The sequence below is a fragment of the Paenarthrobacter sp. 10N417 genome (genome assembly GCF_056394745.1).
Genome location: NZ_JBFTIL010000002.1, coordinates 115343 through 230181, shown reverse-complemented (window position 1 = coordinate 230181; position 114839 = coordinate 115343). Strand labels below are relative to the sequence as shown.

The 114839-nt window shown below is 61.8% G+C and carries 102 protein-coding genes (1 of these 102 cut by a window edge); 63 read left to right on the top strand and 39 right to left on the bottom strand.

Annotated features, from left to right (window positions below; genetic code table 11):
• On the bottom strand, positions 1–339 hold the 5' portion of the coding sequence (locus tag AC1DCM_RS03490; protein ID WP_442015506.1) for a GntR family transcriptional regulator. 393 nt of this gene lie to the left of the window's left edge; only the first 339 of its 732 coding nucleotides appear in the window; it begins with the start codon at positions 337–339; its stop codon lies beyond the left edge, outside the window.
• Between the two features lie 99 nt (positions 340–438).
• Here AC1DCM_RS03490 and AC1DCM_RS03485 point away from each other — a divergent pair, with 99 nt between their 5' ends.
• The 7 genes from AC1DCM_RS03485 to AC1DCM_RS03455 all read left to right on the top strand — a co-directional run bounded on the left by AC1DCM_RS03485 (position 439) and on the right by AC1DCM_RS03455 (position 6576).
• Positions 439–675, top strand: a complete 237-nt coding sequence (locus AC1DCM_RS03485; protein WP_442015507.1) for an MFS transporter — start codon at positions 439–441, stop codon at positions 673–675.
• Positions 672–1592 carry an N-acetylglucosamine kinase gene (locus tag AC1DCM_RS03480; RefSeq protein WP_477517307.1) on the top strand — a complete coding sequence of 307 codons (921 nt, stop codon included), beginning with the start codon at positions 672–674 and terminating at the stop codon, positions 1590–1592. The genes AC1DCM_RS03485 and AC1DCM_RS03480 overlap by 4 nt, the downstream gene beginning before the upstream one ends.
• 40 nt (positions 1593–1632) lie before the next feature.
• On the top strand, positions 1633–2703 hold the full coding sequence (locus AC1DCM_RS03475; protein ID WP_477517306.1) for an SIS domain-containing protein: 1071 nt from the start codon (positions 1633–1635) through the stop codon (positions 2701–2703).
• A gap of 147 nt (positions 2704–2850) precedes the next feature.
• Positions 2851–4044 (top strand): LolA family protein, encoded by a 1194-nt coding sequence (locus tag AC1DCM_RS03470; RefSeq protein ID WP_477517305.1) that lies wholly within the window; start codon positions 2851–2853, stop codon positions 4042–4044.
• 24 nt (positions 4045–4068) lie between these two features.
• Positions 4069–5043 carry an ABC transporter ATP-binding protein gene (locus tag AC1DCM_RS03465; RefSeq protein ID WP_477517304.1) on the top strand — a complete coding sequence of 325 codons (975 nt, stop codon included), beginning with the start codon at positions 4069–4071 and terminating at the stop codon, positions 5041–5043.
• 76 nt (positions 5044–5119) lie between these two features.
• Positions 5120–5935: an ABC transporter permease gene (locus AC1DCM_RS03460; protein WP_477517413.1), complete on the top strand. Its 816-nt coding sequence runs from the start codon at positions 5120–5122 to the stop codon at positions 5933–5935.
• Between the two features lie 20 nt (positions 5936–5955).
• The gene (locus AC1DCM_RS03455) at positions 5956–6576 is read left to right on the top strand and encodes an L-threonylcarbamoyladenylate synthase (protein WP_216925826.1); all 621 of its coding nucleotides are present in this window, start codon (positions 5956–5958) and stop codon (positions 6574–6576) included.
• 25 nt (positions 6577–6601) lie between these two features.
• Here AC1DCM_RS03455 and AC1DCM_RS03450 read toward each other — a convergent pair whose 3' ends face one another.
• Both AC1DCM_RS03450 and ligD (AC1DCM_RS03445) read right to left on the bottom strand, forming a co-directional pair.
• Positions 6602–7741, bottom strand: coding sequence for a serine hydrolase domain-containing protein (locus AC1DCM_RS03450; RefSeq protein ID WP_477517303.1), 1140 nt, complete (start codon positions 7739–7741; stop codon positions 6602–6604).
• Between the two features lie 14 nt (positions 7742–7755).
• On the bottom strand, positions 7756–8781 hold the full coding sequence (ligD, locus tag AC1DCM_RS03445) for a non-homologous end-joining DNA ligase (protein WP_477517302.1): 1026 nt from the start codon (positions 8779–8781) through the stop codon (positions 7756–7758).
• 113 nt (positions 8782–8894) lie between these two features.
• On the opposite strand from ligD (AC1DCM_RS03445), the gene AC1DCM_RS03440 reads away from it, so the two are divergent.
• A complete protein-coding gene (locus AC1DCM_RS03440) occupies positions 8895–9560 on the top strand; it encodes an alpha/beta hydrolase family protein (protein ID WP_477517301.1) in 666 nt (221 codons plus the stop codon).
• Between the two features lie 4 nt (positions 9561–9564).
• On the opposite strand, the gene AC1DCM_RS03435 is transcribed toward AC1DCM_RS03440, so the two are convergent.
• The 3 genes from AC1DCM_RS03435 to AC1DCM_RS03425 form a co-directional block, all read right to left on the bottom strand.
• Positions 9565–11649 (bottom strand): elongation factor G-like protein EF-G2, encoded by a 2085-nt coding sequence (locus tag AC1DCM_RS03435; RefSeq protein ID WP_477517300.1) that lies wholly within the window; start codon positions 11647–11649, stop codon positions 9565–9567.
• Positions 11650–11792: 143 nt separating this feature from the next.
• On the bottom strand, positions 11793–12527 hold the full coding sequence (locus AC1DCM_RS03430) for a M50 family metallopeptidase (RefSeq protein WP_477517299.1): 735 nt from the start codon (positions 12525–12527) through the stop codon (positions 11793–11795).
• Positions 12528–12547: 20 nt separating this feature from the next.
• Positions 12548–13165, bottom strand: coding sequence for a TetR/AcrR family transcriptional regulator C-terminal domain-containing protein (locus AC1DCM_RS03425; RefSeq protein ID WP_477517298.1), 618 nt, complete (start codon positions 13163–13165; stop codon positions 12548–12550).
• A 154-nt stretch (positions 13166–13319) separates the two neighbouring features.
• Here AC1DCM_RS03425 and AC1DCM_RS03420 point away from each other — a divergent pair, with 154 nt between their 5' ends.
• Positions 13320–14777, top strand: coding sequence for an APC family permease (locus AC1DCM_RS03420; RefSeq protein WP_477517297.1), 1458 nt, complete (start codon positions 13320–13322; stop codon positions 14775–14777).
• Positions 14767–16425 (top strand): amidohydrolase, encoded by a 1659-nt coding sequence (locus AC1DCM_RS03415; RefSeq protein WP_477517296.1) that lies wholly within the window; start codon positions 14767–14769, stop codon positions 16423–16425. The genes AC1DCM_RS03420 and AC1DCM_RS03415 overlap by 11 nt, the downstream gene beginning before the upstream one ends.
• A 36-nt stretch (positions 16426–16461) precedes the next feature.
• Here the strand turns inward: AC1DCM_RS03415 and AC1DCM_RS03410 are convergent, their stop codons facing one another.
• Together AC1DCM_RS03410 and AC1DCM_RS03405 are read right to left on the bottom strand one after the other, a co-directional pair.
• The gene (locus AC1DCM_RS03410; RefSeq protein WP_477517412.1) at positions 16462–19188 is read right to left on the bottom strand and encodes an ATP-dependent RNA helicase; all 2727 of its coding nucleotides are present in this window, start codon (positions 19186–19188) and stop codon (positions 16462–16464) included.
• Positions 19189–19271: 83 nt separating this feature from the next.
• On the bottom strand, positions 19272–20315 hold the full coding sequence (locus tag AC1DCM_RS03405) for an NAD(P)-dependent alcohol dehydrogenase (RefSeq protein ID WP_477517295.1): 1044 nt from the start codon (positions 20313–20315) through the stop codon (positions 19272–19274).
• 130 nt (positions 20316–20445) lie between these two features.
• Here AC1DCM_RS03405 and AC1DCM_RS03400 point away from each other — a divergent pair, with 130 nt between their 5' ends.
• From AC1DCM_RS03400 to AC1DCM_RS03390, 3 genes are read left to right on the top strand one after another with little or no spacing between them, the layout of a single operon-like run.
• Positions 20446–21354 carry a helix-turn-helix transcriptional regulator gene (locus tag AC1DCM_RS03400; RefSeq protein WP_477517294.1) on the top strand — a complete coding sequence of 303 codons (909 nt, stop codon included), beginning with the start codon at positions 20446–20448 and terminating at the stop codon, positions 21352–21354.
• Between the two features lie 20 nt (positions 21355–21374).
• Positions 21375–21779, top strand: coding sequence for a (R)-mandelonitrile lyase (locus tag AC1DCM_RS03395; protein WP_477517293.1), 405 nt, complete (start codon positions 21375–21377; stop codon positions 21777–21779).
• Positions 21780–21832: 53 nt separating this feature from the next.
• Positions 21833–23710, top strand: a complete 1878-nt coding sequence (locus AC1DCM_RS03390; RefSeq protein WP_477517292.1) for an HNH endonuclease signature motif containing protein — start codon at positions 21833–21835, stop codon at positions 23708–23710.
• 73 nt (positions 23711–23783) lie between these two features.
• Here AC1DCM_RS03390 and AC1DCM_RS03385 read toward each other — a convergent pair whose 3' ends face one another.
• Positions 23784–25046 carry an RNA polymerase sigma factor gene (locus AC1DCM_RS03385; protein WP_477517291.1) on the bottom strand — a complete coding sequence of 421 codons (1263 nt, stop codon included), beginning with the start codon at positions 25044–25046 and terminating at the stop codon, positions 23784–23786.
• Positions 25047–25128: 82 nt separating this feature from the next.
• On the bottom strand, positions 25129–25548 hold the full coding sequence (locus tag AC1DCM_RS03380) for a YciI family protein (protein ID WP_477517290.1): 420 nt from the start codon (positions 25546–25548) through the stop codon (positions 25129–25131).
• Positions 25549–25733: 185 nt separating this feature from the next.
• On the opposite strand from AC1DCM_RS03380, the gene AC1DCM_RS03375 reads away from it, so the two are divergent.
• Positions 25734–26822, top strand: a complete 1089-nt coding sequence (locus AC1DCM_RS03375) for a fatty acid desaturase family protein (protein ID WP_477517289.1) — start codon at positions 25734–25736, stop codon at positions 26820–26822.
• A 146-nt stretch (positions 26823–26968) separates the two neighbouring features.
• Here AC1DCM_RS03375 and AC1DCM_RS03370 read toward each other — a convergent pair whose 3' ends face one another.
• Both AC1DCM_RS03370 and AC1DCM_RS03365 read right to left on the bottom strand, forming a co-directional pair.
• Positions 26969–27520, bottom strand: coding sequence for a hypothetical protein (locus AC1DCM_RS03370; RefSeq protein WP_477517288.1), 552 nt, complete (start codon positions 27518–27520; stop codon positions 26969–26971).
• A gap of 157 nt (positions 27521–27677) precedes the next feature.
• Entirely contained in the window at positions 27678–28625 is a 948-nt protein-coding gene (locus tag AC1DCM_RS03365) for a 5'-3' exonuclease (RefSeq protein ID WP_477517287.1), read from the bottom strand.
• Positions 28626–28807: 182 nt separating this feature from the next.
• Here AC1DCM_RS03365 and AC1DCM_RS03360 point away from each other — a divergent pair, with 182 nt between their 5' ends.
• The 7 genes from AC1DCM_RS03360 (at position 28808) to AC1DCM_RS03330 (ending at position 39527) form a co-directional block, all read left to right on the top strand.
• On the top strand, positions 28808–30742 hold the full coding sequence (locus AC1DCM_RS03360; protein ID WP_477517286.1) for an FAD-binding monooxygenase: 1935 nt from the start codon (positions 28808–28810) through the stop codon (positions 30740–30742).
• Between the two features lie 104 nt (positions 30743–30846).
• A complete protein-coding gene (locus tag AC1DCM_RS03355; RefSeq protein ID WP_477517285.1) occupies positions 30847–32148 on the top strand; it encodes an SWIM zinc finger family protein in 1302 nt (433 codons plus the stop codon).
• Positions 32145–33605: a DUF5691 domain-containing protein gene (locus AC1DCM_RS03350; protein WP_477517284.1), complete on the top strand. Its 1461-nt coding sequence runs from the start codon at positions 32145–32147 to the stop codon at positions 33603–33605. The genes AC1DCM_RS03355 and AC1DCM_RS03350 overlap by 4 nt, the downstream gene beginning before the upstream one ends.
• Entirely contained in the window at positions 33602–34708 is a 1107-nt protein-coding gene (locus AC1DCM_RS03345) for an ATP-binding protein (RefSeq protein ID WP_477517283.1), read from the top strand. The genes AC1DCM_RS03350 and AC1DCM_RS03345 overlap by 4 nt, the downstream gene beginning before the upstream one ends.
• 3 nt (positions 34709–34711) lie before the next feature.
• The gene (locus AC1DCM_RS03340; protein WP_477517282.1) at positions 34712–36961 is read left to right on the top strand and encodes a DUF5682 family protein; all 2250 of its coding nucleotides are present in this window, start codon (positions 34712–34714) and stop codon (positions 36959–36961) included.
• Positions 36958–38154, top strand: coding sequence for a VWA domain-containing protein (locus AC1DCM_RS03335; protein ID WP_477517281.1), 1197 nt, complete (start codon positions 36958–36960; stop codon positions 38152–38154). The genes AC1DCM_RS03340 and AC1DCM_RS03335 overlap by 4 nt, the downstream gene beginning before the upstream one ends.
• A 116-nt stretch (positions 38155–38270) precedes the next feature.
• Entirely contained in the window at positions 38271–39527 is a 1257-nt protein-coding gene (locus AC1DCM_RS03330) for an MFS transporter (RefSeq protein WP_431120226.1), read from the top strand.
• Here the strand turns inward: AC1DCM_RS03330 and AC1DCM_RS03325 are convergent.
• Positions 39515–40099 carry a carboxymuconolactone decarboxylase family protein gene (locus AC1DCM_RS03325; RefSeq protein WP_477517280.1) on the bottom strand — a complete coding sequence of 195 codons (585 nt, stop codon included), beginning with the start codon at positions 40097–40099 and terminating at the stop codon, positions 39515–39517. The genes AC1DCM_RS03330 and AC1DCM_RS03325 overlap by 13 nt on opposite strands.
• A gap of 160 nt (positions 40100–40259) precedes the next feature.
• Between AC1DCM_RS03325 and AC1DCM_RS03320 the strand changes: the two genes are divergently transcribed.
• The gene (locus AC1DCM_RS03320) at positions 40260–40478 is read left to right on the top strand and encodes a hypothetical protein (RefSeq protein WP_442006569.1); all 219 of its coding nucleotides are present in this window, start codon (positions 40260–40262) and stop codon (positions 40476–40478) included.
• 51 nt (positions 40479–40529) lie between these two features.
• Here the strand turns inward: AC1DCM_RS03320 and AC1DCM_RS03315 are convergent, their stop codons facing one another.
• Positions 40530–40883 (bottom strand): TraR/DksA family transcriptional regulator, encoded by a 354-nt coding sequence (locus tag AC1DCM_RS03315; protein WP_477517411.1) that lies wholly within the window; start codon positions 40881–40883, stop codon positions 40530–40532.
• 8 nt (positions 40884–40891) lie between these two features.
• Entirely contained in the window at positions 40892–41575 is a 684-nt protein-coding gene (locus AC1DCM_RS03310) for a TetR/AcrR family transcriptional regulator (protein ID WP_477517279.1), read from the bottom strand.
• A 93-nt stretch (positions 41576–41668) separates the two neighbouring features.
• Here AC1DCM_RS03310 and AC1DCM_RS03305 point away from each other — a divergent pair, with 93 nt between their 5' ends.
• From AC1DCM_RS03305 to AC1DCM_RS03290, 4 genes are read left to right on the top strand one after another with little or no spacing between them, the layout of a single operon-like run.
• Positions 41669–42241: a hypothetical protein gene (locus AC1DCM_RS03305; protein WP_477517278.1), complete on the top strand. Its 573-nt coding sequence runs from the start codon at positions 41669–41671 to the stop codon at positions 42239–42241.
• On the top strand, positions 42238–42930 hold the full coding sequence (locus AC1DCM_RS03300) for a DUF4386 domain-containing protein (RefSeq protein WP_477517277.1): 693 nt from the start codon (positions 42238–42240) through the stop codon (positions 42928–42930). Before AC1DCM_RS03305 ends, AC1DCM_RS03300 begins: the two co-directional genes overlap by 4 nt.
• 60 nt (positions 42931–42990) lie before the next feature.
• A complete protein-coding gene (locus AC1DCM_RS03295; RefSeq protein WP_442006568.1) occupies positions 42991–43401 on the top strand; it encodes a DUF1801 domain-containing protein in 411 nt (136 codons plus the stop codon).
• Positions 43402–43403: 2 nt separating this feature from the next.
• Positions 43404–43793, top strand: coding sequence for a hypothetical protein (locus AC1DCM_RS03290; protein WP_442006567.1), 390 nt, complete (start codon positions 43404–43406; stop codon positions 43791–43793).
• On the opposite strand, the gene AC1DCM_RS03285 is transcribed toward AC1DCM_RS03290, so the two are convergent.
• From AC1DCM_RS03285 to AC1DCM_RS03275, 3 genes are all read right to left on the bottom strand, one after another.
• Positions 43765–44397 (bottom strand): dihydrofolate reductase family protein, encoded by a 633-nt coding sequence (locus tag AC1DCM_RS03285; RefSeq protein WP_477517276.1) that lies wholly within the window; start codon positions 44395–44397, stop codon positions 43765–43767. The genes AC1DCM_RS03290 and AC1DCM_RS03285 overlap by 29 nt on opposite strands.
• Before the next feature lie 67 nt (positions 44398–44464).
• The gene (locus tag AC1DCM_RS03280; RefSeq protein ID WP_477517275.1) at positions 44465–45346 is read right to left on the bottom strand and encodes an SDR family oxidoreductase; all 882 of its coding nucleotides are present in this window, start codon (positions 45344–45346) and stop codon (positions 44465–44467) included.
• A complete protein-coding gene (locus tag AC1DCM_RS03275; protein WP_477517274.1) occupies positions 45343–45816 on the bottom strand; it encodes a nuclear transport factor 2 family protein in 474 nt (157 codons plus the stop codon). Before AC1DCM_RS03275 ends, AC1DCM_RS03280 begins: the two co-directional genes overlap by 4 nt.
• A gap of 99 nt (positions 45817–45915) precedes the next feature.
• On the opposite strand from AC1DCM_RS03275, the gene AC1DCM_RS03270 reads away from it, so the two are divergent.
• The 6 genes from AC1DCM_RS03270 (at position 45916) to AC1DCM_RS03245 (ending at position 51111) form a co-directional block, all read left to right on the top strand.
• The gene (locus tag AC1DCM_RS03270) at positions 45916–46578 is read left to right on the top strand and encodes a TetR/AcrR family transcriptional regulator (RefSeq protein ID WP_477517273.1); all 663 of its coding nucleotides are present in this window, start codon (positions 45916–45918) and stop codon (positions 46576–46578) included.
• 80 nt (positions 46579–46658) lie between these two features.
• Positions 46659–47078 (top strand): alternative ribosome rescue aminoacyl-tRNA hydrolase ArfB, encoded by a 420-nt coding sequence (arfB, locus tag AC1DCM_RS03265; protein WP_477517272.1) that lies wholly within the window; start codon positions 46659–46661, stop codon positions 47076–47078.
• A 118-nt stretch (positions 47079–47196) separates the two neighbouring features.
• The gene (locus AC1DCM_RS03260) at positions 47197–47598 is read left to right on the top strand and encodes a RidA family protein (RefSeq protein WP_477517271.1); all 402 of its coding nucleotides are present in this window, start codon (positions 47197–47199) and stop codon (positions 47596–47598) included.
• Positions 47599–47635: 37 nt separating this feature from the next.
• The gene (locus tag AC1DCM_RS03255; protein WP_477517270.1) at positions 47636–48535 is read left to right on the top strand and encodes an EamA family transporter; all 900 of its coding nucleotides are present in this window, start codon (positions 47636–47638) and stop codon (positions 48533–48535) included.
• A 121-nt stretch (positions 48536–48656) separates the two neighbouring features.
• On the top strand, positions 48657–49703 hold the full coding sequence (locus AC1DCM_RS03250) for a homoserine dehydrogenase (protein WP_477517269.1): 1047 nt from the start codon (positions 48657–48659) through the stop codon (positions 49701–49703).
• Positions 49696–51111: an aldehyde dehydrogenase family protein gene (locus tag AC1DCM_RS03245; protein WP_477517268.1), complete on the top strand. Its 1416-nt coding sequence runs from the start codon at positions 49696–49698 to the stop codon at positions 51109–51111. Before AC1DCM_RS03250 ends, AC1DCM_RS03245 begins: the two co-directional genes overlap by 8 nt.
• Before the next feature lie 124 nt (positions 51112–51235).
• Here AC1DCM_RS03245 and AC1DCM_RS03240 read toward each other — a convergent pair whose 3' ends face one another.
• Positions 51236–51691, bottom strand: a complete 456-nt coding sequence (locus AC1DCM_RS03240; protein WP_477517267.1) for an Lrp/AsnC family transcriptional regulator — start codon at positions 51689–51691, stop codon at positions 51236–51238.
• Positions 51692–51870: 179 nt separating this feature from the next.
• Here AC1DCM_RS03240 and AC1DCM_RS03235 point away from each other — a divergent pair, with 179 nt between their 5' ends.
• Together AC1DCM_RS03235 and AC1DCM_RS03230 are read left to right on the top strand one after the other, a co-directional pair.
• A complete protein-coding gene (locus AC1DCM_RS03235; protein WP_477517266.1) occupies positions 51871–52473 on the top strand; it encodes a helix-turn-helix domain-containing protein in 603 nt (200 codons plus the stop codon).
• Positions 52466–53197: a B3/B4 domain-containing protein gene (locus AC1DCM_RS03230; protein WP_477517265.1), complete on the top strand. Its 732-nt coding sequence runs from the start codon at positions 52466–52468 to the stop codon at positions 53195–53197. The genes AC1DCM_RS03235 and AC1DCM_RS03230 overlap by 8 nt, the downstream gene beginning before the upstream one ends.
• 25 nt (positions 53198–53222) lie before the next feature.
• Here AC1DCM_RS03230 and AC1DCM_RS03225 read toward each other — a convergent pair whose 3' ends face one another.
• Positions 53223–54467: an MFS transporter gene (locus AC1DCM_RS03225; RefSeq protein WP_477517264.1), complete on the bottom strand. Its 1245-nt coding sequence runs from the start codon at positions 54465–54467 to the stop codon at positions 53223–53225.
• Positions 54464–55354, bottom strand: a complete 891-nt coding sequence (locus AC1DCM_RS03220; protein WP_477517263.1) for a dihydrodipicolinate synthase family protein — start codon at positions 55352–55354, stop codon at positions 54464–54466. Before AC1DCM_RS03220 ends, AC1DCM_RS03225 begins: the two co-directional genes overlap by 4 nt.
• Positions 55355–55478: 124 nt before the next feature.
• Between AC1DCM_RS03220 and pdxR the strand changes: the two genes are divergently transcribed.
• Positions 55479–56876, top strand: a complete 1398-nt coding sequence (gene pdxR, locus AC1DCM_RS03215; protein ID WP_477517262.1) for a MocR-like pyridoxine biosynthesis transcription factor PdxR — start codon at positions 55479–55481, stop codon at positions 56874–56876.
• Positions 56877–56932: 56 nt separating this feature from the next.
• On the opposite strand, the gene AC1DCM_RS03210 is transcribed toward pdxR, so the two are convergent.
• On the bottom strand, positions 56933–58681 hold the full coding sequence (locus tag AC1DCM_RS03210; RefSeq protein WP_477517261.1) for a pyruvate dehydrogenase: 1749 nt from the start codon (positions 58679–58681) through the stop codon (positions 56933–56935).
• Positions 58682–58811: 130 nt separating this feature from the next.
• Here AC1DCM_RS03210 and ligD (AC1DCM_RS03205) point away from each other — a divergent pair, with 130 nt between their 5' ends.
• Positions 58812–60056 (top strand): non-homologous end-joining DNA ligase, encoded by a 1245-nt coding sequence (gene ligD, locus AC1DCM_RS03205; protein WP_477517260.1) that lies wholly within the window; start codon positions 58812–58814, stop codon positions 60054–60056.
• Here the strand turns inward: ligD (AC1DCM_RS03205) and AC1DCM_RS03200 are convergent, their stop codons facing one another.
• From AC1DCM_RS03200 to AC1DCM_RS03190, 3 genes are all read right to left on the bottom strand, one after another.
• Positions 60057–60668 (bottom strand): dihydrofolate reductase family protein, encoded by a 612-nt coding sequence (locus AC1DCM_RS03200; RefSeq protein ID WP_442015553.1) that lies wholly within the window; start codon positions 60666–60668, stop codon positions 60057–60059.
• A 114-nt stretch (positions 60669–60782) separates the two neighbouring features.
• Positions 60783–62498 carry a thiamine pyrophosphate-binding protein gene (locus AC1DCM_RS03195; protein ID WP_442015554.1) on the bottom strand — a complete coding sequence of 572 codons (1716 nt, stop codon included), beginning with the start codon at positions 62496–62498 and terminating at the stop codon, positions 60783–60785.
• Positions 62495–63304, bottom strand: a complete 810-nt coding sequence (locus AC1DCM_RS03190) for a cyclase family protein (RefSeq protein ID WP_442015555.1) — start codon at positions 63302–63304, stop codon at positions 62495–62497. Before AC1DCM_RS03190 ends, AC1DCM_RS03195 begins: the two co-directional genes overlap by 4 nt.
• 341 nt (positions 63305–63645) lie before the next feature.
• On the opposite strand from AC1DCM_RS03190, the gene AC1DCM_RS03185 reads away from it, so the two are divergent.
• The 9 genes from AC1DCM_RS03185 (at position 63646) to AC1DCM_RS03145 (ending at position 72413) form a co-directional block, all read left to right on the top strand.
• Positions 63646–64974, top strand: coding sequence for an MFS transporter (locus AC1DCM_RS03185; protein WP_477517259.1), 1329 nt, complete (start codon positions 63646–63648; stop codon positions 64972–64974).
• Between the two features lie 49 nt (positions 64975–65023).
• Positions 65024–66163 carry a thiolase family protein gene (locus AC1DCM_RS03180; protein WP_477517258.1) on the top strand — a complete coding sequence of 380 codons (1140 nt, stop codon included), beginning with the start codon at positions 65024–65026 and terminating at the stop codon, positions 66161–66163.
• Positions 66160–66477 carry a zinc ribbon domain-containing protein gene (locus AC1DCM_RS03175; protein WP_477517257.1) on the top strand — a complete coding sequence of 106 codons (318 nt, stop codon included), beginning with the start codon at positions 66160–66162 and terminating at the stop codon, positions 66475–66477. The genes AC1DCM_RS03180 and AC1DCM_RS03175 overlap by 4 nt, the downstream gene beginning before the upstream one ends.
• A complete protein-coding gene (locus AC1DCM_RS03170; RefSeq protein ID WP_477517256.1) occupies positions 66474–68072 on the top strand; it encodes an ATP-dependent acyl-CoA ligase in 1599 nt (532 codons plus the stop codon). The genes AC1DCM_RS03175 and AC1DCM_RS03170 overlap by 4 nt, the downstream gene beginning before the upstream one ends.
• 60 nt (positions 68073–68132) lie before the next feature.
• Positions 68133–69107 (top strand): LysR substrate-binding domain-containing protein, encoded by a 975-nt coding sequence (locus AC1DCM_RS03165; RefSeq protein ID WP_477517255.1) that lies wholly within the window; start codon positions 68133–68135, stop codon positions 69105–69107.
• Positions 69108–69249: 142 nt separating this feature from the next.
• On the top strand, positions 69250–69441 hold the full coding sequence (locus AC1DCM_RS03160; protein WP_477517254.1) for a hypothetical protein: 192 nt from the start codon (positions 69250–69252) through the stop codon (positions 69439–69441).
• 153 nt (positions 69442–69594) lie between these two features.
• Positions 69595–70110, top strand: coding sequence for a flavin reductase family protein (locus tag AC1DCM_RS03155; protein ID WP_477517253.1), 516 nt, complete (start codon positions 69595–69597; stop codon positions 70108–70110).
• Between the two features lie 68 nt (positions 70111–70178).
• Positions 70179–71279, top strand: a complete 1101-nt coding sequence (locus AC1DCM_RS03150; RefSeq protein ID WP_477517252.1) for an LLM class flavin-dependent oxidoreductase — start codon at positions 70179–70181, stop codon at positions 71277–71279.
• Between the two features lie 102 nt (positions 71280–71381).
• Positions 71382–72413, top strand: coding sequence for an AraC family transcriptional regulator (locus AC1DCM_RS03145; protein ID WP_477517251.1), 1032 nt, complete (start codon positions 71382–71384; stop codon positions 72411–72413).
• A gap of 64 nt (positions 72414–72477) precedes the next feature.
• Here AC1DCM_RS03145 and AC1DCM_RS03140 read toward each other — a convergent pair whose 3' ends face one another.
• Positions 72478–73488 (bottom strand): AraC family transcriptional regulator, encoded by a 1011-nt coding sequence (locus tag AC1DCM_RS03140; protein WP_477517250.1) that lies wholly within the window; start codon positions 73486–73488, stop codon positions 72478–72480.
• A gap of 283 nt (positions 73489–73771) precedes the next feature.
• Between AC1DCM_RS03140 and AC1DCM_RS03135 the strand changes: the two genes are divergently transcribed.
• The 6 genes from AC1DCM_RS03135 to AC1DCM_RS03110 all read left to right on the top strand — a co-directional run bounded on the left by AC1DCM_RS03135 (position 73772) and on the right by AC1DCM_RS03110 (position 81867).
• Positions 73772–74566, top strand: coding sequence for an SDR family oxidoreductase (locus AC1DCM_RS03135; RefSeq protein WP_442006541.1), 795 nt, complete (start codon positions 73772–73774; stop codon positions 74564–74566).
• A 143-nt stretch (positions 74567–74709) separates the two neighbouring features.
• The gene (locus AC1DCM_RS03130; protein WP_477517249.1) at positions 74710–75954 is read left to right on the top strand and encodes a styrene monooxygenase/indole monooxygenase family protein; all 1245 of its coding nucleotides are present in this window, start codon (positions 74710–74712) and stop codon (positions 75952–75954) included.
• Between the two features lie 50 nt (positions 75955–76004).
• On the top strand, positions 76005–77768 hold the full coding sequence (locus AC1DCM_RS03125) for a flavin reductase (protein ID WP_477517248.1): 1764 nt from the start codon (positions 76005–76007) through the stop codon (positions 77766–77768).
• A gap of 16 nt (positions 77769–77784) precedes the next feature.
• Positions 77785–79362, top strand: coding sequence for a phytoene desaturase family protein (locus tag AC1DCM_RS03120; RefSeq protein ID WP_477517247.1), 1578 nt, complete (start codon positions 77785–77787; stop codon positions 79360–79362).
• Between the two features lie 28 nt (positions 79363–79390).
• Positions 79391–80194, top strand: coding sequence for a cyclase family protein (locus AC1DCM_RS03115; RefSeq protein WP_477517246.1), 804 nt, complete (start codon positions 79391–79393; stop codon positions 80192–80194).
• Positions 80191–81867 carry a thiamine pyrophosphate-binding protein gene (locus AC1DCM_RS03110; protein ID WP_477517245.1) on the top strand — a complete coding sequence of 559 codons (1677 nt, stop codon included), beginning with the start codon at positions 80191–80193 and terminating at the stop codon, positions 81865–81867. The genes AC1DCM_RS03115 and AC1DCM_RS03110 overlap by 4 nt, the downstream gene beginning before the upstream one ends.
• Before the next feature lie 80 nt (positions 81868–81947).
• Here AC1DCM_RS03110 and AC1DCM_RS03105 read toward each other — a convergent pair whose 3' ends face one another.
• On the bottom strand, positions 81948–82841 hold the full coding sequence (locus tag AC1DCM_RS03105; protein ID WP_477517244.1) for a PaaX family transcriptional regulator: 894 nt from the start codon (positions 82839–82841) through the stop codon (positions 81948–81950).
• Between the two features lie 278 nt (positions 82842–83119).
• Between AC1DCM_RS03105 and AC1DCM_RS03100 the strand changes: the two genes are divergently transcribed.
• The 3 genes from AC1DCM_RS03100 to AC1DCM_RS03090 are packed head-to-tail and all read left to right on the top strand — an operon-like array spanning position 83120 to position 85490.
• Positions 83120–83542 carry a nuclear transport factor 2 family protein gene (locus tag AC1DCM_RS03100; RefSeq protein WP_477517243.1) on the top strand — a complete coding sequence of 141 codons (423 nt, stop codon included), beginning with the start codon at positions 83120–83122 and terminating at the stop codon, positions 83540–83542.
• Positions 83543–83555: 13 nt separating this feature from the next.
• The gene (locus AC1DCM_RS03095) at positions 83556–84368 is read left to right on the top strand and encodes an MBL fold metallo-hydrolase (protein ID WP_477517242.1); all 813 of its coding nucleotides are present in this window, start codon (positions 83556–83558) and stop codon (positions 84366–84368) included.
• Between the two features lie 39 nt (positions 84369–84407).
• Positions 84408–85490, top strand: a complete 1083-nt coding sequence (locus AC1DCM_RS03090) for a LacI family DNA-binding transcriptional regulator (RefSeq protein ID WP_477517241.1) — start codon at positions 84408–84410, stop codon at positions 85488–85490.
• On the opposite strand, the gene AC1DCM_RS03085 is transcribed toward AC1DCM_RS03090, so the two are convergent.
• The 8 genes from AC1DCM_RS03085 to AC1DCM_RS03050 form a co-directional block, all read right to left on the bottom strand.
• On the bottom strand, positions 85459–86376 hold the full coding sequence (locus AC1DCM_RS03085; RefSeq protein WP_477517240.1) for a family 43 glycosylhydrolase: 918 nt from the start codon (positions 86374–86376) through the stop codon (positions 85459–85461). The genes AC1DCM_RS03090 and AC1DCM_RS03085 overlap by 32 nt on opposite strands.
• Before the next feature lie 35 nt (positions 86377–86411).
• The gene (locus AC1DCM_RS03080) at positions 86412–88595 is read right to left on the bottom strand and encodes a glycoside hydrolase family 36 protein (RefSeq protein WP_477517239.1); all 2184 of its coding nucleotides are present in this window, start codon (positions 88593–88595) and stop codon (positions 86412–86414) included.
• A gap of 42 nt (positions 88596–88637) precedes the next feature.
• Positions 88638–89660, bottom strand: a complete 1023-nt coding sequence (locus tag AC1DCM_RS03075; RefSeq protein WP_477517238.1) for a LacI family DNA-binding transcriptional regulator — start codon at positions 89658–89660, stop codon at positions 88638–88640.
• A 35-nt stretch (positions 89661–89695) separates the two neighbouring features.
• Complete coding sequence (locus tag AC1DCM_RS03070) at positions 89696–91369, bottom strand: glycoside hydrolase family 43 protein (protein ID WP_477517237.1); 1674 nt, start codon at positions 91367–91369, stop codon at positions 89696–89698.
• Positions 91370–91382: 13 nt separating this feature from the next.
• On the bottom strand, positions 91383–93212 hold the full coding sequence (locus tag AC1DCM_RS03065; protein WP_477517236.1) for an alpha/beta fold hydrolase: 1830 nt from the start codon (positions 93210–93212) through the stop codon (positions 91383–91385).
• Positions 93213–93248: 36 nt separating this feature from the next.
• Complete coding sequence (locus tag AC1DCM_RS03060) at positions 93249–94805, bottom strand: DUF3502 domain-containing protein (RefSeq protein ID WP_477517235.1); 1557 nt, start codon at positions 94803–94805, stop codon at positions 93249–93251.
• Between the two features lie 105 nt (positions 94806–94910).
• Entirely contained in the window at positions 94911–95903 is a 993-nt protein-coding gene (locus AC1DCM_RS03055; protein WP_477517234.1) for a carbohydrate ABC transporter permease, read from the bottom strand.
• A complete protein-coding gene (locus AC1DCM_RS03050; protein WP_477517233.1) occupies positions 95900–96895 on the bottom strand; it encodes an ABC transporter permease in 996 nt (331 codons plus the stop codon). Before AC1DCM_RS03050 ends, AC1DCM_RS03055 begins: the two co-directional genes overlap by 4 nt.
• Positions 96896–97362: 467 nt before the next feature.
• Between AC1DCM_RS03050 and AC1DCM_RS03045 the strand changes: the two genes are divergently transcribed.
• The 3 genes from AC1DCM_RS03045 (at position 97363) to AC1DCM_RS03035 (ending at position 102134) form a co-directional block, all read left to right on the top strand.
• Positions 97363–100839, top strand: coding sequence for a putative Ig domain-containing protein (locus AC1DCM_RS03045; RefSeq protein WP_477517232.1), 3477 nt, complete (start codon positions 97363–97365; stop codon positions 100837–100839).
• 130 nt (positions 100840–100969) lie between these two features.
• Positions 100970–101365: a hypothetical protein gene (locus AC1DCM_RS03040; protein ID WP_477517231.1), complete on the top strand. Its 396-nt coding sequence runs from the start codon at positions 100970–100972 to the stop codon at positions 101363–101365.
• Positions 101366–101459: 94 nt separating this feature from the next.
• Positions 101460–102134, top strand: coding sequence for a DUF6766 family protein (locus AC1DCM_RS03035; protein ID WP_477517230.1), 675 nt, complete (start codon positions 101460–101462; stop codon positions 102132–102134).
• A gap of 28 nt (positions 102135–102162) precedes the next feature.
• On the opposite strand, the gene AC1DCM_RS03030 is transcribed toward AC1DCM_RS03035, so the two are convergent.
• Positions 102163–102780, bottom strand: a complete 618-nt coding sequence (locus AC1DCM_RS03030; RefSeq protein WP_477517229.1) for a TetR/AcrR family transcriptional regulator — start codon at positions 102778–102780, stop codon at positions 102163–102165.
• A 56-nt stretch (positions 102781–102836) separates the two neighbouring features.
• Positions 102837–104084 carry an MFS transporter gene (locus AC1DCM_RS03025; protein WP_477517228.1) on the bottom strand — a complete coding sequence of 416 codons (1248 nt, stop codon included), beginning with the start codon at positions 104082–104084 and terminating at the stop codon, positions 102837–102839.
• 149 nt (positions 104085–104233) lie between these two features.
• Here AC1DCM_RS03025 and AC1DCM_RS03020 point away from each other — a divergent pair, with 149 nt between their 5' ends.
• The 3 genes from AC1DCM_RS03020 (at position 104234) to AC1DCM_RS03010 (ending at position 108435) form a co-directional block, all read left to right on the top strand.
• Positions 104234–105877 carry a DUF5597 domain-containing protein gene (locus tag AC1DCM_RS03020; RefSeq protein WP_477517227.1) on the top strand — a complete coding sequence of 548 codons (1644 nt, stop codon included), beginning with the start codon at positions 104234–104236 and terminating at the stop codon, positions 105875–105877.
• 79 nt (positions 105878–105956) lie between these two features.
• Positions 105957–106850, top strand: a complete 894-nt coding sequence (locus AC1DCM_RS03015) for a LysR family transcriptional regulator (protein ID WP_477517226.1) — start codon at positions 105957–105959, stop codon at positions 106848–106850.
• 97 nt (positions 106851–106947) lie between these two features.
• Positions 106948–108435, top strand: a complete 1488-nt coding sequence (locus AC1DCM_RS03010; RefSeq protein ID WP_477517225.1) for an NAD-dependent succinate-semialdehyde dehydrogenase — start codon at positions 106948–106950, stop codon at positions 108433–108435.
• A 136-nt stretch (positions 108436–108571) separates the two neighbouring features.
• Here the strand turns inward: AC1DCM_RS03010 and AC1DCM_RS03005 are convergent, their stop codons facing one another.
• Complete coding sequence (locus tag AC1DCM_RS03005; RefSeq protein ID WP_477517224.1) at positions 108572–109078, bottom strand: MarR family winged helix-turn-helix transcriptional regulator; 507 nt, start codon at positions 109076–109078, stop codon at positions 108572–108574.
• Between the two features lie 66 nt (positions 109079–109144).
• Here AC1DCM_RS03005 and AC1DCM_RS03000 point away from each other — a divergent pair, with 66 nt between their 5' ends.
• The 3 genes from AC1DCM_RS03000 (at position 109145) to AC1DCM_RS02990 (ending at position 114284) form a co-directional block, all read left to right on the top strand.
• The gene (locus tag AC1DCM_RS03000) at positions 109145–110218 is read left to right on the top strand and encodes an LLM class flavin-dependent oxidoreductase (protein WP_477517223.1); all 1074 of its coding nucleotides are present in this window, start codon (positions 109145–109147) and stop codon (positions 110216–110218) included.
• Between the two features lie 413 nt (positions 110219–110631).
• Complete coding sequence (locus AC1DCM_RS02995; protein ID WP_477517222.1) at positions 110632–111933, top strand: FG-GAP repeat domain-containing protein; 1302 nt, start codon at positions 110632–110634, stop codon at positions 111931–111933.
• A gap of 59 nt (positions 111934–111992) precedes the next feature.
• Complete coding sequence (locus AC1DCM_RS02990) at positions 111993–114284, top strand: molybdopterin-dependent oxidoreductase (RefSeq protein ID WP_477517221.1); 2292 nt, start codon at positions 111993–111995, stop codon at positions 114282–114284.
• 105 nt (positions 114285–114389) lie between these two features.
• On the opposite strand, the gene AC1DCM_RS02985 is transcribed toward AC1DCM_RS02990, so the two are convergent.
• Positions 114390–114710, bottom strand: a complete 321-nt coding sequence (locus AC1DCM_RS02985) for a hypothetical protein (protein ID WP_477517220.1) — start codon at positions 114708–114710, stop codon at positions 114390–114392.
• Positions 114711–114839 lie beyond the last annotated feature (129 nt).

Sequence of the window (114839 nt, the reverse complement as noted above, 5' to 3'; positions counted from 1 at the left end):
GTCCGCCTTTGCTGTTGCAAGGGACAGAAGCTGCGAGTCGGGCCGAAGGCCTTGGTTCTTCGCGTCGTCGGAGAAGGAGGTGAGCTGCCGCACGTGGGTGATCTTTGGCGGCGCCACAAAGGTGCCGTGCCCTTGGATGCGGCCCAGTTTCCCTTCTGCAACCAGCTCGCTAATGGCCTGCCGAACGGTGGTGCGGGACGTCTTGTACTTCTCAGCCAGCGCCCGCTCCGTGGGAATGAGCGTGCCCGGCTGCTCTCCGGCGATCGAGGCAAGCAGCTCGGTCTTGAGGAGGTAGTACTTGGGCGTTGCCGGCGTGGCATTGGAGGACATATTGGACATCCTACTTGTAGACAACGTCATTGGTCTATGCCAATCTTGTTCAGGTTGGTCTAAACCAATTGCAGAGAAGCTCCGAAAACGATAGGTGCCAATGTCCTGGTGGCAGCCTTCTTCCTGACCATGCTCCAGCGATTGGGTGGTGCAGGCACCTTCGCAGTGTTCGGTGTTCTGGCTATCCTCGGCTTTATGTTTGTCCGCAAGTTCGCTCCCGAGACGAAGGGCCGCCCCTTGGAGGAAATACAGCAGTACTGGGAAAACCGTGGGAAGTGGCCGGAGGCTGAGGCAGCCGGGCAGGTCCCCCCACAGGAAATCACCGAAGTGGCGGCTAGCCGATGACGCCGGCAGTGTTGGGCCTTCATATTGGAGGTTCCAAGACACATGCTGTCCGTTCGGATGTGCACTCGGAGTCGGACTCGAGCCTGGGCGCGAAGGCAAGCGATGCGCCTCTGGAGATCACCGAGGCGAGCGCCAACCTGTCCTCAGTGGGGCATCAGGGAGCCGATGCCGTGCTGCGGCGGATCGCGGTTGCCGTCGGTGACGGTGTCGAGGCGGTTTGCGCAGGCGCCGCGGGGGCTGATACTCCTGCCAGCAGGGCAGTCCTGAGTGCTTTACTTACAGGGTATTTTCCCGGCGCCAGGATTGAGGTGGTCCATGACACCCGCATCATCCTCGCCGCAGCAGACCTCGACGCCGGAGCGGTCCTGGTCGCAGGCACCGGCTCGGTAGCTTGGGGCCGGAACCGGGAGGGACGGGAAGCGCGCAGCGGCGGCTACGGCTACTTGCTCGGCGATGAAGGCGGAGGCTATTCCGTGGTGCGTGACGCGGTCCGGGAGGCCTTGCGGGAGTATTACGCGGGGCTGGAACCCGGCACCATGGTCAGCGCACTCTTGGCTGCGACGGCGAGCGCGGACGCGCTGCAGCTCATGGATCTGTTCTATGCCAAGCCCGAGCCGGACCACTGGGCGGGCCTTGCCCCGCTGGTCCTGGACCTTGCAGTTGAGGGTGATCCTGCTGCGTTGCGTATTCAAGCCGAAGCGGCACATTCTCTGGCCACGTTGGCCAGGCAAGTACTGGGCGAGCTCGGATTGGACCTGCCGTTGGTGATGGCTGGCGGCCTTCTGGTCAATCAACAGCAGTTGGCGGGGGCTGTTGCCCGCAAGGTTGCCGTGGATGATCCCTCGCTGATCAGGATCCAGAGCCAGGCGCCGGTGCACGGGGCCGTAAAGCTCGCACGGCAGCTGATCCAGCCCTGACTCCCGGAGATTTTGCCCCTTCGAACAACAGACAGGAACCATGACGATCACTCCTACCTCCCCAGACGTCTCGCAAAATACTCCCGGCGTGAAGATGGCCCATGAGATCGGCGAGCAGCCCCGGGTTCTTGCCGGGCTCCTGGACTCAGGCCGGCGCCAGTTCGTGGCGATGGCGGACATCATCAAGAAGGCGAGCCCTCGGTTTGTCCTGCTGGCCGCCCGCGGCACGAGTGACCATGCGGCTTTGTACGCGAAGTACCTCATTGAAATCAGCTTGGGGCTGCCGGTTGGCCTCGCATCGCCGTCGACCCTCACCGCCTATGGCGCCACGCCCCAACTGGAGGGCGTGCTGTGGTTGGCGGTTAGCCAGTCCGGCGGCTCACCGGACCTGGTGGTGTCGACGGCGGCAGCTCGCCGCCTGGGCGCCCTCACTGTTGCGGTGACAAACTCGCCGGAGTCCGCGCTGGCTGGGGCGGCGGAGCATCACCTGGATATTCGGGCGGGAACTGAAACTGCAGTCGCTGCTACCAAGAGCTACACGGCGCAGCTTCTGGCCCTGTGGTTGTTGGTTGATGCGTGGCGTGATGGGACGTTCGTCGACGCCGCGGGTCTTCCAGAGTGGGCCGCTTCCGTCCTTGCCGACGACACCGTGCTGGAGGTCGCTGGTGGTTACCGTTTTGCGGATCGCATCGTCACTACGGGTCGTGGCTATTCCTACCCCACGGCGAGGGAAGGCGCCTTGAAGCTCATGGAAACCTCCTATCTTCCTGCCCAGGCATTCTCTGGCGCGGACCTCCTGCACGGCCCGTTCGCGATGATCGACTCCCAGCACCCGGTGATTGCCGTCGTGCCAGAGGGAATCGGAGGTGCGGCGATGCGCCCGGTCCTGGACAGACTCTCGGAGCGGGGGGCGCACGTGTGCGTGGTGGGCGATCCCGCTGCCGCCCTTCCAGGCAGTTTGGTGCTTCCTTTGCCTGCGGGCGTTCCGGAGGAGCTTTCTCCTATCCTGCAGATCCTGCCCCTCCAGCGACTGGCGTTGCAGTTGTCGGTGGAGCGCGGCAATGATCCGGATGCGCCGCGCGGCCTGCTGAAGGTCACTGAAACCTGGTAGGCGCAGCAACCTGGTAGGCGCAGCATCCTGGTGCGCGCCCGTGCGTGGCGGGATGTGCAGGCCGCATCCAGCCACGCGGACCGATGATGCGTTCAGGTAACGGGAGTAGTCTGGATTCATGCCTCTCACGTGTGGTGGTCGGTAGCAATGGCGCGGGCCAGGCAGCGGTGGCTGCCAGCTCTCCTGATTCCCCTTGTGCTGGCACTGGCGGCGCTCTTTGGCTCTGTCCAGGCCGGCGCAAGTGTTTCGCTGCCGCCCAAAACGGCCGATGAGATCCTGGCGATGATAGCCCGTACCGAGGTGCGCGCTTTATCCGGCACTGTGGTGCAAACTGCGGAGTTGGGGCTGCCTGAAGTTCCCACGGCTGGCCCGGGAATCGTGCCCGGAGCCACGTCGGCTCTTGAGTTGCTCACAGGCTCGCACACGGCGCGGGTCTATCTGGACGGGCCCTTCAAGGCCAGGCTGCAGATCCTGGACCGGATGGCCGAACGTGACTTTGTGGTCAATGGCGGCGATGCCTGGTTCTACAACTCCGCGGACAACAGCGCAACGCACTTGAGCGTCCCTGTGCCGTCAAAGGCTGAGCGGAGAGGATCCCCTCCAAGCGAAACACCCCGTCCTGACATTCCCACTCCGGAGGCGATGGCCAGTCATTTCTTGTCAGCCATTGATTCCAGCACCAAAGTAACGGTGGGCGATGCTTCCACCGTGGCGGGTCGCAGTGCGTACCGGCTGAGTCTGGAGCCGCGCAGTGATGGAACTTTGGTTGATTCTGTATCGATCGACGTCGACTCCGAAACCGGTTTGCCGCTGGGCGTCGAGGTCCGCGCGAAAGGCCAGCAGGAGCCCGCGTACTCACTTGCCTATACAGACGTGAACTTCTCCACACCTGACGCGGCCCTGTTTACCTTCACTCCTCCTGCCGGTGCCACTGTCACGGAGAAGCCGGTCCCCATGAAGCCGGTGCCGCCTGCGATGGAAGGTCCTGCTGCCCCGGCACCGGATGCTCCCGTCCCAAGCCCCAATGAGCCAGCTACCACTGAGCCGGCTCCGACCCCGGATGCTGTTGTTCCAACTCCTGAGGGATCAGCCACTCCGATGCTCCCCCACCCCAGCCCTTCAGTGACCGGTGAAGGGTGGGACACCGTGATCGGCTTGCCCGCTGGAACGGCGCCCGCCGAACTCACCTCGAACCCGCTACTCGCCCAGGCCCTGCAACCCGTGAGTGGCGGACGAGCCTTGACTACCTCCTTGGTGAGCGTCCTCATTCTCGACGACGGCCGCGTGTTTGCGGGATTGGTGCCGTTGGACCGGCTGGAATCAGCCGCGACGGCACCATGATCGGCACCCCATGATCGGCAGCCTGTGACGGAGATCCGTGAAACTGCACCCGGCGCTCAATCGATTGACCTTGCCATAGAAACCCATGGCCTCGTGAAGCGCTTTGGGCACCGTTCCGCGGTGGATGGCATTGACCTTGCGGTCCCCCGTGGTGCGGTGTTCGGTTTCCTGGGGCCCAACGGTTCGGGAAAGACCACCACCATCCGGGTCTTGCTGGGGCTCGCTTCAGCGAACAGCGGTGAAATACGGGTTCTGGGCAGGGAGATGCCGCAGCAATTGGCCTCGGTGTTGCCCGAGGTCGGCGCGCTGGTGGAGGGGCCGGGCTTCTACCCATTTCTTTCCGGAGCGGCCAATCTACTGCGGTTGGACTCCGCTGATCGCCATGCATCCTCTTCCACCCGACGCCAGCGCGTGGACGAGGCGTTGGACCGCGTAGGCCTCAGCCATGCAGCGGGGAAGAAAGTGCGTGCCTACTCACTGGGTATGAAACAGCGCCTCGGGCTGGCCAACGCCATGCTCCGGCCGCGGGAACTGCTGGTGCTCGACGAACCAACCAACGGGCTGGACCCCCAAGGTACCCGGGAGGTGCGCAGCCTGGTGCGCTCCCTTGCCGCCGGCGGGACCACAGTCTTCGTTTCCAGCCACCTCCTGGCCGAGGTGGAACAGATGTGCACCCATGTGGGCGTGATGAGTGCCGGACGGCTGGTAGCCCAAGGACCGCTGGATGAACTGCGCTCTGCCGGGCAAGCGCACGTCCTGGTGCGAACGCCCGACGTCGAACGTGCTGCCCGTGTTCTGGCCCGGTTGGGTCTGGTACCCGGCGAAGCGCCTGGCCGCGAGGTGGTCCAGGGAAACGGCCTGGACGGCGTTAAGCCTGAAGAGATCGTTGCCGCGTTGGTGGCCGATGGCGTCAGGGTCAGGGGCTTCACTGTGGAGAACGCAAGCCTGGAGGAGCGCTTCGTGTCCTTGACCGGAGAGGGGTTCGACGTTGTCGGCTGAAACTGCTGGAAGGGCTGGAGCGACTCCTACTACTGGTACGACTGCTACTTCCAATGACAATGCTGTCCATCCCGGGATGGGGTGGGCGCTGCTTGGCTCGGAGCTATCCGTGCTGTTCCGTCGCCTCCGGACCTGGGCAATGCTGGTGGCCCTCGCCGCCGTTCCGATCCTGATTGCCCTTGCAGTCAAGCTCTCGTCCCGGCCAGCGACACCCGGTCGCGGGCCATTATTCTTGGATCGCATCACCCAGAATGGCCTCTTTGTTGCTGTGACAGCCCTGGTGGTTTGTGTCCCGCTGTTCCTCCCCCTCACCATCGGAGTGGTGGCAGGAGACACCATCGCCGGAGAGGCCAACCTTGGAACGTTGCGCTATCTGCTCCTGGCACCGGCGGGGCGTATCCGCCTGCTCTTGATCAAGTACGCCGGTGCCGTCGCTTTCTGCTGCGCCGCAACGGCCACCGTCGCAGCGGCAGGTGCTCTGGCCGGCGTCGTGTTCTTCCCTATCGGTCCCGTGACGCTACTTTCAGGGGACACGATCGGGGTTGGCGAGTCTGTATTGCGATCCTTGCTGATTGCTGCTTACATCACGGTCTCGCTTCTGGGATTGTCTGCGATCGGGCTGCTCATCTCGACCTTCACGGATGTCCCCGTAGGGGCGATGGCGGCGACCATCGTCCTCTCGGTGGTATCGCAGGTCCTGGATAACCTGCCACAACTCGATTGGCTGCATCCCTGGCTGTTCAGCCACCACTGGCTGGGCTTCGCCGACCTCCTGCGGCAACCGATCGCCTGGACATCGTTCGGTGAAAACACGCTGCTCCAAGCGGGCTATATTGCCGTCTGTGGCGCGCTGGCCTACGCGAAGTTCTCCACCAAAGACATCCTGTCCTAGCTTTGACGTAGGCTCTCTGCATGGCCAGATTCTTTGACGTGCACCCTGAAGATCCCCAACCACGCGCCATCGGCCAAGTGGTAAATATGCTCCAAAGCGGCGGGCTGATCGCCTACCCCACCGACTCCTGCTACGCACTGGGTGCCCAGATCGGCAACAGGGAAGCCTTGGATCGTATCCGGACTATCCGGCAGTTGGACGACAAACACCACTTCACCCTGGTCTGCAAGGATTTCGCCCAAATGGGGCAGTTCGTGATGATCGATAACGATGTCTTCCGCAGCATCAAGGCCGTCACCCCAGGCAGCTACACCTTCATCCTTCCGGCCACGCGCGAGGTTCCCAAGCGCCTGCTCCACCCAAAAAAGAAGACAGTGGGCGTACGCATCCCGGATCACAAAGTGGTTCAGGCGCTCTTGGCGGAGCTCGGTGAACCCTTGCTTTCCAGCACGCTGCTGCTGCCCGACCAGGAAGAGCCCCTCACTCAGGGCTGGGAAATCAAGGAGCGGCTGGACAACGAAGTAGACGCCGTGATCGATTCCGGGGATACCGGTTCCGAGCCCACCACGGTGATCGACTTCTCCAGCGGCACGGCAGAAGTAGTTCGGCGCGGAACGGGCGATCCTTCACGGTTCGAATAGGGTCCCAACGGGGGTCGAACCGCAATCAGCGGAACTGGAAACGGCACCTCGCGTTCAAAGCGACCTGGGCGAGTCCTGCCAGTTCCAAAGCGATGGCCGAAGGTTGCGTAGACAGGGGCGACGGCGGGTAGGCCAAGGAAATGGTGAGCTGACGGTTCCCATCAGCACTGCTGATGGAGATGGTGCCATAGCCCGGTACGTCACCTGAGTGGCCGTAATAGTAGCCGTTGGTGCACCTGTCCTTCCAGTGGTCCAGGCCCAATCCGTAATCGGCGAAAACCGAACCCTTCATCTCTACCAGGCTCTCCGGTAACAGCAGCCGCCCCTTGAGCAACGCTGCGTAGAAGGCATTGATGTCCGTAACGCTGGCGATCAAGCCGTCGGAAGCCGGGCCGCCTTGCTGGACGCTACGCGTGACGTCCACCGTTTCACCCCCCACCACTGCATAACCATGGACCAGGGTGTTTGAAAGGGGGCCCTCGTCCAACAGCATGGTTGAGTGCAGATCCAAGGGATCCAGGATGTCCGTTCGCAGCACCGCGCCCAGTGGAGCGCCCCGGAGCCGCTCCACCAAAAAGCCAAGGACTGCATAATCCGAAAGTCCGCTGGCATAGGGAGTCCCTGCCGTGTGGCCCAGCAATTGCCGGACTGTCACAGACTCCGGCTCTGCCGGCAGGAGGACTTCGATCCCCGGCAGATATTTGGCGATCGAATCCTCAAGTACCAGCCGGCCTTCTTCGACCAGCTTCAACACGGAAACTGCCACCATGGTCCGTGTAAGCCCGCCCACCCGGATCGGATCGTCCGCCTGCACAGGAGCACCTCCGTGAAGGCTCCTGACACCCGCCGCGTGCCTCCACACTTGTTGGCCGGCCCTGGCTTCCATCAGCACCGCGGGGGAACCGTTCTGGAGCATCTCGCGGCTGAAGAGTTCCAATGCTGCCTGCAGCTCGGCAAAGGCGGGTGTTGTTGGTGGTGAGGGTGATGCCGTCGTGGACTGTGCCCTCCCGGATGGCGGCCTGGGCACTGTGGGAGGGACCGACGTCGAGCTTGTCATTGGTGCCGGCGGAAGCGGGTTGGGCTGCGGTTCGTCCGTGCAGCCAGCGAGGAACAGGCCGCACACAAGCGCTGCAGTCACAACTCCCCTGCGTGAACCTGGATGCATGCTTGCTCCTGCGGTTACTCCTCCTGTTTGCGAGCGCGGCTCGGCTGTACCCGCATGGGCTCGCCCGGCATCTTGGGAAATTCCGGTGGGAACGGCATTTCGCCTTGGCCGTTCTTGACGTCGCGCTCCCACCATTGCAGAAGGACGTCGATGTCTCCGGGCTTCTCATGCATAGTGGCCCAAGGGTCGCCTGTCGCCTTCAACCGGTCCGGAACTGTGCTGATGGTGTATTTGGCCGGATCGGCATTCTCCAACTCTTCCCACATCAATGGGCACGATACCTGTGCATTTGGCACGGCCCGCGGGCTATATGCACCGGCAATCGTCCGGTCCCGGTTGGCCTGGTTGAAGTCCACGAAGATCCTGGTCCCGCGTTCTTCTTTCCACCATGCCGTGGTGACCTTCTCCGGCATCCGTCGCTCCAACTCCCGGCCCGCAGCGATCACCGCGTGGCGCACTTCCAGGAATTCATGCTTGGGGTGGATGGGCGCATACACATGCAGTCCACGGTTGCCCGAGGTCTTGATGAAGGCCGTCAGCCCGGCTTCGTCCAACAACGCGCGGAGTTCCTGCGCGGCCGGTATGGCGTCATCAAAGTCCGTTCCCGGCTGCGGATCGAGGTCGATACGCAGCTGGTCGGGATTGTCGGGATCGTTGGCACGGGAAGCCCACGGGTGGAAGACGACCGTGTTCATTTGCGCTGCCCACACCGCGGCCGCAGGTTCGTCGATCACCAACTGCGGATGGGTCCGGGCGCTCGGATAGGTCACCATGACCGAGCGGACATACTCCGGCGCACCCTTGGGAGGGTTCTTGGAGAAGAACATCTCGCCCTCGATGTTGCCGGAGTAACGCTGGAGACTGACGGGCCGGTTGCCGTTGGCCGCCACAAAAGCATCGCCCACATCCACCAGGTAGTTAGCCAGGTCCAGTTTCGTCAGTCCGGCCTCGGGCCACATGACGCGGCTTGGACTTGAAATCCGAACTTCGCGGGGGCCCTCGGGACCGGGCACGGAGACTGTTGCTGATTCGCTCGCCATGGCCACAAGCTACCCCGTCGAGGGCGTTCACGTCAGCATCCTGCGTTCCTTTTTTCGGGCGGCGTGAAGTAGTGCCTGACAGCTCAAAGGCCAAACTGCACCATGATGGATACATGCCAAACACTGAAACCGCCCTGACTGTTGCCGTGGGAGACACCAAGGTATCGGCGATCCACGTCCGTCCGGAGAAGTCGTTCGCGACCCTCGTAGTTGCCCACGGCGCCGGAGCAGGCAAGGAACACCCCTTCCTGCAGGGATTTGCCGAAGCGATGGCGGAGGAAGGCGTCAGTACCCTGCGCTTCAATTTTCCGTACCGGGAAGCCGGACGCCGTTTCCCCGACCGTCCGCCCGCAGCGATTGCCACGTGGCGGGCCGTCATGGAAAAGGCCGCGGATCTCGCAGGCGATGAACCGTTGTGGGCCGGCGGAAAATCCTTTGGGGGTCGGATGGCATCCATGGCCGTAGCTGAGGGAATGCCTGCAGGTGGTCTGGTGTACCTCGGTTATCCACTGCACGCACCGGGCAAACCTGAGAAGCTCCGCGATGAACACCTCTATGGGATAACCGTGCCCATGCTCTTCCTCCAGGGCACCCGGGATACGTTCGCGACGCCGGAACTTCTGGAGTCTGTGGTGGCCAAAATTGGCCCGACGGCGACGCTCCAGTGGAGCGAAAATGCCGACCATTCGTTTGTGGTCAAGGGCCTCAAGCGCAGTGCCGCCGAGATAGGTGCCTCGCTTGCACCCGCGGTAGCGGGGTTCATGAGGGAAAACAGTTGAGGAACTACTTCGGCACCGGTTCGTGGCGCAGATACGATCGCCGGAAGCGCCCCGTACCCGCGGTGAGCGCCCGAAGTTCAACGGCGTAGCGCAGAAGCTCCTGGTCAGGGACTTCTGCGGTGATCTCAGTACCCTCGCCGTTAGCTGCCGTAGTTCCGGTCACCCGTCCCCTCCGGCCCGACAAATCACTCATCACCGCCCCCACGTGTTCGTCCGGGACGCTGACCACCACGGCGGACACGGGTTCCAGAAGCTGGATCCTGGCCGTTGACGCGGCTTCTCGAAGCGCCAATGCACCGGCTGCCTGGAAGGCTGCATCTGAGGAATCCACGCTGTGCGTTTTTCCGCCCACCAAGGTGACCTTGATATCCACCACGGGGAACCCAGCGGAAACGCCCTTGAGCATCTGGGAGCGCACGCCCTTCTCCACGGAAGTGACGAACGTTCCAGGAATAACACCGCCCACCGTCTTGTCAGCGAATTCAAACCCCTCCCCGCGCGCCAACGGCTCAACTTCGATGTCGCAGATGGCGAACTGTCCGTGTCCGCCTGATTGCTTGACATGCCGGCCGTGCCCTGCGGCCTTACTGGCGAAGGTCTCACGCAGCGGCGTGATGACCTCCACCGTTTGAAGCTTGACGCCCTGGTTGCGCAGCCTGTCCAATATCACTTCGGCATGCGCCTCACCCATGCACCAAAGAATCAACTGGTGCGTGTCCTGGTTGCGTTCCACCCGAAGCGTCGGATCTGCCGCGACTACCTTCCCGATGCTCTTGGCGAGCGCGTCCTCGTCGCTACGGGACACTCCTTCGATCGCTATGGGCATCAGCGGCTCAGGCATGTTCCAGGTTTCGATCAGCAGCGGAGCGTCCTTGTCCGAGACAGTGTCCCCGGTCTCCGCGTTTGCCAGCTTGCTGATGGCGCAAATGTCACCCGCGATGCACTCCGAAACAGCCTTCAGGCTCGATCCGACGGGCGAGTACAGATGCGTGACTCGTTCATCGCTGTCGTGGTCCTCGTGGCCCCTGTCCGCTAGTCCCCTGCCGCCGATGTGGATGGCTGAATCTTCACGGAGGGTCCCGGAAAAAACACGGACCAGGCAGACGCGGCCCAGGAACGGATCCACGGTAGTCCGCACTACCTCGGCAGCGAGGCGTCCTGCGGAATCGCATTCCAGTGGTTTCAAGGATGAACCATCGAGTTTCATCACTGGGGGCGCCGTGCGTTCCAGGGGCGAAGGCAAAGCATCGATCATCAGTGCCATGAGCTCGGGAAGCCCCAAACCCGTCTCCGCCGAAGTAGCCATCACAGGGAAGAAGGAGCCCCTGGCCACGGCGGTTTCCAGGTCCTTGATGAGGTCTTCCAAGGGCAACTCTTCACCGCCCAGATAGCGGTCCATCAAGGTCTCGTCTTCGCTTTCGGCAATGATGCCTTCAATCAAGGGGCCGCGGGCTTCCTCCACGACGGGATCATCGTTGTTCCCCTCGAGCACCCCTGCCAACCCTCCGCCAGAGGGCAGATACAGCGGAAGGACAGACTCACCGAAGGCTTCCTGGCAACGTACGACGGCGGCGCTGAAGTCCGCGCGGGGGTGGTCCAGGCGGCTGACTACTACAGCCCGCGGCATGCGGATCTTCTCGCATTCACCCCACAAGGCGATGGTGGCGCCGTCGATGCCGTCCACGGCGGAGACGACAAAGAGGGCCGCATCGGCGGCCCTCAACCCTGCTCGTAATTCCCCCGTGAAATCCGTGTACCCCGGAGTGTCGATCAGGTTCACTTTGACCTCGCCCACCAGGATCGGGGCCACGGACATGGTGACGGACCTCTGCTGATGGATGGCTGAAGGGTCTGAATCGCTGACAGTTGTTCCCTCAGTGATGGAACCCATCCGGGTGATGGCACCGGTGGCAGCCAACAGCGCCTCAACGAGCATCGACTTCCCTGCACCTGAATGCCCTACGAGTGCCACGTTGCGTATCTTGGCAGGATCACTTGCCGCCAGAGCCGTTCCGTTCTCGCTTCGCCGGGACTCGGGTGTGCCGGGTCCGGCCGCCTTGGCCGTCTCCCGTGTGCCCTTCGCGGACATGAGCACCTCCTGGTGTCCTATCCAAGCTCGGAGTTCGAACGCGCCGAAAGGTTCGAACGTGTAAGAGGATTGGACACCCTGAGGCGACCACAGGGCAAGACCCGGCCGCGGACGAAGAGCCAGCGCGAAGTGGCCAAGGGGTTCTAGGCCGCGACCATCCCCCATAACAACCATGCTGAGGTGACTGTGCTCCCTGTGATGACCACGGAGAATCCTGTCAGCCACAGGAACGACGGGACACCAGTGGTTCGGCCAAGGATGTAGGCGTCCGACGCTGCTAGCCGGTCCCGGCGCCGTGTATGGACGCCGGCGAGCTTGAAGAGGTCCCGCACGGCACCCACTGACAGGGCGATCCCCAGGGCCAGCACAATGTAGTTGACGATGGTGGGCGATCCGAAGAGGAGCAAAAGCTGGGCGATAGCTGCGCTGACCACCGCCACGAGGATCCCTGTCAGGTTGCGCAGGAAAATCAGGGAGACGAGCAGGATGAGGGCGCCCACAGACATCGCGGCTCCCGATCGGCCCGCGGCGAACGCAGCAATTAAGGCAAGTCCCACGACTGCCGGGGCGGGATAACCCCAGAACCCTGACCAGGCTGCGCCGAAAGGGCTCCGGCCGCTGCTGACGAGGCGACCCGAATGATCCAGTCCGATGCGAAGACTGTGGACAAATCGCCCCGTCATGAGGGCGGCATATGCGTGGCCAAGCTCATGGACGAATGTCACGTAGAGACCGAACCATCGCCATGTGGCTCGAGGGATGCTCAGAATGGTGGCTCCAGCGAGAATCGCCAACAACGCAGGCAGGGGCACGGCAGTAGTCTGGACGTCGGTGAAGCCACGGACTACGGCCGCCCACCAGGTTTGCAGCAAGTTCACAGCAGGGTTCACAGCCCCGTTCACAGCGCCGAGGATTTGAGGCGTGAACGGAGTCCCGCTACCAGGATCTCCAAACCGAAATCGAAGGCCGCTTCACCACGCTGGTCCGGCGGACCGGCGTGCGTCAACGCCTGGGTAAGGGTCGGGTAGCCGTGAACCGGAGGTGCCCACACGACGTCGGGAGCGGCCAGGTCCAACGCAAATCCCAAGGCAAAACTGTCGATGGTGGAGATCGCCGAAACCACATCCTGTCCCTGGAAACCGGCCTTTTCCAGGGCGACGGCCAGATTCTCGTAGAGAGCCAGCACCTGATCGTCCTGCACCGTTTGCAACACCAGCAGCGGGGCCAGACGGGGATGCCGGGCGAACGCGTCACGGTAGCTGCGGACAATAACTCTGAGGGCCTCCTCCCAGTCCTGCCCTTCATGGAGGGTGTAGGGGCTCTCGGCGATGATCCGCCCGCGCATGAGCTCCAGTATTTCTTCCCGTCCGCTGACGTGATTGTAAATGGACGATTGGCTGACGCCGATCCTCTTGGCCAGTTTGGGCAGGCTGAAGTCCCCGGCTTCGTCTACCAGCTCCAAGGCGGCGGTGACGAGAGCGTCGATGGATATCAGCGGAACCAGCGGGCGTGGCATTGGGTCTCCAATCAAAGTGTTGTTACGACTCTAGCCAGAACTTTGGGCAAAGGTATTGTGCGCCGAATCACAAGGCCTTACGATAAACGAAAGCCTTTCGCTTATCGATCGGCTCCTCCCCTGAATCTCCCCGCATTAGACCTCCGAGGACACCATGTCTGAAATCGAAACCCGCCCTCCTGAAGCGGATGCTGGAAACGGGCTCAAGAAGAATGCCATCGGCACCGGCGGCATTGCCTTCCTGGTGATCTCCGCAGCAGCCCCCTTGACCGTAATGGCCGGCGTGGCACCTGTGGCCATTGGCATCGGGGGCATTGGCGCCCCCATGGGCTACGTCATCGCCGGCGCCGTTCTGTTGATCTTCGCCGTGGCCTTCATGGCCATGACCAAGCACGTCAAAGCAGCCGGCGGCTTTTACACCTACATCACACTTGCCATGGGAAAAACGGTGGGGCTGGCCTCGGCCATTCTCGCCATCGTTTCTTATAACTGCCTGCAGATCGGCGTCTATGGACTCTTTGCAGTCCAGACCCAGGCCATGCTCCGGACACTCTTCGGCCTGGACGTCCCATGGCCGGCGGTAGCGCTGGCAGCCGTGGCCGCCGTCTGGTTCCTTGGTTATCGGGGCATCGACGTTGGGGCCAAGGTCCTGGGCGTACTGCTCATTGCCGAGACCGCCATACTTGCCGTCATGGGCGCCGGCATTCTGGCGAACGGCGGCGCACAAGGCATCAGCGTTGCCTCCTTCTCCCCCGAGCATGCCTTCACCCCTGGCGTCCTTGCCATCCTTGCTATCTGCTTCGCCGCCTTCATGGGCTTTGAATCCACGGTGCTGTACCGCCGTGAGGCCCGCAACCCTGACAAGTCCGTGCCCCGGGCAACCTACATTGCCGTCGGCTTCATGTCCGTGTTCTACGCCTTCATCGTGTGGACAGTCATCCAGGCCTATGGAGATGGCGACGTGATGGCTGCTGCCGGTGAATTGGCGGACGGCATGTTCTTCGCCACGATCAACCATTACGTGGGACCCTGGGCAGAAGTTGTCATGTACGTACTGATCGTGACCAGCGTGTATGCCTCCCAGCTCGCGTTCCACAATGCCATCAATCGCTACGTTTACATGCTCGCCAAAGACGGCGTCCTTCCCGCATTCCTCGGCAGGACCCACCCGAAGTACAAGTCCCCGCACCGCGCCGGGCAAATCCAGACAGCCCTCGCCGCCGTCGTCATCATCATTTGCGCCATCGCCGGCGCCGATCCCTACAAACAGCTGCTGATCTGGGTCAACACTCCCGGCATCTTCGGCATTGTCGCCTTGCAGGGACTGGTTTCCGTGGCAGCTTTCATCTACCTGCGGCGCAACCCTGACGCCGTGACCAACAGGCTACTCATTCCCTTGAGCATTGCGTCAGCCATCCTGCTGTTTGGCGTGGTTGCGTTGATCGCCATCAACATCGAACTCCTGACGTTCGCCGATGCCCTCACCAACACTGTTCTCATGCTGGTGACGCCCCTCGTTTTCCTGGCCGGTCTGCTGATCGCCCGCAGATTGCGCACCGCCCGCCCCGCCATCTTTGCCCGGATTGGAAGCTTCGAAACCCATGACTCCTGACCTCATCGTGCTTGCTGACACCATCCACACGCTCGACGACCGCCCGGCTAACAGTTCGGGGCCAGCTATTCAGGCCGTCGCCGTGAGTGACGGGTTGATCGCCGCCGTCGGATCCCGGGAGGACGCGCAGCAGTGGCGTCAGCCGGGCACGCGAATAGTGGATCTTGGCAGTGCCACGCTGACGCCAGGCCTGGTTGATTGCCACATCCACCCCGTGTTTGGCCTGGACCTGACCATTGGCTGCGATCTGTCCGGCGCATCCACTTTGGCTGAAGTACGGGCGCTGCTGCAGGCAGAATCAGCGACCTCCGCACCACTAAACGACGGCGGCTGGTTGCGTGCCTGGGGCCTGAACCCGAACGCGTTTGGCCCAGTACCCCTGCACCGGAGTGTGATCGACGAAGTCTCCGGAGACCGGCCGGCCATGATCCGGTTGTTCGACGGCCATTCGGCGTTGGCGAACAGCCGGGCCCTGGAAATGGCTGGGATCCGAGGTCGTGTTGAATTTGACCAGAGCGCCGAGGTGGTCTGCGATGCCGACGGCGTCCCCACCGGGATGCTCCTGGAAGCGGCAGCCATTGAACTGGTGCAGCGTCACATTCCCAAGGAATCGTTTGAGGAACGCAAGGCCCGCCTGGGCAACTTGCTCCGGGACTTCGCCCGGTCGGGCCTCACCGGCGGGCACGTCATGGACCATGACGAGGAGTCGGCCGCCCTCTTTCAGGCTTTGGAAGCCGACGGCGAGCTGCCCCTGCGGCTGCGGAGTGCCCCGTGGTGCATGCCTGGCACTGGCGAGGCTGAGTGGAAGGGACTTGCCCACACCATAGGCACCGGCGGACGCCGCTGGTCCGTCGAGGCCATCAAACTGTTCGTTGACGGAACCGTGGACAACGGGACCGCGTGGCTTTACGAGCCGGACCTGTACGGCCAATCCACTGCGCCATTCTGGCCACGGCCGGAAGAATACACAGCAGCGGTTGGCTACTTTGCCTCCCGCGGCATCCCGACGGCGACCCACGCCATTGGCGATGCCGGCGTGGAACATGTGCTGGACGCCTTGGAGTCGCTCCGCGGTGTTGTGCCCTCGGACGTGCTCCGCCAGACGGTTCACAGGATTGAACACATCGAGACGGTGCCCGACCAGCTGGTGGAACGCTTCCAGCACGCCGAAGTGGTGGCGAGCATGCAGCCCACGCACTGCACGCACTATTCCGTGGCGGACCACAGTGACAACTGGTCCACCAGGCTTGGCAAGGTCCGTGCCGACCGCGCATGGCGTTGCAGGGACCTCCGCGAGGCTGGAGTTACCGTGGGTATCGGCTCCGACTGGCCGATCGCTCCGTACGAACCCTTGCCGATCATTGCAGACGCCCAGTTGCGGCGCCGTTCCGGACATCCGGAACAGGAACCAATCGCACCTTCCCAGGCACTCACCGCACTCCAGGCGCTTGAGGGCTACACCTCGCACGCCGCACGCGCTGCAGGACTGTGGGACGTTTCGGGCTCGATCACGGTGGGTAAACGCGCCGACTTCACCGCGTTCGAGCGCGATCCACTGACCACCGCCCCGGATGAGTTTGCCGCCAGCAGCGTGGTAGGTACGTTCGTGGACGGCGAGATCCAGTTCATCCTGGAAAGGCTTGCCTAGCATTGTTGATCGGGCCAGCCCTTTTGATCCGGCGGGCTACATCCGGTTCTTGGTTTTGGCCGTAGCCAGTGCCGTCCACGGATCTTCGGGCCAGGGATGCCTGGGGTAGCGCCCACGCATCTCTGCCCGAACCTGGGCGTAGGGCCCGGACCAAAACGATGCGAGATCACCTGTCACCGCCAACGGCCTGCCTGCGGGAGACAAAAGGTGGAAAAGCACCGGTACCCTTCCGCCAACAAGGCGAGGCGTGCGGTCCCAGCCGAAACACTCCTGCAGCTTGACCGCCACAACCGGGCTGCCGCCGTCGTGCTCCGCATTCTTTCGATCGGAGCCGTCAAAGCCCTCAGAGACCTCCGGGTACTCGATTCGCACCCTCGAGCCACTGGGCACCTGAAGACGCTCGGGCACCAGGCTGTCCATGTTGGAAGCCTCGGGCCATGGGAGCAGGCGCCGAAGTGGATCGCTGAGGTCAATGGCGGTGGCCGGGGTGCCGGTGGACATGGATTCGAGCTCCGGGGCAAGCCAGTCATCCAACCTTGCCAACAACGCGGATTCGGTGACATCGGGCCACGGATCGCCCAGCTCCCGGTGCAACAGGGACAGACGCCGGCGCAGCGCATCCGCCCCAGCGGACCACCCGATCATCGAGAGTCCTGCCTTTTCCAGTGCAACCGCAACAGCCTGACGGCCCTGCTCTACGCTGGGGCGCACGGGCGTCGAGGACAGCACAAGGGCTCCCAACTTCCGCTCAAGCCTGGCGGTCACCCGCCCTTGGGCGAAACGTGCTGTTACCTCCTCGATCAGGAGCTCCGGCGCCGCGGCGGCCGCCAGCTCTGCGGACAAGGGCGCCGCCGATCGGATCACGGCTCCCGTTCCCGCGGCATCCCTGCCTTGGGCGCGGGAAACCTCCGCCACGGCCAACCAGTCATGCCCGGCCAGCTGGCTACCCGCAGGCAGACCGGCTCTGGTGCCCGAGGTCAGCAGATACGTTGGTGCCCCTTGGCCGGGAACCCGCCTGGCAATACGGTCAGGGAAGGCCAAGGCGACCACGAACCCCGGAGCCTCCCGCGCTGAAATGTCCAGTGCCTGTCGTTCATCAATGCTTTGTTGATTGGCGATGCCCAAAGTTTCCTGGCGCGCGATCAATTCCATCCGCTTGACGTCTTCGGCGAATCGTCGGGCTGCCGGGTCTGATCCGGAACGAACTGCCGCCAAGAGTTTTGTGAGGTCGGCACCCGGTGCGCGTTGATCACCGGCTACCAGTGCCACTGTTTCAGCGGCAAGGCGACGGCCAACCATCGCTGAACCGTCCAGCAGCGCCCGGGCGAGCCGAGGGTCTGCCGGGATCTTCGCGAGCGTCCTGCCCACGTCCGTGACAGTTCCTTGCACTGTCACCGCACCGAGTTCCCGAAGGACCTCGACGGCGTCCTCCATTGCCGCACGAGGTGGTGCGTCGGGCAGTGCAAGCCCACGGCCCCCGGGTGCTCCCCAGCAGGCGAGCACCAAAGCAGCGCTGGTCAGGTCGGCCACCGAAATCTCAGGGGTTTGATGCGCTGGCGCGGCGGCGAAGGCCTGCTGGTCGTAGCACCGAACCACCTTGCCTGGTCCTTGGCGCGCTGCGCGGCCGGCCCGCTGCTCGGCCGACGCCTTTGAGCAGGACACTGTGACCAGACCGGACATGCCCCTGCCCGAGTCACGACGCGGTTCACGTGACAGGCCGGAATCAATGACGAGCCGGACGCCTGGCACTGTAAGTGAGGACTCGGCCAACGCCGTTGACACAATAATTCGAGGAGGGTCGCCGGGTTCCCTGCCTGAAACTGCCCGATCCTGGGCGTCCGCACCGATCTGGCCGTGCAGCTCAAGTACCTCGACGTCGGCCCGGACCAGCCCGCGGAGCCGGCTGGCGACGTCGGACACTTCGCGTACGCCCGGGAGGAAGACCAAAGCGTCAACGTCGGGGTTTTCCATGAGCGCTTCCTCGTGGGCAGCCACCGTTGTTGCGGCAACATGATTGAGGAAGCTGTAGGCAACGCCGCGCTCGTCCAGGCGCGGACCTGAGGCAGGAATCCAGTCGACCTCCAGGGCATGGAGCACGGAAGGACAGTCGACGACGGGAGCCGGCGTGCCGTCGTCGGCCTCCCCCAAGCCGGTTCGCCCCGCCCCGCTTCGCCCCGTCCCGCTTCGCCCTAGCAGGGCGGCGAAACGCGTGGCGTCAACGGTCGCCGACATGGCCACCAGTGTGAGGTCGCCACGGAGTTCCTGGACTTCCGCGAGCATGCCCACGAGCAGGTCGGTTTCGAGTCCACGCTCGTGGACCTCATCCAGGATCACCGCTTGCGTTCCCTCGAGTCCGGGATCAGCCAGGAGGCGCCGCAGGAGAATGCCGGGAGTGACGAACTCCACCACAGTGTCCGAACCAGCGATGCTTTCGCCGCGGACTGTATAACCCACCCGACCGCCCAGACGGCTGCCGTCGAGTGAGGCAAGACGGCGGGCCGCTGAACGCGCGGCCACCCTGCGCGGTTGGGTGACGACGACGCGCGGCTGGCCGGGGTGCCTCTCCCCCACGAGATTGGCCAGCAGTGGAGGAACCAGGGTGGTCTTTCCCGTCCCGGGCGGTGCCTGGACGACCACCGTTCCGCCGTCGCCCTGGCTCTCCAAAGCGGTGGCGAGCCTTCCCAACGAATCAGCGAAAACCAGTCCTGCGCCGATGGTGTCCAGTCTGAAAGTCACCACACCATTGTCCCTGCTTGCCAGCACTAAAAAGGCCACGCCTCCTCGGTGAACCTGACGGCTGCGAGGAGGCGTGGCCCCGTCAACGTTATTGCTCTTGGGTCGGTGTGCTAGCCAATGGTGGACGTGTCAATCACGAAGCGATAACGCACATCGGAGGCGAGCACGCGCTCATAGGCTTCATTGATCTCGCTGGCCGGAATGACCTCGATCTCAGCACCCAGTCCATGCTCGGCACAGAAGTCCAACATCTCCTGGGTTTCGCGGATTCCGCCAATCATGGAGCCGGCGAACCTGCGGCGCCCACCAATGAGTGCGAAAGCATTCACGGGCAACGGCTCGGCGGGTGCACCAACGTTCACCAGCGTGCCGTCAAGGCTCAGCAGTTGCAGGTAGGCGCTGATGTCGATGGACGCGCTGACCGTGTTGATGATGAGGTCAAACGTGCCAGCCAGTTGCTCGAACGTGGCAGGATCACTGGTGGCGTAGTAGTAGTCAGCGCCCAGCTTCAGGCCGTCTTCCATCTTCTTCAGCGACTGCGAGAGGACCGTCACCTCGGCACCCATGGCGTGGGCAATCTTGACCCCCATGTGTCCCAGGCCGCCCAAGCCCACGATCGCGACCTTCTTGCCGGGACCGGCCTCCCAGTGATGCAGCGGGGAGAAGGTGGTGATGCCTGCGCACAGAAGCGGTGCGGCGACGTCGAGATCCAGCGCTTCAGGGATGGTGACGACAAAGTCCTCGTTCACGACCACACTGCTCGAGTATCCGCCCTGGGTGATGCTGCCATCGCGGTCAACCGCGCCGTAGGTGCCCACGTTGCCGTTGAGGCAATACTGTTCCTCACCCGCCAGGCAGTTCCTGCACTCTTTGCACGAGTTAACCATGCAGCCAACACCAACGCGGTCGCCCACTTTGTGCTTGGTGACCTCCGGACCGACTTCGGTAACGATGCCGGCAATCTCGTGGCCAGGGACCAGCGGGTACTGCTGGGGACCCCAATCGCCCCGGACAGTATGGATATCCGAGTGGCAGATACCGGCGAATTTGATGTCAATGTGGACGTCGTGAGGTCCAACTTCGCGACGTTCGATGGTGGTCAGGGTGAGGTCGCCCGTGGCCGAAGGTGAAGCATAAGCGTTAGCGGAAGGCATGTTTCTCCTGCGTGATGAAGATTAGTGGATGCTTCCATCTAACCCTCTTTTCCAAAATGCAAGGAGTTACTGCTGTTAGGGGTAATGACAGGGACTCCCTTGGAGGGCCAAAAGCCATACCGTTGGAACCATGGACAACCGGACCGAGACGCGCGATTTCCTCTCTACCCGAAGAGCGAAGATCACCCCAGAGCAAGCTGGCCTGGCCGCCTATGGCGGCAATCGGCGTGTCCTTGGGCTCCGCCGCGGCGAAGTTGCCATGCTTGCCGGCGTCAGCGTTGAGTACTACACCCGTTTGGAGCGGGGGAACCTCTCCGGCGTCTCGGATAGCGTGCTGGAAGCCCTGGCTAACGCCCTGCAACTGGACGACGCCGAACGGGCACACCTCTTCGACCTCGCCCGTGCGGCCAACGACGGCGGTCGGTTGCGGCGTCGTCCGGTACGGAAGCAGTCCATCCGACAGGGTGTCCAACTCACGTTGGACGCGATCACGCATTCGCCGGCCTTCGTCCGCAATGGCCGGCTCGATATCCTCGCTACCAACGCTTTGGGCAGGGCACTGTACTCGGATAGCTTTGACACGCCTTTCGGGCCGCCCAACCTTGCCCGCTTCCTGTTCCTTGACCCTCGAAGCCATGACTTCTACACCGATTGGGAACGGGCCGCCAACGACACCGTAGCCATCATGCGGACCGAGGCCGGGCGTAACCCCTACGACCGTGGACTCACCGACCTCGTAGGTGAGCTGTCCACCCGCAGCGAAGAATTCCGTGTTCGCTGGGCAGCGCACAACGTCCGGCAGCATTACACCGGGAAGAAGCAGTTCCGGCATCCGATCGTCGGGGACCTGCACATGCTCTACGAGGCGTTTGAGTTGTCCGCTGACGACGGCCTGACCATGACTATCTACAACGCGGAGCCTGGCACCGGAACCGAGGATGCCCTGCGGTTGCTGGCGAGTTGGGCTGCCACCACGCACGCGTCTGAACCCGGCGCGTCTGAATCCGGCCGCGACCTCCGCAAGACGAACCGCAACTAATTCCCCAACGAAAAGGAACCATGGACATCACCCCCAAGACCACCAGCACCAAGGGAGCGTCAGGCCTCTTCAGCGGCGATGTCTATTTCGACGTCATCGCCAAGGGGGACGAGCCCTCCCGACTGCGCGTGAACATCGTCCGCTTCGCTCCCTGCGCTAGAACCGCGTGGCACACCCATGCGGCTGGTCAGACCCTCCACATAACGGACGGTGTAGGCCTGGTCCAGGCACGCGGAGGCGAGGTCAAAGTGGTCCGCCAAGGTGACACCATCTACACGCCACCGGGCGAATGGCACTGGCACGGTGCTGCTGCGGAGCATTTCATGAGCCACCTTGCCATGTGGGAAACCACCGGAGCCACCGACGGTTCTGAAACTACGTGGGGCGAGCTAGTGACAGATGAGGAGTATGGCCAGCCGGGCTGAGGGCTTTTAGCGGGCTTCCTAAAAATGTCAGACCCTGATGAGAGGGTTAATTCATGGGAAGCATTGGGGAGATTCTGGCGCGTCGGGCAGCGATGTCCGGCGCCGCGTTGCGTCCCCGACGCCTCCCCCGAGCAAGCCATGCCGTGCCTGCCAACGCGCAAGTGGGCTGGGAAAACCCGACGGCGGCAGTTACCGATTCGGAAAACGCCAGGGCAATGGCGCTGCTTCGCGGCATTAAACCGCAATCCATCGCCGCTCTTAAGGTCGACCCTGAAGTCATCCCTGTTTCCTTGGGACTTGAGGATGCGCTGGTTGAAAGCGTTGAGGCGTTGGAAAGCCTGCGTTCCGTCACCGTGGCCGGTGCCCTGACGTTCGGCTTTACCGAAGCCGCGGGGTTCGCCGGGCGGATGGAGGAGATCTCCCGGACCGTGGAGTACCTGCAGGTCATCGCGGCGCACGCCGTGGAACGGACCCGCACGCAAGCCCAGCAGGCACGGCCCTCATCCGCGGCGGGCACGGGATGGCAGACAGGCTGGACCGACCCCGGAACCACAGACCCTGCGGCCCCGGCCACTACGGCAGGACCAAACCCCGCCACCGCCACGGCCGGTATTGCCGGCGCGTCCTGGGCTGTTACTTCGGAAGGTGCTGTGGCTGGATTCGCCGCTGTCACTGCGGCAGATGCCGCCGCGGTGGCAGATGATGGCTACAGGAATGCCGCGGAATTCCTGCGCGCCAGCCTGCGGATCAGCAAAAGCGAAGCCAACCGCCGGCTCGCCCTGGCCTCCCAAGTCCTCCCCCGGACCGGAATCGCCGGACAACACATCCCGGCCCGCCGCGAAATCCTCGCCCAAGCCCTCGAAACCACACAAATACCCACCCGGTCCGCGAGCATCATCAGCGCCGCCCTGGACAAAGTACGCCTCCTCACCGACGACGACACCCTCACCCGGATGGAACACGCCCTCACCCGCACCGCCATCGAATCCGACCCCGACTTCGTCACCAAAATGGCCAAACGCTGGAACGACCAGATCGACCAGGACGGACCCGAACCGTCCGAAGAAATCCTCCGCCAGCTCCAAGGCACCTTCATCCGCAAACCCCGTCATGGACTGCACCACCTGGAAATCTTCGCCACCGCCGAACAATACGAAACCCTGGCCACCGCCATGAACGTCGCCACCAACCCCCGACTCACCACCGGAGACAGCAACATCACTGGCGAGGGCGGCGGGACGAACAATGCCGCCGGCGCAGGCGACGAGAGCGGTGACGGGAGCGGCGGCGGTAACAACGAGGCCACCGGGCACAACCAAACCACGGGCCCGGAACTGGACCGGCGTTCCCGGCCCATGAAACTCCTCGACGGACTCGTCGGAGCCTGCGCGGTCGCCATGACCACCGGGAAACTGCCAGCCAACGGCGGACTCCGACCCCAACTCACCCTCACCATCGACGAACGCGACCTCTACGAACGACGCACCGACCATCAACGACTCAGCTCCGGTACCGCGACCTTCGTCGGCCCGATGCACCCCAACACCATCCGCAAAATCGCCTGCGACGCGGACATCCTCCCCGTCCTGCTCGGAACCGACTCCCGCGTCCTGGACATCGGCCGCACCACCCGGATCTTCCCACCCCACATCCGCAAAGCCATCACCGCCCGCGACGGTGGCTGCGCCTTCCCCGACTGCACCATGCCCGCCCCCTGGTGCGAAGCCCACCACATCACCTACTGGTCACAGGGCGGCACCACAGGAACCGAGAACGGCACCCTGCTCTGCAGCCACCACCACCACCTCATCCACAAAGAAAAATGGCGGATCGACATCACAACAGGGGTTCCCTGGTTCACCCCACCACCACACATCGACCCCCACCAAACCCCACGACGCAACCACCACCACACACCCCTCAGAACATAAGACTGCCCCGGTGCAGGTTGACGGGGTGCAGGTTGAAGGTTGGTACAGCCAGGGCTGGCCGCCGCCCGGCCCGTTACTGGTGTTGTCTGCCTTCCAAGTCCTTGATTTTTCGCTCAAGGGCCAGGCGTTCCGCGCCGTTGGAGCAAAGTTCAAGAGCTTGGTGAAAAGCCTCGCTCGCTTCTTTATGGCGCCCAAGCCGCGACAGCAGTTCGCCCTTGACCGCGGGCAAGAGATGCGAGCCCTTGAGTTCACCGCGGGCAGCCAATTCGTCAACGAGGTCCAATCCGGCGGCAGGGCCAGAAGCCATGGATACGGCGACGGCACGGTTCAGATCAATGACGGGCGACGGCGTGAGTCGCCCGAGCGCCTCGTACAGAACCACGATTCGCTCCCAGTCAGTGTCCTCCACCGAGTGCGCCACAGCGTGGCACTCGGCGATGGAAGCCTGCAGCCCGTAGGCGCCGAGCCCGCGGCCTGCATCCACCGCCGTCGAAAGTGCTGCGCGTCCGCGCCGGATTGCTGACTGATCCCATCGACGTCGATCCTGGTCTTCCAGCAGTACCGGTTGGCCAGCTGCGTCGAGCCTTGCCGGGAATCGCGCGGCTGTGAGTTCCATCAGTGCCAGCAATCCGAATGCTTCGGGTTCCGGCGCCACGCGGACCAACACCCGGGCAAGTCGACGTGCTTCACTGGCCAACTCGGTGCGCATCCAGTTTTCTCCTCCGGAAGCGTAGGCCCCCTCCGAGAAGATCAGGTAGAGGACATTCAGCACCGAACCAAGCCGCTCAGGAACCTGATCGGCCTCGGGCACTGCAAACGGGATGCGGGCAGCGGCGAGAGTCTTCTTTGCCCTGGTGATGCGCGCCTGGATGGTTGGCACCGGGACCAGGAATGCCTTGGCGATCTCATCCGTGGTCATGCCGCCCACAACGCGAAGTGTCATGGCAATCCGGGCCTCCCTGGACACCACGGGGTGGCAGGAAATGAACATCAGGGCCAGGACATCGTCATCAATGGCTTGGGGGTTGAACAGCGTATCCACACCCGCTTCTTCCTCTGTGAGATCGCGTGCCAGAAGCGCGTATTTCTCGTCCAGGGCTGCCCGCCGCCGGAAAGCATCGATGGCACGACGACGACCCGCTGTGAGGAGCCATCCCACCGGCTCGGCAGGTGCGCCATTGACAGACCACGAGACGAGGGCCTCTGCGAGTGCTTCCTGTGCGAGGTCCTCTGCCAGTGGAAAGTCCCCTGTATAGCGGGCAAGGGCGCCGACGATGCGGGCGGATTCGCTGCGCCACACCGCTTCGACGGCGGCCCTTACCTCGTTGCTGCTCACGTCAGTTGCTGCTCACGTCTGGTGCTGCTCACGTCTGGTGCTGCTCGTTGCAGGTGCTCCCCCGAAGCAATGGCCGTCCCGTCTACAGCTGTCCGGTCCGCTCGCGCCAAGCCCGCTCCTTTTGGATCCATTCGTTGTCTTGGGGGAATTCGTCGATGCTGGTGACCCGGCGGATCTCTGTCTTGCTGCCTGCGGTCATCGGAGCACGCTTGGCCCACTCGATTGCTTCCTGCTTGGAGGCGACATCCAGGATGTAGTAACCGGCAAACAGTTCCTTCGTTTCACCGTACGGGCCATCAGTGACCACCGGGGTGTCACCGGTGAAGTCGACCACGACGGTTTCCTTTGCATCGTCCAGTCCTTCAGCAGCGAGCAGCACTCCAGCCCGGATCAGTTCGTCGTTGAACTTGCCCATCGCTTCGAGGATTTCGTTGAAGTCGATGTTCTCGAACTTGGCGAACGATTCGTCGGTTGCCCGCATGATCAGCATGTACTTGGCCATTGCACTCAATCTCCTGTGTTGTGGAAGGTCGCCCTTCGACCTTCTCATTCATGGGTCGAACAGTGCGAGGCGAAATCGACAACCTCTCAAAAGAAATTTCCCGTTCCATCCAGGGCTGCCGGGCGTATCCTGAGGAACAGTGGGTAAACGATGTGTTTTCCCGCCGGTAACTGGTTCGAGGCATCATGGCATCATCACGCTCTCCCGAAGACTTTTTTCCGGAACGCGGTGCCGCCGCCCGGATGGTTAACTCCTATGCAGCCCTCCTGAAGTCCGTCCGCAGTGCGGGCTTGCTGAAGCGCCGCCGGGGTTTCTACATCACGGTTTTCGTGATTCTGATGCTGGCGTGGGCCGGAACATGGAGTGGCTTTCTTCTCTTGCGGGACACGTGGTTCCAGCTCTTGATCGCGGCGGGCATGGGCGTTGTCCTCACTCAATTCGCGTTTCTCGCACATGAGGCCGCCCATCGCCAGGTGTTCAAATCCAAGAGCATGAACGAATGGTCCGCGCGCCTGATTGGCACGGGGTTGGTGGGAATCAGTTATGCGATGTGGGCCCAAAAGCATACCCGGCACCACAACTTCCCCAATGTCATCGATAAGGACCCGGATATCCACACAGGCGCCATCGCCTTCCATCCCGAGGCCGCCGCATCGCGTCGCGGCCCAATGGTGAGTGTCACCCGGAAACAGGGATGGTTGCTGTTCCCCCTGTTGTTCTTCCTCGGTGCGAGCCTGCATGTTGATTCGTTGAAGTACTTGTTACGCCAACGAAAGGCAGATCACCGCTGGGTGGAAATCCCTGTCCTTATGCTGCGCCTGCTTGTGGTGCCGGTTTTGGTGTTCTCCTTGTTGCCGCTGGGAATGGCCTTTGCCTTCCTTGGCGTCCAATTGGGCGTCTTCGGCTTTTATATGGGCGCTGCATTCGCCCCCAATCACAAAGGCATGCCCATCCTGCCAGCATCCAGCAGGGCGGATTTCCTGAACCGCCAGGTTCTTACTGCCCGGAACATTTCCGGGGGACGGTTCCTTGACGCACTTATGGGCGGACTGAACCGGCAGATCGAACACCACCTCTTCCCGGACATGCCCAGGCCTTACCTGCAGCGTGCCTCCGGAATCGTCAAGGAATGTTGCCGGGAACTGGACATCCCTTACACGGAGACTTCACTGGCAGCTTCGTACGCAATCGTCGTCAGGTACTTGAACAACGTGGGTCTCTTCGCTGGCGAACCCTTTGAATGTCCTGTCGTGGACAGGTTCAGGCCTGGATAGGGTCGCCACTGGTGACAAGGGCGTGCACGCAAAGGATCCCCCGGAGGTGTTACGAGCACTGTCCGGGGGATCCTTTGTTGCCAAGTGTAGGCGTCGTGGTTTCTTCTCTTCGCTAGCAGAGCCTCAGCGGCTCGCGGGCAGGGGCCTTAGCGGCCGCCGCCTCCGATAACTCCGGCTTCAACAGCCTTGGTGACGGCGTCAGCTTCGGCTTGTGTGAGCTTGCCGTCCGTGACGGCCTTGTCCAGCCTGGTCTTGAGGGCAGCGGCGCGCTCCTCCTGGGCCGCAGTGCGGATTTCTTGCAAGGCGGCAGTGACCTTGGATTCATCAATGCCCAGCGCAGCGGCCAGGGACTTGGCCATGGCGGCCTCCTGCGCCGTCCGGTCCGGCTTGGTTCCCTCGGTGCCTTGAGTTGGTGGAGTGGTGGGCTTATTCGCTTCTCTGAAGGCCTTCAACGCGTCGGTGACTTTGGCTTCGTCCACTCCCAACTTGGCGGCAAGGTCCGCTGCGAGCTGACCGCGGTCGGGGCCGTGGACTCCGGGCCTTCCGTGGCCCTCCGGGGGCGTGGTGGCATCGGCTGACGACGTTGCGCTCGGCGTCGGCGTCGTGGTGGCTGAAGCAACGCTGGTGACACCCAGCCCTGCACCCAGCGCCAACGCTCCGGCTGTAATGCCCAGCGTGATTCTCTTGGTCTTTGACATGGTGCCTCTCCTCAATCCGGCGCCGCTGTAACGGCTGCTGAGCCGTCCGAGCGGCCTATAACTTCCAGACAGCTTGTAACTTCCAGACGATCTGTAACACCGTCCTGTTACTACAATGAGTCGATCACCCAAGCCCACGCTGTTGTGAAGCTGTCAATCAGCTGTGAAGGTGCGGTTGGGTGTCCAAGGCCGCAAGCAATCGCTTGACCGAACCACCCAGGTTCCAGTCCGTAGCCAAGCGCTCAAGCTCAGCGCGCGCCTCACCTGTCACGGGGCGCAGCTGGGCGCCTGCCTCCTCAAGGGTGGGAACCTTCAAGTCTCGAACCACGTTTACGACGGCGGGCGCCACCTTGAGGTACCCGGCCGCTGCGGCAAGTTTGGCGCGTACGGAACTGGACAATCCGCCGTCGGGATCCTCTGCTGTCTCCAGGAGGCCCTCCAGGGAGCCGTATTCCGCGAGCAAAGACGCGGCCGTTTTCTCGCCGATGCCGGCAACGCCCGGTAGTCCGTCGGAGGAATCGCCACGCAGGGTGGCGTAGTCGGCGTACTGTTGCGGCAGCACGCGGTACTTTCCAACGACGACGACGTCGGTGACCACTTCGAGGTTCCTCATGCCACGGGCGGTGTAAATGACGCGGACGTCCCGATCGTCATCGACGAGCTGGAAAAGGTCCCGGTCACCCGTGACCACATCAGTGGGCAGCTTCGTCTGGCTGGCATACGTACCCACAACATCGTCGGCTTCATGATCATCGACGCCCACCACAGCAATTCCCGCGAGGTCCAGCACGTGGCGGATCAGCGGGATCTGCGCTTCGAGAGGATCGGGAACGATTTCGACGTCGGGGCCCACCGGCACGATTTCGGCCACCCTGTGCGCCTTGTAGCTGGGGATCAGCTCAACCCGCCATTTCGGGCGCCAGTCATTGTCCCAGCAAGCGACCACGTGGGTCGCTTCGTACTCGGTGGTGAGGCGGGCAATCATGTCCATCAGGCCACGGACGGCGTTGACGGGCGTGCCGTCGGAGCGGCGGATGGAGTCCGGAATGCCGTAGAAAGCGCGGAAATACAAGGAGGCAGTGTCCAGGAGCATGAGTCGAGGCATACCTGATCCTGACACGTCTTGCCCGGAATCACCGTGAACCTGAGCTAAACCTCGTCGGCGAGAAGGGCAAAGACTTGATCCGCACTGTGAGCCGCATTACGATGATGTGAGCGATAATAGAACAACGTGTTCAACTATAGAACAACAGACAATTTAGGCCCACAAAGAAGTGAGGAAAGCCCGTGCAGTTCCACCACCACGGTTACGTATCCGGTGACCCGCGAGTCGAGCCGGCTGCCGGCGTCGGCATCGACCGCCCGGCCGAGCTTCCCGACGAAGTTGACGTTCTCATCGTGGGCACTGGCCCCGCAGGGATGCTGACCGCGGCGCAACTGGCCCAGTTCCCGGATATCACCACGCGTATTATCGAGCGCCGCCCCGGGCGCCTCGCCATTGGTCAGGCCGACGGCATCCAGGCCCGCAGCGTCGAGACCTTCCAAGCGTTCGGGTTCGCCGAGCGGATCACCGCCGAGGCCTACCGCATCACCGAAATGGCGTTTTGGAAGCCGGACCCCGCGGACCATTCGCGCATCGTGCGCGCGGCCCGCGCCGTGGATGACCCCACAGGAATCAGCGAATTCCCGCACCTGATCGTGAACCAGGCACGCGTGCTGGACTACTTCGCGGAGTTCATGGCCAACTCCCCCACGCGCATGACACCGGACTACGGCTACGAATTCCGCAGGCTTAGCGTCACTGCCCAGGGCGAATACCCCGTGACCGTCACGCTCGGTCACACGACCGGACCCAATGAAGGCCAGGAACGGGTTATCCGTGCCAAGTACGTCGTCGGTGCGGATGGGGCGCGCAGCAAGGTCCGCGAGTCCATCGGGTGCCATCTCGCAGGTGACCAGGCCAACCATGCCTGGGGTGTCATGGACGTCCTGGCCGTCACGGACTTCCCGGATATCCGCACCAAATGTGCCATCCAGTCTGGTGCTGGCGGCAGCATCCTGCTGATCCCCCGCGAGGGTGGCCACCTGTTCCGCATGTATGTGGACCTGGGCGAGGTGAAACCCGAGGATCACGGCGCCGTGCGGAAGACCACCATAGAGCAGATCATCGGCAAGGCCAACGACATCCTGCATCCGTACACCCTGGATGTCCGCAACGTCGCCTGGCACAGCGTTTATGAGGTAGGCCACAGGCTCACGGACAGGTTCGACGACGTCCTGCCGGAGGAGCGCGGGACGCGGACGCCGAGGGTGTTCATTACCGGCGATGCCTGCCACACGCACAGTGCGAAAGCCGGGCAGGGCATGAACGTCTCCATGCAGGACGGCTTCAACATCGGCTGGAAACTCGGACACGTCCTCGAAGGCCGCAGCCCCGAGTCCCTGCTGGACACCTACTCGGCTGAACGCCAGGTGGTGGCGAAGAACCTGATCGACTTCGACAAGCAATGGTCAACGCTCATGGCCAAGAAGCCCGAAGAGTTCGAAGACCCGGCGGAGCTGGAGACCTTCTACACCAGCACCGCGGAGTTCCCTGCAGGTTTCATGACCCAGTACGCTCCGTCCATGCTCGTGGCCGAAGCGCAGCACCAGGAGTTGGCAACGGGCTTCCCGATCGGCAAGCGCTTCAAGTCGGCCCCGGTCCTGCGGGTCTGCGACACGAATCCGATGCACCTCGGCCACCATGCCAAGGCAGACGGACGCTGGCGCATCTACGTCTTTGCCGACGCCGCCCCTGCAGGCGCCCCGGGACCGGTCGCGGACCTAGCTGAGTGGATTGCGAACTCGCCGGATTCACCGCTGGCCGCGACGCCGTCGGACGCCGACCGTGACGCCTGGTTCGATGTGAAGGTGATCTACCAACAGGACCACACCAACGTAGACATCAATGCCGTCCCCACGGCGTTCAAGCCGACCGTTGGACCGTTCAAGCTCACCTACCTGGAGAAGGTCTTCGGGACGGACCCGAAAGCAGACATCTTTGAGCTGCGCGGACTCAGCCGCGACGGTGTGGTTGTAGTGGTCCGCCCAGACCAGTACGTCGCGAACGTGCTCCCACTGACAGCCACCGCGGAACTGGGCTCGTTCTTTGCTACCCTGCATTCCGGGCAGCGGGAAAAGTCGAGCGCAACAGACGCGGATCTGGTCAGCCACCAGGCTTAGGACGGCGGCAGCTGCCGGGAGCCGGGCAAGGCTCCCGGCAGCAAATCGCCGCCCCGTCGCTGTCCTCTCCCAAAGCGTCGCAGGTGTCAGGCAGAATAGCCCTCATGGGGCGTTGGAGCGAAGAGAGAGTCATCAACGCCGCCCCCGACGCATCGTCTTTGGCAGCGGCACGAAAACTGGCACATCCCGGCCCATGGTCGGACTCAGGGAGCAACGACGTCCTGGTTTGGGGCAAATGCCAAGGCAGCGGGAACACGCCCTATCAAGTGAGCGTGGACATCGTCGCCCCTGCCTACCGATGCTCATGTCCAAGCCGCAAATTTCCCTGCAAACACGCCCTGGCACTGCTTCTTCTGTGGGCACGGGGTGAGGCTGCGGAGGCTTCGGCCGAGACGGCGGACTTCGCGCAGGAATGGGCAGGGCAGCGCGCAGAACGTGCCAACGCCAAGGATCGCCGGCAGTCAGGGGAGGCATCGGATCCCGAAGCGCAGGCCAAACGGCTCGCCGAGCGACAAGCACTCATGGATGCAGGAATCGCAGACTTCGCCCGCTGGCTCACCGACCTGATCCGGACCGGGCTTGCCGCCGCCCGCAGCCAGCCCTATTCCTGGTGGGATGGTGTGGCGGCCCGATTGGTCGACTCCCAGTTGCCAGGCCTTGCCGAACAAGTGCGGAGCATGGCTTCGGAGGTCCACGGCAGGACCGACTGGGCAGACCACCTGTTGCTTCATGCAGGCCGCTGGTGGGCGCTGACCAAAGCCTGGGCCGCACGGGACACGCTGTCTGCCGAGGAATTTGCAGACGTTAAAGCAGCCGTCGGTTGGGCCACTGCATCGGCCGACGTCAAGGATACCGAGGCGCTCCCGGGCCCATGGCTGGTACTGGGAGCCCATCGAAGCGACGACGGCCGGCTCCAACAGCAGCGGACCTGGCTCCGGGGTCCCGATGGCACGGTGGTGGTCATCCTGGATTTTGCCGGGCAAGGCCAAGGGCTCGCGACACCTCAACTCGCGGGCGCCCTGTTGGACGTCACAGTTGCCCGCTACCCCGGCTCCCCGCCGCAACGCGCGATGTTCACCAGTGCCGTTGCATCACAAGGACTGGCCACCAGCCTCGGTCCTGGCTGCACCATCGCCCAAGCCCTCGAGCAGCAGCCAGCCGCTGTTGCCCGCTCACCGTGGCGCGACCGCCAGCCCCTGCTGTTGTCCGGCGTCACCATCCTGCCCGAAGACTTCGGTTGGCTCGTGGAGGAGAACGGCAACGCACTTGCCTTGATGGACGACGCTCCCCTCGATTCGCTGCTGGCACTCACGGGCGGCCTTCCGGTAGATGTTTTCGGCGAACTCGAGGATGGCCGCCTGCGGCCGCTGACCGTCGTCGTCGATGACGCGGTGGTGACTCCATGACGTGGTTGGACGAGCTGACATGGTTGGACGGGTTACGCACTGCCGCACTCGTAGGAACAGGGAGGCATTCCGCGCCGTCTCCGCCAGCTGGGCTGGGTGTGCGCCCTCCCGAAGGATTGTCCCGTGAGGAAGAGGTGCTGGACCAGGCCGCCATGGCGGATGTCGTCATCCGCGCGTCCCGCAGACCCGCCCAAGCGCCCGCCGCCACTCTGCCGCTGCCGGCGTCGCCTGATACGGAGCCGCAGGCCGCTGGAGAAGCTGCCCGGCTGCTGGAACTCCTGCTCACTCAACCGCCGGTCGGACTGGAGTTGAGGAACCAACTGGTAGTGGACTGGCTTCAGCTGGCAGAAGAATCACGACGCCGGGTCCCGCACCGACTGCTTCCGGCGATGTTCGCGTTGGCCGAAACTAAAGCAGCTGTCTTCAAGCGCTTGGAGCCAGCCATCGGAACCCGCGGCCGCTGGCTTCAAAGTCTCTCAAAAACATCAGTTCCGAAGCCGGCCGATGAAGGGGCAGAGCTGGGGAGCGAAGACGCCAGGGCGGACCTTGAACGCCTCCGAAGCACTGACCCTGCAGCTGCACGTGAGAGGCTGGCGACGCACTGGGATGACCTAAGCGCCCGGGAACGCGCACATCAACTGGCCCTGTTGGCCACGAACATGGGCAGCGACGACGAAGAGCTGTTGGAACGCGCCTTGGACGACAAAGCGAAGAGTGTGCGCGAGGTGGCAACCGGATTGTTGGACCGACTCCCTGGCAGTCTCCGAGCCGGGCGCATGTCTGCCCGGCTGCTTCCCCTGCTGCATTTGAAGGGGCTGTTGAACAAGCGGATCGACATCGACCTTCCGCCAGACCCGGATGAGCAAGCTTTACGCGACGGCATCCCGTCCAACCAACGAAGTGGTGAACCTGACAGACTGGCGCGATTGGACATCATCATAAGGGGTGCACCGCTTGAGGTCTGGACATCCGTGTCCGGCCGCAGCCCGGCCTCAACTGTGGAACTCCTGGAACCAGAGCCCAGAGTCCTGGAGGGCCTCATCACTGCTGCCGTGAGCCGGAAGGACCTTGAGTGGATACGCGCGCTGCTGACCGTCCGGACCGACGTGCGGCTGCTGGGTTGCCTGCCCGTTGGTGAGCGTGAGCAATGGCTGGAAGGGTACATCCGCAATGGCATTGACCAGCCCCTGACCTTGGTTCCGCTGTTACGGGATCTGCCCCAGCCGTGGGGGTTGGGGTTGGCTGATGCGCTGCTCGGGCTGATTGCCGGCAAGAACGGTGGCCAATTGGCGGCCATGCTAGCGCAGGTGCTGCCAACCGCGCTGCCGCCGGAGGCCGCCGAGCAATGCCGACGCCTTCTGGAGCGTTCAGACGAGGACCCTGCCCGGCGTCGGGTGCTCCGCGACGCTGTTCAATACCAAGCATTCCGACAATCCCTCACGGAGGCCTTCCAATGACAGATGCCCCAAACGGAACCGATGTTCTCCGGGCCCACGCCGAAAATGCGTACGCCGATGAACTCAGTGTGTTGGCGGCGGTTGACGACCGGCCCCGGCCACCCAGTTGGCGGCTCTCTCCATGGGCCGTCACCACGTACATCCTGGGCGGAACCCTACCCAATGGTGCCGTGATCACGCCGAAATACCTGGGCCAGGAGCGCCTGGTGGAAATCGCTGTGGCTTCCCTCGCTACGGACCGGGCCCTGCTGCTCCTGGGCGTGCCGGGAACTGCGAAGACCTGGCTTGGCGAGCACCTGGCCGCGGCTATTTCGGGCGCGTCCACGCTGGTGGTCCAGGGCACGGCGGGAACACCCGAAGAAGCATTGCGGTACGGGTGGAACTACGCACGACTACTCGCCGAAGGTCCCTCGAGGGCAGCCATGGTTCCGGGACCTGTGATGCGTGCAATGGAGGCCGGCAGCCTGGTGCGGGTGGAAGAACTGACGCGCATCCCCTCTGACGTCCAGGATTCCCTCATCACCATCCTCAGCGAGAAGACTCTGCCCATCCCCGAACTCAATGAGGAAGTGCAGGCCCGCAAGGGGTTCAATGTGATCGCCACCGCGAACAACCGCGACAAAGGCGTCAACGAGCTCTCCTCGGCTCTCCGCCGGCGGTTCAACACAGTTGTCCTGCCGCTTCCGGACACCATCGATCAGGAGGTGGAGATCGTGACAACACGTGTACGCAGCTTGGGCGAGGCGCTGGAGCTTCCGGCTGACTTGGCAGCACTCTCCGAAATCCGCAGGGTAGTCACTGTCATGCGCGAACTGCGTTCCGGGGTCACCCAGGATCAACGCACCACCATCAAATCCCCGTCGGCCACTCTGTCCACGGCGGAGGCGATTTCCGTGATGACCAACGGGCTGTCCCTCGCAGCCCACTTCGGCGACGGAACGGTCCGGGCGGATGACGTTGCGGCGAGCTTGGTGGGCGCAGTGATCAAGGACCCGGTGCAGGACAGAGTGATTTGGCAGGAGTACCTGGAGACGGTGGTGCGGAACCGACCCGAGTGGAAGGACCTCTACCGGGCCTGCCGTGACCTTGAGTCGACGACCTAGGCGATGACTGACGTCCACATTCTGGGGATCCGGCACCACGGACCCGGCTCGGCGCACTCGGTGGCCGAAGCATTGGCCACCCTTCGCCCGGATCTGGTACTGGTCGAGGGCCCGCCTGAGCTCGATCAAGTCATTCCGCTCATCACCGATCCAGAAATGGTTCCTCCGGTCGCAGGCCTGATCTACGCAGTGGACGAGCCGCGGTTGGCTTCCTTTTATCCCATGGCCAGTTTTTCACCTGAATGGGTAGCCATCCGCTGGGCGCTGTCTACGGGGACCCCCGTGCAGGCCATCGATCTGCCAGCGGCTCATACATTCGGACTGAGGGTAGCTGCCGAAGCCGTTGAGTCGATTTCCACCCCGGATCAGCCGTACCGCCCGGATGCAATCGGCATCCTGGCAGAAGCTGCCGGGTACAGCGATGCCGAGCGCTGGTGGGAGGACGCCGTCGAGCACCGCAACTCAAACCCCGTGGAGCGCTTCGAGGCCTTGATCGATGCCATTTCCGAAATCCGGGCACTGGACGGCCGATCCCCCGATCATCCGGACGTCGTGGAGAATCACCGCCGGGAAGCGGCAATGCGGCGCATCCTGAGGGCGGCGATTCGTGACGGATACGGTCGTATCGCTGTGGTCTGCGGCGCCTACCATGCACCAGCACTCGTGCCCGCCGGCTTCCCCTCCGTTTCCGCGGACAACAAAGTACTCGCTGGCCTGCCCAAGGCCAAGGTGGCCGTGACATGGGTCCCGTGGACATCGGACCGGCTCAGCCTGCGGAGCGGATACGGGGCAGGTGTGACGGCACCGGGCTGGTATCAGCATCTGTTCGCGCACTGGATGGCCCAGGATCCACGCGTGGATGTGTCTACGACCTGGCTTGTTCGAGTTGCCCGGGCTTTGCGCAAGGAAAACCTCGACGCCTCGACGGCCTCCGTGGTGGAGGCGAGCCGGATGGCAAAGACCCTCGCTGCCGTTCGGGGTCGGCCAAGCCCGGGGTTACCCGAACTGGACGACGCTGCGCAGGCCGTCCTTTGCGATGGCTCTCCCCTGCCGTTGGCATTGGTACATCGCGAACTAAGTGTCGGACGGGATTTCGGCAGGGTGCCGGACTCCGCGCCTACGCTTCCGCTGGCTGCTGACCTCGCCGCGGCACAACGCAAACTGAGGATGAAAGCCAGCGCCATGGAAGAGGTCATGGTCTTGGACCTGCGAAAACCCAACCAACTGGCGCGTTCCGTGCTGCTCCATCGCCTGGCACTGCTGGGTGTGGACTGGGGCGTGCCCACTGACACCGGCCGTACCACCGGCACGTTCAAGGAGGCGTGGACCCTTCTCTGGAAGCCTGAACTCGCCTTGTCCTTGGTGGAAGCAAGCCGCTACGGCACAACAGTTGCCTCCGCCGCGGCGGCGTTCGTGACCGAAGAAGCCCAGGTTTCCGAGGGCCTTCCTGTCCTGTCCGAACTGCTGGCAAACTGCCTGCTTGCGGATCTCCCCGACGGCATTTCCGGCGTCGTCTCTGCTCTTGCTGAGCGAACAGCGCTGCAGCAGGACGTTCCCCCTCTCCTGAACACCATCGCTCCTCTTGCCCGCACGTGCCGGTACGGCAACGTGCGCGGAGTGGACGTGAGCGATGTCCGAAAGATCCTGGAAGCCACTGTCGTGCGCGCCTGCGTCGGCCTGCCCACAGCTTGCGCAGCTTTGGACGACGACGCTGCCACCGTCATGCGCGGGGCGATCGACTCCGCCCACGACGGGCTGTCCCTGCTACCAGACTTGCCCTTGGACGACTGGCATTCTGCGCTCGCCGCGGTGGCACATTCTGACCGGATCCACGGTTCCGTGGCCGGTCGTGCTCTACGGCTCCTGCTGGACGCCGGCCTGGTGGACGCCGACGACGTTGCGGCGAACCTCAGCCGCCGTTTGTCTGTCGCAGCCCCGGCCCCCGAGGCTGCAGCCTGGTTGGATGGGCTGCTGTCCGGCGACGCCACACTGCTGATCCATGATCGCCGCCTCCTTCAGATTGTGGATGAGTGGGTGGATGGCGTGCAGGACGAGGTTTTCGAGGACGTGCTGCCGCTCCTGCGCAGGACATTCTCGGCCTTCAGCCGCCCTGAGCGGCGGGCGATCGGTGAACAGCTGAGCAGAGTCGACGCCTCGCGGGACACCACGGCAGGCACAAGCTTTAATCTGGCTGCGGCAGGCCCGGCCATCAGGACGATGGCCCGCATTCTGGGATGGGAGGAGGTCGCATGACAGGCGTCAGTTACGAGGAGGCCAAGGGGCGCGACCGGCTGGACCGCTGGCGATTAGTGCTGGGCGGTAACGAGGCAGACGGCATCTCAAAAGCCGACGGCGAGCGCGTCCAGCTGTCGGCCGATGATGCCCGGCGTGACCAAGCCCTTGAGGAGCTGTATGGCGAGGGATCCGCTCGCCGAGGCGGGCTCGGGGCGTCGAGTCCACGTGTGGCACGGTGGCTCGGAGATATCCGCGGATACTTTCCCTCTTCCGTGGTCCAGGTGATGCAGGCTGACGCAATGGACCGTCTGGGGCTGCGGCAATTGCTCCTTGAACCCGAGATGTTGCGAACGGTCCAAGCGGATATCACCTTGGTAAGCACGCTTGTTGGCCTGGGCAGGGTTATCCCCGAGCAGTCGCGCGAGACAGCAAGGTCTGTGGTTCGCCAAGTGACCAAGGATCTTGAGGATCGTTTGCGCGCCAAGACCGTTCAGGCTGTCTCCGGGGCGTTGAACCGGTCCGCCCGGACCAGGCGTCCACGGCACAGGGATATTGACTGGAACAGGACCATTGCGTCCAACCTCAAGCATTACCAGCCCGAATACCGGACGGTTGTGCCCGAACAACTCCATGGCCATGCCCGGCGCAGCACGGAGATCCAGCGCGAGATCATCCTGTGCATCGATCAGTCAGGATCCATGGCGGAATCCGTGGTGTACTCCAGCGTCTTCGGTGCGGTGCTCAGTTCACTGCGTTCCGTGAGCACCCGTCTGGTGGTCTTCGATACTGAAGTCGTTGATCTGACCGAGGACCTGGATGATCCCGTGGACGTGTTGTTTGGGGTGCAGCTCGGTGGTGGTACCGACATCAACCGCGCCCTGGCCTATTGCCAGGATCAGATCACCAAGCCGACCGAGACCATCCTGGTGCTGATCAGTGACCTTTACGAAGGTGGGATAGCCGAGGAGATGCTGCGCCGTGCCGCTTCGATTGTTGGCGCGGGAACTACCATGATCGCCCTGCTGGCCTTGAGTGACAGTGGTCATCCTTCCTTTGACTCCAGCCACGCCGCAGCGCTCGCCGGGATTGGTGTCCCGGCTTTTGCCTGCACGCCGGACCTGTTTCCGGAGATGATGGCGGCGGCCATTGAGCGCCGGGACGTCGGCGAGTGGGCGGCGTCCCAGGATATTCCAACGACACACGGGACTTAGCAAACCGGGACGTAGCAAACTCTTCCTGGGATCTGGTCCCTCGCGCTCTGGCGGAGGCCGGGTATCGAGACGAGAATGAGCTTGTGGTCACCCCTCCCAGCGCCGGCGGCGACACCTTGAACGACGCCGCCAGAAAGATTCAACGTGTCTATCTCACGCTGACGCTGGGCAACACGGTGGCGGCTTCCTTTATCTGGGGTATCAACACGCTTTTCCTGCTTGATGCAGGCTTGAGCAACCTCGAGGCCTTCGCGGCCAACGCCTTCTTCACAGCGGGCATGGTCCTTTTCGAAGTACCCACGGGCGTCATCGCCGACGGCTGGGGTCGCCGCACGTCTTTCCTGCTTGGCACGATCACGCTGGCAGCGTCTACGTACTTGTACTACGTGCTCTGGCAGATCTCCGCGCCGTTTTGGATGTGGGCAGTCGTCTCGGTGCTCCTTGGCCTCGGGTTTACGTTCTTCTCCGGAGCCGTGGAAGCCTGGCTGGTGGATGCCTTGCGCTTCTCCGGCTATGAGGGCGGCCTTGAAAGCGTTCTGGGCCGCGGCCAGATGGTGCAGGGTGTGGCGATGCTGCTGGGTTCCGTGGCAGGTGGGGTGATCGCCCAAGCCACCAACCTTGGCGTCCCGTTCCTCATTCGGGTTTTCGTTTTGGTTGCCATGTTCGCCGTTGCGTTTGGATTAATGCACGACGTCGGGTTCTCACCTGAGCGGTCCACCCACCCCCTCCGGGCCACCCGTGCAGTACTCTCAGCCTCGATCGAGAACGGTCTGAAAAACCCGCCCGTCCGGTACGTCATGCTGGCCGCTCCCTTTAGTGCCGGCGTCGGGATCTATGTCTTTTACGCCCTGCAGCCATTTCTTCTTGACCTGTATGGGGACCCGAGGGCCTATTCCATTGCGGGCCTCGCCGCGGCAATCGTGGCTGGCTCGCAAATCCTGGGCGGCTGGCTCGCTCCACATGCCCGGCGTCTGTTCCATAAACGCACCTCGGTACTGATCCTTGGGGGCATGGCAGGATTCGTGATCTTGGTGGTCCTCGGCTTCACCCGTGTCTTTTGGGTGGCCCTGGTGCTGCTGGCAGTCTGGGGTGTGGTCGGATCTGCGGCAACTCCAGTCCGGCAGGCGTACGTCAATGACATGATCCCCTCGAAGCAGCGGGCCACGGTCCTGAGCTTCGATTCGCTCATGGGATCCAGCGGCGGAGTGGTGGTACAGCCACTCCTTGGGCGTGGCGCTGACCTCTACGGCTACCCTGCCTCGCTGGCCATGGCGGGCATTATTGAGCTCATTTCGGTGCCGTTCCTGCTGGCCAGCCGTAGGCAGGGGGCATCCGCAGACCGCGCCAACACCGAAGCCGTTCAGTCACCTTGAGCCGGCAGTGGCGTTAACAAGGCGTCCTGAAGCTCCGTGGTCACCCCTGGAGGTACGTCCAGGTCTACGGCCAGGGCAAGAAGCGCGCGGCTGAAGTAGTTCCTGGCGGTGGCAGCCAGGGTGATGTCGGCAATCTCCCTGTCGCTGAAGCCCACATCGCGAAGGCGCTGCGTGTCGTCGTCTTTCATTGCAGCCGCATTGGTGCTGAGCTTGACCGCGTAATCCATCATCGCGACTTCCTCAAGGGGCAGCCCGGCATCCCTGTAGTTCCGGGCAACAGCGAGCAGCTGCTCCTCATCAATGATGGCCAATGTTTTCTTCCCATGGGCCAATCTGCAATGGGAGGACCCAATGGCCTGGGCGGCCGCGAGCGTTACAAGTTCGTATCGTCGCAGACCCAGCGATGAGACGATTGCCTTAATCAGCGCCTGCCACGCCTTGTATGCCTCCGGGTTTATGCTCATTGCCTTTGTATGACTCGGAACGTAGCCCATCGACTTCAGATCGGCTTGGTAGATTTCGGCGGTCAGACCTGTGGCCTCGGACTCGGATTGCACCTTGAGAATGGACATGGGCGCTATTCTGGTCCCCGGTCAGGGGAATGTAAATGAGGCGGCAGGTCCGTCAGAATGACAGAGTGGGACTTCACCGTGAATTGTGGTGGAACCCAGATACTGAAAGCGTGGACAAGCAATGATCTCCCTACGGCAGGATTCCCAAGGCTTCATCCGAATGAGCCGGCATTTTCCCGCCAGCGCCTCCGTGTCCATCACCTTTGCCGACGGCACCCAGAAGGTTTTCCAGGGCCAGCGGCTCAACGAAATCTTCGACGACGCCTTGGCCGCGTTCCGGGCAGGAAATAACCTCGACGGCAAGGGCTTCGATCGGGGACCAAAAAAGAAGGTCCAGCAGGGTATCGAGTTCGTGCCCATCAGCCCTGACATGGCGTAAATTGCGCTGGGGCGGGTTCATATCTGCCTGGGTTTTACTGTTTACCGGGTTTTACCGGTTACCTGAGGCGTGACTGACGCAAAAGGGCGTCCATGGCCTGGCTTCGAGCCGCCCCTCGGGAATGGCGACACCACAAATCGCGCATATACCGTACGTTCCATCCGAAATCCGCTGCAATGCGGCTTCAATCTGCTCCAGGCCGATACGGCTCTGGTCCAGCAGCGCCGAGGCCTGTGAGAGCTCGAAGGCGATGGTTGTGCCTTCAGGATCATGCTCGTCGTCGACGTTCGAGTCCTGGCGGGCAAGGCTGACTCCTGTGATGTCGCGGCGCAGCGCCTTCAGCAGGGCAAGCTTCCGGTCGCGTTCCTCCTCCAGGAGAACCCGGAACCGCTCGACGTCGTGCATGTGCCCGGTCATGCCTGCGTCAATTCGCCATCAGGGTGTCGGCCGGTGCCGGCGGAGATGCCTGCCAGCATCTGCCCAAGCACCGTTGCGTAGTGTTCTTCGCTGGCGTAGCGGCTCATTGGATCGGCCACTGCAGTAGTAAGCGGGAAGGCCTGTGCCAGATCCGGATCCTGAAGGTCCCCTTCCAGCGACTCCCCTGCCCCGCGGGTCCGTGCAAGCACAAATGATGCCCAGCCATAGTTCAGGGCAATAATGCCACTGAATGTCGCAACTGCGGCGTCGCCTGTGATCCCACCCCGAGCCAGAATCCGCAACGCCCATTCCCCGATCGGCAACGCGTTGGGTCCAGGCAGTGGATGGGCGAAGAGGGACGCGACTGCCCATGGGTGAGTATTCAGCATGTCCCGGTGGTTCCGTGCGAACAGCCCCAGGTCCGTGATCCAACTTGTGCTTTCCGAGGGTGGATCCATGCGTCCCAGAACACGGTTCAGCAACGCGTCGACGAGTTCGTCTTTGGTGCTGAAATAGCGGTAGAGCGCCATGGGGGAAGATTCCAACTCGGCGGCTACGGCACGGATGGTGAGCGACTCGATCCCATCGGCGGCTACGCCTTCGGCGACATCAAGGATCTCTTCCACAGTGAGGGAGTTGCGGCGACGTCGGCTGCGGCGAGCCGCTACGGTTCCAGACATGGGTTGAACTTTCTGTTGGTTCCTATTGCGTACATCGTACACTAAGCGTAACGTACAACGTACACAACCACTTAATTACCCGGGAGATTCACCTTGTCAATCCTTCGCTGGATACCTTCATTCCTTGGATTTCCGTTGGGCGGCTGGTTGGCCTTCATGCTGGTCGGCTCAGCGGCCAACCCACTCACTGCCAGCGCGGCGGGTGCTATAGCCGGTGCACTACTCGGCGCGGCCCAGTACCTGGCCTTGCGCCCCGCTGTTAGTTGGCGGTGGATGGCCGCTAGCACCGTTGGGATGAGTGTCGGCAGTGCACTCGCCGCCATCGCCACGGGATCGTCGACGTCGTTGGGCGCCTTGGCCTTGACCGGCTTCAGTGCGGGGGCTGCTGTGGGAATCGCGCAAGGCCTGGTCTTCCGCCGAGGCTTGCGTGTCGCCGCTTTGTGGGCGGTGACCGCAAGTGCAACGTGGGGGCTTGGCTGGGTAGTCACTGCCAATGTCATAATCGACGCCGACCGTGGTTACGTCGTATTCGGAACCAGTGGTGCACTTGTGGTCACTGTCGCTGCGGGCCTGGTACTCCGTCGTATCCTAGGACGCCGAACCAGTCCATCTGCTCCTCTGGCCGCAAGTGCCGGCGTGGGGCCAGTCGCACGGACCCAGTCGTGAACACCTCCGTCGCTGCCGGCGTGCTCCTGATGGTCATGCCCGTGGCCTTCAACGCCGCATTCGCAGGACTGGCCGCCAAGTTCGATTACCCGGACATCCTCCGCAGGCCATCGCACGAAATTCTGCAGCGCTTCCGCGATGGCGGGCCAGGGCTTGTGCTGCTCTGGTGGTCTTTCGCAACGACGGCCGTGTTGCTGGCGCCGGCGTCCATCGTGCTTTCCAGTGCGCTGGAAGGTGCGGATTCCACACTGCTGGCGCTTGGGTCAGCGGCGGGAGTGCTGGCCGCCGTGGTGCAGTTCCTCGGACTCATCCGGTGGCCGTTCCTGGTGCCCTATCTTGCGCGGATGGCGAGCGATCCCAAGGCTACGCAAGCCCGCATGGAAGCAGTCGACATCGTGTTCCAGTCCTTCAATCGCTATCTTGGCGTAGCCGTCGGCGAGCATCTGGGTTACCTCTTCAGTGGCGCGTGGAGCATTTTGGCTGGTGTGGCAATGATGCAAAGCACCGCTGTTCCGGGCTGGCTGGGGACGGTGGGAATTGTTGTAGGCGGTGTGCTGGCTCTGTGCTCACTGGAATTTGTCGGCCCCTTCGAACCCAAGGGGTTCAGGCTAGCCGCGGTATTGACTCCCGTGACCTACATTGTGTGGTCACTGTGGCTGGTGGTAGTAGGGGTGTTCCTTCTGCTCTGACTAACAGCCGGGCCGCAATCGGTCTGGACAAGCCCTGGGGTGTGATGCCCTAATAACGTCATGGGGAACTACGCGCGCCATCCCGGAGTCGATAGTTACATGGACGCCCTCCCGGACTGGCAAAAAGCAGTTTGTGAGGAACTGCGGGACGTGATCCACGAGGCAGAACCGGACATCGTGGAGACGATCAAGAGACGGGTTCAGCCGTACTTTGTCCTGGAGGGAAACGTCTGCGCGTTGCTCGCGGCCAAGAACCACGTCAACCTCTTTCTCTACGACGGCGCTATTGTTCCTGACCCTGCCGGGATCATTACAGCCGGGCACGATAACAAGACTGGCCGAATGATCAGCTTTTACGTCGATGACGAAGTACCTACGAAGCCCCTGATTGAGATGCTGCGACAGATTGCCGCCAACAATCGCGCAGGTGGGTGGCGGAAGATCAAAAACGACAGGAAGTTTGGGGACTGACCATGAGGTTGAACGAAACGATTGCCCGCCTCCGGGCGGCCCACCTCATGGTCCGCGACGCCAAGGAGTGGGACGAGCTGTCCATGAACCTGTGGGCGGCCTACGACGCCAACGACGAAGAACTCATTGAGCAGTTGCGGTCACCGTTCCTGCAGTCCTGGCGGACCGTCACGCGTTACGTGCTCCGTGACACGTTCGACGCAGCAGGCATCACGGTCGGCGAGCCAACGCATCCATGGGGAATTGCGACGCTTTCCGCGAAAGGAGCCAGCTGCGAGCCACTCCTCTGCCGCACTGAAGGATTCCAACTACTCACGTTTGCCGAAATACTGTCCAGCTATTCGGATTCGCTGGAGCCGTTGTTCACGGCTGCCGGACAGGCGGACCGCTGATCAACGTGGGTATGTACTCCAGCAGCTGTAGTTGACCATCGAAAGTCCTGCTGTTCACCATTTCAAGGGAGACGTCAGGATACCCGTCATAAATCCGCTCCCTGCCGGTGCGGCCTGTGATCACGGGGAAAACAACAATCCTGTATCGGTCCACGAGTCCGGCCGTCAACAAGGAGCGGCAGAGGCTGAGGCTTCCCAGAGTGGTCAGGGCGCCGGTCCGGGTCCGCTTCAGCTCCTTGACAGCTTCCACCGCATCACCGCTCACCAGTTCAGAATTCGGCCAGGCCAGCGGTTCCTGAAGAGTGGACGAGAAGATAATCTTTGGCACGGCCGCCAGGCCGGTCAATGCCGCTCCCTCTTCCTCGGAGAACCCGGAGTCTTCGCCCGCGGCCTGCTCCGACATGCTTGACATCACCCGGTAGGTGTTGGCGCCCATAAGTGTGGTGAACTCCTTCTTCCCTTCCTCCTCGAGCCAGGCAAGGTATTCCGGGGATTCCAGTCCCCACCAGCCGGGCCAGCCCTCGGCGGAGGCATACCCGTCCAGGGATATGATCAAGTCCACCGTCAACTGCGCTGATGTCGCTTCTGTAGTTGGCTCGCCCATGGCTGCTCCTTACGGGATTTCGGGTGTGCCTAGCATTGTCCTCCCGAAAGACGGTTTGCACCACGACTCACGTGCTCCTGATCTGGTCCAAACTCTCACGCAGTCCGATCACCGGAATTTCAGGGAAGGCGGCACGTTCCACCGCTGGATTGAAGGACGCCTCTCCCGATTCCATCCACAGGGCCGCCCTCGCCATCCGGGCCATAAACGGCGAAATCGGACGTGCGACGGCGGCCATCACCCGTAAGGCTGCCACTGGTATCCGTTGGATCGAACCCTTTCCGGCGTGCGCGAGGATAGCTTCCGCGAGCGTGTTGAAGGAGTGCGTTTCGGACCCCCACTCAACGGTCCTTCCATGCAAGGAAGGGCCGGAAAGAGCCAATAAGACAGCCGCTGCAGCGTCCGGCGTCGACGTAAATGTCACAGGTGCCCGTCCCGAACCGAAGACAAGCACCCTGTCCTTCGTGTGAAGGGGCTGGCTCATTGAATCGAGGAACTGCTCGAGGTTTGCTCCCATTCGGATCACTGACCACGCCATGCCCGAGGCCTTCAGCGCCTCCTCCGCTGCGTACTTCATGCGCAGGAAATCCAGAGGGGCATCCGGAGCTGCCCCATGCATCGACATCATGACCACATGCTCCACGCCCGCCCGGGATGCGGCATCGATGAGCCGCAGTGCGCCGTCGCGGTCCACACTGCGCGGGCTGCCGCCCCTTTTCAGCCCAAAGCCCGACGCCGCGAACACCACATGGCTGCACCCGGCAACGGCCCGCCCGCAGTCCGTGCCTGAGGCGAGGGACCCACGGACAAGCTCGACGCCGTCCACCGGCTTTCCTGGGAATGGCTGGGATTCGCCCCTGGCCATGACCCGCACAGAAGCCCCGTGCCCAACCAGCTCCCCGGTAAGGCGTGAACCCAGGCGGCCCGTGCCACCCACTACGAGGATCATGACCCCTGCGATGTCGGAAGTACGGCCCCAGCCTGAAGACCCGCGCCGGCAGTGGCCCGCACGGCGTCGTCGATATCACCTGAAGTACATTCCACAGGTTCGAGATAGAAACGCACGGAGGCGATTCGCTCCTGGCGCACTGTAAAGATCGCGACGCCGGCAAGTTCCACCGGCGTGGCATCGCGCCTGGTGCCCCGGGCGCCCCATTCCACCCAAATGGTTCCGTGCTTGCCTTCTGCGGCGTCGGCGATTGCCGGTGTGAGATCGGGGATGCCAGCAAAAAGGCTGGTCCAGTTGGCGCGGACCTGGGCGCTGCCGGTGAAATTCCGTTCGGGATGAATCGGAGTGATGTTGACATAGTCGTCGGCGAATTCGGCGACCAAAGCGTCAAGGTCGCGGCGTCCGGAAGCTGCGAACATCCGGCGAACGGGTCCTTCCGGAAGGCGCTCAAGTCCCTCCACGGATTCCATGGTGACTCCTTGGTGCCCCGCAATTTTCACCTCACGGGCGGGCAGGGCTGGTATCTTGAATTCAATACAGTTCTCTGTATTGATTGGAGTCTAGAAGTCATGGCAACCGGAATCAAGAGTCCCGGCGGAACATCCGGGACTCAACGCAGCTACGATGCAAGCCGTCGCCGCCAAGCAGCCGAGACATCCCGGCGCACCATCCTTGCGCGCGCCCGGGAACTGTTTCTCCTGCAGGGCTTCGGCGCAACCACCATCGCCGAAATTGCCGGTGCGTCCGGGGTGTCGGCGGAGTCCATCTACAAGAACTTCGGCGGCAAAGCCGGCCTGGTCCACGCTCTCCACGAGCAGAGCCTCCTCGGCAAGGGCGGCGCGCCTGCCGAGCAGCGCTCAGACCTCGCACAAGTAAGGGCAGATGACCCGCGGGAACTGATGGAGCAGTTCGGCCGGTTCACTGCAGAAGTCAGTCCACTTTCGACGCCGATCATCCTGCTCATCCGCGACGCCGCCGCAACAGGGGATGCCGACATGGCCAACCTCCTGAAGGACGTCGACGACGCCCGCCATCGCAGGATGCTGCACAACGCGCGCCAACTGACTGCCCGCGGCCTGCTTCGTCCGGGCTTGTCCCCGGAAGAGGCCGCCGACGTCATGTTCGCGTGCACCACCTCCGAACTGTTCGAGAGCCTCGTCCTGAAACGAGGGTGGAGCGCAGAGCAGTATGGCCGGTTTGTCGCCTCAACGCTGACTGCAAACCTGCTCTGACCTGCAAAGCTACTCTGACACGTCACGTCGAAGGACCGCCCGGCTGGGAAGACCCGCCCCTGACGTGCAACGCTTGTCCCATGGACCTGGAAATCTCGCCCTCCCTCACGATTCCGGCCTCGGAACTCGGCTGGCGGTTCTCGCGTTCATCAGGACCGGGCGGTCAACACGTCAACACGACCGACAGCAGGGCTGAGCTTTTCTGGAACGTAGCCATATCGGAAGCGTTGACAGAAAGCCAAAGGGAGATCCTGCTGCGTCGACTGGAGAAGCGACTCGTCGACGGAGTCATCACAGTTACAGCCTCCGAGCAGCGCTCGCAGTTACGCAACCGCGAGAGCGCCCTGGCCAAGCTCGCTGACATTGTTGTGGCGGGCCTTGCCCCAAGGACCGTGCGCAGGGCAACGAAACCCACACGCGGGTCAGCACAGCGGCATCGCGCCGCAAAAGTACAGAGGGCGGCAACCAAACAGCAACGACGGCGGCCGTCGCCTGAGTGACGAGCACTGGAATGACGAGTGCCTGAGTGACGCGCGCGACTGTGTGATGAAGCCGGTCCAGCCCGGGCGCTTGGGCTCACCTCTTTTGGCAATTGGTCGGGGATGGCAGCATACAGTCATGTCATCCATCCAGCGCATCCGGCCCGAGGGGCTTGTCTCCAGCCCCGCATTCAGCCACGTAGCCATCGTCCCTCCAAACGCCACCACCATCTACGTCGGCGGCCAGAACTCGGTCGACAGTGGCGGTTCGCTTATCGGCGAAGGTGATGTTGGAGTGCAATCTGCCCGCGCCCTGGCAAACGCAAAGACCGCGCTGGCGGCTGCCGGGGCAACCCTCAGCGATGTTGTGCAGTGGACGGTTCTCTTCGTGGACGGTGCCGACCTCGCCGCAGGCTACGGGGCAATTGCCTCGGAACTCGCCGCCGACGAGCCGCCCCTCGTGACAGCAGCGTTTGTGTCCCGTTTGGGCGTTCCCGGGGCGTTGGTGGAGATCAGTGCGGTAGCCGCCGTCGAGCGCTAAAGAATCAGACTGCACTATCAGTGCAGTATTATGCCTTATGAGCACTTTCAAAGGCCCAATCCCCCCATGGCTCCTGACCGTCGCAGCAATGTTCTCCATCCAGCTCGGCTCCGCCCTCTCACTGGGGTTGATGCCAACGTTGGGTCCCCTCGGGACAGCATGGCTGCGCCTGAGTATGGGAGCCCTCATCCTCCTGGCACTGGCCCGTCCACCCCTGAAGACCCTGCGACTTCGTGACGCTCCGGCCGTGGTTGGCCTCGGCGTTGCCACCGCAGTAATGTCGGTGACGTTTCTTGCCGCCATGGAACGCATTCCCATGGGAACAGCGGTTGCCATTGAATTCCTCGGACCGCTTACGGTTGCTGCCTTGCGGGGTCGCGGGGTCCGTTCCTTGATCCTGCCGGCAACGGCACTGGCAGGCGTCGTGCTGCTCACCGAACCGTGGGCAGGCCACGTGGACCTGCTCGGAGTCGGTTTTGCGGTGATGGGCGCCGTGGGGTGGGCCATCTACATCCTTTTGACCCAGCGGGTGGGTGATCGCTTCAATGGAATCGGAGCCCTCGCCCTGACCATTCCGATTGCAGCTGTAGCCGCGGCACCGTTTGGACTGCCGCAAGCCACGGGACACATCACGTGGGAAACCGTTGCCGTTGCCGCCGCCTTGGCAGTGCTGATACCGGTTCTGCCCTACATTCTGGAAATGTTTGCCCTCCGCCGCATGACACACACAGCATTCGGGACTCTTCTGGCTATGGAACCAGCCATCGGCGTGCTGCTCGGCGCGATCGTCCTGCGTCAGTTGCCATCGATGCTGCAACTCGCAGGTCTCTTGCTCGTCATTGTCGCCGGTGCTGCGGCGCAGCGCGGCGGGCGGCGGCAACAGCAACCCGTCGTACCGGCTCCTCTTCCAAAGAGGGGACGTACCGCGGGCGTTTGAGCATGGTTGGCAGCTTTTTTGGGCGTTTCGTCATCCTTGGCGGGCGATTCGCTTCTAGGGAACTGACACTCCTGGAACCGAGGCTTATAGGACAGCACCACCGCCCTACCAAGGAGATCACGTGACTACCTACAACCTGGCCCTCATCGGTTTCGGAGGCGTCAACCGCGCTTTGGCCGAGCTCATCCGGGACGAACCCCAGCGATTTGCCTCACTCGGATTCGAGCTTCGCGTCGTGGCCATCACCGATCTTGCCTTCGGCTCGCTCGTCCAGGGAGACGGGATCGACCTTGCAGCCGTGCTCGCGATGCCCCGCGGAGCCTCGTTCGAGGGACTGCCGGGTGGCAGCCCGGATCCCCGCAACGAAGACGTCATCAAAAACAGCCCGGCCGACATCGTCGTTGAGGCTACCTTCACCAGTCCGATCGACGGCGAACCGGCAGTTTCGCACGTCAAATGGGCCATCGAGTCCGGCAAGCATGTGGTGACCACCAACAAGGGTCCTGTGGCGTTGCATGGCCGGGAATTGGGCCAGGCTGCAGCAAACAATGGTGTCCGTTTCGAATACGAGGGCTCAGTCATGAGCGGCACGCCCGTCATTCGACTCGCACACAAAATGCTGGGCGGCCTCGAATTGAACTCCGTTCAAGGCATCCTGAACGGAACCAGCAATTACGTCCTGGGCCGGATGGAGGCCGGGCTGGCCCTGGACGAAGCCATTGCCGAAGCCCAGGAGCGTGGATACGCCGAAGCGGATCCCACTGCAGACATCGGCGGCTCGGATGTCCGGTTGAAGGTCGCCATCCTGGCCAATGAGCTGCTCGGTGCCAACATCCACCCCAATGATGTTCAAACCACAGGCATTCAGGACATCAAGGGTGATGACGTCGCCCAAGCCCTGGCCAATGGCCTCCGCTGGAAGCTCATCGGCGAAGCCCGCCGCGAGAGCGATGGCAGCATCGTTGCTACTGTCCAGCCCATCGCCCTCCCGGCAGACCACCCGCTGGCTGGGATTTCCGGTGCCACCAACGCCGTATCCTTCAGTACGGATTTGCTGGGGGCCGTCACGGTATCGGGCCCTGGAGCCGGGCGCGTGGAAACTGCCTATGCCCTCATCTCCGACATCATCGCCGTCGACGAATTCGCCAAAGGAGCGGTCCGTGCCTGAAACAGCCATTGCCCACTCCACAACGGCAGTCGCTACCAGTGACCTGGTGGTGTACGACAAATTTGACGGTTCCGTCCTGGCAACCCTTCCCCAGTGCACCGAGGCAGACGTACGCGTCGAACTCATCCGCGCCGCGGCGTCCGCTCCGGCAGCGGCAGCCATGCCCCGCCACGAGCGTGGCCGGATTCTGGATACCGCTGCTGACCTGCTCCAGCAACGGGCGCAGAAAGTGGCTGGGCTAATCGTCGCCGAGGCCGGGAAGACCATCACGCAGGCACTCAAAGAGGTCTCCCGTGCGGTCAACACGCTCAAGCTGTCGGCAGCGGAAACCCGCCGTAACGTTGGCGAAGTAGTTCCCTTCGACTCCTTCGCCGGCTCCGAAAACCGCCAGGGATGGTTCACCCGTGAGCCGTTGGGGCTTATCGCTGCCATCACCCCTTACAACGACGCCCTGAACCTGGTGGCGCACAAGCTGGGTCCAGCGATTGCCGGAGGGAACACCGTCATCCTCAAGCCGTCCCAGCTGACACCCTTGACGGCCATTCTCCTCGTGGACCTGTTGCGCGAGGCAGGCCTGCCGGCGGAGTTCGTCACTGTTGTCCTGGGCGACCGCACCATCGCGCAAACCATCATCTCGTCCAAACTGGTTCGAATGGTCTCCTTCACGGGCGGCTTTTCCACGGGCCGGGCCATCGCAGCCAACGCCGGAATAAAGCGCCTGTCCATGGAACTTGGCGGCAACGCGCCCGTCATCGTGTTCGACGACGCCGACATTCCTGCCGCCGTCGAGGCCAGTGTTTCCGGTTCCTTCTGGGCCGCTGGACAGAACTGCATCGGCGCCCAGCGGATCCTCGTCCAGCGGTCAGTCTTCGAGACCTTCCTTCACGCCTTTGTTGCCCAAACGGCCGCCCTGACTGCAGGCGATCCCCGCAGCGAGCAGACCGACGTCGGACCCATGATCAGCGCCGCGTCTGCCGCTGAAGCGAAGCGTAAGATCGACGAGGCAGTGTCGGCTGGTGCGCGACTGCTCACCGGCGGCATTTTGGATGGCGCGCTCCTGACGCCTGCTGTCCTGACCGGAGTCCCTCGCAACTGCGCGGCGTGGAGCGAAGAATTGTTCGCACCCGTGGTCCTGGTGGAACCATTCGACTCCGACGAGGAAGCCATCGAACTGGCCAATGACAGCGAATACGCATTGCAGGCCGGGGTATTCACCAAGGACTTGGCCCGTGCGCTGGCCACCGCCAAGGCAATCGACGCCGGCGGAGTGATGATCAACGATTCTTCGGACTACCGGCTCGATGCCATGCCTTTTGGCGGCTCGAAATACGGCAGCATGGGCAGGGAAGGCGTCCGCTTCGCCTACGAGGAAATGACGCAGCCCAAGGTCATAGCGATCACTTCATGACGATCGTCTGACGTTACCGTCAATCAATCAGGCTGTGCCGATCCGGCGTTGCGTAGCCACCTTGGTTCCGCAGCGCCGGAACCATTTAAGCCCAGCATGGTTTACGCCGTCTCAGCACGCTGCCTTAACGAGGCGCCTGCCTGTCGATGACTGTGGAGAGGGACAAGGCGGTGGTGATGTCGCGGACTCCAGGAAACTCTGAGACCTGCCTCCAGATTTCCTGGATTCGCGCAGCATCGGGGGCCTCAACCCGGACGACGATATCCAGTTCACCGCTGACAACATCGCAGGTGGCGATTTCAGGAATTGCCTTGAGTCCGGCAATCACGTCCCCGCCCCGCATCCTGTCATGCCGTTGGATCAGGAGCACCGCATTGACCGTAGGCGAGCCTTCTCCGGCGGATTCCTTGATCGTGTACCCGTGGATATAGCCATCCCGTTCGAGCCGCTCAATCCGTTGCCGCACCGCGTTGCGGGAGAGCAGCACCTTCTCGCCCAGCTGGGCAAGGCTGATACGGGCATTGCGCCGCAGCTCGGCCAGAATCTGCGCATCTATCTCATCACGTGGACTCTTCGGCACGGACGCTCCTGTCTGAGGGGGTGTGAATATGGGTTTGGGCGTCCTTCGATGCAGGAATGCCGCTGCGCTAGCGTGTCCAGCAAGTTGGCCGGTACAAACATATCCCATGGGTGTATTGCTTCTTGGGCTGGTTGGCAGGGATCTTGTCCACTGCACTCAGAGTGCACTATGCTGCATTAATGGAAGAAAACATCGCATCGCTCGCCTCGGCCATCGGGGGACGGGTTAAACAGGAGCGCCAAGCGCGTCACTGGACCCTGGACCAACTGGCCGAAGCTGCCGGCGTCAGCCGACGCATGCTCATCAACGTCGAACAAGCAACCATGAACCCCAGTGTGGGCACTCTGCTGAGGATCAGCGCCGCGCTCGGTGTGGGCCTGCCGGATCTGGTCCAGTCCCCCGAGCCTAAAGGAGTCAAAGTGACACGAAAGGGTGAAGGTGCCTTGCTGTGGAGCAGTGCAGCCGGCGGACGCGGAGTGCTCGTGGCCGGAACGGAACCGCCGGAAGTGATGGAACTCTGGGATTGGACCCTCGCCCCTGGAGACCAGCACGTCAGTGAGCCTCATACGCCTGGTACCAAGGAACTCCTGCAGGTTCTGCAAGGCACCGTTACCGTCGTCGCCGCAGAGCAGACGGTGGTCCTTGAGGCGGGTGACTCGCTGTCTTTCCCGGGAGACGTAGCCCATTCCTACGGCAACAACGGGCCTGACGCAGCAAGGTTCTCACTCGCTGTTTTTGAACGTGGAGTGGGATCGACGCATCGGGAGGCGAACAATGCTTAGGGTTGATTACCTCCAGAAAATTCTCCGCGCAGCCCACGTTGAACCTGCCGTCTTCGAACTGCAACCGGACTACAAAGCCCTCTTAATCGCCGTCGATGGTCTCGTGCCGGGTCCCAGCGATGATGCCAGCGATGCCCTGTTGCATCAGGCGGAGGCGGCAGCCCGGACGGCGCTCAGAGAGCAGAAGGTCGAGCACCTCCCGCATGTTGCCGCGTGGCGGAAGGCCTACCAATCCTTCGGAGCAAAGCCCAACCGCACCCGCAACAGCCTTGAAGCACTGCTTCGACGGGCTGATGCCGGCCTGCCCAGGGTCAACAGGCTCACGGACCTCTACAACGCGGTATCGGTACTGCACCAGATTCCGCTCGGCGGCGAAGACCTTTCCAGTTACAGTGGGGCGCCGCGGCTGATCCGTGCAACGGGCCAGGAGCCCTTCGACACGGTTGCCAGCGGTGAGCCCATTGTCGAACACCCCGATGAAGGGGAAGTTGTATGGTGCGACGTCGACGGCGTCACTTGCCGTCGCTGGAATTGGCGCCAGGGCCACCGCACGCAACTGCGGGACGATACAACCTCGGCGTTGTTCATTCTTGATGCCCTCGCACCCGTGACCACCGAGGATCTCCTTGCCGCCGGCGAGGACCTCACCACGCACCTGCGCCTCCTGGGACCGGAAGTCGTATCCGCCCAGCGGCTGATTGAGGCAGGCACACTCCGGCACTGACCTCTGTCGCATCAACCACGTCAGATCAGCTGAGAGGAGCCGGTCCAGCCGTTTGGGAACGCTGACGACGGCGGTCAAGCAGGGAAGCGCTCACAGCCACAGCAATAAGGGCGGACGCCAAAAGCAAGGGCAGGTGTGTCATGGGTACAACCATGGCCCCTGCGAATGCTGTGCCGGCAGAACCTGCAGCGATCTTCAGGGCACCGATCCACACGAAGACCTGGCCGCGCGCGCCAGCTGGTGCATATTCGCTGCGCGCGGCCAGTGTCGCAGCGAAAAAGCAGGAGTTGAGCACTCCAGCCAAGGAGTAGACCACCACCGCTACCGGGAACATTCCGGCGAACGCTGCCCCACATAGCGCAACTCCAACAGCAGCGCCCAGCCAGGTCATGAGGTGGTCCGCGTCGCTTCGCAACGGACGGATCATGACACCGGCGGATCCTAGAAGCCCGCCAAGACCATATGCGGCCGTCAGGACCCCTGCAGCAGCTGGCTCGACTCCGAGTTCTGCCGTCGAAGCCACTGCTGTGATCGGCAACGCCGCGACGGACAGGGCGATGATGACCGTCAGGTAGAGCGTGCGGCGCAAGGGTCCGGTGGACAGCATCATCAGCAATGTACGGCCCGGACGCGGTACCTCCGAGAGAACCGATGCTCGAGGAGAAGAAGGCAAGAGCCTGACGAGAGCGGCGGCGACAAACGTCAATCCGGCAAGGATCAACGCCGCTGCGGCGGGATTCACCCAGGCCGAGACAGCTGCGACCAACGAGGGACCGATGGTACCGCTGATGCCATACGTCGCTACATCCCATCCGTGTGCGCGCCGCTGGCTGGTTCTGTTCCTCCCGGCGATCGTAGAGAGCCTACTGCTGATGCCGCCTGTCAGTAATGGACCCACCAATCCGGACGCAATGAGCAGTAGGCCCGGCACGATTGGAGGAGTCAGCGGGTACAGCAGGACAGCGGCGGCCAGGGTAACGCCGTGCATGAGGCACGCCCAGGCGATCACCGTCCTGCCGTCCCGGGCAGTGTCGAGTGTTCTGGCAACGAACGGACCGAAAAGGTGCGGTGCCGTGATGCAGGCGCCCAGTATTCCGGCCAGCCAACCCTGTGCCCCGCTGGTTGTCACCAGCAGGACAATGGCGACAACCGCACCCCCATCGGCGCTGCGGGCCAGGGTGGCTGCAACGACATAGCGGGCCAACCCGCCCGGAGATGTCTGCTCACCCGTAGCCGTACGGCTGGCTTTGCGGCCGTCGATGAGGTTCATGTCGCCTCCAATCCACACTGGCGGATGGCATCGGCAACTCTGCTGCGTCCTTCGGGATCCAAGCCACGCAGCGGCAAGGGCAGGGCTGAGGACGGAATGAGCCCCAGGTCTTCAGCCAGTGCTACTGTGACCCGCAGGCTCCCGTAGGTTCGGAACAGGGACCAGAGGGGCTCCAGCGCCGCGGAGGCTGCCATCGCATCGTGGCGCCGACCAGCCAACGCGTGATCGACTATTTCCCGGGCCTGACGGGGAAGGATCCCGCCGATCACCGAGTACCAGAGGTCGCAGCCAGCAAGCAGTGCTTCGGCGGCAATCCAATCTCCGCTGATACCCACAAATGTTTGCTCGGGCAAAGCTGCGCGGAGCTTACCGAGCCTGGTGGCAATGTCGGGTGCAGCCGGCGGCGGAATCTTGATGGATGCGATTCCCGGGATACGGGCGATCCGGGCGTGCAGCTCGTCGGTGAAGGTAAAGCCCGTTGTGCCGGGGTTGTCATACACGACGATCGGAAGGTCTGACTCCGACCCAACGTCCTCAAACAGACCGAAAACCTCCGCTTCCGACAGGCGTTGATAGGACACCGGGGCCAAGAGCAATGCCGAGGCGCCTGCGGTATGTGCATCGCCGGCAAGCGTGAGGACGTCGCGGGTACGCAAAGCCCCAACACCAGCCAAAACTGGCACGCCACCCGCAGCTTCCACGGACGTTTCAAGGACCATGCGGCGTTCTTCACGGGAGAGATAGGCGTAGTTTCCAGTCGAGCCAAGAACACCGAGTGAATCCACACCGGACTGTGCTGCGCGCGCCACCAGCCGGGCAACGGCGTCCAGATCGACACTTTCACCGCTCATGGGTGTCAGGGGGAATGCGCTGAGGCCTTTGAACACTGGAGTCCTGCTTTCTTGTGGCTGTGGCCGGGCGCGAACACAGCAAATGGGTGACTACGCGTCTCATGCTGCCAAAGGTCTTGGTCCTACACTAGGTCCAAGAAAGAACAACTCTGGAGGTCCAATGAGCGAATCGGAAATACCCATCGAGCTCGACAGGAAGAGTCCGGCCTCCCTGTCCGCCCAGGTTGCAAGCCAGCTCCGTACCGCCATCCTCGGCGGAGTCCTCCAGCCTGAGCACACGCTCCCCGCCACCCGTCGTCTGGCCAAGGACTTAGGGATATCCCGTGGTGTGGTGGTGCGGGCCTTCGAGCAACTCTCCGGGGAAGGGTTCCTGGAAAGCAGCGGCGCTGGTGGGACCAAAGTAGCGGTCCGGCCGGACATCCAACAGCGCCCCAACGAAGCGAAGGCGCAGAGCAGCAGCCCTGCCATCGCCGACGTGATTGACCTGACACCCGGCCGTCCCTCCGGATCGCCGTTCCAGGACAGGGAGTGGCGCAACGCCTGGAAAAGGGCCTTGGCGGAGCAAGGAAACACGCATCTGCCGCCAGCCCTTGGAACGTTGGATCTTCGGGAAGCCGTGGCCGGTCACCTGGCGGTGTCGAGGGGCCTGGCCGTAGACCCGGAGGACGTCATCATTACGGCCGGCACCAGTGATGCACTGCACTTGATAGTGGCCATGCTTCGCGGCAAGAGGAACAATCCGCGCATCCTGGTTGAGGACCCGGGCTACCCCACGGCGCGACGCGTGATGAGCGCGGCTGGTGCCCAACTTCAGCTGCTTCCCGTGGACGAAGACGGTCTGAAGAGCTGCCAGCTCGCCGGCCTCGATGTCATCCCCGACGCCGTCCTCATTACCCCCAGCCACCAGTACCCTCTTGGCGGCAGGATGGCAGTCCAGGAACGGCTAGGCCTGCTGAAGTGGGCGGATCGCCATGGCGTGCTGGTGCTGGAGGACGATTACGACAGCGAATTCCGTCACAGCAGAATGCCTCTCCCGGCCGTCGCATCCCTACCGTCAACTGCCGACGTCGTACTTCTTGGAACGTTCTCAAAGAACCTGAGTCCTTGGCTGCGCTGCGGATACCTGATGGTCCGGGGCGATGCCGGCCAACGCCTCAAGGGAATGCGTGAAGCCTTGGACACGCCGGTGGCCGGGGTCCTGCAATCGGCCCTCGCCTATTACCTTCAGGGCGGCGGGCTCTCCCGTCACATTGCCCGCGCCCGGAGGGAATACTCGCACCGCCGTTCCCTGCTCATTGAGCGCTTAGGCTCGCGGACAGATGTGGAACTTTCAGCCCTCGACGGCGGATTGCATGCCGTGATCCGCTTCGAACAGCCTGACGCGGCGGACCTGGCTGCGAAGGCATTGGAACAGGGCGTGCGGGTCATCCCCTTGGCCGGATACTATGCCGAGCGGCCACCGGTGAACGGATTGGTCATCGGGTATGGTGCAGTCTCCGACCTCCAGTTGTCCAAAGCCCTCACCATCCTGGGAGCCCTACTCTACGAGCATCCATAGGCCAGAGAATTTTTTACCTGCTGTCGGCTTGAAGCTGCTGCCGGCAAAGACTCCTCTCAGTGCCGAGGAATATTGCGCAGGTTGCTCCGGGCCATGCTCACAGCTTCACCGGCTCCGCGGTTCAAGACGACTTTGGACATTGCCGTTGCGAAACCGATGACTTGTTGCCCGGAAATCTTCGGCGGGATGGACAGCGCATTGGGATCAGTAATGAGCTCCACCAGCGAAGGACCCGGGTGGGCGAACGCCTCCCGATACGCTTCCTCGATATTCGCCGGATCCGTCACCCGAACAGCATGGAAACCCAAGGCTTTGGCAACGGCCGCATAGTTGGCGTCCGGCACATCAACCCCGAAATCGGGCAGCCCGTCCACCAACATTTCCAGCTTGACCATGCCCAGCGTTGAGTTGTTGAAGACGACTACGTTTACCGGCAGCTGATGTGCGGCCACGGTGATGAGCTCACCAAGCAGCATGGACAAGCCACCGTCGCCCGAGACAGAAACCACCTGGCGCCCTGGATAGGCCACCTGTGCCCCGATGGCGTGCGGAAGGGCGTTGGCCATGGACCCGTGAAGGAAGGAACCGATCAGCCGGCGCGTGCCGAGCGGGTTGATATAGCGAGCCGTCCAGACGTTGCACATTCCGGTATCCGCGGTGAAGATGGCATCTTCCGCCGCCACTTGGTCCAGCAGCGAAGCAGCGTACTCAGGATGAATGGGCTGCTTCTTTTCGACCTTCCTTGTGTACGCGCCCACGGCCTTGTTCATCAGGCGGTCGTGCTTCTTCAGCATCTGGTCCAGGAAGCGGCGGTTCTTCTTTGGATTCACCAAAGGCAGAAGGGCGGTCAGAGTAGGCAGGACATCTCCATGAACGGCAATGTCGACGTCGGTCCTCCTCCCCAGCCGCTGCGCCGCGCGGTCAACCTGTGCCGTCCGGGTGTCCGGAAGGAACTGGTCGTAGGGAAAATCGGTACCAAGAAGGATCAGCAGATCGGCGTCCTCGATGCCTTCCGCTGCGGCACCGTAGCCGAGGAGGCCGGTCATGCCGATGTCGAACGGGTTTTCGTACTGGACGAAGTCCTTGCCGCGCAGTGAGTGGCCAATCGGAGCATTGACCAACTCCGCCAAAGCAATGAGTTCGTCGTGGGCTCCCTGGACGCCCGCCCCCGCGAAAATGGCGACCTTTCCGGCGTCGTTGATGGCGTCAGCCAGTTCCTGGACGCTCGACTGGTCCGGGACCAGGCGCGCAGGCCGGAAGATGGCGGGCAACGGCGTCGGCGCGGTGGCCTCAAGTCCGGCGATATCGCCCGGAAGAGTCACGACGGCGACCCCTCCAAGGGCTACAGCGTTCTGGATAGCGCTGTGCATCACGCGGGGCGCCTGCTCGGCAGTGCTGATCAGTTCCGAATAGACCGAGCATTCAGTGAAGATCCGGTCGGGATGGGTTTCCTGGAAGAATCCGCTGCCGATCTGCTTGCTGGGGATGTGCGAAGCGATGGCAAGGACCGGCGCCCCAGTGCGGTTGGCGTCGTAGAGTCCGTTGATCAAATGGAGGTTGCCAGGGCCACAAGAGCCGGCACAGACAGCAAGCTTCCCAGTAAGTTGCGCCTCGGCCGCTGCGGCAAAAGCTGCCGCCTCCTCGTGGCGGACATGGATCCAGTCGATACCGCCTTTGGCCGAACCTCCCGTTTGACGCACAGCGTCCACTATCGGATTGAGGCTGTCTCCGACGATTCCATAAATACGCTGCACGCCGGCAGCCTGGAGTTGTTCGATGAGCTGGGTAGCAAGTTCCTTCGCCATGTGTGCAGACTCCCGCGATTGTGGTGGTGGGCTGACATGGTCAATATAGTCGCCCTTGCCCTTGGTCTGGCTGTGACGGTCTGGCTGTGATGGTCTAGCTGGGGCCGCCGATCGTTGCTAGCGTGGCGGCATGAACCCGTCGAAGACTCCGGCAGAGATTCTGGACATAGGCGACGCCGAAGTTCGCGTCTCCAATCCGGACAAGGTGGTTTTCCCCGAACCCGGGCTAACGAAGCTGGATTTAGTCCGCTACTACCTTTCAGTTGCGGAGGGTGCGCTGCGGGGTGCCGGCGGCCGCCCCATGGTGCTCAAGCGCTTCCCCAAGGGCATCGACGCTGAGCCGTTCTTTCAGAAACGCGTTCCCGAAAACCATCTGGAGTTCATTGATACGGCTACGCTGCACTACTCATCGGGGACCTCAGCAGAAGAAACTGTCATCCGGGACGCTGCCGGTTTGGCGTGGGTGGTGAATCTTGGCTGCCTGGACCTCAACCCCCACCCGGTACGTGCCGAGGACCTTGATCATCCCGACGAACTTCGAATCGACCTCGATCCCATGCCCGGTGTGGATTGGTCGCAAATCGTCGATGTCGCTTATGTGGCGCGCGAGGTGCTTGACGACGTCGGGCTGGTGGGGTGGCCCAAGACGAGCGGGTCCCGGGGACTGCACATTTTGGTGCGAATCGCCCCGGAGTGGTCTTACAGCGAGCTGCGGCTCGCTGCGGAGACCCTTGCCCGGGAGGTCGAGAACCGCGCACCTGGGCTCGCCACGGCACGGTGGTGGAAGGAAGAACGCGGCGAGAGCGTCTTCGTCGACTTCAACCAGAATGCGAAGGACCGGACTGTTGCCTCGGCGTACTCTGTCCGGCCCCGGCCCGATGCCCGGGTTTCTACTCCGCTGACGTGGGCCGAGTTCACGTCCGCGAGGCCCGAACAATTCACCGTCCGCTCAGTGCCCGAACGCTTCGCGGAGCTGGGCGATCCCCATGCTGGCATCGATGACGCCGTGGGGTCCCTTGAGGGTCTGCTGGCCTTGGCCAAGGAACTTGGTCCCGCCGAGAAGGCACCGCGCGCCGGCGACGGGTCAGGCCGCCGGGTTTCAACGATGCCACTCATTGAGGTGGCCCGCACCAAGACAAAGCCCCAGGCGGTGSCCGCCCTCGATGAATGGAAAGCCCGGCACGCTGACGTGGTCCCGGAGCTGCACCCGGCGGATGTACTCATCGACGGGATGCGCGGTTCGAGTTCGCTCTGGTACAGGGTCCGGGTGAACCTGCAGCACATCCCCGAAGCAAAGCGCCCGGCCCAGGAGGAGCTCATCGCCGACTACGACCCGTGGGCCGGCAAGGAATGGCCCGGCCGTCCGGCATCCTGACTACCCTTCGCCGATGTCGATGCCTGTAACCGGCGCACCCGCGCGCTCGTAGGCAAGGGCCACCGCGCCCGTCGGGAACCCCTGCGGTGGTTGCGCGAACCGGAACGCTGCCGGCACGCCGGCGCCGTCAGGGAACAACTTCTTTCCGGCTCCAAGCGTGATGGGGTAAAGGAAAAGGTTCAGCCGATCAACGACGTCGGCCTTCAGCAAGGACCGCACCAGCTCGCCGCTGCCTATGACATGGATGTCCTCGAACCGATCCTTCAGGGCAGCCACTTCCGCCACCTCGGACAACGCCGTAGTGCCCGCCCAGCCAGGGTCCGTCAGCGAGCGGGAGACGACGAACTTCGGCAGGGCGTTGAACGTACCGGCAATCGGGTCATCGGCCCGGTTGGGCCAGTATCCCGCGAAGATGTCGTAGGTTTTGCGTCCCAAGAGCAGCGCATCCATGCGGTTGATTCCCGCGACGATCGCCTGGCCCGTTTCCTCATCGGAATAGGCCGCCTGCCAGCCGCCGAATTCGAAGCCGCCCTCACGGTCCTCATCAGGTCCACCCGGGCCTTGATACACGCCATCAAGGGTGATGAACAGGTCGACGGAGAGGATTCCCATAATGTACTCCTTCGCAGGGGAGGCAACCCGGATGCCGCCTCCAACCGTACGCCGATCGGGATAACCCGGAATCGACATCATTGCGAGCCAGACTAGCGACTCCGCCGTTCAGCCTCAATGGCCCTTAAAGGCCTCGGCCAGCCACCACGCGCCACCATCGGAAGCGATCCGGGCGTCAATGACCATCGGGACATTCCGAGGACCCGCAACCCACTCCTCCACCGGGGCCAGATCCGCCACGCACCGGACTCTTACGGTGGCAGCACCGTAGCCCGCGGCGATGGAGGCGATATCTGTGGTGGGGAATCGAACCACTTCCAGGTCTTCATCATCTGCATCGAAGTGATGGACCTCGGCGCCGTACGCGGAATCGTTGTAGACAATCACCGCCATGGGAATCCGCTCACGGACCAGCGTCTCCAATTCCGAAATGGCCATGAGGAAGCCACCATCGCCAGTGCCCAGGACCGGCACGCGTTCCGGTTGGGCTTTCGCCGCGCCGATCGCAGTGGACAACCCCAGCCCAATCGACTGAAAAGCCTGCGTGAAGCAAAAGCCATACTCATCAGGAACGGACAGGTAGGCGCTTGGGTACCCCATGAAATTGCCTGAATCAACGGAAACAATCCGATTGTCGGGCAGGATCCGGTCGAGCTCGCGGCTGAGCACCCGGGGATCGATGGTCCCCGCAGCGGACAGGTCTGCCGTGTCCACCGAGTTCCAGCGCGCGTGCACAGCTATCCGATCAGCCATCTGTGGGGTACGCAGGCCAACCGCCTGGTGTCCGGCAGAACGCAGTTCATTGAGCACAGCAAGGGCTGTCTCGCTGCAATCCCCCAGTACCCCCAGATCGATGGACCGGTTTGCCCCCAGTGCCGAGTCCTCAAGGTCCACTTGCACCACTTTTGTTCCCGGGCCAATGAGCGAACCATGGCGCATCGTCCACATGTTCAGCGCACAGCCCCACCCGACGATCAAGTCCGCTTCCCGTACAGTGTCCGCGGTGAACGGTGAGGAGAATCCACCGGAAATACCGAGGTTGAATGCGTCGCCGTTGAAGAGTCCGTGAGCGACAGCGGAGGTCGCCACGAGCGCGCCTGCGGTTTCGGCGAGCGCTGCGATGTCCGGCCCTGCCTCGCGGCCTCCACGGCCAGCCACAAATACGGGCTTCTTCGCGCCTTGGATGAGTTCTGCCAGTTTGCTGACAGCCGCCCCTGAGGGCCTGATCCGCTGCCGGGGTTCCAAAGTCTCCAAGAGGCCGATTCCTACCGGCGCCTCTGCACTTTGGATGTCTGTCGGCAGGGAAAGGACCACCGTGCGGCGTTCGTTTACTGCCGTCCGGTAGGCGCGGAGGGTGTCTGCTACTGCGCTTTGCGGCGAGTGGACCCGCTCAGCCACTGCACCGACGCTTCGGGCAAGTGCATCCTGATCGATGGTGAAGTTGGACCTGACTGCGGATGCAGCCGTGTCCGCGGTTAGGACAATCATGGGGGTTCGGCTCTTCGCTGCCTCGCCGATTCCTGTTACAGCATTGGTCAGCCCACAACCCTGATGCGTGGTGACGACTCCGACCTTGCCTGACATCCTCCCGTAGGCATCAGCCATGGTGGCGGCGCCCCCTTCGTGCCTTGCTGCGGCATAGGGCACTCCCGCCCGGCGCAGTGCGTTTGTCACGACGAAATTTCCGCTGCCCACCACTCCGAAGACGTGGCCGACGCCAAGCCGGGCGAGGGTGTTCCCCACGAGTTCGGCAACATTGTCAGAGCGGGATGCGGGGGCCAGCGTGGTGCAGTCCTCCTTGAGTACCGGGCTGCCGGTGGTGACGGTCATCGTGATTCTCCTTCTTTGAGCGCGAACACGCGGGCTGGGCTTCCGGTTCCGCCAACGATTGGCAAGGGCGCAACGATGAGGGCTGCTCCGGTTGGGGGCAGTTGGTCCAGATTTTGCAATGAGGTGATTCCGTATTTGTCGTTCCCCAGCAGGAAGTGGTGGGCCGGAAATGGAGGTTCCTGTCCACCGGCGGCCCCGGCATCGATGCCAACGGTTTCCACTCCAATGCCGGACAGCGAAGACTCCTCGGCAATCCATCGGGCGCATTCGACCGTGAGCCCGGGAGAATGTGGGCCGTGCTCGTCCTTGTTCAGGAATCGTTGTCGGTCTTGGGAGCGCTTGTCCCACCCCGTTCGAATGAGGAGCCAGCCGCCGTCGGGCAGTGGTCCGTAGGTTTCCTCCCATCGGCGGATGTGGTGAAGGTCCAGGAGAAAGTCCGGGTCCGCAGTAGCCTCCTCGGTCGCATCAAGGACGATTGCCGGGCCCACGAGCCGGGCGGGTTCGATCTGGGCGACGTCTTTGCCGTCACGCCCGGTGATCCAGTGCACCGGGGCGTCCAGATGGGTGCCTATGTGTTCGCCGGTGTGGATGTTGTGATGCTTCCAGAAGGATCCGGGGTTGTTGTAGGCGGAGACCTCTTCGAGGCTGAAGTCAATGAGGTTTGCGAAGGGTTCCGGCAGTTCGAGAGTTGGAGTGTTGATCGAGAGCCTGGTGGTCAGGTCAATGACATCAATCCGGCCCGTGGCGAGGCCGGCAAGCACCTGGGCTACGCTGCCTTGGCGCACGTCAATATTGCTGGTATCCATGAGAGTTCCTTGGGGATGGGTTCGCCGTCGATGAGGGCGTTGAGGGTCCCGTGGCGGTGCGCAACAGGACTTGTGGCTGCGACATTAGCAGCACATTCATACGCACCGGAACAGCGTTTTTGTGCAAATCGCAAGGGTTACCCGGAAAGGCATAGCCCCTGGCAAAACCGGCATTCGACGTTCCCCTGAGCCCGGGGGAAACTGAAATCAGCAGCTGTAACGCCCATCACAATTGACCGTTTCGATCATGAAGCGGACAACCTGATCCGCAGAGTTTCAGCCAGGACGACACGTCGAATTGGCCGGACGATTGCCAGAGCTTTTCGCACTAAGGAGCAACAATGTCCCATCCACAGCACACCTTGCCGGGACAACGTCCCGGCGTCCGTCGGTACGTTGTTGCCTCGCTCGTGGGCAATGCGCTGGAGTGGTATGACTTCTTCCTCTACGCCACTGCATCGGCAGTCGTCTTTGGTCGGTTGTTTTTCCCCTCCGACGTCGACCCCCTGGTTGGTACCATGGCCGCCTTCGCCGGTTTCGCCGTCGGGTTTGCAGCCCGTCCTCTGGGCGGCATCATTTTCGGACACATCGGCGACAGGCTGGGGCGCAAGCGCGCATTGGTCATGACCCTGTCCATCATGGGAATCAGCACAGCCCTCATGGGCTTGCTGCCCACCTATGCGCAAGTAGGACTGTGGGCCCCTGCCTTGTTGATCCTGCTCAGGGTCATCCAGGGCATCGCGGCCGGAGGTGAGTGGGGCGGAGGTGTCCTGCTGATCAGCGAGAACTCCTCCACTACCCGCAGGGGCATGCTCTCCGCCTTCAGCCAGGGAGGAATTTCGCTTGGTTTCGTGTTGTCCTCCTTGGTCTTCTTCCTGGTCCAGTTGATGCCGGACACCCAATTCCTGGCGTGGGGCTGGCGCGTCCCGTTCCTCCTGAGCGTGGTGCTGCTGGCAGTAGGTGCCTACATCCGCTTCCGGCTACCGGAAAGCAAGGAGTTCACGGCCGCCAGCCACAGCAAGCAACACCGCCTCCCCGTGCTTGCGGCCATCAAAACCCACCCCCGCGAAATCCTCGTCGCCATGGGACTTCGTGTGGCAGAGAACGGCGGCTCGTACATTTTTCTCTCCTTCTCCATCGCCTATGGAGTTCACGTGGGCGTGGACAAGGGCCTGCTGCTGATGGCAGTGGCAGTGTCGATGCTTGTCTCGTTCGGCACCTACATCTTTTTCGGCCATCTCTCAGACAGGATTGGACGGCGTCCTGTCTACGCCCTTGGTGCAGTTGGCATGGGCGCCATGGCTTTCCCGTTCTTTTCCATGATTGATTCCAACACTCCCGCCATCGTCATTTTGGCCTTCCTCCTGGGCAATGGCCTCTGCCACGGCGCAATGATTGGAACGCAGCCGGCTTTCTTCCACGAACTGTTCTCCGCCGAGGTCCGCTATTCCGCGATGGCCATCGCCCACGAGCTCGCAGCGGTCTTTGCCGGCGGATTCGCCCCGTTGATCGCCACAGCCTTGCTTCTGCAATACGGTTCCTCCATCCCGGTATCCCTTTATGTGATTGGCCTGGTCCTGGTCACGCTCGTAGCACTGGTTTTCTCCCGCCATGGCATCAAAGCCGACCAGAAGGAAAAGGCCGGCCACGAGGCAGAAGTTCTCTCGTAGGCACCCAAAAGTTCTTCTGCTCTCCTGTCGTTCTTTAGAAAGGATGGCCATGACGGTCTCCATCATCGGGACTGGACAGTCCCCCTACACCCGGCACCCTTCAGCAGGGACAACGACGTCCCAGGTTATTGCCCGGGCTGTGAGCAAGGCATTGCATGATGCTGGCCTCCAAACCAGTGACGTGGATGGGTTTGCGGTATCCAGCTTCACGCTCGCACCCGATCACGCCATCGATCTGGCCTGGCGCATGGGCCTTCGACTCTCCTGGCTGATGCAGGACACGAACGGGGGCGCCAGCGCAGGCGGGATGCTCCAGCATGCCGTCCGTGCCATTGAAGCAGGCGACGCCAACGTCATCGTCCTGGCCGCAGGCGACCTCATGGACCAGGCCGCGTTCTCCCGTCTTGTTGCCAGTTACAACAAGGCCACTGAAGACCATCTGGCACCCCTGCCGATGAATGGACCGAATGCACTCTTTGCGATGCTCACCTCCCGCCAGATGGCGCACCTCGGACTCTGCCGTGAAGATTACGGCCGCATCGCAGTGGCGCAGCGCCAATGGGCCATGGATAACCCAGCTGCTGTCTACCGCAAATCGCTGAGCATGGACGAATACCTTAATGCCCCGATGGTTGCCACCCCCTTGGGCCGGTACGACTGTGTACCTCCCGTTACCGGGGCGGACGCCGTTGTCCTGGTGGCAGATCGGAGCATGGGAACTCCCCGCGCCAAAGTGCTTTCCGTAAAGGCCTCGTACAACTCCGACCAACAGTCCGACGACGGCTTGGCAACCGGCCTGCAAGCCTGCGCATCCAACGGCTGGGAGCAGGCCGGGATCGGTCCGAGCGACATAGGCCTCGCCTGCGTGTATGACGACTACCCGGCCATGGTGGTGGCGCAATTGGCGGATCTGGGCCTTCTTTCAGACCAGGACAACCCGGCCGACTTCATCGAACACCGTATTGCCACGCGCCTGTTGCCGGTCAACACCTCCGGAGGCCAGCTTTCGGCCGGGCAAGCTGGGGCTGCGGGCGGAATGCACGGACTTGTTGAAGCCGCCGCCCAGCTGATGGGGCGGGCTGGGGCCCGCCAGGTCACGGCACGCCACGCAGTCGTGAGCGGTTACGGGATGGTCCTTTACCGTTACGGGGCCTGCGCCACGATGTCGGTGCTGGAGGCAGCCGAATGAGCGCCGCCATCCAAGCCTGCCTTGGATGCGGGAGCCTCCTCTTTCCGGAACGCCTCATCTGTCCACGCTGCGGACAGGATGACTTTTCAACGGTCCAGGCCGAGCAGGCAGACGTTCAGCAGACAACGCAACTGGCCGACGGCACGCTTCTGGCCACGTTGACCGTCCCGAACGGGCCTCATGTCATTGCCCGCGTGACCGGCGGCACAACAGTGCCCGGTGAGAGCCTGCCGCTCACCAATAACCCAAACGCCGGCCCCGGCGTCCACGCCTTCATCCCTGTCCGCTCAAACGTAAATGAGAATCAGCCATGAACCCTCAGGTAACAGACCCAAACCTCCGTCCCTTGACCATCCCGGAAATGCTCCTTGAACGAGCCCGGAAAGCTCCTGCAGCGCCTCTGTTCCGCTGCGGTGAAATTCGTCGGGACAGCCAGATGATGGCCGATGCCGCTGCCCGCGCCGGCGGGTTGTTGCGCAGTGCCGGGATCGAGGCTGGTCAAACAGTGGCCCTGATGTCCTCCAACAGGACAGAGTTGCTGGACTTCATCCTGGGCTGCGCGTGGATCGGCGCCGTCGCTGTGCCTGTGAACACAGCGAGCAGGGGCGAACAGTTGCGGCACGTCCTGACCAACTCCCGGCCGGCACTGATGGTAGCTGAAGCTGAACTGTTGGCACATATCGCCGCAGTTGGTCCCATACCGGACCTCCAGAAGGTGTGGGTACTTGATGGTCCGACGGCGGACGTCACCACCGCTCTTGAGGTTATGCCGGTCCCTGAACCGGTTCCCGGAGTGGAACCAGTGGAAACAGGACCGGCAGATACGGCCGCCATCCTTTACACCTCCGGCACCACCGGGGTATCCAAGGGTGTGCTGTGCCCGCAAGGGCAGTTCTATTGGTGGGCCGAAAATATGTCAGACCAGCTGGGTCTGAGGCCCGATGACGTGCTCTACACCTGTTTGCCGCTCTTTCACACGAACGCCCTCAATGCCTTCATGCAGGCCGTCGCTTGCGGCGGTGAGTACGTACTCGGCCCACGGTTTTCGGCCTCGCGGTTCTGGGCAGATGCGTCCTCGGCGGGAGCGACGGTGACCTACCTTCTCGGCGCCATGGTCGGAATACTCGCTGGCAAGGAGCCGGGACCGGGTGATCGGAAGCACCACATTCGCCTAGCCCTTTCCCCGGCCACGCCTGCACAGCTGGTCGAACCCTTCCAGGAGCGGTTCGGAGTGCTCCTCCTGGACGGCTACGGATCCACCGAGACGAACTCGGTGATCGGGTCCACGCCCCATCAGTGGCGCCCAGGGTACGTTGGCCGGGTGCGGCCCGGATTTTCCATCCGGGTTGTGGACGCCCATGGAGTGCCCGTTCCCAACGGGCAGCCGGGTGAGCTGCTCATCCGCAGTGACCAGCCCCATGCACTGGCCACGGGTTACCATGCAATGCCTGAAGCGACAACGAAGGCGTGGCAGGATCTCTGGTTCCATTCCGGGGACAGGGTTGTCCTGGAAGAGGACGGGTGGGTCCGGTTTGTTGACCGGATCAAGGATGTCATCCGGCGCCGCGGGGAAAACATCTCCTCAGTGGAGGTTGAGCAGGTTCTGCGGCAGCATCCCGCCGTCCAGGAAGCTGCCGTGTACGCAGTGGATTCCGAACTCGGTGAAGATGAGGTGATGGCCGCACTGGTCCTCCGTGAGCCTGTCGATTTTGCCGAGTTGTGCCAGTTCTGTGTTCCCCGGCTCGCTTCCTTCGCTATCCCCCGCTTCCTGCGGGTGGTGGATGAACTGCCCCAGACCGAGAACGGCAAAGTGCGCAAGCAGGTGCTTAAAGCCGCTGGTAGGGAGGCAGCGCAGTGGGACAGGGATGTCGCCTCCCCGCGCCGGGCGACTGCTGTTGCTGCCCGCTGATTGATCACGGCCCGCTGTCGGTGCAGCAGCCCGCAGGAGCAGGACCCGTAGGATGAAGACATGGACCTGCGGGCGCTGCTGACAACCCACGTAAAGCTGCGCCACCTTGTTATTGTGCTCACCGTCGCGGAGCAAGGCAGCCTTGTCCGGGCCGCCGAAGAACTCTATCTGACACAGCCGGCGTTGAGCCGGGCTTTACGGGAAGCCGAGCATGCCATCGGCGCGCCTCTTTTCGAGAGAACAGCGCGTGGGATGGTGCCTACGTTGGCCGGGGAGGCATGCCTTGAGCATGCAAAGGCGATCGTCGGCCATCTCAGCACCTTGCGGCGACGGGTGGACGAACTGGCCGATCCGGCGTCGGGCCTTGTCAAGGTGGGCGCCCATGTCACCGGGGCCAATCTCCTGTTGCCGCGGGCGGTCGCCCGGCTCACCGCCGAAAAGCCACGGGTGGAAGTTCGACTGCGCGAAGCACCTCCCGAAACGCTGATCCAGGAACTGGGTAACGGCGACCTGGACCTGTTGGTAGGCCGGGTGACCGACCATCCCAGTACCGCCCGGCTGCGGCTCGTCCCGCTGTATCGCGAGGACTTTCGCATCGTTGCCGCTCCGTGGCACCCCGCCCACGCCATGCCCGAAGTCTCCCTGCAGGACCTGGCAGCTTACCGATGGGTGGTACCACTTGCCAACACGCCCCTTCGGGATGAGCTCGAACAGAACTTCCGGAATGCTGGACTGGCCCCACCTGCACAACAGGTTGAATCCGGTGCTCCGGCCACCGTGCGTACGCTCGTGGTGGAGGCCGGGTTCCTGGCCCTCATGCCGGAGTCCATGGCCTTGGCTGAACCGGATGTAAAGATCCTCAGCCTTCATCTGAACGGACTGGCTCAACAAGTGGGCCTGTTGCTCCATCCAGATAGGCCCTTGGCCCCCAGTGCAGCACTCCTGGCAGAAAAGCTCAGGGAAGTCGGAGACGAGATGGCGCGCGACCTTGCCGAACGAGCGTTGCCTTCCTCCGACGCCGCCAGAGAAGGCTGAGCGAGACCAGCAACAAGCCCTTGTTCATTGTCAACAATTGACGATATTGTTGTTGCATCCGTCTGCGAAAGGCAGCCACCATGCGACAACGTCGTCGTGTATCGCCCTGGAAGCTATCCAAGCCGGGGAAGGTTCTGACGCCATGCTGAGCTTCAGCGTCATCATCGCCGCGGCACTGGTGACCAGCTTCAGTGCAGTCTCGCTCATGCCACGGTCCACTCCAGGAGCGCTGCGGCGTTCCAGGGACGGCTTCCTCTTGCAGCTCGGCGCGGGAATCCTCGCGCTGGCGTCCGTCGTGCTTGCCGTCAACATCCAGCTGGGCGCGTTCCCGTGACAGAAACGCCGCCTCGTACTTTCCCTCGCTGGATTGGGGCGCGGCGTTAGTTGGCGCAAAACGGCCATAAGTCAGCGAAGAACGGATAGTCCAGTCAGCCTGCGATCCGCAGAATTGTGGAACGTTCGCAACACTGACTGGAGGTGGCACACGATGTTGACTGAAAGCATCCAACAGCAACCGTTTGTAGCAAAAGACCTGGAAGCCTGTGAGGTCCCTCCGGACCTGAGGTCCGTCATGCGGCATTGGCCCTCCGGAGTCAGCGTCGTGACAACGGCGGCGGGTGGTCGACGGGCCGGCATGGTCATGAACAGCTTCGCGTCCGTCTCCCTGGACCCGGCCCTTGTCTCATGGTGTGTGGACAAAGCATCGTCCAGCATTGAGACCTGGATGGCGACAGATAACTTCTCCATCCACGTTTTGGGGAAGGATCTTGGGCACTACGTCCCCCGCTTCGCCCAGCGCGGCAAGGACAAGTTTGAAGGTCTCACTCCCCTTGTGGGATATACCGGCGCGCCTGCGTTGCCGGACGTAGGGCTGCGACTCGACTGCCGGCTATGGGCCCGCTATGAGGGCGGCGACCACATGATCCTGGTCGGCCAAGTGGACCACATAACGCAACCGGAGTCGTTCGATCCCCTGCTCTTTCAGCACTTGCGGAAACCGTAGAACAGCGCCTGACGGCTCATGACATCACCAACACTTTGACAGGACCAGAAAGAGGAATCATGCATCCCATGAACAGAAAAGACCACTTCAAGCTCGGACTATTCTCGGCAAATTGTTCCGGAGGATTGGCCGTCACAACGATTCCCGAAAGATGGGGAGCAACGTGGGAGGAAAACCTTCGGATGGCCCGCATAGCCGACCAAGCAGGAATTGATTTCCTGCTGCCCATTGCGAGATGGATCGGTTACAAGGGCGATACGAATTTTCATGGTTCAGTACTCGAGCCCATTCCATGGGCCGCCGCGCTCCTGGCCGCCACCGAAAGGATTTCTGTCTTTTCAACGGTTCACACAGCGTTCAACCATCCACTGGTGACGGCGAAGCAGATCGCCACCCTTGATGCGATCGGTGGCGGCCGTGCTGGACTGAATATCGTGGCCGGCTGGAATCAGCCCGAGTACGAAACCATGGGCGTAGATATGGCGGAGGCCCATGATGATCGCTACGGTTTCGCCCAGGAGTGGTGGGAGGTGGTGCGCCGAGCATGGCAAGAGGAAGGAATCTTTGATTTCGATGGGAAATTCTTCTCGCTCAAGCATGTTGAGGCATTGCCCAAGCCCGCCGGTGGAAAGGTTCCCATTCTCAATGCGGGTTCCTCCACGCAAGGCAGGAACTTCGCTGGCAGGAATTCGGATTTCGTCTTCACAGTGGTCGGCGGACCCGAGGACGGGTCGGAAATTGTCCGTTCCGTGAAAAGCCAGGCGATGGCGAATTACCAGCGTGAGGTGGGTGTTCTGACGCTTAGCCATGTGGTGTGCCGGCCGAGCCAGCAGGAGGCAACGGACTATCTCGCGTATTACGCAGAAGAGAATGCCGATTGGGGTGCGGTGGACTACCTGATGAATCTGCAGGGTCTGCACGCGGAGTCCTTCACCAAGGAAATGTTGGGGACCATGCGATCCCGTTTTGCCGCGGGCCATGGCTCCTGCCCGCTCGTGGGCACACCCGATGAAGTGGCCGCTGAAATTGCCCGCTTCGCCAAGGCCGGTTTTGACGGGATGACACTTGCCTTTGTGGACTACGCGGGCGAGCTTGAGTACTTCGTCCAGGAGGTACTCCCGCGCTTGGAGAAGCTGGGCGTTCGCGAACCGGCACTTGCCAATGTATAGAAGCAATGACTATCGTCAAGCACACGCTATATGCCTTTGACGATGTTCGAGGAGCAGCTGGCGCGACCGGGATCAAGATCCCTTTCAGGGAAAGGTCATTACATGGACTCAGCTGGGGCGTTAGACGCTGTTTCATGTCAGTTGCCTGCGGACAGACCCCTTGAGGCACATGCTCTAACCCGCAGCACCTCGGCAGCAGTTGTCCGGGACTCTGTCAACAGCCTGACGTCGGATGAGCATCTGCTGGTTCCGCATCAGGGACGCGGAATCGACGGGACGGTCAACGGTCTGGTGGCGGGCGCCATTAGCCTGGTTTTTGTCTCGTACGGCACTGGGGTCACGATTGTCAGTCCGCCTTCGGGCCGTAGGGCGCTGCTTGTCATCCCGAGGGGTCCGATGCTCGTGGAATCCTGCGGCAACCAGTGGGTGGCGAACACTCCGTTCGCTTTGAGCTCCCATCATCAGACCAAGATGGTTCCGGATCCACTGCGCGGAGCCCTGGTTGGCGGCGTCGACGCCGATGTGCTGGAAAACTATTTGGCGGCTACGTCGAATAGGGTGCTGGTCAAGCCCATTTCCCTTGCCAGCGACGTTCCCTTACAGCTCAGCAATCCAAACATGGTTTCGCAAACCTGGTTGGAAGCCTGCCGCCAGCTGGACCAGGGCCTCGCAGGAGAATCTGTCACGTGGCTTGAGAATATCCTTCTTGCCACAATGTCCGCCGGGCTTGCTCCTTTCCTGGAGCCGGCTTTCGCCCCCTTGCCTGGCAACAAGGGGGCTCCGGCGTACGTTGAGTCAGCCTGCAATTACCTGGAGCAGAACCTGGGAGCAAACATCCGGATTGATGATGTGGCCTCCGCCGTCGGTATCAGTACAAGGCAGCTGCATAATGCCTTTCAGGCACACATCGGCCAGAGCCCCGCACACGTACTGAGAGACATGAGGCTGGCGCGTGCACGCCGGATGTTGGAGGGACAGGCCGGTCCAGTCGCGGCCACGGTGGCCGAAGCCGCCTTCGACGCCGGGTTCTCCCACCTTGGGCGGTTTGCCGCGTACTACAGCGAAAAGTACAAGGAATCCCCGTCAGTTACGCTCCAAAGATTGCGGGGGCGTCCATTGGCAACAGGCCTCTGAACCGCCGCAGCGGGTTGGTGAAGTGAGTCATTGAGGACCCTCTCACGCTGGCACTTGAGCGAGCTTAGCGGCGAAGGCTCTCTGATGGCAGCTCGCCGAACGTGTCGAGGTAGAGGGCAGAGAAGCGCCCTTGATGGGAGAAGCCGCAGCGCTCAGCGATCGAAACAATGGTTTCCTGTCCGGGGGCAGCAGCAAGAAGCAATTCCCGGGCCCGGTCCAGGCGCACCCTCCTCAACAATTCCGACGGTGTTGCCCCCACTTCGGAGCGAAGAGCCAGTTGCAGGGTACGAACCGACACTCCCAGATTCTCCGCGATGTCTGGAACCGCCAGCTCCTCAGAGGCGTGCCGTTCCAGCAGTTCCCGGAATTGTCGTATCAACCGGCTTTCGGAAGCCGGACTGGAGCGGTCAGCCTTGGTCACAGGATTCATCGCCAGGAGCAGCCGTGAAACCATCGTGTCCGCGAGAAGCTTCTGGACGAAGCTTGGAGCCGTCCTTTGCTCCTGGCTGATCATGTCGTCGTGGAGTTCGACGACAGACCTCAGGAATGCCCGGCCGGCAGAGCCGGTGAGGTCCATCGCGTAGCCAAGTTTCACGCTCTTCTCCCGATCGCCGCTGCCGGGATCACGACCGTGCGGATCCTCGCCATAGAGTTGCGCCGCTACGGAAGCAAGGGCGAGGCGGCTCACGTAAACAATCAAATGCGGGGTTCCGCGATCCCACGTCATGGTGAAGGGGCGGTCGATCGGCGGTACTGTCGCGGTTTTGGGGCTGGACTCCACGGAGGATGAGCCCACTTCCATGTGTGCGCGGCCCGCGAGGGGAATCTGGATCAGATGGAAGTTCTCCAGGCCTTCCGGACTGATCCTGACGTCCGCACCATAGTCCAGGAATTCGATGCCAACATCACCGCGGTGCAACGAGCGCAGCTTCATGTCCACTGACGTCCCCCGGGTCTGCGGAACGAGATCGTGACCGCAGAACAAATCGGCGATTTTCTGGTGCGCATCATCCACGTCGGTCGTGGTCACTGTGGGGAGGCCCCTGAGGACGTCACGGGGAAGGATCCTCACCATTGCGCGTTCCTTCCCCGGTTTTCGTTTTTCGGATGAGCCCTGCGCCAAGCGGATAGACCCGTTTTTCGCCTGTGAATAGAGTCGCTCTTAGAACAAGTATGACGCACGTCATAGAAACGCAGCAACGAAACCCGACGGAAGGGGTGAGCAGAGATGAAGAACGTCAAGCTGGTCCATGACCGCCGAATCGAGTGGGAACGGACTCATCCGAAGCCCGCGCCCGGGCCCACCGTCAAGTAGGCACGACTTCCCACCCCATGGATTCACTACGAAAGGTTTGGCCATGTCAGCACTCTCGGGCAGGACCGCAGTCGTCACAGGCGGCGTCACCAAGATCGGCCAAGGCGTCGCGAAGGCGCTGCGCGATGCCGGTGCCACCGTTGTGGTCGCCGACATCGACGCCGACGGCGGCGCCGAGCTCCACACGCTGGGAAGTGACATCAGCTTTTCCCTCACTGACATCACAGATGACGCAGCGGTGGCGCGGCTCATGGACGATACGGCAGCATCCCACGGAGGCATCGACATCCTCGTCAACCTGGCCTGCACCTACAAGGACGACGGTGCGGCTTCGGACAGGAACGATTGGCTTCAGGCACTGAACGTCAACGTGGTGAGCGCCGTCATGGCAAGCAACGCGGCGCGCCCCTACCTGAAGGCATCCCGGCACGGAGCCATCGTCAACTTCACCTCGATTTCGAGTTCCGTTGCCCAGACAGGCCGCTGGCTCTACCCCGCGGGCAAGGCCGCACTGGTCCAGCTGACCCGGAGCATGGCAGTAGATCTCGCCGACGACGGCATCCGCGTCAATTCGGTCAGCCCTGGATGGGTGTGGAGCAACATCATGGACACCCTGTCCGGCGGCGACATAGACAAAACGGACTCGGTGGCAGCCCCGTTCCACGCGCTGAAGCGGGTGGGACGGCCAGAGGAGATCGGAGCCGTGGTCGCCTTCCTCGCCAGCGACGCTGCCAGCTTCGTCACAGGAGCTGATTGGGCCGTCGACGGCGGCTACTCCGCTTTGGGGCCCGAACGCGCCGAAGAAGCCATCCCACTACTCGCCGCCGAAAAGAGGTGACGACACATGAATGACATCAAGCTCGTACACATTGGTCTCCCCGGCTGGGAACAAACCCATCCCGAGCCAACGCCGAGGCCAGGCCAAATATCCTCCCCCATCATTTACGGATGCAGAGACAGCAGAAAGACAAGGTCAACACTATGACACAGCGCCACATCACCATCGTCGGAGCAGGGCAATCGGGCCTGCAACTTGGCATCGGTTTGCTTAAGGCCGGTTTTGCGGTCACCACGATCTCCAACCGCACGGCCGAAGAAATCCATGAGGGAAAAGTCTCCTCCAGCCAGTGCATCTTCCACGATGCCCTTGAGCACGAGAGGGCGCTCGGCCTGGACTTCTGGCCTGACGCTCCCACCGTGGACGGAATATCGTTTACGATCCCCCATCCTGAGGTTGCTGGTGAGAGGGCCATCAGCTGGGCCTCCCGCCTGGATAACCCGGCCAAGTCCATTGACCAGCGGGTCAAATTCCCGAGGTTCATGGAAGAGTTCGTGGCGCAGGACGGCGAGCTCGTGTTCGAGGACGCCGGTGTTGATGAACTCGAGCGGTACTCCCTGAACTCCGATCTGGTGATTGTGGCTGCCGGCAAGGGAGAAATTGCGCAGCTCTTCACGCGGGATGCGCAGCGCAGCGCCTATGACGCACCGCAACGCGCTTTGGCGTTGACGTACGTCACGGGAATGGAGCCCAGGGCAGAACACTCGGCCGTTTCCTTCAACTTGATTCCAGGGGTGGGCGAGTATTTTGCTTTCCCGGCGCTCACCACCACCGGTCCTTGCGAAATCATGGTTTTTGAGGGCATCCCGGGCGGACCCATGGATTGCTGGAAAGGCCTGACTCCCGGGGAACACCTGGAGACGTCCAAAAACATCCTGATGCAGTACTTGCCGTGGGAAGCCAGCCGGGCAGCCGACGTCGAGCTGACCGATCCCAACGGGTTCCTGCAGGGCCGGTTCGCGCCCACTGTCCGCCATCCCATCGCCACGCTTCCCAGCGGCAAGAAGGTCCTGGGACTCGCCGACGTCGTGGTGCTGAACGACCCCATCACTGGCCAGGGCTCCAACAACGCCAGCAAATGCGCGGCTTCCTACTTGCAGAGCATCGCGGCGCACGGCGAAGGTGCCTTCGACGTAGCGTTCATGCAAGCCACTTTCGAAACGTATTGGAACTATGCACAGCACGTAGCACAGTGGACGAACGCGCTGCTGGCTCCGCCGCCCCCGCATGTCCTTTCGCTTCTGGGAGCGGCCGGTCAGTCGGCCGAGATCGCGCACCGGTTCGCCAACGGATTCAACAACCCGCCGGACTTCCAGGAATGGTTCATGGATCCGGATAAGGCCGCTGCATATCTTGCAAGCGTGGGCTCCGCCGTACCCGCGACCTGACAGTCGCTCCACTACTCCTGGCAACAACGTTCCTCGAAGGAAAACCAGACATGCGAAAAATCGCAATCATCGGAGCCGGCGAATCCGGCGCCCAACTGGCCTTGGGCCTGCAGCGGGAGGGGTATGAAGTCACCCTGTTCTCGGACCGTTCGGCTGCTCAAATCCGTACCGGCAAGGTCATGTCCAGCCAATGCATGTTCCCCACCGCGCTGGCCGCCGAAGCGCAGCTAAGTTCAGCTCTCACCAACCTCTATGACGATGAAGTCGTGCCGGGGATCAGTGCCATCCGATTGCGTGTGGAAGGCGAATCCGGCTCAGGCGCCATCGAGTGGGAGGCGCCCCTTGAGGGGACCGCCCGCTCCGTGGATCAGCGGATCAAGAGTGCGGCCTGGATCGAGACCTTTGTGGCTGGCGGCGGCGATTTCCGTATAGAGAAAGTCACGCCGCGCATGCTGGAGGAGCTCGCTCGGGTCTACGAGCTGGCGATCGTTAGCACCGGAAAGGGCGAGATCGCCCAGATCTTCCCCAAGGACAGGTCCAAGTCGCCGTTCGACCGGCCACAAAGAGTGCTCGCCCTGAATTATGTCTCACTCGATACGGTCTCAACCGACACAGCCGTCACCGACCCGGCCGATCAGCCCACTGACAGCATTCGCATGTCCGTAGTCCCCGGTGTCGGGGAATTCTTCACCTTTCCGGGACTCACCGTGTCCGGGTCCTGCCAGATGATGGTCTTCGAAGGCGTCGTCGGCGGTCCAATGGATAGGTGGACCGATGTTACAAGTCCGGAGGAACAGCTGAGCCGATCACTGGAAATCCTGGAAGAGCATTTCCCCCACGAGGCGAAGAACTTCGCCAACGCAACGCTGACCGATGAGGGCGCAACACTCCTGGGCCGGATTACCCCGACCGTTCGCTCGGCAGTCGGTGACCTGGGCAATGGCAGCCTCGTCTTCGGCCTGGGCGATGCCGTGCTGCTCAACGATCCCCTCACCGGGCAGGGGTCCAACAACGCGACGCTGGCCGCCAAGTACTACCTGGATTCCATCATCCGGCGGGGGCAGCAGCCTTTCGACAAGCAGTGGATGGAACGCACCTTCGACGAGTTCTGGCGGGGCTGGGGCCAGTGGGCGGTGGCGTGGACAAATGACATGCTCAAACCCCGGCGGGAACACCAGCAGGCCGTCCTGGCCGAAGCCGCAGATCACCCGGCTCTGGCCGCAAGCATCGCTGGAGGATTCGATGATCCCCGCACGTTCTACCCATGGTGGTTCGATCCCGCAGCTGCCGCCGAGTTCGTGCAGGCACGCAAGGACGAAGATTCGTCAGCCTTTGACTTGAGGGACTTCCGCGGCGCCCTCGGACAATTCGCCACGGGCGTCACGGTGGTCACCACCCTCGGAGTCGACGGGCGGAAGGTGGGCATGACCGCCAACTCCTTCACGTCCGTTTCCATGGAACCTCCGCTGGTGTTGTGGTGCCCCAGCAAGCGGGCTCCCAGCCTGGTGGACTTCGAGGACGCCACGCACTTCGCCATCAACATCCTTGCCAGCGACCAGCACGTCCTCTCGCGCCAGTTCGCAACGCCGGCAACAGACAAATTCGCCGGCGCGGAAACCACCGAGGGAATCGCCGGAATTCCATTGCTGGACGGCGCAGTTGCCACGTTCCAGTGCAGGACCGTCTCACGACACGATGCCGGCGACCACGTCATCTACGTAGGCGAGGTGGAGAAGTACGAGAATGCTGGAGGGGAACCCCTCCTGTTCCACAGCGGCAAGTACCACGCCGCGACCAACCACCCGGATTTCTGAGATGACGGTGCCCTCCATGACACACTCGACCGATATTGCCATCATTGGTTCGGGGATCAACTCCCTGGTAGCCGCAGCGGAGCTTGCCATGGCCGGGAAGAAAGTCTGTCTCATTGAACGGGCGGGCAGGCTGGGCGGCTTCATCCATTCAGGGGAACGCACGCTCCCCGGGTTCATCCACGATTCCTTCTCTTCCTGGCACCCGCTGTTCGTTTCCGGGGGCGCTTACCAGGCTTTGGGAAGCGGGCTGCATGCGAGGGGATTGGAATACTGCAATTCCGACGGCGCGGTGACGGCCAGCGTGGCAGCCGATCCAAAGACAGGGCAACACAGGGTGGTCGTGGCCCATCGCGACCCGGCACTCACTGCTTCGGCTTTGCAGGAGAACGGAGACGAAGGCGCCTACCTGGCCATGCTGGAGGATCTCGGCCGCAACGCAGGGACCATTTTCGGTGCATTCGGTGCTGAACTCCGCTCCTTCAGGGAGGTGCTGACGATCGCCGCCGGCGCTTTGAGGCGAGGAAAGGTCAAGGGTACCGAGGCTTTCATTCGCGATTCGGTGATGAGTGGCCGCAACTACGTCCGCAGCCGCTTCAACGGATGGCAAACCGACCAGCTGTGGTCCCCTTGGCTCCTTCACGCCGGCCTCGGCCCCGACCAGGCGACCGGCGGCGTCATGCTTCCGGTCATGGCCTTGAGCATGCACAGCTTTGGCCTCCCGGTAGTGAAAGGCGGAGCCGGGAACTTCGTCGCTGCTTTTGAGACCCTCCTGAGGGATAAAGGCGTCCGGATCATGCTGGACACAGAAGCCGAGGAAATCGTGGTCGATTCCAAAGGTGCAACGGGAGTGCAAACATCCAACGGGCTGGTCGGCGCACGGACCGTCCTGGCAAACGTGTCACCCCGGGCCCTGTATTCCAGACTGTTGCGCCAGCCACCAGCCGGGTTGGCCGAAGCCGCCGCGCGTTACCAGAACGGTCGCGGAGCCATGCAGATCCACCTGGCCCTGGACAAACCGGTCCAATGGCTCGATCCCCGGTTGGATTCCGTGCCCCTGGTTCACTTGAGTAACGGTTCGGACAGTACTGCAATTGCTTGCGCCCAAGCGGAGGCGGGGCTGTTGCCCACGGAACCTACCGTCGTCGTCGGTCAACAGTGCGTGCTGGATCCTTCCAGAGCCCCAGCAGGCAAAGCGACACTATGGCTGCAGTTACAGGAAGTGCCCTTCTCACCCGTGGCGGATGCCGCAGGGGCGCTCGCCGTTGACGGCGGCTGGACACAGGAACTCAAGGAACAGTACATGGAACGCGTCCTGACCAGGCTCGAACAATTCGCGCCGGGCACCAAGGCGTCCGTCCTGGCCTGGGACATCGTGGCACCAACCGATCTGGCCGCGGAAAACCCCAATGCCGTCAACGGCGATCCCTATGGCGGATCCGCGGAACTCTTCCAAAACCTCCTCTGGCGGCCCTTTCCCCAGGCCGCAAACCACAAAACCCCCATCAAGGGCTTGTGGCACATCGGCGCGTCCACCCACCCCGGCCCCGGGCTATCCGGCGGATCGGGGCATCTAGTTGCCCAGAAACTGAAATGAACCCACACATCAACCCGACAGGAGAACAATGTCTGTTCTAAATGAGCTCACCGCAGGCTTGTCATCCGGCGCCATCGACGTCGTCGACCTCACCACGCCGCTCAGCGGTGATACCCCGATTCTGAATCTTCCCCAACCCCTGGCCAACACGGTTGGGCTTTCGCTGACTCCCGTGAGCAATTTCGACGACGCCGGACCGGCCTGGGCGTGGAACGACGTCACGGTGGGCGAACACGCCGGGACGCACCTGGACGCACCCGTCCACTGGATCACGGGCAAGGACGGGAAGTCCGTGGACCAGGTCGAGCCACACCGCCTGGTGGGGCCGGCCGTGGTGATTGACAAGACCGCCGAAGCCGCCCAGGACGCCGATTTCCTGCTGGAGCCCGAACACTTTGAGCGGTGGCAGCAGGAGCACGGCCCCTTCCCCGAAAATTGCTGGGTCATCTTCCGCACCGGCTGGTCCGCCCGTGGCGGTAACGCTGCGGACTTCATGAACGCTGACGACGCCGGCCCCCACACTCCGGGGGTCTCCGCGGCTGGTGCCAAATGGCTGGCCGGAAACGCGTCGATCAGCGGCTTCGGCGTGGAAACGGTCGGCATTGACGCCGGCCAGGCCGCGACGCTGGATCCTATGTTCCCCGTCCATTCGTTCCTGCTCGGCGCTGACAAATACGGTGTGACGTCGCTGCGGAACGTTGACCGTCTCCCGGTCACCGGCGCGACGCTGGTGGTTGCACCCCTGCCTATCGTTGGCGGGACGGGAAGTCCGAGTCGCGTTTATGCGCTGGTTGAGAGCTCAGCAAATTCAGCTTCGGAGCCGGGCGCATGACCGAGCAGGTAAGAGTCTCTACGCTGGTGGGCCAGACGCTGGCAAAACTGGGGGTCGGTCACGTCTTCGGGGTGGTGGGTAGCGGCAACTTCGACGTCACCAGCACCCTGATGAACGCCGGAATTCCGTACACCGCGGCCCGCCACGAGGGCGGCGCTGCCACCATGGCCGATGCCTACTCCAGGATGTCGGGCAAGGTGGGCGTGGTGACCACGCACCAAGGATGTGGGCTGACCAACGCGATCACCGGCGTCGGAGAAGCTGCCAAGAGCCGCACACCCATGATCGTGCTGACGGCCGATACACAGGCGGCAGCCATCCGGTCCAACTTCAAGATCGACCAGGATGCACTGGCGCGCAGTGTCGGGGCCGTGGCGGAACGGATCCACTCCCCCGAAACGGCTGTAGCGGATACCGTCCGGGCCTTCCGAACAGCGGTGAACGAGCGCAGGACCGTGGTCCTCAGCTTGCCCTTGGATGTCCAAAGCGGAACCGCGGCAGACACGGTGAGTACCGTCGTCGTGCCTGTACCGGCGCGGCTTCGTCCGGATACCAGCGCAGTGAACCAGCTGGTGGAGCTGATCTCGAGTGCGAAACGTCCCGTGTTCGTGGCAGGCCGCGGCGGCAGGGGCGCCCGGGATTCCATCCTGGCCCTGGCCCGGCATGCGGGCGCGCTCGTGGCGACCTCGGCCGTCGCCAACGGACTGTTCAACGGCGATTCCCATAACTTGGGCATCTCCGGCGGGTTCTCCTCTCCCCTGACCGCGGAGCTTATTACCTCAGCGGACCTGATTATCGGGTGGGGTTGCACCCTGAATATGTGGACCATGCGTCACGGCCGGCTGATCTCGGCCGGAACAAAAGTAGTGCAGATCGACGTCGAAGATTCCTCATTGGGCGCCAACAGGCAGATAACACTGGGCGTGCTGGGTGATTCCGCCCTCACCGCCGAGGACGCCCTGGAAGTGCTCAGGACGATCCAGCCTGCTGCGGCTGAAAAGTACCGCACCGAGCAGAACGCCCTCGCCATCAAACAGAGTGCACGGTGGCGGGACGTGGAGACTCCGGATCTTGGCACTGCGACGTCGATCGACCCACGGGTGATCAGCCGGGAACTGGATACCATCCTTCCCGCGGACAGGATCGTCGCAGTGGATTCGGGCAACTTCATGGGCTACCCGAGCCAGTATTTGGCGGTGCCGGACGAATTCGGGTTCTGTTTTACCCAGGCATTCCAGGCGATTGGCCTTGGCCTCTACACGGCCATCGGTGCTGCCATAGCGCAACCACAGCGGTTGCCGGTCCTGGGGGCCGGAGATGGTGGGTTCCTGATGGGCATCAGCGAACTGGAGACCGCCGTCCGGCTTAAGTTGCCGCTGGTCTGCATCGTCTACAACGATGCCGCGTACGGCGCTGAGGTCCACCACTTCGCGGAGCACCACCCGCAAGGGGAATTGGGCAGCGTGTCCTTCCCCGAGACGGATATTGCCGCGATCGCCCGGGGATACGGTGCCGACGGGGTGACCGTCCGGACGCTGGAGGACCTTCAACCAGTGCGGGAATGGGTTGCCGCGTTCAGAGATGGCGGACAGGACCGGCCCTTGGTGATCGATGCCAAGATCGCCTCGGACGGTGGCTCCTGGTGGCTGGCGGAGGCCTTCCAAGGACACTGATCCTGGGTGGTGCGTTGGAAAAGGGTTGGGGCGCAATGCTGCCCCAACCTTTTCCGCCGTTGCGTACTTTCACACAGTTCTTAAGGGGATGCGACTGCTACCGCATCTGGTTCCGCAGGTGATCCGACGACGGACAGCGCATAATCCTGGGCCCTCGGACCCAATAGCTCGTGCAGTTTGGTGAAGAGCTCCTGTGCGGCCAGTCCATGCCAATTTTCCGGCAGGTATTCTTCCGGGAGCCCAGGGTCCATATAGGGAAGCCTCCGCCACTGTGTGACCATGGGAACGTAATCCACAAAGGCCTGTTTCAGCGATTCGGCCGCCGCAGCCTCTTCTTCATGCTTCTCCCAGCGATGGAGTACGTGCTGATGCCGTGCAATGAAGTCCGTGTAGAGGGTTTCCAACGACGGCAGATCCCACCATTGGCCCACCTTCTCTTCCAGGTGGCCGCCGGTCAGATGGGTTGCCTTGAAGAGTTCCACATAGTCCATGAGCCCGGCCCGCCGCAGCTGTTGCTCGACGTCGGGCGCTAGATTTCCAGGTGCGATCCACAGTCCCGGAGAGACCTGCCCGCAGCCAATGCGGGTCAATATACTCCGGAGCTTGTGCCGCAAGTGACGCTGCGTCTCGGGGACCGAGAAAGAGGCGAGGAGCCATGCGTCGTCTTTGTCCGCACGGCGGGGAGCGAAAATCCGTTCGTCACCGGCATTGAAAACGTCCTCGAGTTCCGGCGATAGCTTGTATGCCGCAGAATTCCCGCGTTTGACACTGACCAGGACTCCGCGTTTCTTCAACCGCGACACGGACGAACGTACTCCGGCTGATTCAACTCCCAGGTCTCCCAGGAGTTGTACGAGGTCCGCGATCGCAAACGTTCCGTCCTGATGCCGGGCATACAAGCCATAGACAGTGACGATCAAGTGTTGGTGGCGCGGCGTCGGGGCAACGTCCGGCGCGGCGTCGGCCTTGGCCATTCAGCGCTACCTCTATTGGTTCAGGGATGGACTTAGGGTCTTAGGCTACATCCCTGACTGGGCGCAGGTTCACGGCTCTACCTGCTGTACGTGCTGTACACGGACGGGTTTTAGTTCAGAGCGTGAACCAGACCCGGATGAAATCCACACCCTGCCGGAGATTTAGGGACTGGAGTGGAGGGCTGATTGCGCGTAAATTGGCGCCAGGTTCGGCTCTCTTTCCTACGCGTCCGGGAACGGGGCTGAAGCCGCAATCAGTGAGCGGAAGGAGACCACGGTTGAGTGAAGCCATAGACCGGCTCTTGCTGGCGATGAACGCCCACGACCTCGAAGCGGTGACAGCCCTGTTCCACGAGGACTACCACAGCGAGCAGCCTGCCCACCCCGGCCGGACGTTCACCGGCAGAGGGCAGATGCACGCGAACTGGGCGGCGATGTTCGCTGGAATCCCTGACTTCCGGACAGAATTGATCCGTTCAGTCGACGACGGGAACACCACATGGACAGAATGGTCATGGACCGGTAATCGTACCGACGGGCAACCCTTCCAAGCCCGTGGGGTCACCCTCTTCGAAGTAAAGGACGGCCTGATCGCGTCCGGAAGGCTGTATATGGAGGACGTCGAGCGCGAGGTAGTGGGGATCGAGCAAGCGGTCGAAAATCTGTCCGGGCGCCGACCGGATTCAGCTGGGCCTGAGTGAGGAAGGGATGCCTGTGCTGATCTGCGCAACTTGCGCCGTCGAACGCGACGAGCCGACGCCGGAACTCTGCCCGATCTGCACCGACGAAAGGCAATACGTGCCCGAGGACGGGCAAAAGTGGCTTTCACTCGACGAGTTGGCGCAGGCCGGCCAGCAGTTACTGCTGGAGGAGAACGAGCCCGGACTTATCGGCATCAGAACCGCGCCGAAAGTCGGGATCGGCCAAACTACCCAGCTTGTCGTGACACCAGAGGGTTCACTGCTGTGGGATCCCGTTGGATTCGTTGATGACATCACTGTGAAAGCAATCCTTGAGCGAGGCCCCGTTGTGGCGATCGCAGCCAGTCATCCCCACATGTTCGGAGTACAGGTGGAATGGTCACATCGTCTCGGAGGTGTCCCAGTGCTAGTGGCCGACGCCGATCGGCGGTGGATTGGCCGCGATGATGCGGTCATCTCCTACTGGTCCGGAAGCAGGACCATCACCGAAGGGTTGACACTGCACCAAACCGGAGGCCACTTCCCCGGCAGCGCGGTTGCGCACTGGACTGCAGGAGCGGGCGGCAATGGAGTCCTGCTGACCGGTGACAGCGTCTTTCCTAATCCAGACCGCCGATCCATCGCCTTCATGCGCAGCTACCCGAATCATCTGCCGCTATCGGGGGCAGTAGCGTTGCGGGTGGCGGCGCAGCTGGAAGAACTCACGTTCGACAGGATCTACGGTAACTTCAACAACATCATCGCCTCCGGAGCCAAAGCCGTACTGCACGATTCGGCCCAGCGGCATGCAGCGTGGGCGCGCGGAGACTTCGACGACCTGACGTGAAGATAACGATTACCTCCACAGCCCGGAGCTTCCCATGACATGGCGGGAAGTGCGGTTACGCTGGGGACTGTGACCAAGATTCCGGACTACCCCTTGAAGCAGAAAGTTCCCGTGCTAGGCGACGTCGCCAAGGCAGCGGGGGTGTCCGTTCCCACGGTTTCGCGTGTTCTGACCAGCAGCAAGTATGTTGCACCGGAACTCCGCGAACGGGTAATGAAAGCTGTCGCCGAGCTCGGGTACAGGCCCAACGGCGCTGCCCGGGCAACCAGGTCCGGGAAACGATCGATGGTCGCCGTGTTGACTGGAGCGACTTCGAATTACGGTTATGCCAAGACCATCGAGGGCATCGAGCAGGCGGCTCGGGCCGCGGGCCTCTCAGTGATCATTTCAGTCATTGAGTCCGACGACGACGACGCCGTCAACGCGGCCATCGACCTCGTTCTTTCCCAGCCCGTGGCTGGTGTCATCATCCTTGAGTTCGACCGGCCGGGCCTGGCTGCAGTGAAAGCGTTTCCGAAATCTGTCCCCTTGGTCTCGGCCGGAGGGGGAAGCAGACGGACTGGAAAAACTCCGGCGGCGCTTCTGGATGAGCGCGGTTCCGGGAGGGACGCAACCAACCACCTGCTGTCGCTCGGCCACCAAACCGTCCATCACGTTTCAGTTCCGACGATGGGAAAGCACTCAGGCCGCACCGAAGGATGGCGGGCAGCCTTGACCGCTGCGGGTGCCCCGGTCCCGCCGGTATTGCACGCAACCTGGGAACCGGCCAGCGGTTACCGCGTGGGGAAAGAGCTTGCAGCCAGAGACGACGTCACTGCGGTTTTCTGCGGCAATGACGATGTCGCCATCGGCGTGATCAGTGCTCTCCTCGACAGCGGCAAGCGCGTCCCGGAGGACGTGTCGGTGGTTGGCTTCGACGACCAGCCGCACGTGGCCATGTGGCGGCCCGCCTTGACCACCGTGCGGCAGGATTTCCGGGACCTGGGAGCTAGGGCTTTTGCACTTCTTGCCGCAACAGTGGCCACTGGCGAGGCTCCCGGTTCCTCCGCCGTCAAACCCGAGCTCGTTATCCGCGAGTCAACTGCCGCCGTCAGTCCAACCACCACTCGTCCCGCCAGCTAAGACTGGCGTGCCCGCCTCCGATGCTGATGGGAAGGATGACGGGGAGGGAGTTGTAGAGGTCGTGCTGGTTCCAGCGGTCGCCAATGTAGACGTGGGAAACACTGCTGGATCCAAGGACAGGGACTACGGCGCTGACCTGTGAATCAAACGTTCGGCTGCCGGATGGAGCGAAATCATGCCATTCAGACCATGGTCCCTCAAGGGAGGCGGCGGTTGCGAATTTATTGTCGTTCATGTTCCAGCCGGTCAAGTCTGATCCAAACAGATAATACAAATCATCAACGCGCACCAAGGCCGGCGATTCGTAACCATGGCTTCCATCATTTTTCAGGGTGGTTGACAGAACCGACTCAACACTCAGGTAGTCCGGCGTGAGGCGGTACAGATGCAACCCGTTTTCCCGGTCTTCAGACATCAGCACACCGAGGCCGGAGGTCTCCTGGTACACGCCAATATCGCGGCTTAGATTGCCCAGTGGACGGGAGCTCCCCAGGTACTCATAGGGGCCCAGGAGTGAGGTTGATCGGGCGAAACCAAGTCTGGCTTCGGCGTAGTCCGGTGAGTCGATATGCAGGAACATCACGAAATACCCCGTGGCGGAATTGAAAAGCACCTTCGGCCTCTCAACGATCCTTTGTGGACCCAGATCGCCGGCGCCTTCCCTGCGAAGGGAAGTCCCCTCGTGGCGCCACACGGCGAAGTTCTCGGTTGAGTAGCACTCGACGGAAGTAAAGAGTGCTCCTGCACTTTTTTCTTCACCCCATGCGTAGTATCGGCCCTCGTGGAACAGCACACCCACTCCATGGAGTTGGGCGATGTCACCGTGCTGGTCGGTTACTGCTGTGGCTGTTCGGACGGTGGCTGCCGTCTGCGGAAAAGGGCTCATATCTGTACCTGACTCTGGAGTTAATGGAAGTGTTCTTAGGCGTGCAGGAGGATCAGTCGTGCGCTGTTTTCTTGAGCGAGCGTCACGTTGAGTACCGCGGCACCGGCCGCCGCTGGTAGTACGACGGCGTCTGCCGCACCCCAGGGCGGATACGCCACCGTTACGCTGGGGTGCTCTCCAAGCCAGGCAGGCAGGTCAATTGATTGCTGCTCGTCACCTCCCCGCCTGTGAACAACGACGGCAAGCGTCCGTTCTCCCAGCCGCGCGCCCTGGGCGATCCAGTTATCCCGCCAGCCCGGCAGTCCCAAGGGGAAGGTTGGCACGCTGGATGAAATATCGGCGCGCAGGGCCTTATAGGCATCAAGGCCCGCACGGATCACACCCAACTGCCGGGGGCTGAGGGTATCGATCCGGCCCCCGAGGTGCAAGCGGGAGAGCAGTGCGCTGGCGATCGAAAACGCCAGTTGCTCATCACCCATTGACCCATCCACGGAAGCCCAAACACCGGACTGTTCGGGAGTAATGGCCAGTGGTGCGGCAGCTGAGATGGGCGGCGTCTTGACGAAGTCCTGCTGATCCGTCAGCGACTGGATGGGGAAGACCGCACCGGACGCGCCGTCGGTTCGGGATCCACCGGCCGCGCAACCTTCAACAGTCAGTCCGGGGTGCCGATCCATCACACCGGACACCCAGTCCAGATAGGCACGGTTGTGCTCCAGGAGCCCTGCACCAGTGGCACCGTTCAGGTCTGTGCCTGCGCCGATATCGACGTTGTAGTCCAGTTTGAGATACGCAAGATCGAAGTCAGCCATCAACCTGTCGACCACCCCGTCCAGATGTGACCTCGCAGCAGGGTGCCGCAGGTCCAGCTGGTAGCGTCCCCATTCTTTGACCCGTCGGCCACTGCGCACGAAGAAGGCCTCGGCAGGCAAAAGCTCAGCGATTCGACTTCGCGCACCCACAACTTCAGGTTCCAGCCACAACCCGGGTTTCATACCGGCGGCCCTGATCTCTGCAACCAGGCCAGCCAGGCCGCCGTCGGGGAAGCGGGTAACGGAGGGCTCCCACTCCCCTACCGAATCCCACCAGCCGCCGTTTTCGTCGTCGTACCAGCCGGCGTCGATGCAGAAGACTTCAACGCCAAGTGCTGATGCTGCTGCAATGAGCGGACGTTCCTTTACGGTTGTGGGATCCGACATGAGCCCATTGAGAAAGTCGTTGTAAATGACGGGAAGCTCAACATTGTCCTCATGCGGCCTGCGAATCCGACGACGGTAGCCAGTAAGTTCTGCCGTGACAGCATCAATACCGCCGGCCGGTACCATGGCCACAGCTGCCGGAACGGTGGTGAAGGTTTCTCCTGGTCGGAGCGTCAGTGCCCACTGGTGTTCAGCGGCCGTCGGACCGGACACTGCGAGGTAGAGGTCGTTGTACCGGTCCCCAAATTCGTAGTGCCAGGCTCCGTTGTGCTCCACCTGCCACGCAAGCATCGCCCCTGTGGCCAGATCTTCCAGGATTCCCATCGGAAGGTGTTCTGCCGTGGACCACGCGCCGGTTGACGTCAATGCAATCCGGTTCTTGGAACCGACTTGCTCGTATTCCACCATGCCCACGTTGTACAGGCCACGCTCGGCAAGACTGGCACGCCGCCAACGAAATTCGCCGGACCACGGGTTCGCTGCCTGCCATAGACCCATGCCCTCTTCCCAGTCCCGGGAGTGGCTCAACCCGGAAAGAACCAGGGAGGACGCATATTCAAGCCCGACGGCGGATGCCCCGGCCCGTAGCTCAGTCCAGCTTCGCAGGACCGAGGACCCCGCCGCCAGCTCATAACAGACAGTTGCCTCAAGGCCGGTCTCCGGATCGCGGGCAAGCAGGCACAGCCGGGCCACACCATGGGTCTCAGATTCATGCACTTCGATGAGTCGCAAACGTTGGGCAGCAGCGCCGTCGACGTGCCGCTTGCCCGCGGTGCCATGCCGACCGTCGCCAGCCAGTGCAATCTCCACAACGGGCAAGGACGACCGACGCAACCCTTCCAGGTCCGGCAGTGGAAGCTGTGCGTGCCCGATCGCAAGCAGCCTCGGAGCCATGCGCTCCCCATGGAGAATGTGCAAGGTCAGGCAATCATTACCCCACGCCAGGACATCCCCTCCTTGGGGAACACCTGCGGTTGGCGGCTTGTTCTCTAGATCGGAACTGGGGTGCGTGAGGGTCACGGTGCCCTCCAGGAAGTGTTCATGGGTAAAGCTCTCCTTTTGTCAGTCGCTGAAGATGGATCCGACGGCAGCAGTGGAGCCGCGGATGATGAGTTTTGGTTTAACCGTGGAAGCAGTCGGCGGCTTGGGACCGCCGTCCAAAGCCTTTTCCAGCAGCCCGAACGCGCGGGAACCGAGGTCCTGGAAGTCCTGCCGGATGGTGGTTAGAGCTGGTCGCCACATGGCCACATGCGGCTGGTCGTCAAAGCCCACCACGGAAACATCCTCGGGAATTCGCCTGCCGGATTCCACGAATGCCTTGATGACGCCAATCGCCACATCATCATTCCCGCAGAACACAGCCGTAACATCACTTTGGGCGGCGAGTTTCCGGCCGACGCTGTAGCCGCTGGAAGGCTCCCAGGTAGCGTGCAGAATCCGGGGCAGAGGAATCCCCGCTGCTGTCAAAGCTGCCTTCCAACCCTCTGTTCGGCCGGACTGCTTGCCCATGGTGGGAACTGCTATATGGTGCACTGTCCGATGCCCCAGCGAAAGAAGGTGGTCGGTAGCATCCTTCCCGGCACCATGTTCGTCGAGCAGAGCGCTGGTGGTTCTGGTGGAACGCCCTGTTCCTCCGCCGGCCACCACCATGGGAATGGAGCGCGGAAAGACCCGGACGGCAGCGAGTCCGGGGCGATCGAATTCCAGGATGATAACGCCGGCTACGGGTTGGGAGAGGACGAGGTCGATTGCGGCGTTGACTGCTTCTTCGGCATCGGATTCTACTACCGCGATGATGACGGACATGCCCGCTTGGCGCGCAGCTCTCTCAATGCCTTCAATGGTTTGGGCGTATCCATAATTGGACGTAGCGCCGGTCAGAACCGCCACCATTGAACGCTTTCCGGACCTTGTGGCTCGAGCGGCCACGTTGGGACGATAGCCGAGGTCATTGACTGCTTTCAGTACCCGGGTCCGGAGGCTGGGGGCTACGTACTTGCTGCTCGTCAAGACACGGGAAACCGTTGGAACGGAAACGCCGGCTGCCTTCGCGACATCCCCGAGGACCGGAGGTTTCTGTTGCATGGGGGTCTGCTTCTTAGGGCTCTCGCTCATGGGCCTTACTGCCCTGCCAGTGGCTGGAACTGAAAGTCCGTGAAGTCGGCAGTAAAGCGCTGGTCGCGCAGGTCCTGTGCGGCGACGCCGACGAAGGCCCCCGTGAACCGCAATGTGTCTCCATGATCATCGGACAATTGGAGGGCATTGAGTTCGGGCCCAATCCGTTGCAGCGGTTTACCCAGGTCGGACCAGAAGAATTGCAAACGTCCGCCGTCAAGAGTGGCTTCCAAACGGAGGGGAACGCTCGATTCCACCACAACGGACCCGAAGGAAGGCAGGCCCTTATACGGGTCTTTCTCGAACACTTCGAGAATCTGCTCAGTTGGTGCGTTGCCATCAAGCAGTTCTCCCCCGGCTTCCCTTACGGTCGTCCTGAGGTAGAAGTAACTTGAGGTGTTGTAGTAGAAAATGAGTCCGGCGCTTTGAGTGAAATTGGTTGGTTGCGCTTCAACTGTCACCCCCGCCCTCAGGCTGCCGCTGGTCAAGCGGCGCGCCACCAATGACTGCTCCAGGACCGAGTCCGTGCTGTATCGGCCCTTGAGGCGAAGCCATCCAGGCCGTTCCGAAAGGCTGGCCCACTGTGATGAGACGGGATGCCTCAGGGAACTCCAGGGCCAACCCAGAGTCAGGTGGCCATCATTGGTCACCGCTTCTGTGGCGAACCCGCCAACGGTGCTGGTATCAGCAGCCCGAGCGGCCGGCACCGACGTCGAAACCGGAGCGGCGCCGTCGAACGTTGGTTTTGGACCTTCCACCGTCAGTGACGGATGCCAGCCATCCTGCTCCAGGCGCAACCAGCCGTCGTCAGTAAACCGCATCCGCTGAATGCAGGTCTCGCGTCCGAGAATGGAATATTGCTTGCCTTCGCTTTCGACCCACCGGCTCGCCAAATGTGCCAGGAAAAGGGTCCCATCCTCCGCGACGGCGATTTCACCGTGCCCGGCCTTTTGCAGCACGTGGGTGGGATCGTCGCGGGTAGTGAGGACCGGGCCGTAAGGATCTGCTTCGTAGGGGCCGAAGAGATCGTTGGAACGCATCATCGCAATGCCGTGGTTCTGCCCCGTTCCCCCCTCGGCGAGCATGAGGTAGAAGCGGTCCTTGAAGAAGTAGAGATTGGGTCCCTCGATGAGCTCGGCACGACGATGAATGATTTTCGGTTCGCCAATGGTGGCCGTTCCCGTCGCGTTCAGCTCCTGGAGGTTGATGCCGGCGAATCCTCCACGGCCGGTTGGCCTGTGATCCCATTCCATGTTCAGCAGCCAGTGCCGGCCCTCGTGGTGAAAGATGGATGGATCGAAACCCGTGGTGGTTACACGGGTTGGCGCCGACCAAGGACCGGCTACGTCAACCGCTCGCGTGATGTAGGTGTCCATGTCTTTGTGTGGTCCGCCGAAACTCCGGACCACGGTAAAGACCAGCCAAAAAAGGCCATCTGACCAGCTCAACGAGGGCGCCCAGACACCTGCCGAATCCCCCAGTCCCCTGAGTTCCAGAACCGCGTCCGGGCCGCTGAACGAGCCGGCAAACTCCCAACTTACAAGGTCGCGGGAACGGTGGATCGGGACAATCGGGTACCACTCGAAGGAGCTGTTGGCCAGGTAGAACCACTCACCTACACGGATAAGGGACGGATCTGGCGAGAACCCCGGCAGGACAGGGTTGCTGATGACGGTCACTATTTTCTCCATGCTAGGAAAGCTCTTCCGGGTAGGCGAACGGCTCTCCCTTGACGTACCGTTCCATTTCGGCCACCACGTGGTCCCCCATGCGGAGCAGTTCGGTGCCCATGGAACCAGCGATGTGCGGCGTGAGCATGACGTTGGGCAGCTCGTAAAAAGGATGTTCCGGGGGCAGCACGTCCGGCACTGCTACATCGAGGATCGCGTTGATCCGTCCGCTGGCCAGCTCTTTTTCGAGGGCTGCCTGGTCCAGGACCTCGCCTCTCGCCGTATTAATGAGCGTGGCGCCATCCTTCATTGACGCCAGTTCGGACGCCCCGATCATCGCTGTGGTTTCCGACGTGACGGGGACGTGGAGGGACACAATGTCGCTCCGGGTCATCAGCTCCTGCAGTGGAAGCAGCGTCACCCCCAGGGCGGCTGCTTCTGCCTCGTCCAGATAGGGGTCATGAATCACTACGTCGAGATCGAACGGCCGCAGCAGCTTGGCAACCTGGCGGCCGATGCGGGAAGCTCCCACCAGACCCACGGTTTTCTGGTAGTTTCCCGCCCGGGGAAATTCCTGTTCACGGTCTATCGGCGAACGGCGCTCCGCGTACATGCGGGCGCTTTCGAAGGCTTGTTTGTTGGCGAGCAGGATCATGGCCAGCGTGTACTCGGCGACGGGACGTCCATTCGCCTCACCAGCATTGGAACCCACAATTCTCCTGCCTGCGGGAATCGGCCCTATGTTTCCCGCGATGACCCCACCGGCATGGATGATGGCACGCAGCTTGGGGGCTGCGGAAAGGACGTCCCCATCGATTTTCGGGCATCCCCAGCCGGTAATGAGGACTTCGACGTCGGCAAGTGCTGCCTGGGCGCCCGGCGTCGAGAAGTCTTTGAAAACCGGTCCACGAAGGTCCACCAACCGGTCCAACGTGCTCATCGCGGCAGTCGAGAAGAGCTTGGAGAAGAGTTCAGGCGGTGCCATGACTGCCATGGCGACGGGCTTTTGTGTTTGAGGGGTCATATTCGTCAGGGCGCGAGCAAAAAAGCCGGTTGCGGTGTCCATGAATCTGTGTTCCATATCGCGCCGGATGAAGTGGGACGCGCCGTCGAATACCTCAATCGCGGCGCCTGCGGTTCGGGCGATCTGCTGGTGCTGCGGCGTGATCCCGGTTCTGACGGTGCCAGTGATAATCAGCGTAGGAACGCCCGATGCCGTGAATGATGCGAGCAACTCCGGCCATGGCGTGCTCGGAATGACGTTGCCGTTGCGCACGAGGTTTGTGTCGCAATCCTCCTGCGCCTTGCAACTGCGCTGAATCTCGGCCTCGCTCCAGTTGGGCCACTCGCGTCTCCTCATCTGCACACGTTCTTCCGGCGTGCGGGATTGAACGTCAACGAGGTGAGCGTAGGCGGCTTCTGCAACATCACGGTCCTGCAGCGTCGTCACTGGTAGCCGCCAGAATGGATCCTCGAGGAGGACACCCGCCGGGCGAAATCCGGCAGGTGGCCTTTTCAATGCGCTGGCGGCAACGGCGGCTGCCACGCCACCGCCGGCAGAGTGCCCATAGTAAAGAGCCGGGAGCTGTGCCACGTCCTGCAGTTCCTCCAACTCGAGGAGGTCCAGGACATCCCTGACCATGACATCCCCAGGGTGTTCCCGAAGCTCCTGTTCTGACCAGCGGGGCGAACTGCCGTGCCCGCGAAGATCCATTGTCAGGACTGCCCATTGCTGGGAAATCCAGTGCGGACGGGCAGCTTCGAGGCACTCTGCAGATTCCATCAGGCCGTGGATGGCGATGACGACGGCAGTGGCCGGTGACTCGGGCAGCGCCAACCGGTATGACAGCATCAGGAACCTTTCTCTTTGTCAGTTATTCAGGCAGGGTCAGGCTTGCTTTTTGAGATGGGCGTTGGCTTGCTTTTCCATCTCTTCCTGCAATTTCGCGACACCGGCACCGTCGGCTGCTTTTTTCAGCTTGTCCAATTGATCGTCTACATCCACCACACCGTAGAAGAGTGGGTTGGCGAACTGCGTGATGACGTTGGACATCGCCGCCACCTGCTGTTTCACGGGTGTGGTGTCCGGGATGAAGGAAGCAAAGGGGTCAAGAGTGAAGTTGTCGAAGTTCTGTGCCCAGTCGAAGATCTTCTCTTCCGTGGGACTGATGGACATCGATTTCCGCTCCAGGCTGGACCGCCAGGACAGCGCGTAACCCGGAAACGCGTAGTCGTTCAGGGGCTTGAATTTGTTCCCGTCTGCAGGTTCCCAGTCAGTGCCTTCAATCCCATACGTGATGAGGTCGTGGTTTTCCTTGATGGAGAGCCAGTCCTGGAGCTGCATGGTCCGGTCCAGATTGCCGCCCTTGGAATTGACCACAACGAGATTGTCGGCCTGGAATGTTTGGTTGGGTTTTGCAGACAAGCCTCCTGTGAGGGGCATGATATTGGCCAACGCTGCCTTGGGGACGGCCTTTTGCAGGGTGCTGAGTGAGTTGCTCGCGGTGCCATCGGTCATGGCCCATCCAGCTGCGTACTTACCGGCGATCCATTGGCTCTTCAGGGTTGCTGCATCGGTGTTCAGCGCATCGGCGTTGATGATTCCGTCGTTGTAGTACTTGCGGATCCGGTGCAGGGTATCCACGATGCCTTCGTCCTCCCAAAAGGCCTTGGGCGTTGAGGACCCCGTCTTGGCCGCGTCCTTGGCGAGCAGGAAGAACATACCCTTTCCGCTGAAGGCGCGGGCGATGGTGTCCGGGTTTTCCCATGAGGAGGCATTGAACATTCCGGTGGGAACGGGCAGTGCGTGAAGGTAGCCACTGTTGGAGGCAGCCCCGTAAGCCACTGTGCCGTCGTTTTTCTGCTTCACGGCATAGAAGAACTTCTCGAGCTGGTCAAAGTCTGCCATCGTGGAGAAGCCAACGGAGTCGGCAATGTCCTGGCGAATGACGAAGTGCTGGACGCGTGCCGCACTGTTGACCTGCGGGATCCCCCAGAGCTTCCCGTCCCAGCTGTTGGACTCCAACAGTTTCTTGGGCAGTGTTGCACTGAGGTTCTTGTACTTGGCCACCTCGTTGGTGAGGTCTGCCAGGGACCCGCTCTGCTGTAGTTGCGCCATGTTCAGCCAGAGCGCCTGCAGGGCTGAATCGAATTTCTCTCCCGCCGTGAACTTAAGCAGGGATTGCTGCTGGTAGTTGGACCAGTTAATGAACTGCGCGTCCAAGTCGAAGCCGAGATCACTTTTGAGCTTGCTGTTCACCTTTGCCAGGACAGCATTCCACGTGGCCGGAGCAGTGCTGGGCAGGACCGCCACCGACGTGCCCGTGACGGCGCCGCCCGTGGAGGACGATCCTGATGTACCGCAGCCGGCAAGCGCTGCCGCTGCTCCAAGTCCACCGGCCAGACCAAGGAAACCGCGCCGGGAAACTGATGAGTTGGGGATCATGTGCTGCACTCCTTTGTACGCTGGCATCGTGGGCCAGACACTTTGTGGGGCTAAAGAGTTTTTGGGGCTGGAGACTGGAACGAAGATCTGGTGTTTGCGGAGCGACTAGCCTTTGGTGGCGCCAAGCGTGAGGCCTTTGACAAAGTAGCGCTGCGCGAAGGGGTATGCCAGGAGGATGGGGCCGATGGTTACGACGGTCAGGGCCAGGCGGAGCTGGTAGATAGGGGCCACTGAGCCGGATCCGGGCAGCATCGCGGCGTTGGTGACGTTGGCGATGAGGTTCTGCAGCATCAGCTGCAGGGGGTACTTCTCCGGATCCGAGATGAAGAGCATGGCTGTGAACCATTCATTCCAGTAGGACACGGCATAGAACAGGCCAATGACGGCCAGAATGGGTTTGGACAGCGGAAGTACGATCTCAAAAAAGACCCTCAGTTCGCCCGCGCCATCTACCTTTGCGGAATCAAGGATTTCTTCGGGGAGCTGGCGAAAGAAGCTGACGGCTACGAAGACAAGGAAGGGGGCCATCATGTGCGGGAGAATGACGGCGAACCAGCTGTTCTGGAGCTGCAGCACCTGCGTTACCAGCAGATACAGGGGCACCAGACCACCCGAGAAGAGCATGGGAAGGTAGGCGAAGACCGTCAGCGGCCTGCTGATCCGGGGCATCCGGCGCGCAATGACCCAGGACAACGACGCCGTGGCGCACAGCGAAAGCGCGGTGCCAACCACAGTGATGAACAACGTGGCCGCATAGCCTTGGAAGAGGGCCGTACCGCTGAAAATGGCAACGTACGCATCCAACGAGAATGGTTCGGGAAAGAAGCTGTAGCCGCTGCGGGCAAGAGTGGACTCTTCCGTCAAAGAGCCTGCCACGATCATCCACAACGGAATCAGGGCAAAGAGGCCAAAGACTGTAACACCCACATAACTGACTGCCGTGAAGGGCTCAAGCCTGGTCTTTTTGGGTCCTTTGCCAGGCGTAACCTTTGTCGCTTTTGCTGCCCGGGAGAACATGGACTGTCGTCGATTGGGCGTCTTTTCGGTCTCTACAGGATTGTTCTGCGCTGTCACGGCGGGTGTTGTGGAGGTGCTCACAGGATGCTGCTTTCTTTCGAGTAGCGGCGTTGGATGAGCACTGCCGCTGTAACGAGGATGAATCCGACCACGGACTGGAACAGGCCAATCGCAGCGGTGGTACCGAAGTCACCGATGGTCCTGAGGGAACGAAAAACGTAGGTGTCGATGACGTCAGTGGTGGAGAACAGTGTGCCGTTGTCGCCGATGATGGCAAAGATGGTGCCGAAGTCTCCGTAGAAGATCCTGCCGACGCCGAGCACGATCAAGATGGCGGCCGTCGGTTTCAAGAGGGGCAGGGTGATGGACAATGCCATCCGCGCCCGGGTGGCGCCGTCGAGCATTGCCGCTTCGTAGACATCCTCGGGGATAGAAGTAATCGCTGCCAGGAAAATGACCGACATGTAGCCACCCAGCTGCCAGACTTTCACGATGGTAAGGATCCAAGGCCAGGGACCTGGCTCCGTGTACCAACTGATCTGAGGAAGGTTGAACAATCCCAGCGCGTCATTGACCGCTCCCCCGTGGCCGCCTGYGCCGGCAAGTATGACTTGAAGGATGATGCTGATCACTATCGGGGACACGAAGTAAGGAAAAAAGATCGCGGACTGCATGAACTTCTTGAACAACCGGGCGCGCAGTTCATTGAGCATGATGGCCAGGGCGAGGCCAGCTCCCAAGGTTGCCGCGAGGAAGAGAACATTGAGGACAAGAGTGTTCAGCACAATGGTGGGAGCATCACCGCTTTCGATGAAGTACTTGAAGTTATCCAGTCCGCTCCACGGACTGTTGAAAATCCCTTTGCTGACATCGAAATTCTTGAAGGCGACGATCAGTCCAGCCATGGGAGCATAGGCAAAAATCAGGAACCAGGCGATTCCCGGCGCTGCCAGAAGCAGCAGGACGCCGGAACCGCGGCTGCGGTGTTTTCGTGAAAGCTTGGCGCGTGCTTTAGGAACAGAGACCGCATAATCCGCGGTGTTCTCGTTGTGGGCGGTCATGCGCTGTTGCATGGCACACTCCCTTGACTCTAGAAGGTGGGACTCACAGTGATGGGAGACGATGCCACCGTGGCATGTTTCCGTACTGGCGAAGGGCTGGAAGGGATAGCGAGGAAAACGTTATCCCCTATCCTGCGGCGTGAATCACGGGCTGTCAAGAGGCTGCCCGAAGTCGGCGTAAAGGCGACTCGGGGATCTCCGGGATGCCATCAGTGCAGCTTCAGGAAAACGATTGCCTGAATGACTCTCCCCAGCTAAGCTTGCCGACATTCGACCCGTTGCGGCAGGCTGACTGCCGCCGGAACGGTGATGAAGACCTTTCCGATCCGCCCGATGTCCCGAGCCACACGCAATTCGGCTCGTCTGCGAATACCCCGCCTGGCCCTTTCGTGTCCTGGGCCTACCCCAAGCGGCAGGCGAAATGTCCACGCCAGAACTGCACCACATCACTCTCATTACTTATCGATCCAGGAGGACCGATGAAGCATCCTCAAACTGTAAGGCGGTGGGCCCGCGTGCTTGCGCTTGGCGCCGCCGTCGCCCTCATTGCGCCGGCCGGAGGCATCCCCGTCTTTGGTGGCGTGGCCCCGGCCGTTGCGGATTCCGGGCAGGAGGTGACCATTACCGAAAGCGTGGACGCGAGTGGCTTCGTCCACCCTGGAATTGGCGTGAGCGCCGATAGCCTTCGCAACGCCCGCTCCATGGTTAAGGCTGGCACGGAACCGTGGAAGAGCTACTACGCTGCCATGGCGGAGACGTCATTCGCAGCGCGCGATTTCCGCTCCTCAAATTCCAGCAGCATCATTGACCAGCCGGGCACCACTGCCTTCAACTCCCAAGGCGTACAGAGCAAACTCATCCGGGACGCGTTCGGGGCCTACACGCAGGCCACCCTCTACGTCATTACCGGCGATCCGGTGTACCGCGAAAACGGTATGCGGATTATCCGCACGTGGAGCAATATGGACCCCTCGAAGTACGTCTACTATCCGGATGCGCACATCCACTCCGGCGTTCCGCTGTACAGGCTTGTCGCGGCAGCCGAGATTTTCCGATCCACCAGTGTTCCGGACGGCTACACGGCCTATGACCTGGGCTGGCATGACCAGGACACGAGCAAACTCAGCAGCAATCTCATCGTGCCGATGACGGAAACTTTCCTGCACACGAACTGGCGCTACCTGAATCAACACACCTATCCCTTGGTCGGTTCCATCGCGGGATACATCTTCACTGGGAACCGGGATCGCTATTCCGAGGCTGTCGAGTGGTACACGGTCAACGCTTCCACGTCCCGTCCGGAGCAGAACGGTTCCATCGCAGCCCAGTTCCCCCTCATATCGGCCGACGATCCCCTGAATCCCTATGGCTATTCCTTCGTTCAGCACCAGGAGATGGGCCGCGACCAAGCCCACGCCTGGGACGGCATCAACACCACAGGGGCAATCGCGCGCTTCCTGACAATCCAGGGCACGAAAGTGGATCCGTCTGCCGGCACAGTCTCCAACGCTCCCAATGCCGTCTCGCCCTATAAATTCCTTGGTAACCGCCTGCTCATGGCCGCGAACGCTTTCACTGGTTATATGCTCGGCTACGACACTCCATGGATCGATACCACCGGCGGACCGGGCCGAATCTCGGAGGCATACCGCGGCCGCATGTACAACCCCATTGATGAGCTCTACAACGTCTACAAGTACCAGCTTGGCGTGGATGTTGAACGTGAGGCGCCCTATGTCGCCGAGCTGCACGCCAAGGCGGACGGGCCAAAGTTCTTCTGGGGCGTCGGCGCCTACAACTCCTGGGAAAGCAACCCCGATTACAGCCCCGAGTTCTGGCTGTCCCTGCCGCCATCAGTGGCCGGTCAGGCCCGACCCGTAGCCACGGATGCCAAGGTACAGATGGAGACGCGAAGCTCGGCAACGGATGGTAAGAAGCTTAAGGTCGTGAGCGAAGACGGACGAACTTTTGTTCAGGTCAACGCGACAGGCAAGGGCCGCACTATCGCGGTGCGGACCCTTATGTACGTGGGCCGAAGCGGATACAGTCCCGTGGGTGTCCAGTTCCGAACCAACGGGCCGGCGACCCTGGCCATCGGTAAGGACCCGGCAAACCGGTTATCCGTCCCTCTTCCTGATACCCACGGTCAGTGGCGTTACGTTACCTATGACGTTGACGCCGAGAAGTTAACGGGCGTGAGCCTTGGTGGCGAAAACCTGGCCTACTTCACGGTTATGAGCCCAGGGGAGGATACACAAGTCGACTTTGACTATGTGAACCTCGAGGCCAAGACACAATTGACTGTCCCGCAGTTTCCCGAGGACACCACCACTCCCCTCATCGGCCTGGCGGGAGCAGAACTCTCACACTCGCTCGCTGCAACAGACGCCGGCGGCGATGCACTCCAATACTCCGCCGTCAGTCTGCCGTCGGGCGCGCGGCTGGATCCCGCAACAGGCCAACTCACATGGGCCGCACCAACCACAGCAGTTGGCGAACACACGTTCCAGGTCACTGCAGATGACGGAACGTCCGTCGCGACGCGTCCGGCAAAAGTGATCATTGCAGCGAACCGGCAGGCCGCCGTCGACACCGCGTTAGCGGGTTTCGATCCGAATGCCGTTTATGAAACGCCGTCCTTTGCAGCCTTTGAAAAGGTTCGGGCCGAGGTCCGCTCCGCCACGGACGCGACCGACGACGCCGGCTTCCTCGATCAGCTCGTTCGTCTCCAGGACGCGGTCAAGGCACTCAAACTCCTGACTCCCCGGCTGGCGAGCGACGGATCCATCGACTACCGCGGACTGGTCACCACCGACCCGGCAACCGTTCAGCCCAGGAACCTGTTGGACGGAAGCTTCGACACCACCACTGGAGACCTGCGCGCACCGTTCACCGTCGACTTCGGACAAGGCTTCCAGGTTTCAGCGAAATCGTTCGGCCTCCAGGCCCGGTACAACTTCGCCAATCGTTCCCAAGGGGCAAACGTCTACGGTTCCCGCGACGGACGAACCTGGACCCTGTTGACCGAACGTGAAACCACCGACACAACGGCCAGTGGTTTTGCCATGGAAACCATCCCCGTGCGCGCCGACGCCGCGGGCCAGACGTTCCGCTACTTCAAAGTCCAAGTGGACCACCCCGGCGTGGCTACTGATCCCGCATACCCCGGCATCTCTTCCTTCGGCGAGTTCCATATCCAAGGGGAACGGCACGAGATGGCAATGGCTGTTTCCTCCCTGTCCATCTCCACCTCCAACCCGGACAAGAGTCTGGCGACCAACGGTGACACGGTGACGTTCAACGCCGTCGCAAATGAGCCGCTGTCCGAACTGAAGGTCGTCGTCGAGGGACAAGCTGCGATCGCCACATCTGCCGACGGGATCAACTGGAAGGCCACCGCGCAACTGCCCAACGACGTCGGATACGGGCGTGACGTACAGTTCACCGTGGACTATCAGACTGCCTCCGGTAAGACCGGGACGACAATCACCGCCACCACCGATAACAGCCGGCTTGCCCTGTGGAACACCGCGATACAACGGGTACCGGTGGTTCAAGGCTGGGTGAACGCCTCCACCCGGGCATGGCCCGGAACAGGCACCACGCAAGAGAACGCCTGGAAGATGTTCGACCACAACACCACCACGTACACGGACACCACGACGGCGAATGGCTGGGTGACGGTAAAGCCGACCGATGCGACGCGCATTACCGCCGACATCGTCCGCGTGTACCCGCGAGCCGGCTTTGTGACCCGCGGAAATGGAACTGTTGTCCAGGGATCCAACGATGGCGGCGCCACATGGCAGACATTCCTGACGATCACTGGCATGTCTGCGGCCGACTGGTACGCCTTCAGCCTTCCCCAACGGGTTGACTACGCCCAGGTCAGGGTGCTCGATGAACACGGTGGCAACACCAACCTCGCAGAAGTGGAGTTCCTTCACCACGAGTAGCTAAGCAGTCCCTTGGTTTACACTGAAGCCATACCAGATCATCAGGTTGCTTAGTGTCGGTGGCGGGGAGGAACGCATGGGCGCATGTCGAAGCTACGGTTGCCTGGCCCAGTCTCTTAAGCTGGTCCGCATGCGCAGAATATTCCCCGCCACTGTCGCCACCCTTCTCCTTCTGACTGCAACAGGCTGCGCCGTAGACACTGCAGGCGCAACCAAGGTCGCGGAGGATTTCCATCGTGCAGTGGACGCCTCAAACTGGGCTGCTGCATGCGATTTGCTCCAGCCAACGATCCGGGAAAAGTCAGAAGAGAAGGATGGCGACGACTGCCAGACCCACTTGGCGTCCGTACATCTTCGAGTCCCCGGCCACGTGGTCAAAACCGAAGCCTATGGCCGGGAAGCATTGGTGGAGTTCGAGGGAGATGCGGTTTTCGTGGCTGTTTCCGGCTCAACTTGGCGTGTGACTGCTGCCGGTTGTACGCCGAGGGAGGAAATCCCCTATTCCTGTGAAGTAGGAGGCAGATAGCAATGCGTGTGGTATTTACTCTCTATCTCATTCTCATCTTCGGCGGGCTTGCCTACATGGTCGCCGTTGGACTGGTTCACGGATAGGGGGCGACGTGAAAACAGCTTTGAGGAACAACGGACTGAGTCTATTTTTCGGTCTGATCTTCATTCTGGCCTTGGCAGGTCAAGCCATTACTGGACAGGCCGTTTTCAACGAAGGTCAACTCACCGCCGGCCTTGATGAAATCAGTTTCACCCAATACATCACTTCTTCCAGCTTCGCCGTTGACGTGTCAGAAAACTGGCAGTCGGAGTACCTGCAGTTTCTCCTTTACATCACAGCCACCATCTGGCTGCTTCAGAAGGGCTCGCCGGAATCAAAAGAGCTGGACAAACCCGGCCTGGAATCTGACCAAGAACAACTCGTTGGCGAGCATGCCAATGCCAAGTCCCCCGCATGGGCCAAGGCCAAAGGTTGGCGCCTCACCGTTTTCTCAAACTCACTTGCTGGAACCATGGGATTGATTTTTATCCTGTCGTGGCTGGTCCAGTCCATCGCAGGTCATATCGCCTTCAACGAAGAGCAACTGCGCAACTTCCAAGAGCCCCTTCCATGGGCCGAATACCTGGTGTCCCCTGACTTTTGGAACCGTACCCTGCAGAACTGGCAGTCGGAGTTCCTTGCGGTCGGATCCATGGTGGTCCTGTCGATTTACCTTCGCCAACGCGGATCCCCGGAGTCCAAGCCCGTCGGCTCGGCTCATGATGACACCGGAACCACGGGCTGACCAATCCGGGTGTACCTTGTGATGGGCTTTACGCCATGCCGCGCAGCGCGGTCCGGATTGAGTGGCTAAAGGCGGGCATCATGTCAAAGCTGGGATCGATGAGCCACTGAAGCTGGGTCCCGTCCCAGCTGGCCACGATGGAGGCAGCGGCGAGTTCAGCGTTGCAGCTTGTATCGATGAGTCCTTTGGCTTGATCCTCGCGAATGTGAGCAGCGAAAGCCTGGCGGAGGTTTATATAGCGGGTTGTGAACCAGTCGTGCGCGGGGTGCCCCGGTGATGATGCCTCTGCACTGAGGACGGCCAGGAGGCGGAGCAACTGGGGATGCCCGAGGTTATATTCCGCCAGCCAAAGGATCGCCTCGAGGAGACCGTCGGCAAGTCGACGGCGTTCGAACTCGCTGGCGGCTAACTGGTCCGCGTGTTCAAGCACGGCTTCGAGGAGCAGTTCCTTGCTCGGAAAATGGTGCATCAAGCCTGTGAAGCTTAACGAAAGGGCCTTTGCGATTTCCCGGAGAGAGCCACCGGTGTAACCGCGGGTGGCGAACTCGACGGTGGCGGCTTCGATGATTTGCCGCCGGCGGGCTTCCGTTTTCGCGTAGGTGCCTCGCGTAGCTCTTCTGGGGGTTGGCGTAGCGGAAGTAGTCACGTGGCAATGCTACGCGGACCGGGGGGTCAACCAGGTGGCCGACCCCCCGTCTATCGTCATCGGACGCGGCGAATCGGAACCAGTACCACCGCTGCCAGGATTGCAAGCGCTACCGCCATTCCGAACACGAGTTGGAATCCTGCGATCGATACGACTACCCCTGCCACGATAGGGGCAATGATCTGGGGTCCAGTATTGGCAATGTTCAGGATGCCCATGTCCTTGCCTTGATTCTCGGCGTCCGGGAGAACTTCAGCGAGCAGCGCCTGGTCAACGGCGATATACATTCCGTAGGCGAAACCACCGACAGCGAGGAACAGGTAGAAGGCACTAAGGTCGGCGGCAAAAACAAGTGGAAGTTCGGCTGCAGCGAAAACCAAGGAAGCGACGATCACGATTGGTTTGCGCCGCTTGATCCTATCCGAGAGCGGGCCCGAGATCAGCGTGGCGATTCCTGAAGAGATGGCCATGATCACTCCGCCGGTCCCGATCACGCCGCCCGCCTCAGCAATATCCAGTCCGATGTAGTCCGTGAGGACGAAGAGCTGGTACAGCAAGACCATCATGAACGACAGGAGAAGAAGGAAGCGGCCGATAAGGGCGAGCAGGAAATCCCTGTCCCTTGGCGGAACGAAGCCGCGCAACAGTGCGCCAAGAGACAGGGGTTCGCGTGCGACGTCGCGGTTGTCCTTCTCACGCGAGAGGAGGACAAAGATGATCATTGCCACGGCTATGAGCCACGGCAGCCAACGGAGTCCCTCCCTCGGCATCGTGATGTAAGCGCCACCAACGATCGCGCCCAGACTCTGCGCCAGCAGCTGACCGAGTCCGATGAGGGTGGAGGCCTTTCCAAGGTTCTTGGCGCTCACTCGTTCGGGCAGCACGGCGAACAGCGGAGCGAGGACGACAGCAAGCCCGATCTGAAGAACAACCCAGAGAACGACCAGGATGGCAAACTCGCTCGTGAACGACATCATCGTGGCGGCAAGGCCGAGCACGATTCCACCGCTTGCAATCCAGGGATTTCGCCGTCCGAAACGGGTACGTGTCCGATCAGACAAGGCACCGAAAACGATGGTCGCTATCATGCTGGCGATCGAACCGGCCGCTGCCAGCGTGGCATAGAGTGCAACCTTTTGATCGGGATCAATCTGGGCCATCAGGGCGGGGATAAGGGCGCCAGCAGCACTGAACGGTAGCATCCAGCCAGCATGCGCCAGGAAGAGAAGTGGCCCGAGGCGCCCTAGTCGTGGGGTCGGCACGGCGTCCTGAGACTGGCCTGGGGCTGAGGAAGTTATTGCCATTGGGGATGCTCCTTTGCATGGGACGAAGGTCCGACAAGGAAGACGTTAGCTCAAAAACAGTGCATGCGCTACATTTTGAGAAAAGTTCCTATGCCCTGCTACTCTAAAACCGTGCACTTGCCACATTTTAACTAATGGAGGTCCGAATCGTGTCAACCGAAGTACTTGTCCAAATGGCGTTGAGTCCGACGCATGTTCCCACGCTCGAAAGATCAACTGGACGGGCACGACTCATCGTCGATGGCTCCCCCTTTCTGGTCCGAGGCGTCGAACTGCATAACTCGTCCAGTTCGTCCCCTGAAGCGTTCCGGAATGGACTGGAGTCAGCCCTCACGGTTGGCGCGAATACAGTCCTGGCACCGGTGTCGTGGGAGACCGTCGAGCCCACTGAAGGCGCCTTTGAACTGGCCCAAGTTACACACTTGATTGAGTCGGCCCGCAGTGTTGGATTGCGTTTGATCATTCTCTGGTTCGGGGCTTGGAAGAATGGGGCCTCCACCTATGCTCCTGCCTGGGTAAAGAGGGACTGGACGCGCTTTACGCGATGCGTTCTGGAGGATGGGCGTCTCACTGACACCCTTTCTCCCTTCACAGAGGAGCCATTGGATGCCACGGCGTTTGCCGCTCTGATGCGGCACGTCGAGATGATCGACGGCGAGCAGAGAACCGTCCTCATGGTGCAGGTGGAGAACGAAGTCGGCCTTCTTGGAGCTCCGCGGGATCATTCCCATCCAGCCAATGCTGCATTCACCAAACCAGTGCCGCAGCCTGTGGTTGATGCCCTGGCAAACCGGCCACGAGAAGCACTGGGCGCCAATATCGCCATGTGGCCGGAGGTGCTCCGCTCCCCAGACCGCTCGGACGAGGCGTTCATGGCGTACGGAATCGCAACCCACATCGAACGGGTGGCACATGCTGGCCGCCAGTACTCTGCACTTCCGTTGTTCGTCAATGCGTGGCTGGACAGCGATATCGACGTCGACCTTCCGGGTTTCGCTGTTGCTGGCGGCCAGCGGCCAGGCATCTATCCAAGTGGTGGGCCGCTCCCCCACGTCGCGGACATCTGGCAGGCGTGCGCGCCCTCCATCGATCTGCTGGCGCCCGATCTCTATTTCGGAGACAGCAGGACAATCTTCGGCAATTACCTTGCCGCATCCAAGGGACTGTTCATCCCGGAAATGCGGCGCGACGTTACTGGAGTCGGGCATATCTTTGAAGCCATTGGCGAATTCGGTGCCCTCGGCGTATCACCATTCGGCGTTGATTCCGGCAGTGCCGAGGATCTCCAAGCACTTGCTGACGCCTACGATCTCCTCGCCCGCGCCGATCCACTTCTTAGCGACGCCGCCCACTCCGGTGGACAACAGCACGGGTTCTTCCTTACAGATCAGCAGCCGCAGATCGACCTCGTCTTTTCGACTGTTCGAATGACTGTAACGCGCATGACTGCCATCGGAACCGACCCTATCGGCACATGCGCTTACGGGATCATCCGCCAGCTGGGATCCAATGAGTTCGCGGCGATCGGCCGCGGATTCAAAATAGCTTTCACCGTGATCGACGGAGAATCGAACATCGGCATGGAATCCGTGCAGGAAATATCCGGGGTGGCTGATGCCCGATCCGGACGTTTACTCAACGGGGATGAGACAGCAGGCGGCACTACGTGGATCCATCCACACAACGAACCAATGTCCACCGCGGTGTTCCCGATTCCCATGGGGCACATGCACACCGGCATCTCGATCTGCCGCATCTACCCGTATCCTCGGATGTCGCCCCAACTGGTTTGATTGGATGGAGCCCACCCAGTCGCGCCGCCGGGGCGGTGCTCCTCTAAACGCATCCGACAGCAATCAGGCAGGTACCAGCATGCTCGACCTCCATCGCCTCACCCTCCTCAGGGAAGTCAAGCTGCACGGCAGCATGAGTGCCGCCGCCCGTGAACTTTCCTACAGCCACTCCGCCATCTCGCAGCAGCTCGGCTTGTTGGAAAAGGAAACAGGTGTCGTCCTTCTCGAACGGGTGGGGCGCAATGTGCGGCTCACCCCGGCAGGCGAGGAACTAGTGCACAACACGGAGGCAATATTGGCGGCGATGGAACGCGCTGAGGCGGATCTTGCGACCTCCCATGAGCGGCCTCAAGGCATGGTGACCATAGCGGCATTCAGCACCATCAGCCGCAGCGTGATGCCCCTTGCGCTGGCCGAGTTGGCCCGAAATTTCCCCGGTCTCGATGTCAGGTTGCGACGCGAGGATCCCGAGCAGGCAGTCGTCCAGTTGGTCTCGCGGCAGGTCGATGCCGTGGTCAGCGATGCGTTTCCTGGAACAACAGTTGCGCCGCCCGGAGGAGTGCACACCACCGTGATCGGCCAGGACCCAATCCGCGGCTACCTTCCCCATGGCCTGGAGTTCGCTGACTTTGACGATCTAAAGGCGCTACGTTGGGTAGCAGAGCCGCCGCATACGGCCTCGTCACAATGGGCAATGCGCGTCTGCCGGGAACTGGGCATTGAACCCGTGATTGCCTACGTGTCTTCGGATCTCCTTTTCCACCTCCGCATGGTTGAGCAAGGCCTCGCCGCGGCCTTCCTTCCTGACATGGTGGTGCGTGAAGCTGGCAGTGTTTTGACGCCCAGTTCCTGGCTGCCGGCGGATCAATCACGAAGCATCCAGTTCCTGGTTCGGTCCGGCTCTGAGCGCAGCGCTTCCCTTGTCGCCGTCAGGGAAGGGATAACCCAAGTGCTGCACGCCAGCGACATGTAAGGAGCGCTTACATATACGCGTCAAAAAGGTTCGCTTTTATTTACTTTTCGTCGTAGATACATTGGCTTCAGGCAGGCCACTACTAAAGAGAGAACCGATGAGCCTCATATCCGACGTCACTACTCCCCTGATTCCGGCAGACCCCGTCAACCTCCAACACGCGGATGCCGTCATTCAATCCATCAGCCTTCCCAGCTCGGGCATCGCAGTCCACGATCCTGCGACAGGTGGGACCATAGCTCATGTCCCCGACGCCGACGTCGAGGCCGCACTGGAGGCTGTTGCGAAGGCCGACAACGCTGGAGCGGTGTGGTCCAAGAGCACCCTGCGCCAGCGCGCCAACGTCCTGCACGCCTGGTACGACAAGCTCGTGGCCCACACTGAGGATCTCGCTCACCTGATTTCGCGCGAAATGGGCAAGCCGCTGGCAGAGGCACGCGGCGAGGTCAAATACGGCACCGACTTCGTTCGCTGGTACGCCGAGGAAGCCGTGCGTCCCGCAGGGAACTTCCGCGAAACGCCGGATGGTGGTGCGAGCCTCCTGACACGCCGCTCCCCCGTCGGCCTGGCGGTACTGATCACGCCATGGAATTTCCCGTTAGCGATGGCAACCCGAAAAATCGCACCCGCCCTGGCTGCAGGATGCCCCGTAGTCATCAAGCCTGCGACCCTCACTCCACTCACGACGTACTTTGCTGTTCAACTCGCCATCGAAGCAGGGGTTCCTGAAGAACTGATCCAGGTCATCACGACCTCAAAATCAGGGGCGTTCAGCGAAGCCGTCCTGCTCGATCCCAGAGTCAGGAAGGTATCCTTCACGGGATCGACGCCGGTGGGCCGTCAGCTCCTGAAGCTCGCCTCCCAGAACGTGCTCCGCAGCTCAATGGAGCTTGGCGGCAACGCTCCGCTCATCGTCTTCAACGACGCCGATCTGCAGCGGGCAGTGGATGGAACGTTTGCCGCAAAACTCCGCAACGGCGGCCAGTCCTGCATTGGAGCCAACCGGATTTACGTCCAGGACGGAATAGCGGATGACTTTGTAGCAGCGCTCACCGAACGCTTCGCCCAGGTCGCTGTGGGAAGCGGCCTCGGACAGCAGACTGGGCTTGGCGCGCTGATCGATGACCGTGCTGTCGCTCAAATGCAGTCCTACACCGAGAACGCCGTTGCCCTGGGCGCCACACTGCTCACCGGCGGCCACGGATACGATTCCGTAGGCAACTTCTTCGCCCCGACCGTCCTGGACGGCGTTACGCAAGATTCCGACGTCGCCCAGTCCGAGATTTTCGGTCCCATCGCAGCGATACAGCGCTTCAGCTCCGAGGCCGAAGTAATCGACCGCGCCAACGCCACAGAATTCGGACTCGCCGGCTACGTCTTCACCGAGAACCTGGACCGCGCCCTTAATGTCGCCGACAGTCTCCAGACAGGGATCGTCGGCATCAACCAAGGCGTCCCATCCAACGCAGGCGCCCCCTTCGGAGGCGTCAAGCAGTCGGGTCTCGGACGCGAAGGAAGCGCCGAGGGCCTCGAAGAGTACGAGAACATCCGCTTCTACAACGTGGCGCGACGCGCCACCGCTTAGCGCGAGCCCGCTCCTGTCTATGTACCCCGTTGAGGTCGGCGCCTATTGGCRCCGGTCTCAACGCTTTGCGATAGATCGCCTTGAATCAGGTGGAAATGCACGACGCCGGCAGGTGCCTCCCGTGGCTACCTTGAGGTTAGGCCTCAGAGGTTCCGGGAGCGGAGACGTCCAGGACATCCTCCAGATGTCGGCGCAGTCGCTTGACGATTTCGGCAAGGGTGTCCAGCTCTTCGGTGCTGAGCGCGTCTATGAACAGCTCGCGTACGAGCCGAAGATGTGGAGCAGACGACGCGCGGAAAGTGCGTGCGCCGTCGTCGGTCAGTTCCACCACGGCGCCGCGACTGTCGTTACTGGACTTTTTCCTGCAGATGAGCCCCCGACTCTCCATCCGCGCCAAATGATGGGACAGCCTGCTCCGCTCCCACCCAATTCCTTCAGCCAGGGCGGAGGACCTGAGGCGATGCCCCTCCGCTTCGCTCAGCCTCAGGAGCACCGAGTAATCCCCCGGTGATACGCCGGAGGTGGCCTGGAGCCCTGCTGCCATCGCCTGCTTTACTTCCTCACTTGTCTCCACGTACTCACGCCAAATAGCAAGCTCATCGGCAGTTGGACTCCGCCTGACGCCGTTGCTGCTTTGCTTCATCACAATTTTTCCCCTCGCTTGACATGTCAACAATACCGGGTGATGATTGACGCGTCAATTAAGTAATTGACGTATCAATTAGCGAAGGGCCGTGAGCACGTGATCTTTGGTTTGGATACTTTCGGTGATATCCCCCTGGACGATGCAGGCATACCAGTGAGCCACGCCCGGGCCATCCGGCAATTAGTGGATGAGGCCGTAATCGCTGATCAGCTCGGCGTGGATGTCTTCAYCGTTGGCGAGCACCACCGCCCGGAATATTCGGTGTCGTCCCCGGAAACTGTGCTGGCCGGCATGGCCACTGTTACCTCCCGTATCCGGCTTGGATCCGGCGTCACGGTGCTCAGCTCGGACGATCCGGTGAGGGTCTTCCAGCGGTTTGCCACCGTTGATGCACTGTCCAACGGTCGTGCCGAGGTCATCCTGGGCAGAGGCTCCTTCACGGAGTCGTTCCCGCTTTTCGGCTATGACCTAAAGGACTACGACAAACTCTTTGAGGAAAAGATTGAGCTCTTCGCACAACTCCTGAAAGAGAAACCCGTCACATGGAACGGCTCCACGCGCACGCCGCTGGTTGACGCGGATGTCTATCCGAAGACCGAGCACGGGCTCAAGACCTGGGTCGGCGTCGGAGGCACACCCGCGTCCGTGGTCCGGACAGCAAAGTATGGCTTCCCTTTGATGCTCGCCATCATTGGAGGTCAGCCTGAGCGGTTCACGCCCTTCATTGATCTGTACAAGCGGGCTTCCGCAGAATTCGGCACCACAGCATGGCCTGTAGGAATGCACTCCCCCGGGTTCATAGCCGACACCGACAACGAAGCCAAAGAGATCTTCTGGCCCCACTACAAAATAGTCCGTGATCGGATCGGAGCACTCCGCGGCTGGCCCCCCGTCCGCCGCTCAGACTTTGAAGCGGAAATCGAGCACGGCTCCATGTACATCGGATCCGCGGAGACGGTGGCCAAGAAGATCGCCTGGGCAGTCGCCGCAATGGAGATTGGCCGGTTCGACCTCATCTTCACTTCCGGAGCCCAGCCGATCAGCCATCGGCTCAAAGCAGTAGAACTCTACGGCAGCAGGGTAGTTCCCATGGTCCGCGAAATCCTTGCGGATAGTGACCACCCGGCCGGTTCGTAGTCGCACTTTCCTCAAGGTCTTGGCACTGGCGTCGCAATCGCCCGCTTCGGACCTTTCGGCTTCTAATGTTTTCTTGGCCTGGCTAAGGGCCGGACATCTGCATTGGCTGCAGTTGTCCGGTCCAGGCCGACGGAACCCTTGGGCACCAACCGCCAAGCGTTGGGGGGTCATTGGCAGTTATTTGGGTTCCGCTGCATTTAGTAAAGACCAACATGCAATCTGGGTGCACGAGTAGTCAGTACTCGTCTTTCCTCCACAACCGCGGCCACGCTACCTGCTACGCTCCCGCCACCTTCCAACATCACATTCGCGGTACGTTAATCCTGCCGTCCCGGAACGTCTGCCGATAGGTTGATACCCGAGGGCCTGCGTGGGTCCGCAACAGCCGTGACCCTTACCAGGAATGGGCCTAAATGATCTCCTCATCACTGAGCAAACGAGTTCTTGCCGCTATGCAGGCGCTGTGGTTGACGGGCCCCGGCGTCATCGCTGCCCTGCTTGTGACCACTGTGGCTGCTGGCGGCGCTGCGCCTGCAGCGGCCGCAGATACCCGCCCCCTCCACCACATTGATATGGATGGAATCGTCTCCCTGATCGGAATGCCGTACGTAGGGTCAGAGCTTCGAATGGGTGCTCCAGCCGAATTCTCGGGCTGCGACAAGACTGAAGCAGCGCCTGCTGGCTACACGATCGAATGGCTCAGTAATGGAACCCCTCTTCCTCCAGAACGTCAGGTGGAACCGCTAAAAATTCTGCCTGAGGACCGCGGGAACCGACTGTCCTTCAACGTCTACGCCACGACTCCGGAAAAGCCACAATGCGGCGACTCCCTGCGGGGCGATGAGAACACCCTGCTGCACAGTAAGGAAACGGCGCCAATTGCAGCCTCCAACCGGGCCATGGGCTGGACCGGGCGGGGCAGCTTCGAGGTGTTGGGACGCACAGACGACGGGGACTTGGTCCTGTATCCACGGACCTATACCTATGGTTTGGGAGCCTGCGATGCGGGACTGTGCCCCAGCTACGAGACAGCGCACTGGGATGAGCCCAGACTTGTTGGCACCGGATGGGACATCTTCAACATCGTGTTGTCACCCGGCGATTTCGACGGCGACGGCAATAACGACATCCTCGCCCGGGACGCGAAGGGAGACCTCTACCTGTACCCCGGTGATGGCCACGGAGGCTGGCTGGACAGAACCGTCGTCGGCACGGGCTGGAACATATTCGACACGATCGTGGGCGCCGGCGACTTCGACGGAGACTCCATCAACGACGTGCTCGCCCGCGACGCCAAAGGCGACCTCCACCTATACCCCGGCGATGGCGACGGTGGCTGGAAGCGACCACAGGTTGTGGGTACCGGGTGGCAGGTCTTTGACAAGATCATTGCCCCCGGCGACTTAAGCGGCGACGGTAATGTCGACATCCTCGGACGTGATTACAGCGGCTATATGCACGAATACCGCTCCGATGGCCAAGGAGGTTGGGAAGGCGCAGGGACCTGGGGCCCTGGCTGGGACGCGATGTCCGAGATCATCGGCGTCGGCAGCTATACACACAACCTGGGCGAGGCTATACATTGGGGGCACACCGTGACCCGAAACGACACCATCGCCATCAACCCGGACGGTGACCTGCTCAAGTACAGCGGGTTCGTTCCCACCAACGAAACCATTGGCACCGGGTGGGACATTTTTCGATCACTCATCTGACCGTGACCTTCCAACACTGGCCAACGGTCATCCGAAGAGCATCCAAGGGAGACTGACGCATGCGCACGCATTTGACGCACTGGGGAGCCTTCGAAGCCGAAAGTGACGGGAAATCTTTGCTGTCTGTCAGACCTTGGTCCCAAGACCCCGACCCCCGTGACCTCTTGGACAACATGGCGTCCGCACAACACCACCCGACTCGTATACTGCGCCCTGCCATTCGTGCTGGCTGGCTGGAACATGGACCCGGAAGCGGGTCTGGCCGGGGAAATGAACCCTTTGTTGAAGTTTCCTGGGATCGTGCAATTGAGTTGGCCAGCGCAGAACTGGGGCGGGTCTACTCCGAAAAAGGCCCTTCCGCTGTGTATGGATGTTCATATGGCTGGGCCAGCGCCGGCAGGTTTCATCACGCGCAAAGTCAGATCCACCGATTCTTGAACGGGTTGGGGGGCTATGTTTCCGGCGTAACAGACTACAGCTACGGCGCCTCTGGTGTGCTTCTGCCGCACGTCATCGGTGCTTCGCCCAACCAGGTCATGGCTGGCGCAACCTCATGGGAAGTAGTAAGTGAGAAGACAGAGCTCTTCGTTGCCTTCGGGGGAATTTCCGAGAAGAACAGCGGAATTGCTCCTGGCGGAGTCGGACGCCATGTTGCAAGGGCCGCAATCCGGAAAGCAGTAGCTCGGGGCTGCCGCTTCATTGACGTGACGCCGATAAGCGACGACACGTACAAGGAAGCCGGTGCCGAGTGGATCGCGCCGATACCTGGAAGCGACGCCGCCCTGATGCTGGCCCTTGCGTATGTACTGGACAATGAAAAACTCGCCGACGAGAAGTTCCTCGCCCGGTATTGTGTCGGTCTTGATGAATTCCTGCCCTACATTCGGGGGGATGTTGACGGTGAACCAAAAAATCCGAGCTGGGCTGAAAAGCTGACGAGGGTTCCGGCGATTCGAATTACCCAACTCGCACGTGACATGGCTGCATCACGAACCATGATCAATCTGAGTTGGTCCATGCAGCGGCAACAGCACGGTGAGCAGCCAATATGGCTCGGGGTGACCCTCGCCGCGATGCTTGGACAGATCGGGTTGCCTGGCGGAGGGTTCCAGCACGGTTACGGTTCCTCCGCAGATGTAGGACTACCTTTGGGTGTCTCCAGTGCGCCTTCATTTCCCCAAGGACGCAATCCCGAGACTTCATATATACCTGTGGCCCGGATAGCCGACATGCTGCTCAATCCAGGAAGCCAGATAGATTTCAATGGCAAGCAAATCACCCTGCCAGAGATCGAGTTGATTTACTGGGCCGGCGGTAACCCGTTCCATCATCATCAGGACTTGGCACGATTCCGGAAGGCATGGGCCCAACCAGCTACTGTCATCGTGAATGAACAGTTCTGGACCAGTACAGCACGCCATGCCGACATCGTGCTTCCAGCAACCATGTCGATCGAGCGAAACGACTATGGAGCGGGCCGAAATGACCCTTCGTATTTCCCGATGCATGCACTGACTGAACCTGCCGGCATCGCCCGCGATGACTATGATATTTTCGCCGCAATAGCAGCAAAGCTTGGAACAGTTGACGCGTTCACGGAGAAACGCGACACGATGGGTTGGCTCCGCCACCTGTACGGACAATGGAGCAGCAAGCTCAGCGAACGAGGCGTCGAAGTCGTTGATTTCGACACATTCTGGGAATCAGAAAAGATCGAGATCCCCGTCATTGAACCTAGCCAGGTTTTGCTCTCGGACTACCGTCGGCATCCCGGGAAGTACCCGCTCGGAACACCGAGTGGAAAGATCGAAATATTCTCCTCGACAATTGCCGGTTTTGGCTATGCCGATTGCCCGGGCCACCCCGTGTGGATCGAACCTGACGAATGGCTTGGCTCGTCAAGCGACTATCCCCTGCACCTCATTGCCAACCAGCCAAAGACAAAACTTCACAGCCAACTCGATGTCGGGGCCACAAGCCAGAAATCCAAGATCCAGGGGCGAGAGCCCGTCAGAATGAACCCGGATGACGCGGCAGCCCGCGGTCTTGAAAACGGACAGGTTGTTCTCGTGCGGAATGACCGGGGAAGTTGTTTGGCGGGTTTGACTATCAGTCCTTCTCTGCGGCGGGGTGTTGTTCAGCTTTCGGCCGGAGCTTGGTACGATCCGGCGCCGAATGACCCCTCCTTTTGCAGGCACGGGAATGCCAATGTCCTGACAGCAGACAGGCCGTCCTCAAGCCTGTCACAGGCCACGACGGCGCAACACGCGCTCGTCGAGGTGGAAGCCTGGTCGGCCGAAATCCCTGACCTCACGGTGACAATCCCGCCCGTTTTGATCCCAGAGCGTTAGCATATCCATCTGACGCGGAGCATTCCCCGGCCAGGAAAGCCGGGCCAGCAACGGCAACGCCGGAGACCCTTGGGTCTCCGGCGTTGTCATTCCGACATGCAGTGCTTAGTTTTGGGTAATCGTTACAGGCAGACCGGTGCCAGCCGCGTTGCAAATGGTCCGATCGCGTCCGGAGGCGTCGACTGCCCTGGCCTGACCAAGGACACCAGCGGCTATAGGGCCAACGTCGACACCGCAGATGTTGGCCGCGATGCCAACCACTGCTGCCACATCGACGTCGTTCAAGACGTTCACATCCCCGACATTGACGTTAACCAAGCCGTCTTGGAACGTGGTGTTCCTGACTGCTTGGGATGGGACAGCTACAGCTCCAATGAGAAAAAGCGATCCGACTGCTGCTGTGGTGATTCTGCGCATGATGGACATTTTTGTACTCCCTGGACTCGTCCGTTCTTTCCCCAAGTCATCCCCAGAAGCTGGAATACCCACAGGTATGCCAACAGTGTCACGTGGAAAGACGGACATCGTGGTTTTCTTAGGTTCCGCCGGTTGCGG

Excerpts from the sequence above, each read along its gene's own strand:
- AC1DCM_RS03210 (WP_477517261.1), bottom strand. The coding sequence starts at position 58,681 with ATGGCGAAGGAACTTGCTACCCAGCTCATCGAACAACTCCAGGCTGCC.
- AC1DCM_RS03130 (WP_477517249.1), top strand. The coding sequence starts at position 74,710 with ATGACACAGCGCCACATCACCATCGTCGGAGCAGGGCAATCGGGCCTG.
- AC1DCM_RS03255 (WP_477517270.1), top strand. The coding sequence starts at position 47,636 with ATGAGCACTTTCAAAGGCCCAATCCCCCCATGGCTCCTGACCGTCGCA.
- AC1DCM_RS03435 (WP_477517300.1), bottom strand. The coding sequence starts at position 11,649 with ATGTCCGCGAAGGGCACACGGGAGACGGCCAAGGCGGCCGGACCCGGC.
- AC1DCM_RS03450 (WP_477517303.1), bottom strand. The coding sequence starts at position 7,741 with ATGCATCCAGGTTCACGCAGGGGAGTTGTGACTGCAGCGCTTGTGTGC.
- AC1DCM_RS03460 (WP_477517413.1), top strand. The coding sequence starts at position 5,120 with ATGGGGTGGGCGCTGCTTGGCTCGGAGCTATCCGTGCTGTTCCGTCGC.
- AC1DCM_RS03395 (WP_477517293.1), top strand. The coding sequence starts at position 21,375 with ATGGACATCACCCCCAAGACCACCAGCACCAAGGGAGCGTCAGGCCTC.
- AC1DCM_RS03370 (WP_477517288.1), bottom strand. The coding sequence starts at position 27,520 with ATGTCAAAGACCAAGAGAATCACGCTGGGCATTACAGCCGGAGCGTTG.
- AC1DCM_RS03365 (WP_477517287.1), bottom strand. The coding sequence starts at position 28,625 with ATGCCTCGACTCATGCTCCTGGACACTGCCTCCTTGTATTTCCGCGCT.
- AC1DCM_RS03165 (WP_477517255.1), top strand. The coding sequence starts at position 68,133 with ATGGACCTGCGGGCGCTGCTGACAACCCACGTAAAGCTGCGCCACCTT.
- AC1DCM_RS03315 (WP_477517411.1), bottom strand. The coding sequence starts at position 40,883 with ATGCACGACGTCGAGCGGTTCCGGGTTCTCCTGGAGGAGGAACGCGAC.
- AC1DCM_RS03140 (WP_477517250.1), bottom strand. The coding sequence starts at position 73,488 with ATGGTGAGGATCCTTCCCCGTGACGTCCTCAGGGGCCTCCCCACAGTG.
- AC1DCM_RS03440 (WP_477517301.1), top strand. The coding sequence starts at position 8,895 with ATGCCAAACACTGAAACCGCCCTGACTGTTGCCGTGGGAGACACCAAG.
- AC1DCM_RS03005 (WP_477517224.1), bottom strand. The coding sequence starts at position 109,078 with ATGAAGCAAAGCAGCAACGGCGTCAGGCGGAGTCCAACTGCCGATGAG.
- AC1DCM_RS03225 (WP_477517264.1), bottom strand. The coding sequence starts at position 54,467 with ATGAACCTCATCGACGGCCGCAAAGCCAGCCGTACGGCTACGGGTGAG.
- AC1DCM_RS03325 (WP_477517280.1), bottom strand. The coding sequence starts at position 40,099 with ATGTCCATTCTCAAGGTGCAATCCGAGTCCGAGGCCACAGGTCTGACC.
- AC1DCM_RS03170 (WP_477517256.1), top strand. The coding sequence starts at position 66,474 with ATGAACCCTCAGGTAACAGACCCAAACCTCCGTCCCTTGACCATCCCG.
- AC1DCM_RS03195 (WP_442015554.1), bottom strand. The coding sequence starts at position 62,498 with ATGACCGTCACCACCGGCAGCCCGGTACTCAAGGAGGACTGCACCACG.
- AC1DCM_RS03175 (WP_477517257.1), top strand. The coding sequence starts at position 66,160 with ATGAGCGCCGCCATCCAAGCCTGCCTTGGATGCGGGAGCCTCCTCTTT.
- AC1DCM_RS03090 (WP_477517241.1), top strand. The coding sequence starts at position 84,408 with ATGGCGGGAAGTGCGGTTACGCTGGGGACTGTGACCAAGATTCCGGAC.
- AC1DCM_RS03015 (WP_477517226.1), top strand. The coding sequence starts at position 105,957 with ATGCTCGACCTCCATCGCCTCACCCTCCTCAGGGAAGTCAAGCTGCAC.
- AC1DCM_RS03105 (WP_477517244.1), bottom strand. The coding sequence starts at position 82,841 with ATGGCCAAGGCCGACGCCGCGCCGGACGTTGCCCCGACGCCGCGCCAC.
- AC1DCM_RS03185 (WP_477517259.1), top strand. The coding sequence starts at position 63,646 with ATGTCCCATCCACAGCACACCTTGCCGGGACAACGTCCCGGCGTCCGT.
- AC1DCM_RS03075 (WP_477517238.1), bottom strand. The coding sequence starts at position 89,660 with ATGCAACAGAAACCTCCGGTCCTCGGGGATGTCGCGAAGGCAGCCGGC.
- AC1DCM_RS03480 (WP_477517307.1), top strand. The coding sequence starts at position 672 with ATGACGCCGGCAGTGTTGGGCCTTCATATTGGAGGTTCCAAGACACAT.
- AC1DCM_RS03145 (WP_477517251.1), top strand. The coding sequence starts at position 71,382 with ATGGACTCAGCTGGGGCGTTAGACGCTGTTTCATGTCAGTTGCCTGCG.
- AC1DCM_RS03180 (WP_477517258.1), top strand. The coding sequence starts at position 65,024 with ATGACGGTCTCCATCATCGGGACTGGACAGTCCCCCTACACCCGGCAC.
- AC1DCM_RS03275 (WP_477517274.1), bottom strand. The coding sequence starts at position 45,816 with ATGGAATCCGTGGAGGGACTTGAGCGCCTTCCGGAAGGACCCGTTCGC.
- AC1DCM_RS03400 (WP_477517294.1), top strand. The coding sequence starts at position 20,446 with ATGGACAACCGGACCGAGACGCGCGATTTCCTCTCTACCCGAAGAGCG.
- AC1DCM_RS03390 (WP_477517292.1), top strand. The coding sequence starts at position 21,833 with ATGGGAAGCATTGGGGAGATTCTGGCGCGTCGGGCAGCGATGTCCGGC.
- AC1DCM_RS03295 (WP_442006568.1), top strand. The coding sequence starts at position 42,991 with ATGGGGAACTACGCGCGCCATCCCGGAGTCGATAGTTACATGGACGCC.
- AC1DCM_RS03380 (WP_477517290.1), bottom strand. The coding sequence starts at position 25,548 with ATGGCCAAGTACATGCTGATCATGCGGGCAACCGACGAATCGTTCGCC.
- AC1DCM_RS03260 (WP_477517271.1), top strand. The coding sequence starts at position 47,197 with ATGTCATCCATCCAGCGCATCCGGCCCGAGGGGCTTGTCTCCAGCCCC.
- AC1DCM_RS03150 (WP_477517252.1), top strand. The coding sequence starts at position 70,179 with ATGAACAGAAAAGACCACTTCAAGCTCGGACTATTCTCGGCAAATTGT.
- AC1DCM_RS03355 (WP_477517285.1), top strand. The coding sequence starts at position 30,847 with ATGGGGCGTTGGAGCGAAGAGAGAGTCATCAACGCCGCCCCCGACGCA.
- pdxR (WP_477517262.1), top strand. The coding sequence starts at position 55,479 with ATGAGCGAATCGGAAATACCCATCGAGCTCGACAGGAAGAGTCCGGCC.
- AC1DCM_RS03320 (WP_442006569.1), top strand. The coding sequence starts at position 40,260 with ATGAGCCGGCATTTTCCCGCCAGCGCCTCCGTGTCCATCACCTTTGCC.
- AC1DCM_RS03010 (WP_477517225.1), top strand. The coding sequence starts at position 106,948 with ATGAGCCTCATATCCGACGTCACTACTCCCCTGATTCCGGCAGACCCC.
- AC1DCM_RS03405 (WP_477517295.1), bottom strand. The coding sequence starts at position 20,315 with ATGCCTTCCGCTAACGCTTATGCTTCACCTTCGGCCACGGGCGACCTC.
- AC1DCM_RS03125 (WP_477517248.1), top strand. The coding sequence starts at position 76,005 with ATGCGAAAAATCGCAATCATCGGAGCCGGCGAATCCGGCGCCCAACTG.
- AC1DCM_RS03340 (WP_477517282.1), top strand. The coding sequence starts at position 34,712 with ATGACTGACGTCCACATTCTGGGGATCCGGCACCACGGACCCGGCTCG.
- AC1DCM_RS03230 (WP_477517265.1), top strand. The coding sequence starts at position 52,466 with ATGCTTAGGGTTGATTACCTCCAGAAAATTCTCCGCGCAGCCCACGTT.
- AC1DCM_RS03350 (WP_477517284.1), top strand. The coding sequence starts at position 32,145 with ATGACGTGGTTGGACGAGCTGACATGGTTGGACGGGTTACGCACTGCC.
- AC1DCM_RS02995 (WP_477517222.1), top strand. The coding sequence starts at position 110,632 with ATGATCTCCTCATCACTGAGCAAACGAGTTCTTGCCGCTATGCAGGCG.
- AC1DCM_RS03060 (WP_477517235.1), bottom strand. The coding sequence starts at position 94,805 with ATGATCCCCAACTCATCAGTTTCCCGGCGCGGTTTCCTTGGTCTGGCC.
- arfB (WP_477517272.1), top strand. The coding sequence starts at position 46,659 with ATGGACCTGGAAATCTCGCCCTCCCTCACGATTCCGGCCTCGGAACTC.
- AC1DCM_RS03475 (WP_477517306.1), top strand. The coding sequence starts at position 1,633 with ATGACGATCACTCCTACCTCCCCAGACGTCTCGCAAAATACTCCCGGC.
- AC1DCM_RS03285 (WP_477517276.1), bottom strand. The coding sequence starts at position 44,397 with ATGGGCGAGCCAACTACAGAAGCGACATCAGCGCAGTTGACGGTGGAC.
- AC1DCM_RS02985 (WP_477517220.1), bottom strand. The coding sequence starts at position 114,710 with ATGTCCATCATGCGCAGAATCACCACAGCAGCAGTCGGATCGCTTTTT.
- AC1DCM_RS03200 (WP_442015553.1), bottom strand. The coding sequence starts at position 60,668 with ATGGGAATCCTCTCCGTCGACCTGTTCATCACCCTTGATGGCGTGTAT.
- AC1DCM_RS03120 (WP_477517247.1), top strand. The coding sequence starts at position 77,785 with ATGACACACTCGACCGATATTGCCATCATTGGTTCGGGGATCAACTCC.
- AC1DCM_RS02990 (WP_477517221.1), top strand. The coding sequence starts at position 111,993 with ATGCGCACGCATTTGACGCACTGGGGAGCCTTCGAAGCCGAAAGTGAC.
- AC1DCM_RS03085 (WP_477517240.1), bottom strand. The coding sequence starts at position 86,376 with ATGAGCCCTTTTCCGCAGACGGCAGCCACCGTCCGAACAGCCACAGCA.
- AC1DCM_RS03110 (WP_477517245.1), top strand. The coding sequence starts at position 80,191 with ATGACCGAGCAGGTAAGAGTCTCTACGCTGGTGGGCCAGACGCTGGCA.
- AC1DCM_RS03190 (WP_442015555.1), bottom strand. The coding sequence starts at position 63,304 with ATGGATACCAGCAATATTGACGTGCGCCAAGGCAGCGTAGCCCAGGTG.
- AC1DCM_RS03040 (WP_477517231.1), top strand. The coding sequence starts at position 100,970 with ATGCGCAGAATATTCCCCGCCACTGTCGCCACCCTTCTCCTTCTGACT.
- AC1DCM_RS03270 (WP_477517273.1), top strand. The coding sequence starts at position 45,916 with ATGGCAACCGGAATCAAGAGTCCCGGCGGAACATCCGGGACTCAACGC.
- AC1DCM_RS03280 (WP_477517275.1), bottom strand. The coding sequence starts at position 45,346 with ATGATCCTCGTAGTGGGTGGCACGGGCCGCCTGGGTTCACGCCTTACC.
- ligD (WP_477517302.1), bottom strand. The coding sequence starts at position 8,781 with ATGGCGAGCGAATCAGCAACAGTCTCCGTGCCCGGTCCCGAGGGCCCC.
- AC1DCM_RS03025 (WP_477517228.1), bottom strand. The coding sequence starts at position 104,084 with ATGGCAATAACTTCCTCAGCCCCAGGCCAGTCTCAGGACGCCGTGCCG.
- AC1DCM_RS03470 (WP_477517305.1), top strand. The coding sequence starts at position 2,851 with ATGGCGCGGGCCAGGCAGCGGTGGCTGCCAGCTCTCCTGATTCCCCTT.
- AC1DCM_RS03115 (WP_477517246.1), top strand. The coding sequence starts at position 79,391 with ATGTCTGTTCTAAATGAGCTCACCGCAGGCTTGTCATCCGGCGCCATC.
- AC1DCM_RS03160 (WP_477517254.1), top strand. The coding sequence starts at position 69,250 with ATGCTGAGCTTCAGCGTCATCATCGCCGCGGCACTGGTGACCAGCTTC.
- AC1DCM_RS03290 (WP_442006567.1), top strand. The coding sequence starts at position 43,404 with ATGAGGTTGAACGAAACGATTGCCCGCCTCCGGGCGGCCCACCTCATG.
- AC1DCM_RS03375 (WP_477517289.1), top strand. The coding sequence starts at position 25,734 with ATGGCATCATCACGCTCTCCCGAAGACTTTTTTCCGGAACGCGGTGCC.
- AC1DCM_RS03310 (WP_477517279.1), bottom strand. The coding sequence starts at position 41,575 with ATGTCTGGAACCGTAGCGGCTCGCCGCAGCCGACGTCGCCGCAACTCC.
- AC1DCM_RS03420 (WP_477517297.1), top strand. The coding sequence starts at position 13,320 with ATGTCTGAAATCGAAACCCGCCCTCCTGAAGCGGATGCTGGAAACGGG.
- AC1DCM_RS03415 (WP_477517296.1), top strand. The coding sequence starts at position 14,767 with ATGACTCCTGACCTCATCGTGCTTGCTGACACCATCCACACGCTCGAC.
- AC1DCM_RS03045 (WP_477517232.1), top strand. The coding sequence starts at position 97,363 with ATGAAGCATCCTCAAACTGTAAGGCGGTGGGCCCGCGTGCTTGCGCTT.
- AC1DCM_RS03065 (WP_477517236.1), bottom strand. The coding sequence starts at position 93,212 with ATGCTGTCATACCGGTTGGCGCTGCCCGAGTCACCGGCCACTGCCGTC.
- AC1DCM_RS03235 (WP_477517266.1), top strand. The coding sequence starts at position 51,871 with ATGGAAGAAAACATCGCATCGCTCGCCTCGGCCATCGGGGGACGGGTT.
- AC1DCM_RS03335 (WP_477517281.1), top strand. The coding sequence starts at position 36,958 with ATGACAGGCGTCAGTTACGAGGAGGCCAAGGGGCGCGACCGGCTGGAC.
- AC1DCM_RS03425 (WP_477517298.1), bottom strand. The coding sequence starts at position 13,165 with ATGCCACGCCCGCTGGTTCCGCTGATATCCATCGACGCTCTCGTCACC.
- AC1DCM_RS03455 (WP_216925826.1), top strand. The coding sequence starts at position 5,956 with ATGGCCAGATTCTTTGACGTGCACCCTGAAGATCCCCAACCACGCGCC.
- AC1DCM_RS03345 (WP_477517283.1), top strand. The coding sequence starts at position 33,602 with ATGACAGATGCCCCAAACGGAACCGATGTTCTCCGGGCCCACGCCGAA.
- AC1DCM_RS03135 (WP_442006541.1), top strand. The coding sequence starts at position 73,772 with ATGTCAGCACTCTCGGGCAGGACCGCAGTCGTCACAGGCGGCGTCACC.
- AC1DCM_RS03155 (WP_477517253.1), top strand. The coding sequence starts at position 69,595 with ATGTTGACTGAAAGCATCCAACAGCAACCGTTTGTAGCAAAAGACCTG.